This is a genomic window from Kribbella swartbergensis (assembly GCF_054784135.1).
Genome location: NZ_BAAGPM010000022.1, coordinates 540775 through 653287 on the forward strand (window position 1 = coordinate 540775; position 112513 = coordinate 653287).

The 112513-nt window shown below is 69.0% G+C and carries 108 protein-coding genes (2 of these 108 running past the window's edge); 43 read left to right on the plus strand and 65 right to left on the minus strand.

The features are described from left to right. Positions 1 to 195, plus strand: partial view of an alpha/beta hydrolase gene (locus ACYVOK_RS21090; protein ID WP_460664195.1) — the 3' end only. Its footprint begins 660 nt before the window's first position; 195 of the gene's 855 nt are visible here — the last part of the coding sequence; its start codon lies off the left edge, out of view; the stop codon is at positions 193 to 195. Here ACYVOK_RS21090 and ACYVOK_RS21095 read toward each other — a convergent pair. Then, on the minus strand, positions 160 to 1686 hold the full coding sequence (locus ACYVOK_RS21095) for a helix-turn-helix domain-containing protein (protein WP_460664196.1): 1527 nt from the start codon (positions 1684 to 1686) through the stop codon (positions 160 to 162). The two genes, ACYVOK_RS21090 and ACYVOK_RS21095, sit on opposite strands and share 36 nt — an antisense overlap. 196 nt (positions 1687 to 1882) lie before the next feature. Here ACYVOK_RS21095 and ACYVOK_RS21100 point away from each other — a divergent pair, with 196 nt between their 5' ends. After that, on the plus strand, positions 1883 to 3100 hold the full coding sequence (locus tag ACYVOK_RS21100; RefSeq protein ID WP_460664197.1) for a hypothetical protein: 1218 nt from the start codon (positions 1883 to 1885) through the stop codon (positions 3098 to 3100). A gap of 13 nt (positions 3101 to 3113) precedes the next feature. On the opposite strand, the gene ACYVOK_RS21105 is transcribed toward ACYVOK_RS21100, so the two are convergent. The 6 genes from ACYVOK_RS21105 to ACYVOK_RS21130 all read right to left on the minus strand — a co-directional run bounded on the left by ACYVOK_RS21105 (position 3114) and on the right by ACYVOK_RS21130 (position 11975). Next, entirely contained in the window at positions 3114 to 3392 is a 279-nt protein-coding gene (locus ACYVOK_RS21105) for a YciI family protein (protein ID WP_460664198.1), read from the minus strand. Between the two features lie 77 nt (positions 3393 to 3469). Next, positions 3470 to 4324: a class I SAM-dependent methyltransferase gene (locus ACYVOK_RS21110; protein ID WP_460664199.1), complete on the minus strand. Its 855-nt coding sequence runs from the start codon at positions 4322 to 4324 to the stop codon at positions 3470 to 3472. 43 nt (positions 4325 to 4367) lie between these two features. Beyond that, complete coding sequence (gene ppdK / locus ACYVOK_RS21115) at positions 4368 to 7019, minus strand: pyruvate, phosphate dikinase (protein WP_460664200.1); 2652 nt, start codon at positions 7017 to 7019, stop codon at positions 4368 to 4370. A 277-nt stretch (positions 7020 to 7296) separates the two neighbouring features. After that, positions 7297 to 9252 (minus strand): vWA domain-containing protein, encoded by a 1956-nt coding sequence (locus tag ACYVOK_RS21120; protein WP_460664201.1) that lies wholly within the window; start codon positions 9250 to 9252, stop codon positions 7297 to 7299. 2 nt (positions 9253 to 9254) lie between these two features. Beyond that, positions 9255 to 10652, minus strand: a complete 1398-nt coding sequence (locus ACYVOK_RS21125; RefSeq protein WP_460664202.1) for an ATP-binding protein — start codon at positions 10650 to 10652, stop codon at positions 9255 to 9257. Between the two features lie 45 nt (positions 10653 to 10697). Beyond that, entirely contained in the window at positions 10698 to 11975 is a 1278-nt protein-coding gene (locus ACYVOK_RS21130; protein WP_460664203.1) for a serine hydrolase domain-containing protein, read from the minus strand. A 44-nt stretch (positions 11976 to 12019) separates the two neighbouring features. Between ACYVOK_RS21130 and mug the strand changes: the two genes are divergently transcribed. Next, positions 12020 to 12520 (plus strand): G/U mismatch-specific DNA glycosylase, encoded by a 501-nt coding sequence (gene mug, locus ACYVOK_RS21135; RefSeq protein ID WP_460664204.1) that lies wholly within the window; start codon positions 12020 to 12022, stop codon positions 12518 to 12520. On the opposite strand, the gene ACYVOK_RS21140 is transcribed toward mug, so the two are convergent. Further along, entirely contained in the window at positions 12513 to 13442 is a 930-nt protein-coding gene (locus ACYVOK_RS21140; RefSeq protein WP_460664205.1) for an alpha/beta hydrolase, read from the minus strand. The two genes, mug and ACYVOK_RS21140, sit on opposite strands and share 8 nt — an antisense overlap. A 121-nt stretch (positions 13443 to 13563) precedes the next feature. On the opposite strand from ACYVOK_RS21140, the gene ACYVOK_RS21145 reads away from it, so the two are divergent. Next, entirely contained in the window at positions 13564 to 14136 is a 573-nt protein-coding gene (locus ACYVOK_RS21145; protein WP_460664206.1) for a TetR/AcrR family transcriptional regulator, read from the plus strand. Positions 14137 to 14166: 30 nt separating this feature from the next. Next, complete coding sequence (locus ACYVOK_RS21150; protein WP_460664207.1) at positions 14167 to 17475, plus strand: hypothetical protein; 3309 nt, start codon at positions 14167 to 14169, stop codon at positions 17473 to 17475. On the opposite strand, the gene ligD is transcribed toward ACYVOK_RS21150, so the two are convergent. Genes ligD through ACYVOK_RS21170 form a run of 4 tightly spaced genes read right to left on the minus strand, consistent with a single transcriptional unit; the run spans position 17472 to position 21698 of the window. After that, positions 17472 to 18449 carry a non-homologous end-joining DNA ligase gene (gene ligD / locus ACYVOK_RS21155; RefSeq protein ID WP_460664208.1) on the minus strand — a complete coding sequence of 326 codons (978 nt, stop codon included), beginning with the start codon at positions 18447 to 18449 and terminating at the stop codon, positions 17472 to 17474. The genes ACYVOK_RS21150 and ligD overlap by 4 nt on opposite strands. Positions 18450 to 18458: 9 nt before the next feature. Continuing rightward, complete coding sequence (locus tag ACYVOK_RS21160) at positions 18459 to 18920, minus strand: hypothetical protein (RefSeq protein WP_460664209.1); 462 nt, start codon at positions 18918 to 18920, stop codon at positions 18459 to 18461. A gap of 13 nt (positions 18921 to 18933) precedes the next feature. Further along, positions 18934 to 20439 carry a DUF4832 domain-containing protein gene (locus tag ACYVOK_RS21165; RefSeq protein WP_460664210.1) on the minus strand — a complete coding sequence of 502 codons (1506 nt, stop codon included), beginning with the start codon at positions 20437 to 20439 and terminating at the stop codon, positions 18934 to 18936. 59 nt (positions 20440 to 20498) lie between these two features. Next, a complete protein-coding gene (locus ACYVOK_RS21170) occupies positions 20499 to 21698 on the minus strand; it encodes an ROK family protein (RefSeq protein ID WP_460664211.1) in 1200 nt (399 codons plus the stop codon). 126 nt (positions 21699 to 21824) lie between these two features. On the opposite strand from ACYVOK_RS21170, the gene ACYVOK_RS21175 reads away from it, so the two are divergent. Together ACYVOK_RS21175 and ACYVOK_RS21180 are read left to right on the plus strand one after the other, a co-directional pair. Beyond that, complete coding sequence (locus ACYVOK_RS21175) at positions 21825 to 22628, plus strand: hypothetical protein (protein WP_460664212.1); 804 nt, start codon at positions 21825 to 21827, stop codon at positions 22626 to 22628. Next, a complete protein-coding gene (locus ACYVOK_RS21180; RefSeq protein ID WP_460664213.1) occupies positions 22591 to 22971 on the plus strand; it encodes a hypothetical protein in 381 nt (126 codons plus the stop codon). Before ACYVOK_RS21175 ends, ACYVOK_RS21180 begins: the two co-directional genes overlap by 38 nt. 115 nt (positions 22972 to 23086) lie before the next feature. On the opposite strand, the gene dusB is transcribed toward ACYVOK_RS21180, so the two are convergent. From dusB to ACYVOK_RS21200, 4 genes are all read right to left on the minus strand, one after another. After that, positions 23087 to 24238, minus strand: coding sequence for a tRNA dihydrouridine synthase DusB (gene dusB / locus ACYVOK_RS21185; RefSeq protein WP_460664214.1), 1152 nt, complete (start codon positions 24236 to 24238; stop codon positions 23087 to 23089). A 2-nt stretch (positions 24239 to 24240) separates the two neighbouring features. After that, the gene (locus ACYVOK_RS21190) at positions 24241 to 24933 is read right to left on the minus strand and encodes a hypothetical protein (protein ID WP_460664215.1); all 693 of its coding nucleotides are present in this window, start codon (positions 24931 to 24933) and stop codon (positions 24241 to 24243) included. A 2-nt stretch (positions 24934 to 24935) separates the two neighbouring features. Further along, the gene (locus ACYVOK_RS21195; protein ID WP_460664216.1) at positions 24936 to 26321 is read right to left on the minus strand and encodes a glycine--tRNA ligase; all 1386 of its coding nucleotides are present in this window, start codon (positions 26319 to 26321) and stop codon (positions 24936 to 24938) included. 90 nt (positions 26322 to 26411) lie between these two features. Then, entirely contained in the window at positions 26412 to 26702 is a 291-nt protein-coding gene (locus ACYVOK_RS21200) for an antibiotic biosynthesis monooxygenase family protein (RefSeq protein WP_460664217.1), read from the minus strand. Between ACYVOK_RS21200 and ACYVOK_RS21205 the strand changes: the two genes are divergently transcribed. Beyond that, a complete protein-coding gene (locus tag ACYVOK_RS21205) occupies positions 26689 to 27117 on the plus strand; it encodes a DUF6703 family protein (protein ID WP_460664517.1) in 429 nt (142 codons plus the stop codon). The two genes, ACYVOK_RS21200 and ACYVOK_RS21205, sit on opposite strands and share 14 nt — an antisense overlap. 22 nt (positions 27118 to 27139) lie before the next feature. On the opposite strand, the gene eboE is transcribed toward ACYVOK_RS21205, so the two are convergent. Then, positions 27140 to 28294: a metabolite traffic protein EboE gene (eboE, locus tag ACYVOK_RS21210; RefSeq protein WP_460664218.1), complete on the minus strand. Its 1155-nt coding sequence runs from the start codon at positions 28292 to 28294 to the stop codon at positions 27140 to 27142. A gap of 118 nt (positions 28295 to 28412) precedes the next feature. Beyond that, positions 28413 to 29729 carry a YibE/F family protein gene (locus ACYVOK_RS21215; RefSeq protein WP_460664219.1) on the minus strand — a complete coding sequence of 439 codons (1317 nt, stop codon included), beginning with the start codon at positions 29727 to 29729 and terminating at the stop codon, positions 28413 to 28415. A 52-nt stretch (positions 29730 to 29781) separates the two neighbouring features. Here ACYVOK_RS21215 and ACYVOK_RS21220 point away from each other — a divergent pair, with 52 nt between their 5' ends. From ACYVOK_RS21220 to ACYVOK_RS21250, 7 genes are all read left to right on the plus strand, one after another. Next, the gene (locus ACYVOK_RS21220) at positions 29782 to 30837 is read left to right on the plus strand and encodes a metal ABC transporter substrate-binding protein (protein WP_460664220.1); all 1056 of its coding nucleotides are present in this window, start codon (positions 29782 to 29784) and stop codon (positions 30835 to 30837) included. Then, positions 30834 to 31589 (plus strand): metal ABC transporter ATP-binding protein, encoded by a 756-nt coding sequence (locus ACYVOK_RS21225; protein WP_460664221.1) that lies wholly within the window; start codon positions 30834 to 30836, stop codon positions 31587 to 31589. Before ACYVOK_RS21220 ends, ACYVOK_RS21225 begins: the two co-directional genes overlap by 4 nt. Then, entirely contained in the window at positions 31589 to 32593 is a 1005-nt protein-coding gene (locus ACYVOK_RS21230; RefSeq protein WP_460664518.1) for a metal ABC transporter permease, read from the plus strand. The genes ACYVOK_RS21225 and ACYVOK_RS21230 overlap by 1 nt, the downstream gene beginning before the upstream one ends. A gap of 68 nt (positions 32594 to 32661) precedes the next feature. Beyond that, positions 32662 to 33054: a Fur family transcriptional regulator gene (locus tag ACYVOK_RS21235; RefSeq protein ID WP_460664222.1), complete on the plus strand. Its 393-nt coding sequence runs from the start codon at positions 32662 to 32664 to the stop codon at positions 33052 to 33054. A gap of 53 nt (positions 33055 to 33107) precedes the next feature. Continuing rightward, entirely contained in the window at positions 33108 to 33596 is a 489-nt protein-coding gene (locus tag ACYVOK_RS21240) for a MerR family transcriptional regulator (RefSeq protein WP_460664223.1), read from the plus strand. A 73-nt stretch (positions 33597 to 33669) separates the two neighbouring features. After that, positions 33670 to 34647 carry an aldo/keto reductase gene (locus ACYVOK_RS21245; protein ID WP_460664224.1) on the plus strand — a complete coding sequence of 326 codons (978 nt, stop codon included), beginning with the start codon at positions 33670 to 33672 and terminating at the stop codon, positions 34645 to 34647. A gap of 73 nt (positions 34648 to 34720) precedes the next feature. Then, complete coding sequence (locus ACYVOK_RS21250; RefSeq protein WP_460664225.1) at positions 34721 to 35215, plus strand: GNAT family N-acetyltransferase; 495 nt, start codon at positions 34721 to 34723, stop codon at positions 35213 to 35215. Between the two features lie 15 nt (positions 35216 to 35230). On the opposite strand, the gene ACYVOK_RS21255 is transcribed toward ACYVOK_RS21250, so the two are convergent. Continuing rightward, a complete protein-coding gene (locus ACYVOK_RS21255; protein WP_460664226.1) occupies positions 35231 to 36325 on the minus strand; it encodes an S-(hydroxymethyl)mycothiol dehydrogenase in 1095 nt (364 codons plus the stop codon). A 152-nt stretch (positions 36326 to 36477) separates the two neighbouring features. On the opposite strand from ACYVOK_RS21255, the gene ACYVOK_RS21260 reads away from it, so the two are divergent. The 4 genes from ACYVOK_RS21260 to ACYVOK_RS21275 are packed head-to-tail and all read left to right on the plus strand — an operon-like array spanning position 36478 to position 40041. Then, a complete protein-coding gene (locus tag ACYVOK_RS21260) occupies positions 36478 to 37359 on the plus strand; it encodes an ABC transporter ATP-binding protein (protein ID WP_460664227.1) in 882 nt (293 codons plus the stop codon). After that, on the plus strand, positions 37356 to 38165 hold the full coding sequence (locus ACYVOK_RS21265) for an ABC transporter permease (RefSeq protein ID WP_460664228.1): 810 nt from the start codon (positions 37356 to 37358) through the stop codon (positions 38163 to 38165). The genes ACYVOK_RS21260 and ACYVOK_RS21265 overlap by 4 nt, the downstream gene beginning before the upstream one ends. 26 nt (positions 38166 to 38191) lie before the next feature. Next, positions 38192 to 39400: a sensor histidine kinase gene (locus ACYVOK_RS21270; protein ID WP_460664229.1), complete on the plus strand. Its 1209-nt coding sequence runs from the start codon at positions 38192 to 38194 to the stop codon at positions 39398 to 39400. Continuing rightward, positions 39397 to 40041 (plus strand): response regulator, encoded by a 645-nt coding sequence (locus ACYVOK_RS21275; RefSeq protein WP_460664230.1) that lies wholly within the window; start codon positions 39397 to 39399, stop codon positions 40039 to 40041. Before ACYVOK_RS21270 ends, ACYVOK_RS21275 begins: the two co-directional genes overlap by 4 nt. Positions 40042 to 40056: 15 nt before the next feature. Here ACYVOK_RS21275 and ACYVOK_RS21280 read toward each other — a convergent pair whose 3' ends face one another. Continuing rightward, complete coding sequence (locus ACYVOK_RS21280) at positions 40057 to 40890, minus strand: isoprenyl transferase (protein WP_460664231.1); 834 nt, start codon at positions 40888 to 40890, stop codon at positions 40057 to 40059. Positions 40891 to 41026: 136 nt separating this feature from the next. Here ACYVOK_RS21280 and ACYVOK_RS21285 point away from each other — a divergent pair, with 136 nt between their 5' ends. The 4 genes from ACYVOK_RS21285 to ACYVOK_RS21300 all read left to right on the plus strand — a co-directional run bounded on the left by ACYVOK_RS21285 (position 41027) and on the right by ACYVOK_RS21300 (position 43835). Further along, on the plus strand, positions 41027 to 41635 hold the full coding sequence (locus tag ACYVOK_RS21285) for a hypothetical protein (protein WP_460664232.1): 609 nt from the start codon (positions 41027 to 41029) through the stop codon (positions 41633 to 41635). 590 nt (positions 41636 to 42225) lie between these two features. Then, positions 42226 to 42633, plus strand: coding sequence for a hypothetical protein (locus tag ACYVOK_RS21290; protein ID WP_460664233.1), 408 nt, complete (start codon positions 42226 to 42228; stop codon positions 42631 to 42633). Between the two features lie 102 nt (positions 42634 to 42735). Beyond that, a complete protein-coding gene (locus tag ACYVOK_RS21295) occupies positions 42736 to 43095 on the plus strand; it encodes a hypothetical protein (RefSeq protein ID WP_460664234.1) in 360 nt (119 codons plus the stop codon). After that, positions 43095 to 43835, plus strand: coding sequence for a PIN domain-containing protein (locus ACYVOK_RS21300; RefSeq protein ID WP_460664235.1), 741 nt, complete (start codon positions 43095 to 43097; stop codon positions 43833 to 43835). Before ACYVOK_RS21295 ends, ACYVOK_RS21300 begins: the two co-directional genes overlap by 1 nt. Here the strand turns inward: ACYVOK_RS21300 and recO are convergent. The 3 genes from recO to ACYVOK_RS21315 are packed head-to-tail and all read right to left on the minus strand — an operon-like array spanning position 43818 to position 46411. Further along, entirely contained in the window at positions 43818 to 44588 is a 771-nt protein-coding gene (gene recO, locus ACYVOK_RS21305) for a DNA repair protein RecO (RefSeq protein WP_460664236.1), read from the minus strand. The genes ACYVOK_RS21300 and recO overlap by 18 nt on opposite strands. Before the next feature lie 12 nt (positions 44589 to 44600). Then, complete coding sequence (locus tag ACYVOK_RS21310) at positions 44601 to 45425, minus strand: SDR family oxidoreductase (protein WP_460664237.1); 825 nt, start codon at positions 45423 to 45425, stop codon at positions 44601 to 44603. Next, positions 45422 to 46411 (minus strand): aldo/keto reductase, encoded by a 990-nt coding sequence (locus tag ACYVOK_RS21315; RefSeq protein ID WP_460664238.1) that lies wholly within the window; start codon positions 46409 to 46411, stop codon positions 45422 to 45424. The genes ACYVOK_RS21310 and ACYVOK_RS21315 overlap by 4 nt, the downstream gene beginning before the upstream one ends. 164 nt (positions 46412 to 46575) lie before the next feature. Here ACYVOK_RS21315 and ACYVOK_RS21320 point away from each other — a divergent pair, with 164 nt between their 5' ends. The 3 genes from ACYVOK_RS21320 to ACYVOK_RS21330 are packed head-to-tail and all read left to right on the plus strand — an operon-like array spanning position 46576 to position 51157. Further along, on the plus strand, positions 46576 to 49680 hold the full coding sequence (locus tag ACYVOK_RS21320) for an FtsX-like permease family protein (protein WP_460664239.1): 3105 nt from the start codon (positions 46576 to 46578) through the stop codon (positions 49678 to 49680). Continuing rightward, positions 49677 to 50513: an ABC transporter ATP-binding protein gene (locus ACYVOK_RS21325; protein WP_460664240.1), complete on the plus strand. Its 837-nt coding sequence runs from the start codon at positions 49677 to 49679 to the stop codon at positions 50511 to 50513. The genes ACYVOK_RS21320 and ACYVOK_RS21325 overlap by 4 nt, the downstream gene beginning before the upstream one ends. Continuing rightward, a complete protein-coding gene (locus ACYVOK_RS21330; RefSeq protein ID WP_460664241.1) occupies positions 50510 to 51157 on the plus strand; it encodes an ATP-binding cassette domain-containing protein in 648 nt (215 codons plus the stop codon). The genes ACYVOK_RS21325 and ACYVOK_RS21330 overlap by 4 nt, the downstream gene beginning before the upstream one ends. Positions 51158 to 51372: 215 nt before the next feature. Here the strand turns inward: ACYVOK_RS21330 and ACYVOK_RS21335 are convergent, their stop codons facing one another. The 8 genes from ACYVOK_RS21335 to leuA all read right to left on the minus strand — a co-directional run bounded on the left by ACYVOK_RS21335 (position 51373) and on the right by leuA (position 60738). After that, positions 51373 to 52008 carry a GNAT family N-acetyltransferase gene (locus ACYVOK_RS21335; protein ID WP_460664242.1) on the minus strand — a complete coding sequence of 212 codons (636 nt, stop codon included), beginning with the start codon at positions 52006 to 52008 and terminating at the stop codon, positions 51373 to 51375. Between the two features lie 350 nt (positions 52009 to 52358). After that, entirely contained in the window at positions 52359 to 54200 is a 1842-nt protein-coding gene (locus tag ACYVOK_RS21340) for an ABC transporter substrate-binding protein (RefSeq protein WP_460664243.1), read from the minus strand. 66 nt (positions 54201 to 54266) lie between these two features. After that, positions 54267 to 54470 (minus strand): hypothetical protein, encoded by a 204-nt coding sequence (locus ACYVOK_RS21345; protein WP_460664244.1) that lies wholly within the window; start codon positions 54468 to 54470, stop codon positions 54267 to 54269. Then, positions 54470 to 55525, minus strand: a complete 1056-nt coding sequence (locus ACYVOK_RS21350) for an ABC transporter ATP-binding protein (RefSeq protein WP_460664245.1) — start codon at positions 55523 to 55525, stop codon at positions 54470 to 54472. The genes ACYVOK_RS21345 and ACYVOK_RS21350 overlap by 1 nt, the downstream gene beginning before the upstream one ends. Before the next feature lie 157 nt (positions 55526 to 55682). Further along, complete coding sequence (locus tag ACYVOK_RS21355; protein WP_460664246.1) at positions 55683 to 56768, minus strand: ABC transporter ATP-binding protein; 1086 nt, start codon at positions 56766 to 56768, stop codon at positions 55683 to 55685. A 2-nt stretch (positions 56769 to 56770) separates the two neighbouring features. Continuing rightward, on the minus strand, positions 56771 to 57676 hold the full coding sequence (locus tag ACYVOK_RS21360) for an ABC transporter permease (RefSeq protein ID WP_460664247.1): 906 nt from the start codon (positions 57674 to 57676) through the stop codon (positions 56771 to 56773). Positions 57677 to 57680: 4 nt separating this feature from the next. Beyond that, complete coding sequence (locus ACYVOK_RS21365) at positions 57681 to 58745, minus strand: ABC transporter permease (protein WP_460664248.1); 1065 nt, start codon at positions 58743 to 58745, stop codon at positions 57681 to 57683. Between the two features lie 319 nt (positions 58746 to 59064). Then, entirely contained in the window at positions 59065 to 60738 is a 1674-nt protein-coding gene (leuA, locus tag ACYVOK_RS21370; RefSeq protein ID WP_460664519.1) for a 2-isopropylmalate synthase, read from the minus strand. A gap of 307 nt (positions 60739 to 61045) precedes the next feature. Between leuA and ACYVOK_RS21375 the strand changes: the two genes are divergently transcribed. Next, positions 61046 to 61465: a PPOX class F420-dependent oxidoreductase gene (locus ACYVOK_RS21375; RefSeq protein WP_460664249.1), complete on the plus strand. Its 420-nt coding sequence runs from the start codon at positions 61046 to 61048 to the stop codon at positions 61463 to 61465. On the opposite strand, the gene katG is transcribed toward ACYVOK_RS21375, so the two are convergent. Together katG and ACYVOK_RS21385 are read right to left on the minus strand one after the other, a co-directional pair. Next, the gene (katG, locus tag ACYVOK_RS21380; protein ID WP_460664250.1) at positions 61452 to 63656 is read right to left on the minus strand and encodes a catalase/peroxidase HPI; all 2205 of its coding nucleotides are present in this window, start codon (positions 63654 to 63656) and stop codon (positions 61452 to 61454) included. The two genes, ACYVOK_RS21375 and katG, sit on opposite strands and share 14 nt — an antisense overlap. 2 nt (positions 63657 to 63658) lie before the next feature. Beyond that, positions 63659 to 64111 (minus strand): Fur family transcriptional regulator, encoded by a 453-nt coding sequence (locus ACYVOK_RS21385; RefSeq protein ID WP_460664251.1) that lies wholly within the window; start codon positions 64109 to 64111, stop codon positions 63659 to 63661. A 115-nt stretch (positions 64112 to 64226) separates the two neighbouring features. Between ACYVOK_RS21385 and ACYVOK_RS21390 the strand changes: the two genes are divergently transcribed. Then, positions 64227 to 65216 carry a GNAT family N-acetyltransferase gene (locus ACYVOK_RS21390; RefSeq protein WP_460664252.1) on the plus strand — a complete coding sequence of 330 codons (990 nt, stop codon included), beginning with the start codon at positions 64227 to 64229 and terminating at the stop codon, positions 65214 to 65216. Positions 65217 to 65340: 124 nt separating this feature from the next. Here ACYVOK_RS21390 and ACYVOK_RS21395 read toward each other — a convergent pair whose 3' ends face one another. The 7 genes from ACYVOK_RS21395 to ACYVOK_RS21425 form a co-directional block, all read right to left on the minus strand. Beyond that, positions 65341 to 66009, minus strand: a complete 669-nt coding sequence (locus tag ACYVOK_RS21395) for a GNAT family N-acetyltransferase (RefSeq protein ID WP_460664253.1) — start codon at positions 66007 to 66009, stop codon at positions 65341 to 65343. Further along, positions 66010 to 66939, minus strand: coding sequence for a GTPase Era (era, locus tag ACYVOK_RS21400; RefSeq protein WP_460664254.1), 930 nt, complete (start codon positions 66937 to 66939; stop codon positions 66010 to 66012). Further along, entirely contained in the window at positions 66923 to 67255 is a 333-nt protein-coding gene (locus ACYVOK_RS21405; protein WP_460664255.1) for a cytidine deaminase, read from the minus strand. The genes era and ACYVOK_RS21405 overlap by 17 nt, the downstream gene beginning before the upstream one ends. Positions 67256 to 67300: 45 nt before the next feature. Next, positions 67301 to 68605: a hemolysin family protein gene (locus tag ACYVOK_RS21410; RefSeq protein ID WP_460664256.1), complete on the minus strand. Its 1305-nt coding sequence runs from the start codon at positions 68603 to 68605 to the stop codon at positions 67301 to 67303. 7 nt (positions 68606 to 68612) lie between these two features. Next, positions 68613 to 69095, minus strand: coding sequence for an rRNA maturation RNase YbeY (gene ybeY, locus ACYVOK_RS21415; RefSeq protein WP_460664257.1), 483 nt, complete (start codon positions 69093 to 69095; stop codon positions 68613 to 68615). Next, positions 69092 to 70018, minus strand: a complete 927-nt coding sequence (locus tag ACYVOK_RS21420) for a PhoH family protein (RefSeq protein ID WP_460664520.1) — start codon at positions 70016 to 70018, stop codon at positions 69092 to 69094. Before ACYVOK_RS21420 ends, ybeY begins: the two co-directional genes overlap by 4 nt. Before the next feature lie 139 nt (positions 70019 to 70157). Next, the gene (locus ACYVOK_RS21425) at positions 70158 to 71126 is read right to left on the minus strand and encodes a hypothetical protein (RefSeq protein WP_460664258.1); all 969 of its coding nucleotides are present in this window, start codon (positions 71124 to 71126) and stop codon (positions 70158 to 70160) included. 104 nt (positions 71127 to 71230) lie between these two features. Here ACYVOK_RS21425 and ACYVOK_RS21430 point away from each other — a divergent pair, with 104 nt between their 5' ends. Continuing rightward, positions 71231 to 71740, plus strand: coding sequence for a SigE family RNA polymerase sigma factor (locus ACYVOK_RS21430; RefSeq protein ID WP_460664259.1), 510 nt, complete (start codon positions 71231 to 71233; stop codon positions 71738 to 71740). After that, positions 71737 to 72861 carry a Gmad2 immunoglobulin-like domain-containing protein gene (locus tag ACYVOK_RS21435; RefSeq protein ID WP_460664260.1) on the plus strand — a complete coding sequence of 375 codons (1125 nt, stop codon included), beginning with the start codon at positions 71737 to 71739 and terminating at the stop codon, positions 72859 to 72861. Before ACYVOK_RS21430 ends, ACYVOK_RS21435 begins: the two co-directional genes overlap by 4 nt. Here ACYVOK_RS21435 and ACYVOK_RS21440 read toward each other — a convergent pair. From ACYVOK_RS21440 to ACYVOK_RS21480, 9 genes are all read right to left on the minus strand, one after another. Then, positions 72854 to 74233 carry a sensor histidine kinase gene (locus ACYVOK_RS21440; RefSeq protein WP_460664261.1) on the minus strand — a complete coding sequence of 460 codons (1380 nt, stop codon included), beginning with the start codon at positions 74231 to 74233 and terminating at the stop codon, positions 72854 to 72856. The genes ACYVOK_RS21435 and ACYVOK_RS21440 overlap by 8 nt on opposite strands. Beyond that, a complete protein-coding gene (locus ACYVOK_RS21445; protein ID WP_460664262.1) occupies positions 74230 to 74922 on the minus strand; it encodes a response regulator in 693 nt (230 codons plus the stop codon). The genes ACYVOK_RS21440 and ACYVOK_RS21445 overlap by 4 nt, the downstream gene beginning before the upstream one ends. Positions 74923 to 74938: 16 nt before the next feature. Continuing rightward, positions 74939 to 75169 carry a hypothetical protein gene (locus tag ACYVOK_RS21450; RefSeq protein ID WP_460664263.1) on the minus strand — a complete coding sequence of 77 codons (231 nt, stop codon included), beginning with the start codon at positions 75167 to 75169 and terminating at the stop codon, positions 74939 to 74941. Continuing rightward, positions 75166 to 75558, minus strand: coding sequence for a hypothetical protein (locus ACYVOK_RS21455; protein ID WP_460664264.1), 393 nt, complete (start codon positions 75556 to 75558; stop codon positions 75166 to 75168). Before ACYVOK_RS21455 ends, ACYVOK_RS21450 begins: the two co-directional genes overlap by 4 nt. Positions 75559 to 75658: 100 nt before the next feature. Next, complete coding sequence (locus tag ACYVOK_RS21460) at positions 75659 to 76375, minus strand: 16S rRNA (uracil(1498)-N(3))-methyltransferase (RefSeq protein ID WP_460664265.1); 717 nt, start codon at positions 76373 to 76375, stop codon at positions 75659 to 75661. Between the two features lie 39 nt (positions 76376 to 76414). Then, positions 76415 to 77560: a molecular chaperone DnaJ gene (dnaJ, locus tag ACYVOK_RS21465; protein ID WP_460664266.1), complete on the minus strand. Its 1146-nt coding sequence runs from the start codon at positions 77558 to 77560 to the stop codon at positions 76415 to 76417. A gap of 21 nt (positions 77561 to 77581) precedes the next feature. Continuing rightward, complete coding sequence (gene hrcA / locus ACYVOK_RS21470) at positions 77582 to 78604, minus strand: heat-inducible transcriptional repressor HrcA (RefSeq protein ID WP_460664267.1); 1023 nt, start codon at positions 78602 to 78604, stop codon at positions 77582 to 77584. A 122-nt stretch (positions 78605 to 78726) separates the two neighbouring features. After that, positions 78727 to 79830: a Gfo/Idh/MocA family protein gene (locus ACYVOK_RS21475; RefSeq protein ID WP_460664268.1), complete on the minus strand. Its 1104-nt coding sequence runs from the start codon at positions 79828 to 79830 to the stop codon at positions 78727 to 78729. Further along, positions 79815 to 80456 (minus strand): ThuA domain-containing protein, encoded by a 642-nt coding sequence (locus ACYVOK_RS21480; RefSeq protein ID WP_460664269.1) that lies wholly within the window; start codon positions 80454 to 80456, stop codon positions 79815 to 79817. The genes ACYVOK_RS21475 and ACYVOK_RS21480 overlap by 16 nt, the downstream gene beginning before the upstream one ends. Before the next feature lie 139 nt (positions 80457 to 80595). On the opposite strand from ACYVOK_RS21480, the gene ACYVOK_RS21485 reads away from it, so the two are divergent. The 3 genes from ACYVOK_RS21485 (at position 80596) to ACYVOK_RS21495 (ending at position 83375) form a co-directional block, all read left to right on the plus strand. Continuing rightward, on the plus strand, positions 80596 to 80943 hold the full coding sequence (locus tag ACYVOK_RS21485) for an EF-Tu/IF-2/RF-3 family GTPase (protein ID WP_460664270.1): 348 nt from the start codon (positions 80596 to 80598) through the stop codon (positions 80941 to 80943). A gap of 10 nt (positions 80944 to 80953) precedes the next feature. Next, a complete protein-coding gene (locus ACYVOK_RS21490) occupies positions 80954 to 81724 on the plus strand; it encodes an MBL fold metallo-hydrolase (RefSeq protein WP_460664271.1) in 771 nt (256 codons plus the stop codon). A 115-nt stretch (positions 81725 to 81839) separates the two neighbouring features. After that, positions 81840 to 83375: an NCS1 family nucleobase:cation symporter-1 gene (locus tag ACYVOK_RS21495; RefSeq protein ID WP_460664272.1), complete on the plus strand. Its 1536-nt coding sequence runs from the start codon at positions 81840 to 81842 to the stop codon at positions 83373 to 83375. Here ACYVOK_RS21495 and ACYVOK_RS21500 read toward each other — a convergent pair. The 3 genes from ACYVOK_RS21500 to ACYVOK_RS21510 are packed head-to-tail and all read right to left on the minus strand — an operon-like array spanning position 83372 to position 85742. Beyond that, on the minus strand, positions 83372 to 84652 hold the full coding sequence (locus tag ACYVOK_RS21500) for an RNA polymerase sigma factor (RefSeq protein ID WP_460664273.1): 1281 nt from the start codon (positions 84650 to 84652) through the stop codon (positions 83372 to 83374). The genes ACYVOK_RS21495 and ACYVOK_RS21500 overlap by 4 nt on opposite strands. Positions 84653 to 84667: 15 nt before the next feature. Further along, a complete protein-coding gene (locus ACYVOK_RS21505; protein WP_460664274.1) occupies positions 84668 to 85039 on the minus strand; it encodes a YciI family protein in 372 nt (123 codons plus the stop codon). 43 nt (positions 85040 to 85082) lie between these two features. Next, on the minus strand, positions 85083 to 85742 hold the full coding sequence (locus tag ACYVOK_RS21510) for a DUF998 domain-containing protein (protein ID WP_460664275.1): 660 nt from the start codon (positions 85740 to 85742) through the stop codon (positions 85083 to 85085). A 191-nt stretch (positions 85743 to 85933) separates the two neighbouring features. On the opposite strand from ACYVOK_RS21510, the gene ACYVOK_RS21515 reads away from it, so the two are divergent. Then, positions 85934 to 86416: a hypothetical protein gene (locus ACYVOK_RS21515; protein ID WP_460664276.1), complete on the plus strand. Its 483-nt coding sequence runs from the start codon at positions 85934 to 85936 to the stop codon at positions 86414 to 86416. 57 nt (positions 86417 to 86473) lie between these two features. Continuing rightward, entirely contained in the window at positions 86474 to 87298 is an 825-nt protein-coding gene (locus ACYVOK_RS21520) for a DUF3097 domain-containing protein (RefSeq protein WP_460664277.1), read from the plus strand. Here the strand turns inward: ACYVOK_RS21520 and ACYVOK_RS21525 are convergent. Further along, complete coding sequence (locus ACYVOK_RS21525; RefSeq protein WP_460664278.1) at positions 87273 to 89855, minus strand: DUF3376 domain-containing protein; 2583 nt, start codon at positions 89853 to 89855, stop codon at positions 87273 to 87275. The two genes, ACYVOK_RS21520 and ACYVOK_RS21525, sit on opposite strands and share 26 nt — an antisense overlap. 138 nt (positions 89856 to 89993) lie before the next feature. On the opposite strand from ACYVOK_RS21525, the gene ACYVOK_RS21530 reads away from it, so the two are divergent. Both ACYVOK_RS21530 and ACYVOK_RS21535 read left to right on the plus strand, forming a co-directional pair. After that, positions 89994 to 90605: a hypothetical protein gene (locus tag ACYVOK_RS21530; RefSeq protein ID WP_460664279.1), complete on the plus strand. Its 612-nt coding sequence runs from the start codon at positions 89994 to 89996 to the stop codon at positions 90603 to 90605. Positions 90606 to 90630: 25 nt separating this feature from the next. Beyond that, positions 90631 to 91434, plus strand: coding sequence for a hypothetical protein (locus ACYVOK_RS21535; protein ID WP_460664280.1), 804 nt, complete (start codon positions 90631 to 90633; stop codon positions 91432 to 91434). A 21-nt stretch (positions 91435 to 91455) separates the two neighbouring features. Here ACYVOK_RS21535 and ACYVOK_RS21540 read toward each other — a convergent pair whose 3' ends face one another. The 5 genes from ACYVOK_RS21540 to ACYVOK_RS21560 form a co-directional block, all read right to left on the minus strand. Continuing rightward, positions 91456 to 92463 (minus strand): LacI family DNA-binding transcriptional regulator, encoded by a 1008-nt coding sequence (locus ACYVOK_RS21540; RefSeq protein WP_460664281.1) that lies wholly within the window; start codon positions 92461 to 92463, stop codon positions 91456 to 91458. A gap of 73 nt (positions 92464 to 92536) precedes the next feature. Beyond that, positions 92537 to 93862, minus strand: coding sequence for an ABC transporter substrate-binding protein (locus ACYVOK_RS21545; RefSeq protein WP_460664282.1), 1326 nt, complete (start codon positions 93860 to 93862; stop codon positions 92537 to 92539). Between the two features lie 150 nt (positions 93863 to 94012). Beyond that, complete coding sequence (locus ACYVOK_RS21550; RefSeq protein WP_460664283.1) at positions 94013 to 95110, minus strand: LacI family DNA-binding transcriptional regulator; 1098 nt, start codon at positions 95108 to 95110, stop codon at positions 94013 to 94015. Further along, positions 95070 to 96935 (minus strand): DUF2264 domain-containing protein, encoded by a 1866-nt coding sequence (locus ACYVOK_RS21555; RefSeq protein ID WP_460664284.1) that lies wholly within the window; start codon positions 96933 to 96935, stop codon positions 95070 to 95072. The genes ACYVOK_RS21550 and ACYVOK_RS21555 overlap by 41 nt, the downstream gene beginning before the upstream one ends. Then, a complete protein-coding gene (locus tag ACYVOK_RS21560; protein WP_460664285.1) occupies positions 96932 to 97975 on the minus strand; it encodes a hydroxyacid dehydrogenase in 1044 nt (347 codons plus the stop codon). The genes ACYVOK_RS21555 and ACYVOK_RS21560 overlap by 4 nt, the downstream gene beginning before the upstream one ends. Positions 97976 to 98125: 150 nt before the next feature. On the opposite strand from ACYVOK_RS21560, the gene ACYVOK_RS21565 reads away from it, so the two are divergent. From ACYVOK_RS21565 to ACYVOK_RS21580, 4 genes are read left to right on the plus strand one after another with little or no spacing between them, the layout of a single operon-like run. Beyond that, on the plus strand, positions 98126 to 99076 hold the full coding sequence (locus ACYVOK_RS21565) for an ABC transporter permease (RefSeq protein ID WP_460664286.1): 951 nt from the start codon (positions 98126 to 98128) through the stop codon (positions 99074 to 99076). Beyond that, a complete protein-coding gene (locus ACYVOK_RS21570; protein WP_460664287.1) occupies positions 99073 to 99966 on the plus strand; it encodes a carbohydrate ABC transporter permease in 894 nt (297 codons plus the stop codon). Before ACYVOK_RS21565 ends, ACYVOK_RS21570 begins: the two co-directional genes overlap by 4 nt. A gap of 9 nt (positions 99967 to 99975) precedes the next feature. Beyond that, positions 99976 to 101634 (plus strand): type 2 periplasmic-binding domain-containing protein, encoded by a 1659-nt coding sequence (locus tag ACYVOK_RS21575; protein WP_460664288.1) that lies wholly within the window; start codon positions 99976 to 99978, stop codon positions 101632 to 101634. Continuing rightward, positions 101631 to 102890 carry an alpha-L-fucosidase gene (locus ACYVOK_RS21580; protein WP_460664289.1) on the plus strand — a complete coding sequence of 420 codons (1260 nt, stop codon included), beginning with the start codon at positions 101631 to 101633 and terminating at the stop codon, positions 102888 to 102890. Before ACYVOK_RS21575 ends, ACYVOK_RS21580 begins: the two co-directional genes overlap by 4 nt. 75 nt (positions 102891 to 102965) lie before the next feature. Here the strand turns inward: ACYVOK_RS21580 and ACYVOK_RS21585 are convergent, their stop codons facing one another. The 6 genes from ACYVOK_RS21585 to ACYVOK_RS21610 form a co-directional block, all read right to left on the minus strand. Next, positions 102966 to 104345: a M60 family metallopeptidase gene (locus ACYVOK_RS21585; protein ID WP_460664290.1), complete on the minus strand. Its 1380-nt coding sequence runs from the start codon at positions 104343 to 104345 to the stop codon at positions 102966 to 102968. 124 nt (positions 104346 to 104469) lie between these two features. Continuing rightward, positions 104470 to 106842 carry a polysaccharide lyase 8 family protein gene (locus tag ACYVOK_RS21590; protein ID WP_460664291.1) on the minus strand — a complete coding sequence of 791 codons (2373 nt, stop codon included), beginning with the start codon at positions 106840 to 106842 and terminating at the stop codon, positions 104470 to 104472. 139 nt (positions 106843 to 106981) lie between these two features. After that, the gene (gene hemW, locus ACYVOK_RS21595) at positions 106982 to 108193 is read right to left on the minus strand and encodes a radical SAM family heme chaperone HemW (protein WP_460664292.1); all 1212 of its coding nucleotides are present in this window, start codon (positions 108191 to 108193) and stop codon (positions 106982 to 106984) included. Between the two features lie 41 nt (positions 108194 to 108234). Then, complete coding sequence (locus ACYVOK_RS21600) at positions 108235 to 109020, minus strand: ABC transporter permease (protein ID WP_460664293.1); 786 nt, start codon at positions 109018 to 109020, stop codon at positions 108235 to 108237. Further along, positions 109017 to 109775: an ABC-2 family transporter protein gene (locus ACYVOK_RS21605; RefSeq protein WP_460664294.1), complete on the minus strand. Its 759-nt coding sequence runs from the start codon at positions 109773 to 109775 to the stop codon at positions 109017 to 109019. The genes ACYVOK_RS21600 and ACYVOK_RS21605 overlap by 4 nt, the downstream gene beginning before the upstream one ends. Continuing rightward, positions 109772 to 110749 carry an ABC transporter ATP-binding protein gene (locus tag ACYVOK_RS21610; RefSeq protein WP_460664295.1) on the minus strand — a complete coding sequence of 326 codons (978 nt, stop codon included), beginning with the start codon at positions 110747 to 110749 and terminating at the stop codon, positions 109772 to 109774. Before ACYVOK_RS21610 ends, ACYVOK_RS21605 begins: the two co-directional genes overlap by 4 nt. Positions 110750 to 110811: 62 nt before the next feature. On the opposite strand from ACYVOK_RS21610, the gene ACYVOK_RS21615 reads away from it, so the two are divergent. Both ACYVOK_RS21615 and ACYVOK_RS21620 read left to right on the plus strand, forming a co-directional pair. Next, on the plus strand, positions 110812 to 111792 hold the full coding sequence (locus ACYVOK_RS21615) for a helix-turn-helix transcriptional regulator (RefSeq protein ID WP_460664296.1): 981 nt from the start codon (positions 110812 to 110814) through the stop codon (positions 111790 to 111792). A 23-nt stretch (positions 111793 to 111815) separates the two neighbouring features. Beyond that, entirely contained in the window at positions 111816 to 112097 is a 282-nt protein-coding gene (locus ACYVOK_RS21620; protein ID WP_460664297.1) for an Rdx family protein, read from the plus strand. A gap of 45 nt (positions 112098 to 112142) precedes the next feature. Here ACYVOK_RS21620 and ACYVOK_RS21625 read toward each other — a convergent pair whose 3' ends face one another. After that, positions 112143 to 112513: the final stretch of a Gfo/Idh/MocA family protein gene (locus ACYVOK_RS21625; protein WP_460664298.1), read on the minus strand. It continues 631 nt past the right edge of the window; the window shows 371 of its 1002 coding nt (coding positions 632–1002); the start codon falls outside the window, past its right edge; it ends in the stop codon at positions 112143 to 112145.

The window sequence follows — 112513 nt, forward strand, 5'->3', positions numbered from 1 at the left end:
GTCGACGACGTGGTCGACCCGGCGCAGGTCGCCGTACTGCTCGCGTCGTACGGACCGAAGGCGCGCTTCTCCGCCAAGACGGGACTCGGCCACGGCCGGATCCTCGCGGACCCGGCCGTGATCGACGAGGCGGTGACCTTCGTGGCGGTCCGGGACGAGCTAGATGTCGCGGAAGGTCTCGATCTGAGCGCCTAGCGAGTTGAGCCGGGTGGCGAGGTCCTCGTAGCCGCGGTTGATCACGTAGACGCTGCGCAGCACCGACGTACCCTTCGCGGCCATCATCGCGATCAGCGTGACGACGGCCGGCCGCAGCGCCGGCGGGCACATGATCTCGGCACCGGAGAAGTGCGTCGGACCCTCGACCATCACCCGGTGCGGGTCGAGCAGCTTGACCCGGCCGCCGAGCTTGTTCAGGTCGGTCAGGTAGATCGCCCGGTTCTCGTAGACCCAGTCGTGGATCAGCGTCTGCCCGGTCGCGGTCGCCGCGATCACCGCGAAGAACGGCAGGTTGTCGATGTTCAGGCCGGGGAACGGCATCGGGTGGATCTTGTCGATCGGCGCATGCAGCCGGGACGGCCGGGTGGTCAGGTCGACCAGCCGGGTGCGGCCGTTCTCGGCCAGGTACTCCTCGCTGCGGCTGTAGTCGAGGCCCATCTCCTCCAGCAGCGCCAGCTCGATCTCGAGGAACTCGATCGGCGCCCGCCGGATGGTGATCTCCGAACCGGTCACGATCGCGGCGGTGAGCAGGCTCATCGCCTCGATCGGGTCCTCCGACGGCGCGTAGTCGACGTCCACGTCGATCTCGGCCTTGCCGTGCACGGTCAGCGTCGTGGTCCCGATGCCGTCGATCTTCACGCCGAGCAGGTCGAGGTAGAAGCACAGGTCCTGGACCATGTAGTTCGAGCTGGCGTTGCGGATCACCGTGACCCCGTCGTACCGGGCCGCGGCCATCAGCGCGTTCTCGGTCACCGTGTCGCCGCGCTCGGTCAGCACGATCGGCTTGCCCGGCGTCACCGCCCGGTTCACCAGCGCGTGGTACTCGCCGCCGGTCGCCTTCACGTCCAGCCCGAACGGCCGCAGCGCCGCCATGTGCGGCTCGACGGTCCGGGTGCCGAGGTCGCAGCCGCCGGCGTACGGGAGCTGGAAGGTGTCCTCGCGGTGCAGCAGCGGGCCGAGGAACATGATGATCGAACGGGTCCGGCGGGCGGCCTCGGCGTCCATCGCGGCCAGGTCGAGGTGGGCCGGCGGGACGATCTCCAGGTCGCCGGCGTCGTTCAGCCAGGTGGTCCGGACGCCGATCGAGTTGAGCACCTCGAGCAGCCGGTTGACCTCCTCGATCCGGGCCACCTTGCGCAGCGTGGTGCGGCCTTTGTTCAGCAGGCTGGCGCACAGCAGCGCGACACCGGCGTTCTTGCTGGACTTGACGTCGATCGACCCGGACAGCTGACGGCCACCGGCCACCCGAAGGTGGACCGGGCCGCCGCCGAGAGAGACAATTTCGGAGTCGAGTGCCTCGCCGATCCGGGCGAGCATCTCGAGGGTGAGGTTCTGATGACCCTTCTCGATCCTGTTCACCGCACTCTGGCTGGTGTTCAGTACCTCCGCGAGTTGCGCCTGCGTCCATCCGCGGTGCTTGCGGGCGTCCCGGATGAGATTGCCGATCCGGCTCAGGTAGTCATCACTCATGCGCCGGACCTTATCTCACATGTGAGATATCCCAGTGCGGACCCGCCGGTATCAGCGTAGCCAATGTCACGCCCGCCCGATCGGCCACCCCCGGCCGCTGACGGCGCAGCGAAACAGCAGCCCCCTACCGACTGTTGAGACCGCCTCCGCCTACAGTTACCCCCAACTCCCGCCGCCCTCCGGAGAGGATCAGCAGATGCCCGACGACACCTCCGCCGCGGTGATGAACGAGTTCGAGGCGGAGTCGTGGCCGCTCGAGGCGGCGGCGGACAGCCTGCACCAGGTGATCGACGGCTTCCAGAACGGCGACACCCGGCCGCTGGTGATCGGCGACGGCGACCAGCCGGTGCTGGTCGTGCTGGCGATCGCGGACCTGGCCGACTTCCGGGCCCGGATCGCGGAACTGCTGGCGAACCCGGTCGACGCCGGCTGGCTACGCTACTACCTGCGCTCCCACTTCGACATGAGCTCCGAGCGGCTGATCGAGTTGCTCGGCGTCGACACCGACCACGGCCTGTCCTCCCTGGCCAGCCAGGTGAACGTCGAGCAGGCCGCCGTACTGCTGCCCGATCATCTGCGCCGGACCGAGGCCGGCGGGAACCCGCTGATGCTGATCGGCGACGGGATGATGGCGACCGCGGCGCTGGTCGCGTTCCCGGCGTTCCAGGTACTGCTCGCGATGGAGAACGAGGGCAAGGTCGAGGACGACTCCTGCGCGCACGACGACGAGGAGAAGCCGACCACGCCCCTCGAAGTGCTGGCCGAGCGGCTCGGGCCGGTGGCAACGCAACTCGTCGCCCAGATCAACGCGGGCCGCGAGCCCGGCCTGCCGCGGTACGAGCTGCACTTCGAGGACGACCTGGTCGAGCACCTGCGCGACCTGGAGGCGCGCGCGGAGAAGGCTCCGGGCGGCGGTGCGTACGACGAGCTGAACGATCTGCTGCACCAGTTCGACGAGATGCGCAGCGGGCTGGTCGAGGTCGAGGAGGACGAGCCGGCCGAGGCGCCGTACCTGGAGGCGACCGACCTGAAGGCCGCGCTGCCGGAGCTGCGGGACAACTTCCGCAACGGTTCCGACGACCCGTACCTGATCGGGCTCGACGGCCGTCCGCTCGCCGGACTGATCACCTTCGACCTCTACGAGGAGCTGCAGAAGGTGTCCGTCGAGCTGGACGGCACCGACGAGGCGCCGGTGCTGCCGCTCCCCCAGCCGCGCTGGGAGCACGGACCGCGCCTGCTGCCGTTCGAAGCCGCGATCGAGGTCTGCGAAGCCGTGATCGAGGACATCTCGAACGGCGAGGCGTCGATGGTGTTCGTCGCCGACGAGGACGGCGAACCCGAACTCGTGCTCGCCCCCATCGTCTGGCTCTGGGCGTACGTCGACCACCTCGACCTCGAAGCCACCGACGCCTGATCCCTCGGCAGCGTCAGCTCAGGGGGAACAGCGGTTGCCACTCCGCGAGGGTTGCGATCTCGTAGACGTTCGCCGGGGTGTACGGGTCCTTCGCGAGGATGTCGCGCAGCTCGGCCTCGTCCGCGACGTCGTACACCAGCAGCGCGCCGGTCTGGTCGGTGAACGGTCCGGCGGCCACCAGCTTGCCGGCTTCCTTGAGCGAGGTGAGGTACTCGCGGTGGGCCGGACGGACCTCCATCCGGCGGTCGGTCTCGGCGAGGTCGAAGCGCAGTTGCACGACAAAGAGGGCCATGCCGAAAACCCTACACGGCCTGCACTGCAAGGGAATTTGGTGCGGGAAGGGTGTCACGAGCCGCCACAGCGGCTGGTTCAGGTCAGACCCGAAAGTCGACGAGTGATCGCCCTTCCCGCCCGGTCATTTTCACCGCTCGACGAGCCGCTATGCAAGGGGTTGGTCAAGGAAATTGCTGCGGACAGTTGAGTCAGGTAACGCTTGGTGATCGAACCGCCCGCAGCGTCGATCAGGGCGCCGATACAGCCGTACAGTCCGTCACGCCGCTCGGTTGTCAAGGCCCGGTGACCGGAGTACGACGACAACACGTCGAGATACTCCGCGGTCGAATAGGTCAGTTCCCATTCGTACCGCCGGAACTCCACCGGCCCGAAGCGGCCGCCGGCGTCGATCTCCGACGAATCCTGCGGGATGGCGTCCGCTGGCTGCAGACCGGTGGTGTCCGCGTCGTCCATGAATTGCTGGTAGCAGCGCATCGCGTCCGCGAAGATCTGCACGCTGCCGCCGAGGATGTGCTCGGTCGACACCACCGCGAGGATCCCGCCCGGGCGCAGTACGTCGGCACACCGCGCCACCCGGGTCGCCGGGTCGAGCCAGTGGAACGCGGTCGCCGAGATGACCAGGTCGTACGACGCGGCCGGCAACTCCACCGTGTCGAAGTCCGCCACGACGACCTCGACGTCTGGCAGCTTGGCCTGGGCGAGCCGAGCCAGGTCGGGACTCAGCTCGACCGCGGTGACCGACCAGCCGCGCTCGACCATCGGGCCCGTCGCCTGTCCCGCGCCGGGTCCGATCTCCAGCACCCGGACCTCGTCCCGATGCCCGAGCAGGTCCGCGAGGTCGTCGTACAGGGCCGGTGGGTACGTCGGTCTGACCCGGTCGTACAACTCGGCGTCTTCCCCGAACGTCTGGCGCAGCTGCTCCCGGTTCATGCCCGAAGACTAGTGAGCACGAACCGGTGAGCGCCGCCGGTTCTCAGTCCAGGGCGGAACGGCCGGCCTCCAGCCGCGCGACCGGGATCCGGAACGGCGAACAGGACACGTAGTCCAGCCCCACCTCGTGGAAGAAGTGGATGCTGTCCGGGTCGCCGCCGTGTTCGCCGCAGATGCCGAGCTTGAGGTCGGGCTTGGTCTCGCGGCCGCGCTCGACGCCGGTCCGGACCAGGGCACCGACCCCCTCGCGGTCGATCGACTCGAACGGCGACACCGCGAAGATGCCCTTCTCCAGGTAGCGGGCGAAGAACGCGCCCTCGACGTCGTCGCGGCTGAAGCCCCACGTGGTCTGGGTCAGGTCGTTGGTCCCGAACGAGAAGAAGTCGGCCGCCTCGGCGATCTGGTCCGCGATCACCGCGGCCCGCGGCAGCTCGATCATCGTGCCGATCGGCAGCTGCCACTCCACGCCCACCTCGGCGAGCACGGCTTCCACCTCGTCGCGGGCCAGGTGCAGCTCCTGGACGGCGCCGACCAGCGGGATCATGATCTCCGGCCGCGGATCCTTGCCCTGCTGCTTCAGCTCGACCGCCGCGGACGCGATCGCCCGCACCTGCATCGCGAACAGGCCGGGGATGACCAGCCCGAGCCGGACCCCGCGCAGGCCGAGCATCGGGTTCTCCTCGTGCAGCCGCTCGACCGCGGCCAGCAGCGCGGCGTCGTGTCCGGGGTCCTCACCCCGTTCGCGCGCCACCGCGACCTTGACCGCCAGCTCCTCCATCGACGGCAGGAACTCGTGCAGCGGCGGGTCGATCAGCCGGATCGTCACCGGCAGCCCGTCCATCGCGGCCAGCAACTCGAGGAAGTCGCCGCGCTGCAACGGCTCGAGCTCGGCCAGCGCGGCCTCCCGGTCGGCGTCGTTGTCGGCCAGGATCAGCCGCTCGACCGCTTCCCGGCGCTCGCCCAGGAACATGTGCTCGGTCCGGCACAGCCCGATCCCCTCGGCGCCGAACCGCCGGGCCCGGGCCGCGTCGTCGGCGGTGTCCGCGTTCGTCCGTACGCCGAGGCGCCGTACCTCGTCCGCATGCGTGATGAGCCGGTGGACCGCCGCGACCAGCTCGTCGCTGTCCGGGTCCAGCGAGCCCTCGAAGTACTGGACCACCGGAGACGGGACGACCGGGACCTCGCCGCGGAACACCTCACCGGTGGTGCCGTCGATCGAAATCGTCTCTCCTGCCCTGATCACCGTGCCGTTCACCTTGATGGTGCCCTGGGCAACATTCACGTCGAGTTCCTCGGCACCGCAGACACAGGTCTTGCCCATGCCGCGGGCGACCACCGCCGCGTGCGAGGTCTTCCCGCCGCGGCTGGTCAGGATGCCCTGCGCCGCGATCATGCCGTGCAGGTCGTCCGGGTTCGTCTCGCGCCGGACCAGAATCACCTTCTCGCCGTTCTCCGCGGCCTCGACCGCGGCGGCCGAGGTGAACACGACCTTGCCCGAGGCCGCACCCGGGGACGCGCCGATCGCCTTGGTGATCCGCTCCTTGTCCGCGTCCGCGTCGAACCGCGGGAACATCAGCTGCGCCAGCTGGGCGCCCTTCACCCGGCGCAGCGCATCGTCGGTGTCGATCACGCCCTCGTCGATCAGGCTGGTCGCGATCCGGAACGCCGCCGCCGCGGTCCGCTTGCCGACCCGGGTCTGCAGCATCCACAGCTTGCCGCGCTCGATGGTGAACTCGATGTCGCACAGGTCGCGGTAGTGCCCCTCGAGTTTGGCCATGATCGCCATCAGGTCGTCGTACGACGTCTTGTCGAGCTGCTCGAGGTCCGCGAGCGGAACGGTGTTGCGGATGCCGGCCACCACGTCCTCGCCCTGCGCGTTCTGCAGGTAGTCGCCGTACACGCCGGGCTGGCCGGTGGCGGGGTCGCGGGTGAACGCGACGCCGGTGCCGGAGTCCATGCCGAGGTTGCCGAACACCATCGAGCAGATGGTGACGGCCGTACCGAGGTCGGCGGGGATCCGCTCCTGGCGGCGGTAGAGCACGGCCCGATCGGAGTTCCAGGACCGGAACACGGCCTCGATCGCGAGGTCCATCTGGGTCCGCGGGTCCTGCGGGAACTCGCGACCGGTGTGTTCGTGCACCGCGCGCTTGAACGTCTTGACCAGGGCCTCGAGGTCGTCGGCGTCCAGGTCGAGGTCGTTGCGGGTGCCCTTGGCCTCCTTGGCCGCCTCGATCGCATCCTCGAACACGTCGCCGTCCATGCCGAGCACGGTCTTGCCGAACATCTGGATCAGCCGGCGGTAGGCGTCCCAGGCGAACCGCGGGTTGCCGGACTGGTGCGCGAGCCCGTTCACCGAGTCGTCGTTGAGGCCGACGTTGAGAACCGTCTCCATCATGCCGGGCATCGACACCGCCGCACCGGAACGCACCGACACCAGCAGCGGGTCGTCGGCCTGGCCGAGTTTCTTGCCCATCGCCTGCTGCAACGCGTCGACGTGGTGGTCGATCTCGTCCGCCAGTTCGGGCGGAACCGCGCCGGTGGCCAGGTACACACGGCAGGCCTCGGCGGTGATCGTGAAGCCGGGTGGCACCGGGAGACCGAGGTTCGTCATCTCGGCCAGGTTCGCCCCCTTCCCGCCGAGCAGTTCCTTCATGTCCTTGTTGCCTTCGGCGAAGTCGTAGACGAGTTTCGGCACGATCACTCCCTGGGTTTCAGGCGGTGTAGGCGCGGTGAGATGGCCCGCTGGCCCATCGACTCCGGCGGCGGGGGCGTGTTTTCAGAGTAAGCCCAAAAACCAGTCCAGTTGAACACTGGTCTCACCATGTCGACGTGACTCTGCCCACAGGTCGAAGGCCGGAAAACCCTTCCCTGGTTGACAACGCGAGACAATCGGCACGTTTCCCACGGAAACGCAGAAGCAGGGTGTCATCCACCGTGGAGATGGGTAACACCCTGCTTCCGGGGTCGTGCCGCTACAGCTTGCGGCGGGTCCGCAGGTAGTCGCCGACGACGGCTGCTCCCAGGCCGTCGAGGTCGGGGGCCAGGACGCGGCCGCCGCTTCTGCGGGCCAGCAGGTCGACGAAGGCGTTGAGGCGTGGGTCGTCGCCGAGGCGGAAGACAGTCAGCGAAGCGCCGAGCTTGGCCAGGCGGTCCACCTCGAAGATCGTCTTCCGCAACGTGGCCGGCTCGGGTGGATACGAGAACTCCGCCGCGCCGTCCGGCTCCAGGTGCGCGGTCGGCTCGCCGTCGGTCACCATCAACACGACCGGTTGGGCGTCCGGGTGCCGACGGAGGTGGCGGCCGGCCAGCAGCAGGGCGTGATGCGCGTTCGTCCCCTGCTCCCAGGCGCCTTCCAGCCCGATCAACTGCGGTAGCTCGACGACTTCGGCGTACCGCCCGAAGGTGATCAACTGGAGTGCGTCGTTGCGGTAGCGGGTGGAGATGAGTTGGTGCAGCGCGAGCGCCGTACGCTTCATCGGCAGCCAGCGGCCCTCCTGCACCATCGACCACGACGTGTCCACCAGCAACGCGACCGCGGCCCGCGCCCGGTGCTCGGTCTCCGCGATCTCCACATCGGCCACGTCGAGCTTGACCGACCCACTGCGCGAGGCGGTGCGCAGTACGGCGTTCCGCACCGTGCGGGGCACGTCCCACGGCTGGGTGTCCCCGAACTGCCAAGGACGGCTCGACCCGCTCAGCTCGCCGGCCGCGCCGGCGTTCGCCGCGTCCCGCTCACCCGAGCCGCGGGCGGTCCGCAGTACGTCGGCCAGCGCCGTCTGACCGAGTTGGCGCAGAGCTTTCGGCGACAACCGCAGCGAACCGTCAGGCGCGCGCTCCAGCAGCCCCTGCTCACGAAGCTGCCGTTCGAGCTCGCTCAGCCGACGGGCATCGACCGTCGCCTCCTCGCCGAGCTGCCGGGTGAGCGCATCGAGATCGATGTCCTCCAGCCGCGCGCCCGGATAGGACTGCGCGAGCTGCTCGGCCAGCGCGTCCAGCTCGGCCAGATCCGACATCGCCCGCGCACCATCGGCGAGACCGAGCGGATCGTCGCCACTCATCCGGGCCGAACCACTCCAGTCCTCCCCCGGCCTCAGCGCCTGCAGTTGCGCGTCCAGCTGTGAAAGCTGCTGGGCGAGCTGCGGACTGCCGAACGCCTGCTGCGACAACTCCATCAACTCGGCCCGCTGCTCGGGGGTCATCGAGTTCAGCATCCGCTGCGCCGCGGCCGCCCGCTGCGCCAGGACGTCGATCAGCTCGTCGACGTTCTGCGGATTCTCGGGGAAGAACTCGCCGTGCTCGGCCATGAACTCGTCGAACAGCTGCGGGACCTCCGGCCGGTCCTGGGCGTGCGCCGCGAGCAACGCGTTCAGGTCGGTCAGCATCTCGTTGATCCGGGCAACGTCCTCGGGCGTGGTCTGCTGCAGCGCCTCCTTCATGCCCTCGAACCGCGACCCGAGCAGCTCCCGGCCGAGCAGCTCCCGGATCTGCTCGTACTTCTGCCGCGCCTCGGAAGACTCCCACTGGTAGTTGGCCAGCTCCCGTACGGCGGCCGCCGTACCGGACGGAAGGGCGTCGAGCTCGGCCTCCTTGAAGCGGGCCTCGTCGGACGGGTTCGGGAACAGTTCGCGCCGCTCGGCCTCGAGTGCCTCGTCCAGCAATCGCTGCACGTCGCGCAGCGTCCCGTCGAGGTTGTGACGCCGCTGGATCTCGCGGCGGCGCTCCCACAGCCTGCGGGTGAGGTCGTCCAGGCCCTGCATGTCCCGGGTGCCGCGCCGGAGCAGTTCCTCCAGCGCGGACCGGGGTGACGAACCACCCATCACGTCGCGGCCGATCTCGTCCAGCGCGTCACGCAGGTCCACCGGCGGCGCCAGCGGATCCGGCCCGTCGTGCCACGGCCCGTACGACCACCCTTCCGGTAGCACACTCATGGTCAGACTCCGTACACCGTGGTGTCGTCGTCGGCGTCCTTCGCCACCCGTTTGGACAGGTACAGCGCCTCCAGGGCGAGCTCGACCGCCGCGGCGATGCGACCCGGCGAATCGTCCGCATCCACACCCGCCCGGGCGGCGACGTCGTGCAACATCGGCAGCTCGGGCAGCGCGGCGAGCACATCGCGCCCCGGCACCCGCTCACCGGTCGTCACAAGGTTGCCGTCAGCAATAGCATGGGCCAGCGGGCTCAGGTCGAGACCGGCGAACCGCTCCCGGGCGGTGTCCGCCACGGACCGGCGTAGCAGGTACTCGAGCAGGTCGATCTCGCGCCCTTCCTCGCCCGGCTCGAATTCGAGCTTGCCCCGCAGTACGGCGGGCACCGCCTCCAGGTCGACCGGACGCGCAACGGCCGGCTCCTCACCGGTGATCGCACTCCGGCGCAGCGCGGCCGCGGCGATCGTCTCGGCCGCGGCCACCGCGAACCGAGCCGACACCCCCGACCGCTGGTCGATCGCGTTCGACTCCCGCAGATGCCGGACGAACCGGGCCAGCACCTCCAGCAGCGGCTCGCCCACCTCGGCGGTGAACTCGGCCTCCTGCCGGATCACGTCCACCTCGGCGTCGATGTCGAGCGGGTAGTGGGTCCGGACCTCGGCGCCGAACCGGTCCTTCAGCGGCGTGATGATCCGGCCGCGGTTGGTGTAGTCCTCCGGGTTGGCGGTTGCCACCAGCAACACGTCGAGCGGCAGCCGCAGCGTGTACCCGCGGACCTGGATGTCGCGCTCCTCCATCACGTTCAGCAGCGCGACCTGGATCCGCTCGGCCAGGTCCGGCAACTCGTTGATCGCGACGATCCCGCGGTGCGCCCGCGGGACCAGGCCGAAATGGATGGTCTCCGGATCACCCAGGCTGCGGCCCTCGGCCACCTTGACCGGGTCGACGTCGCCGATCAGGTCGCCGACCGACGTGTCCGGGGTCGCGAGCTTCTCGGCGTACCGGAGGTCGCGATGCAGCCACGTCACCGGCAGGTCGTCGCCGAGCTCGGCGGCCCGCCGCTTCGACTCGGGGGTGATCGGGTCGAGCGGGTGCTCGGGCAGCTCGGCCCCGTCGATCACCGGGGTCCACTCGTCGAGCAGACCCACCAGGGTGCGCAGCAGCCGGGTCTTGCCCTGGCCGCGTTCACCAAGCAGTACGACGTCGTGCCCCGCAAGCAGGGCACGTTCGAGTTGCGGGATCACCGTGCGGGTGAATCCGACGATCCCGGGCCAGGGATCACGCCCCGCCCGGAGTTCCCTCAGCAGATTGTCACGGATCTCGGCCTTGATCGACCGTGGTGTATACCCGGCGGCCCGGAGGTCACCGGCTTTACGAGGTAATTCAGCAGGTGCACTGGTCACCCTGACGACGTTAGCTCGCCCACCCCAAACCGCACGTGGTTCATCTCAGCGCCTGGGCGTGACCCGGCCCGACGTGAACACGTGCGTCGGGGCGAAGGTGACCGGGACCCAGGGGTGGGTCGGGGATTCGCGGGTGACGAAGTGGTCGCCGCCGGCCGGGAGGGCGGGGCGGAGTTCGTACTCGTGCACCAGCTCCTCGGAGAACGCCCGCCGGTCCCCCGTGGCCTGGTAGTTCATCACCAGGCGGTCTTCCCGACGTACGACGTCCAGCCGCACGCCGGCCCGTTCGTAGCGGCCGACGTGGCGGTCGTCGATCGGGAGGTCGACCGGCTGCGGCGGCTCCGGGTGGGCGACGCCGACGTAGTGCGTGAAGACCTCGGTGGCGAGCGGCTCGAACAGCGTGGTGCCGTTGCCGGAGTTGGTCAGCAGACACATGACGAGGCGCGCCTCCGGGTCGATCCGCAGGAACGCCAGTTGCGAGATCGTCATCCCGTCGTGGCCGAAGATTTTGCGGCCGCCCCAGTCGTAGATCCGCCAGGTCAGGCCGAGCTCGCGGAAGCCGCCGACGCCACCGACGTCCTGGACCTGCGGCTCCTGCATGGCCGCGTAGCGGTCGTCGGTCAGGTGCAGGATGGCGAATTCCAGCAGGTCGCCCGCACTCTGCGTCACCAGACCGGCCGGACCGATGCTGCGTGGGAGCTGCCAGGTCTTGACCGGCGAGCCGTCTGTCAGCAGGTGACCGAGGGCGGCCCGATGCAGCAGCGCCTCCTCCGGCAGCGTGACGGTCCTGGCGAGTCCGAGTGGTTCGACCAGTCTCGCCTTGAGCGACTCGTCCCACGTCCGGCCGTCCAGGACCTCGATGATCCGGCCGAGCAGGACGAATCCGGCGTTGCAGTACGAGTACGCCGTACCTGGCTCGAACAGGCTGTCCACGTCGCCGAGCAGGGCGACGTACTTCTCCAGACAGTCGTCGCCGCGGCCGGTGTCGGTGAACACGTCACCGTCGATCCCGCTGGTGTGCGTCAGCAGGTGACGGACCGTGACACGGTCATCGATAGGTGCCCCGGGCAACAATTTGACGACCTTGTCGTCCAAACCCAGGCGACCCTCGGCGGCCAGCTGGACGATCATGGTCGCGGTCCACGGCTTGCTGACCGACCCGATCTGGAAGAGCGAGTCGGCGGTCGTCTCGACCCCGGTCGACGCGTTCAGTACGCCGTACGGCGCGATCGTCGTCTCACCGTCGGACCAGATCCCGAGCACCGCGCCCGGGACCTTCGCCGCCTCCGCCAACTCACTCAACCGCGCAGACCAGTCAGGCATGCACCCAACCTACTCGGCTGCCTCGTCCGGGTAGGGTGGCGGTTGTGCAGGGGATCCCGGACGTGATCGACGGCGGGTTGCGGGTGCTGTTCTGCGGGATCAACCCCGGTCTGATGTCCGCCGAGACCGGCCACCACTTCGCCCGGCCCGGGAACCGGTTCTGGCCGGCGTTGCACCTGAGCGGGTTCACACCCCGGCAGCTCAAGCCCTCAGAGCAAGCCGAGCTGCTGACCTACCGGCTCGGGATCACGAACGTCGTCGATCGTCCGTCCGCGCGGGCCAACGAGCTGACCCGCGCGGAATTCGTGGCCGGTGGGGAGAACCTGGTCCGCAAGGTGCTCCGCTACCAGCCGGAATGGCTTGCCGTCGTCGGCGTCACGGCGTACCGGGACGCCTTCGGCGAACGAACGGCGCGCATCGGCAAACAGGACCGGGTGATCGGCGAGACCCGTGTCTGGGTGCTGCCGAACCCGAGCGGACTCAACGCGCACTACACGCTCCCCAAGCTCGCCGATGCCTTCGCCGAACTCGAGCAGGTCAGTTGAGCGCCGTCCGCAGGGTCGAGATCGCCAGGTCGATGGCGGCCTTGGCCGCGTAGGTGTCGCGGAGCGCGTCCAGCATGACGAAGTCGTGGATGATCGCGGCGAACCGTACGGCGGTCGTCGGCACACCGGCCTCGAGCAGCTTGGCGGCGTACGCCTCACCCTCGTCGCGCAGTACGTCGGCCTCACCGGTGATGACCAGCGCCGGCGGCAGACCGGCCAACTGCTCGGTGGTGGCGCGCAGCGGCGAAGCGGTGATCTGGTTCCGCTCGTTCTCGTCGGTCGTGTACTGGTCCCAGAACCACTGCATGCCCTCGCGCTGGAGGAAGTAGCCCTCGGCGAACTGCCGGTAGGACTCCGTGTCGAACGACGCGTCGGTGACCGGGTAGAACAGCACCTGCTGGACGAACTTCACGTCACCGCGCTCCTTGGCGAGCAGGGTGACCGCGGCGGTCATGTTGCCGCCGACCGAGTCGCCCGCGATCGCCAGCCGGTCGGAGTCCAGTCCGTGGTCCTTGCCTGAAGCAATGATCCACCGGGCGACCGCGTAGTTCTGCTCGAGCGCGTGCGGGTAGCGAACCTCGGGCGAGAGGTCGTACTCCGGGAAGACGACGGCGGCACCGGCACCGACCGCCAGCTCACGGACGAGCCGATCGTGGGTGTGGGCGTTGCCGAACACCCAGCCGGCGCCGTGGATGTAGAGGATGACGGGCAGTACGCCGGTCGCGCCGGCCGGCTTGACGATGCGGGCCTTCGTGCCGTCGGCCGCGGTCACCCACTCCTCGTCGATGTCGAGCTTCGGGTAGTCGGTGGTCTGTACCTCGTCGACCAGCTTGCGGCCGTCGGCCGGCGGCAGCTGGAACAGGAACGGCGGCTGGGCGGTCGCGTCGGCGAAGGCCTGGGCTGCGGGCTCGAGCACAGTCATGGAATCCTCCCGGACTCTCGGGGGAGAACGAACGTTCTCCGCGATGTCATGTACTCTAGGAGAACGATGGTTCTCCGCGCAAGCCCAGTGGCGCGGATCACGTGGCCCGGAGGATGTGGCGATGGCGATCGATACCGAGACCGCGCAGCGGCAGGTGCTGGACGCGGCCGACGAGTTGTTCTACGAGCGCGGCGTCCAGGCGGTCGGGATGGACGCGATCCGGGCCGCGTCCGGGGTGTCGCTGAAGCGGCTCTACCAGCTCTTTCCGTCGAAGGACGCGCTGATCGAGGCGTACCTCGCCCGCCGCGACGCCCTCTGGAAGTCGATGCTCGCGGAGCACGTCGACGCGGCGACCGAGCCGCGCGACCGCATCCTCGCGGTGTTCGACTTCCTGCACGACTGGTTCAGGCAACGCGACTACCGCGGCTGCGCGTTCATCAACTCCTTCGGTGAGCTCGGCACCGTCTCACCCCGCGTCGCCGAGCTGGCCCTGCAGCACAAGGAGGGCTTCCGCCAGGCGTTGACCGAGCTGGCGAAGGCTGCCGGCGCGCCCGATCCCGAACGCCTGGCCGACCATCTCATCCTGCTCAGCGAAGGTGCCATCACACGCTCCGCGATCTCCGGTTCGGCCGACCCGGCGATTCGGGCCCGCGAGGCCGCCGTACTTCTGCTGGATGCCACCCTGCCGGGCTGAATGACACCCGCGCTCGGCAGGATTGGGCGCATGCGTGCGAGTGAGCTTCTCCGGTTGATCGACGGTCTCTCGTACGGACAACGAGTACGGCTGCTCGCGGACCGGGCGCACCGACTGACCGGCCTGCTCGACGAGCTGGGTCAGGGTGAGGCGTTCGAGCGAACTCTCGGGCTCCAGATCGCCGAGGTCACCCGCGACACGTCGTACGTCGCCAAGCTCCTTCGCGACCCGCATCCGTCGGTGCAGTCCCGTGCACTGGCCGCCGTCAGCCGCGGCGTCCCGGTCCCGGACGACGATCTCCGGATGGTGTACGACGACGCACCCGCGGCACTGCGGACGAAGCTCGTCTCCCTGGTACGGCGGCAACGCCGGGAACACCTCGCCACGCGCCTGATCGACGAACACCGGGCTCGCTGGGGAGACGTGGCCGCGGCCAGTCTGCTCGAAGCCACCGATCGCGCGACGGTGGCGCGGCTGCTGCCCGAGTTGGCGTACTGCGTGACACCGAGCGGCTGGCGTCGTCTCGCCAAGCACCATCCCGACGAAATCCTCACCTTCGCGAACCGGATGCTTCCGGCCGGCGAGGACCGGGACGAGTGGTGGCGGGGGGTCGGCCACGGTGTGACCGCGGCACTCGACCACGACCCCGATGCGGTGCTGGCACTGATCAAGGATGCAATCCCGGCGCACGATGTGCCGGTGGCGGTGCTCGGCATCATCGGGCCGCTCACCGATCGCGATCCGGCCGGCGTGCTCGCCCTGCTCCTCGCCCCGGACCGGCGGGCCGTGGTGCCGAGTGTGCTGCAAACGGCTTTCCGTCGGCGGTTGCACAGGTATACCGACGATGAGCTGACTGCTCTCGGCCGGATCGTCTGGCCTGATCTGTCCGGGCTGTTACGCGAGTTGGCGCCGTCGCGTCGGGCGCGGATCTTCGAGGCGGTGACGAGTCAGCTCGACCTGAGCCAGGCACGCCTCGGTTCGGAGTTGCTTCAGGTCCTGCCGCACGCGCTGCGGATCGAGCAGGCGCGCCGGATCCTGGCGCTCCCGGCCATCCGTGAGGCCGATTCGCTGCGTCGGGGATTCACCGGCCACCTTCCGTTCGACGAGGCCTTCGCGTTGCTCGAGCCGGAGCTGCGTGATCCCAACGCCAGCGTCCGCGCATCGGTTCTCCAGGCGATCATCCGGTCGGCCGGTTCTGGCCGGCGACCGGAGCAGCTCGCGCAAGCGCTCACCTGGGCTGCCGACCGGGTGCGCAACGACCAGGACGTCGTACGCCTCAATCTCGTCGGCGCGGTCGCCGAGGTGTCAGCGCTCCTCACGGATGCGCTGACGACGCCGTTGCAGACGCTGTTGACCGACGCGCTGAACGCCCGCGACACGTCGTGGTCGACCCGGCGGGCGCTCACCACGCTGGCCGAGCGCGCCGTCGTACAAGGTGCTCTGGGCAACCAAACCGCCTTGCTGGAGTGGGGTCTACAGGCGCACACCCGGCTGTCGGAGAACCGTGGACTGATCACCTTGTACGGCCTGATCGACGGGCTGCCGCGGGGTCGCGAGGTCGACGTGTACGACGCCCTGCGGCCGACCATCGAGGCTGCGGCCAAACGGAACGAGTTCGGCTTGGCGCTGGCCGTGGCCGCGTCCTTCGGTCGTCGGGCCTGGTCGCTCGACCACCTGCAGGAGGTGCTCGAGCAGGCGGTCTGGTCGAATCAGGAGTACACCGTCGAGCAGGCCTGCCGGTACTGGCTGGACGCGCCGCAGACCCGACTGGACCGGGTCGGGCGGATCATCGAGCGCGATGTCCGGATGGCCCGCTGGCACCCGGTGTGGTGGGCGGTGACCGAGTTCCGCACCGACCTGCTCGATCCGGTATTCGCCGCTGCGGATCAGATCCGTCGGTTCGATCGCAACAGTCCCGCCTGGGAGGTGCCGGACTACGCGCTGCGGCTATGGCTGCCCCGGCAGCAGGCCCGGTACGCCGAGTTGCTCGGCGAGGTGGCACGTGATGAGCGGATGCCTCAGTGGTCCCGAGCGACGGCGGTGAAGGCGCTTGGGCACGTGCCGGGGGCATCACTGGACCAGTTCCTCAGCAGCGACGACGTCCTGCTGCAAGAGGCTGCTCTCGCCGGACTGGCTTGGACGGATCGACCCGACCTCGTATTGCCGTTGCTGCTCTCGCACGCGGGCGACGACCGAGCCAGAGTCGCGGTGTCCGCGGCAGCGCGTGCTGCGCGATTCGTGCGGCCCAGTCTGCTGCCGGGACTGCTGCTCCCCGTACTGACTGGTGAAAGCGTGAAGGTCACGTCCCGGAAGGAGGCGGTGCGGCTGCTAGGTGAGCTGCGTGCGCCAGGTGCGGGTGCTCTGCTGACGGAGGCCTGGGCGGGTGCTCATCGGGATGTACGGGCTGCCATCGTCCGTACGGTGTCGCAGTACCTGCTGTACGACGCAGCCGCTTGGGCCGTCCTGGAGCAGGCGGTGCACGACTCTGCCGCGACGGCTGTGGCACTGAGCGAGCGGCGCGCGTACGACGTACCAGCCGTCTACCGGTCGCGATACACGGATCTGCTGATCGCGGTGACGACCAGGAGCGAGCCGGAAGTGGTCGGGCCTGCGCTCGTGGCGTTACGGGGTTGGGGGCGGTTCAACCGCGCTGCTGCTCGGGTGTGCGCGGACTTCGTCAGCGACCTGTCCATCCGCAACCGGATCTGGCGTGACGCGACCGGAGCACTCGTCGCCATCGTTGCCACCAACCCGTCCGACGGGCTGGACGAACTGATCGATGCGGTGCGCCTCCTGGTCCGGCTCGAGGACGATCCCGACCTGCCTGATGCGACCGCCGACCGGGATCACCCGGCGCGGCAACGGCTGACGTACCTGGTGACGCAGTTGTCGGCTCAGCTGAGCGGCCGGTCGGCAGCGGTCCGCCAAGTTCTCAAGCAGGTCGCCGCCGAGCTGACCTCTGCGGAGTTCCTCCACCTCCGCCTGCAACTACTGGTCACGTCGCTCCAACTGGCGCGTCTCGCCGAGGAACTGTCCGCGCTACATCAGGCCGTCGCCGACGATCCGCTTGCAGCCCACACCGCGGCCGATCTGCTACGAAACCGGCTGGTCATCACCGAACCGGCCTGGACTCCGGAGTCTGTGCTGCCGGTGACCGCGTCGATCGTGCAAGCGCCGGACCCGGCCTCCGGCCTTCTGGCGCACGTCCTCCTCGCCGCTGCCGCTCCGCGAGCCGGCTGGTCGCCGGAATGGCGCCAACTCCTCGTGTCCCTCCGCAGCCATCCCCACCCCGCCACCCGCCGCCACGCCCTCGACCTGACAACGGCGGTCGAGGCCTAGGCGTCCGTTTCCCTTTCGGCGGCCTGTTGGGCTCGTTTGCGGCGTTTACCCTCATGCATGGCTGCGACGCGGGCAACCGGGATGGCGCGACCCTCTTCGAGCAGGTCCTCGGGGAGGGATTGGGGAGCAGGTAGTTGCTCGGCCCAGCGGTCCGCATCGGCGAGGAGGCCAGGCGCGGTGCGAACGGTGAAGTCGCGTGGGCTGACCCGGTCGAGGTCGTCCCAGCCGACCGGGAACGACACCGGCGTGCCGGGCCGGACGCGCGGGCTGTAGGCGGCGACAACGGTTGCCCCGCCCGAACGGGTCGAGTCCACGAAGACCTTCCCGTGCCGGTCCTCCTTGATGTACGCCGTCGTGGCGACCTCGGGGTCGATCCGCTCGGCCCGCGCCGCGATCGCCCGGGTCGCGGCGGCCGCGTCCTCGATCGGCACCGAGTCGTCGATCGGCACGAAGACGTGCACACCCTTCGCCCCGCTCGTCTTGACCGCACCCGACAGCCCGGCGTCGGTCAACGCCTGTCGAACCAGGAACGCCGCCTGCACGGCCTTGCCGAACGTCTCACCCTCCGGCGGGTCCAGGTCGAGCACGAGGTGGGTGACGCGGTCCCAGCGGTCGGCGCGCATCAGGGTCGGGTGGTACTCGACCGCTCGCTGGTTCGCGAACCACAGCAGTGTCCGCCGGTCGTCGCACAACGCGTACGACACCTGCCGCCTGGACGCCTCCGCCCACAGCGAGACGGTCTTCACCCACTCGGGCGTGTACTTCGGCACGTTCTTCTGCATGAAGGCCGGCTGCCCTGGACGAATCCGGATCACCGACAGCGGCCGGTTCCGCAACTCGGGCAGGATCCGCTCGTGAACGGCATCCAGGTAGTCGACCAGATCCCGCTTCGTCGCGTCGGCCTCGTCGAACAACGGCTGATCCAGGTTGGTCAGCGGGACCCCGTCACGCGTCTCGTCCGGCTTGCTCGCCATTCCCCGAGCTTAGGGCCTGGCCGAGGCCAGGTCGTTGAAGAAGGCAGCCTTCCGGGATTCGTAGTCGTCGGTGGGGTGGCTCTTGAGCTCGTTGTAGCGGCGGTGGGTGGCGGGGTCGGTGGCGATGCGCGACCAGGCGCGGGTGAAGCGGCGGTCGTGCTCGGAGTCGATCGGAGTGACGGCGAGCCCGGTCGGCAGGGGCTGGTCGGGGATGTCGAAGACGGCCAACGTGTCCGCCCAGGAGTGCGGGCTGCCGACCGGGAACCGGTGCTTCAGCATCGTCACGGTGGTGGCGAAGGATTCCGGTGGGACCCGGAGGTGGAGATCGACGTCGCCGCGGGTCAGCGTTCGCGGGACGCTCGAGGCGCCGGTCCACACGAGGTCGCCGGGGATGCCGAACTCTCGCAACATCCGGCGTACCCGCGTGTGGATCGCCGCCGCCTCGTCGGCGATGTCGTCGGACCAGATCACAACGTGCCGGGTCTCACCGCATGAGTTGCGGTTTGGGGAGGCTGCCGCAGGCGTCGCTGCGGTCCTGAGGAGTGACCGTCAGGGTGTGGCCGAGATCGTTGTAGCCGGTCGCGGCCTGCCAGGTGTCCGCGTTGGCGAGCCGGATCGCGTACGCCGAGTTGTAGGTCTCGGTGGAACCCGGCAGGCGCTCCTGGGACTGCAGGACAGGCGCGGGATCGGCGATGTTGAGCAGCAGGCGATAGCTGCCAGGCACCGCCGGTGCGCAGACCTGCCGGTCGAGCGTGGTGGTCGTCCCGGCAGCCCAGCGCCGCGGGTCGTCCGGAAGGGTCACCCGGTAGCTGTGCTTGTCACCCTGGAAGATCAGCTGGACCTGACGCGGGTTGTACGGCGCGGCCCAACCGTCGTTGCGGATCTTCAGCTCGACATCGACGGTTCCCCTTGGCCTGGTGGCGTTCGTGAACGTTCCCTGCGTCAGCGCGAACCGGTAGCCCAACCGCTGCTTGGCGATGGTGATGTTGTCACCCCAGCTGTTCAGCACGTCCCGGTTGTAGTCGGTGTTCAGGTAGGAGAAGTGCAGCCTCGCCATCTCCGCGGCCGCCGAGGGCCACTCCGACCTCGGCGGGTTGACCGCGCAGGTCTCACCGCCCTCGGGCACGTACTTGGTGTCCTGGGCAACGAATTCCTTGTCGAGCTCGATCGGGTCACTGAGATAGGTCCCGAAGTCGTCCGGACTGGCCAGGAAGCAGTCGTTGTGATGACCGACCCGCGCCACCGGCGAACCGTCGTACGCCTGCTCCGCGGTCAGAGCCCCCTCGGCTCCGGTCGGTACGCCGAGCATCCGCTGCTTCATGTACGGCGTACGCACCTGGATCATCCGGTCCGCGGGGAGCGCCTTCAGCAAGGCCATGACTACCGCGCGGCGGTCCGCCCAGTTCTGGTCCGAGACCTTGCTCGGATCCTGCGGGTCGGCGAAGTGGTCGGTGTAGTACCCCTCACCCCACAGACCGACGAAGCCCGACTGCACCACCGCGATCACGTCGGCGTTCTCCCGCAGGACAGGGGTCAGCTGCGCGATGTGCTTCAGGACGCGCTCGACGGGTGCGTCGCCGTACGGGATGGTGGGCGGCCAGCCGGGCGGCTGGGCGTACGCGAACCGGATGATCGCCTTGAGGCCGGCCGCGCGGATCGTCCGGAAGTCGGCCCGGACCAGGTCGAGGTAGGCCGGGTCGAGTTGATCCTGACCGGCGAACTTCTCCAGGTAGAACACGCGCAGGATCTGAGTCACGTTCTCCTGGGTCCGGTAGCCGCGCAGCCTGGCCACGTCGAGCGGCACGTACCCCGAGCCGTCCGCCCGGTAGTGCGTCTCGGTGTGGTGGTAGAAACCACGCTCCTGGTTGGCGATCACGGCATCGGTCGGCGCGTAGCCGCGGGTCGTCGCCGACCCGCTGCCGTGGGCCGCCGCGATCTGTGACGCGAACAGCAGACTGACAAGGGCGATGCCGGTAACGAGCCGTCTCATGATCGGTCCTCCCTGAACGCGTCCTGCGACCGTGGGAATAATCATGGACTCCAGGAAAACTATGTCAAGAGCTCGGCCGACTCCGGTCCGCGGACCACGGACAGGCCCCCGTCGTACCTGGTCGCCTCGACCTCCTCGAGAGCCAGCCGGACAGCCCCGAGCGCCACCCCCTCGTCACCGAACTCCGACACCCTGATCTCCGGCGTCCGCAGGCACCACCGATCCAGCTCACGCCGCAACGGCTCGACCAGCACGTCGGCCGAGCGGGAGAACCCGCCCCCGATCACCACCAACTCCGGGTCGAGCGTGAGGACCAGTGCTGAGGCGCCGACCGCGATGTCGCGCACGTACCCCCGAACCGCCCGCACCGCCCCACGCTCTCCGTCCCGGGCAGCGAGAAAGACCGGCTCCACGTCGTCGCCGGCGCTGGTGGCACCTGCGCGCGGCCGGCTGTCGGCGGTGCCGGCGTTCAGCCAGTTGTTCAGGTGCTGCGGCGCCCGCAACCATCCGGCCGCCGGCAATGCGCCGATCTCCCCGGCGGCGTTGGAGAAACCTCGATGCAGCCTGCCGTCGATGATCAACCCGGCACCCGTCCGCAGACCGGCCAGCAGAAACACGACGTCGCGGGCGTGCCGCGCGACACCGCGCCATGACTCCGCGAGCGCGGCCAACTTGCAGTCGTTCTCCACCCGAACCGGCGCTGGTACCAGTCGCCGCACATGCGCGGCGAGATCGACTCCGGTCCACTCCGGCACGGAGTCCGAGAACATCACCTTCCCAGTGCCGTCGACCAGCCCTGTGGTGGCGACCCCCGACGACCAGATCTGTTCGGGCTCGACACCAGCCCCGGCAAGCGTCCTGCGCACACAGTCGTCGAGCATCGCCAGCCGCTCCCGCCGCCCCGCCCGAGGGTTCACCGCGACGCGCGTCTGGTGCAGCACCGCCCCTTCCAGATCGGTGACCATGGCAAGCACCTTGTGCCCCCCGACATCGACCCCCAGAATCCGCCCGGCATCAGCCCGAAACCGATAACGCCGAGCCGGCCGCCCGACGGTGCCCCCGGCCGGGGCGACCTCGGTCACCCAGCCGCGCGCCAGCAAGTCCCGGGCAACATCCTCGGTCGAAGCCCGCGACAACCCCGTCCGCTTGGCCAGCTCCGTCAACGTCAAGGGCCGCTCATCCCGCAGAACCCGCAACACGCCGAGTGCGTTGAGCTGCCGCAACCGGGAAAGATCGCCCCCACTCGGCTCATCAATCATCGCGACCCCCGACGTAGCTGCAGTCGCTCACATAATGATGGAGCCCGAGATAACTATCAACACACCTGGCGGCCGGCCGATCACGACGCCTTCCAAGCCACCCCGTGGCACACCTAAACTCCCCGGATGGGGAACGGGGAGTTGGAGAAGTGGCCGACCGTCCAAGGCTGGGTCTGGCTGCAGGAGTACGGCGATGCCAACGGGGAGTCCGTACCGTTCGTGCGCTTGTCGTACACCCGAGGTGTGCCGGCCGTGGAGCTGGAGTTGCCACGGACCGCGTCATTGCTGGTCCTCTGGTGGGAGGCGATCGAGGATCCTCCCGACGCGAAGCGCGGACCGGGGTGGGTGCCGGCTTGGGTGTGGAGCGAGCAGGACGGTCACGATTCCCTGGCGTGGGTATGCCTGGACCCAACCGATGACGTGACCCCTCGGGAACTGCTGATGCCCACCTCGGCGCGGAGTCGACTGGCCGTACGCAGGGCGCTGAGCCAAGCCCTGATGCGGTTGACCGGAGAACAATCCGTGGAGGCGGCGCTCGAGTCCGCGCAGGTCGACCCGTCGAGCGGCGTCGCCGCTGACGGACCCGAGACGGTGACCGAGCACGATGCCGACACGCAGGACGAACCCGCGGAGCCCTGGGCCCTCGAGCACACCACCGAACTCGACGTACCGTCCGAATTCAACGACGCGGACCGTCCACAGGATGGTGAAGACGACTGGCCGACGCTACCGGTGTGGCTGTGGCTCGAGGAAGACGAAGGCGGAACCTGGCGAGCCAACGCACGCCTGAGTCCGACGGACGGTGTGCCCGCGCTGCCGGTCCAAGCGCCTGTCGCTCCCATCGGCCTCACCCGGTTGTGGTTGAGAGTTGGCGCACGGAGACGCGCGCACGATGACCGTCCCGGTGTGGCTTTGGGTCGAAGACGATGACCAGGGACGGGCGGCGAGGTTCTCGTTCGAACGGTTCGCAGGCGTCCGGGCAACCCCGCTCGAGATGCCGCACGACGAGCAGTCGCTCACCGTCCTGAGCGAGCGGCTGGGTGTGGCAATGGTCTGGCTGACCGGCTGCGATACGCCGGACGCGGCAGCGCGCGAACTCATGAGGCAGCAGCAGAGGACCCATGCGTCACCGAGGAAGCCTCAGCCACGCACCAAAACCAAGAGCCCCAGGAAGAAGCGGCCCACGAAAACAGCCGCGAGCGGCCGCCGGATGGTCCTGCCCCGAATCCGGATCGTCAGCGGCGGCCTCCCCGGCTTGGGTCGGCGCCGCTAGCACCTCGCCCGCAGTCCCCCACCAGCCCGACCCCGCACGAAGCCAGGTCGTCACAGCCCACACCCGACAAGGTGGTGTCCTGCTCCCACTCGCCGGCGGGGGCGGCGGCGTTCCGTCAGCCTCCGGAGACGCCTAGTTCGGCGGCGGTCAGGTCGGCTGAGAGGCCGTCGGTGTCGTTGAGCCAGCCTTCGGGGAGGACTATGTGGTCGCGGGGGCTGCCCTGGCGGCCTCGGGGGGCGCCGAGTTCGGCGACCGGGAAGGGTACGTCGGGGTCGAGCTGGGCCAGCAACTCGTCCAGGCGGGCCAACGAGTCGACCATGCCGAGAGCGGCCCGCAACTCGCCGCCGGCTGGGAAGCCCTTGAGGTACCACGGGACGTGCTTGCGGAAGTCGCGCAACCCACGCTGCTCCCCCATCAGGTCCGCGAGCAGCTCACCATGCCTCCGCATCACCTGCGCCACCTCGCCGAGCGTCGGCAGGTTCAGCGCCTCGCCACCGGCGAACGCGACCGCGAGGTCCCGGAACAACCACGGCCGGCCGAGACAGCCGCGCCCGACGATCACCCCGGCGCACCCGGTCTCCGCGACCATCCGCAGTGCGTCACCGGCTTCCCAGATGTCGCCGTTGCCGAGCACCGGGATGTTCACGTGCTGCACGAGGTCGGCGATCGTGCTCCAGTCCGCCTGACCCGAGTACGCCTGCGCCGCCGTACGCCCGTGCAGGCCGATGGCGGCGACGCCCGACTCCTCCGCGATCCGGCCGGCGTCGAGATAGGTCTGGTGCGCGTGGTCGATGCCGATCCGCGTCTTCATGGTGACCGGTACGCCGTACGGCGTCGCGGCGTGGACCGCCGACCGCAGGATCGCGCCGAGCAGGTTGCGTTTCCACGGCAGCGCGGCGCCACCGCCCTTGCGGGTCACCTTCGGGACCGGGCAGCCGAAGTTCAGGTCGATGTGGGCGACGCCGTACTGGTCGCAGAGGAGCTGGACGGCACGGCCGATGTAGACCGGGTCGACGCCGTACAACTGCACCGAGCGGACCGTCTCGCGCTCGTCGAAGGTGAGCATGTCGAGCGACTTCTGGTCACCCTCGACGATGCCGCGCGAGGTGATCATCTCGCACACGTACAGCCCGGCGCCCTGCTCCGCGCAGAGCCGCCGGTACGCCGCGTTCGTGATGCCGGCCATCGGCGCCAGCACGACGGGCGTGTCGATCGTGAGGTTGCCCAGCTTCAAGCCGGGGTGGCGGGGTGCGGAGGAAATAGCCACAGTCAGGCCTTCGCCACCAGGACCTGACCGTTGCCGGAGACCTGGGCCTGGTAGGGCTGGACCGCGTTCGCCGTCGTGGTGACGTCGCACGCGATCGGCTCACCGGAATGTTTGACCACGGCAACATCATCCATCGTGCAGGTCACCTTGGCCGCATCGGGCGCGGTCCGCAGCACGGCGTCGACCACCTTCGGCTTCACGATCGCGACCGACTCCGAGGTGAACTTGTACGACGCGGTGTACGTCTTCGCGTCGACCGTCAACGTGCCGCTGTACGACTTCCCGGCGTACGTGACCGTGCAGGTCAGCTCGTGCTTGCCCGGCTTCTCCACGTCGTCGATCCCGGGGCACTTCACCGTCGTCCTGGCAGCCTTGCCGGCCGCGACCTGCGCCTGCTTGGCGATCGCGAACTCGATCCGCTCCGCCAGTGGCGCGTCGTCCGCGGGCGCACCGGTGACCGCCGGCGTCGGCCACGGCTTCGACGGTGTCGGCAGCGCAGTCAGCGACGGCGTGGAGGCGGTCGGGATCGGCGCACTCGAACTGGCCGGCACAGACGATGCGGACGGCGCAGGCGTGCCGCCGGCTTCCGGCTCGCTGTCCGAGCATGCGGTGAGCGCGAACACCGCGATCGCGGACAGCCCGAAGACGCCCACCCCGAACCGCACGTGTGCCGACAGCACCCGCCGTACGCCCATCGTCAGCAACCGACCAGGTGCTGTGCCAGGTAGCCGCTCACCTCGGTCAGCGCCACCCGCTCCTGCTTCATCGAGTCGCGTTCACGGATCGTCACGGCCTGGTCGTCGAGGGTGTCGAAGTCGACGGTGATGCAGTACGGCGTCCCGATCTCGTCCTGCCGGCGGTAGCGCCGGCCGATCGCACCGGCGTCGTCGAAGTCGACGTTCCAGTTCTTCCGCAGCTCGCCGGCCAGGTCCTTCGCCTTCGGGGACAGCTCGGCGTTGCGCGACAGCGGCAGCACGGCCGCCTTGACCGGGGCCAGCCGCGGGTCGAACCGCAGCACGGTCCGCTTGTCCACGCCGCCCTTGGCGTTCGGCGCCTCGTCCTCGGTGTACGCGTCGAGCAGGAAGGCGAGCACGTTCCGGGTCAGCCCGGCCGCCGGCTCGATCACGTACGGCGTCCAGCGCTCACCCTTCTCCTGGTCGAAGTACGACAGGTCCGCCCCGGAGTGCTTGGAGTGGGTGGTGAGGTCGAAGTCGGTCCGGTTCGCGATGCCTTCGAGCTCGTCGAACTCCTTGCCGCCGAAGTTGAACCGGTACTCGATGTCGACGGTGCGCTTCGAGTAGTGGCTGAGCTTCTCCTGCGGGTGCTCGTAGTAGCGCATGTTGTCCGGCTTCAGGCCGAGGTCGACGTACCAGTCCCAGCGGGCCTTCAGCCAGTACTCGTGCCACTCCTCGTCCGAGCCGGGCGCGACGAAGAACTCCATCTCCATCTGCTCGAACTCGCGGGTCCGGAAGATGAAGTTGCCCGGGGTGATCTCGTTGCGGAAACTCTTCCCGACCTGCGCGATCCCGAACGGCGGCTTCTTCCGCGCCGTGCCCATCACGTTCGCGAAGTTCACGAAGATGCCCTGCGCGGTCTCCGGCCGCAGGTAGTGCAGGCCTTCCTCGGACTCGACCGGTCCGAGGTAGGTCTTCAGCAGGCCGTTGAACATCCGCGGCTCGGTGAACGTGCCCTTGTTCCCGCAGTTCGGGCAGGCGATCTCGGCGAGCTTGACGTCGTCGGCGTCCTTGTTCTTGCGCCGGGCGAAGTCCTCGCGCAGGTGGTCGTCGCGGAACCGCTTGTGGCAGGACTGGCACTCGGTCAGCGGGTCGACGAACTCCGACAGGTGCCCGGACGCCTCCCACACCTTGGTCGGCAGGATGACCGACGAGTCCAGCCCGACGATGTCGTCACGACCGGTCACCATCGAGCGCCACCACTGGGTGCGGATGTTGTTCTTCAGCTCGACGCCCAGCGGACCGTAGTCCCAGGCCGACTTGGTACCGCCGTAAATCTCGCCGCACGGGTACACGAAGCCTCTGCGCTTGCTGAGGCTGACGACGGCATCGACGGTTTCCACGGGCACTTTCGACTCCAGTAACGGCACTTTGCAACACGGAAAGGTCCAGGCTAGCGGTCCGACCGGTCCCCGGCGGAATCCAGTCGGAGATCGGTGCTACGGCAGCAACCCGGGCAGGTCGTCGTACGCGGTCGGCTCGTCGATCGCCAGCGAGAGCAGCGGGACCGCGGTCAGCTTCACCTCGTACGGCGACAACGCCCGCCGGTAACTGCCGACGTTCAGCCACTCCATGCTCAGGGCGATCAACTCCGGGTCGTCGACATTGCGCCCGACCCGGGCGGCCACGAAGCCTTTCTGCTTCCGCAGTACGTCGACCGCGGCCTGCAGCCGGACCGCGAACTCCGCCTGCTCACCCTCCGCCACCCGGAACCTGATCACCACGAACACCCACCCACCCTATTCACCGCCCTCCCGCGCCGAGCCACCCCACCCCACGGGCGACCGGGTCCGCAGTTGTCCACCTGGCCGCCCCGCCTGGAACAATGGACGGATGAGTTCCCCGAGCAGTAGTCAGCCGGTGAGTCCGCTCCGGCAGCGGATCACCAAGATCAGTTACCCGTACGTGGCGCGGCTGCACGGGATGCCGAAACTCACCCTGCCCGGCATCACCCTGGTGCTGGCGCTGGTCGGAGTCTTCGCTCCGGTCCCGTACGCCGTCGCCGCGCTGATCCTGCTCGCCCTGCTGCTGTCCTGGCTGGGCTTCCTGTCCTGGCCGGTCGTCGGCAACGGCGCGCGCTTCCTGCGCGTCTTCTCCATCCTGGTGATCCTGCTCTTCGCCGTCTCCCGCATCGCCGGAGCCTGACCGACCGAGTCCCATCCGCCGGTCAGTTCCAGATCGGCTCCAGGCCGAGTGCGACCAGGCGGTCGCGCAACCAGCCGAGCTCACGGGCGATCTTCTTCGCCAGCGTCTCGGGTGTCCGCGGCTTACGGGACCACGCGTAGGTCTCGGACTCGAGGTGATGGGTGAGCGGCTGACCGCAGCCGACCAGCCGGGTCAGGCAGTCCTCCAGTACGCCGTTGGTGCCGCTGAGTGGATCCGGAAGCGCGCAATGGGCCGGGACGTGAGCGTGCATCCGCCACGCAGCGTGCCCGGACAGCTGGTACGCGTCCTGGACGTCGTCCACACCCGGCCCGCACCACTCCCGGACCTGGCGCAGGTACTTCGGATCGCCGAGATCGGCCAGTCGCCGTCGGGCAGCCGTGTCGGACGGATCGACAAGCTGCGGGGCCGACGACAGTTGGGCCTTCACCACATCCACACCCGCGCGCCACAACGTCTCGAACGCGTCGGGAGGCTCCTCGAACTGGACGGCGAGGTGGCACGTGTCGAACCCCAGTCCGATCCGCGACGAACCGCCGTACGGACTCGAATAGCGGCTCAGCCAGGCGGCGGCCTGCGAGGTCATCTCCAGCACGCAGCCCGGTTCGGGCTCGACCGCGACCCGGATCTTGCGGCCGGTGCGCTGCTCGGTCCGTTCCAGGTGCCAGTCGAGCCGCTCGAACGCCTTCTGGGCGGCCGCGTCACGCGCCTTGGACCACGGCACCCGCCACGCCAGCGGGATGGTGGAGATCGATCCGTACGCCGCGTCGCGCGGAAGCAACGCGGCGAGTACGTCGACCAGGTCGAGGGTGTAGCGCAGTCGTTCGGGCTCGGTCCAGTCCGGGCAGTACAGCTTGCTGCCGACGACCTTGTCTTCGAACGCCGAGTGCGCGATGCCGTTGAGCGTGACGACTTCCAGCTGGTTGCGCCGGAGAGCGCGGCGAAGTCTGCCGACCGCGGCGGGCGAGTTCGCCAGCCGGTCGGCGAGCGGGCTCGCGAACCACAGGCCGACTCCGAGCAGCGGTACGCCGAGCTCCTGACGGACCAGCGACGCGTAGTCGTCCAGCCCGGCGATCACGCCGTCGAGATCCTCGGCCGGGTGCACGGTGGTGCTGTAGCCCAGGTGGACGGTCGACCCGTCCCGATGCCGGAATCTCATCCCGACCTCCTCACCCCGTCAGGCACGGAAAGTGATCAGAGGCGGACTTTCCGTGCCTTGATACGCACTGTAGGAGTACGACGACCGAGTGTGAAGGTGTGGTTCCCGGTTCGTGACCTCAGGCGGGTTCGGCGGCGATGTGTTCCGGCTCGGTGGTGACCAGGTCGCGGGACCGGTCAGCCACGGCCATCGCCGCGAGGGCGGTCGTCAGGGGAACGGCGGCGATGATGCCGAGACTGCCGACCAGGCCGCGAACCACCTCGATCGCGACCATCTCGGTGGACAGGACGTACCGGCCGGGCAGGCCTTGGACCGCGAACGTGATCAGCACCGGCATCGCCGCACCGGCGTACGCGAGGACCAGCGTGTTGACCACCGAGGCGACGTGGGTGCGGCCGATCCGGAGCCCGGCGCCGATCAGCTCACGGCGTCGCGCCGCCGGGTTCGCGGCGGACAACTCCCAGACGGCGGCCGCCTGAGTCACCGTGACGTCGTCGAGAACGCCGAGCGCACCGATCACCATGCCGGCCACCAGCAACCCGGCGAGGTCGAGGTCGGGCGAGAACGTCTTGGCCGTCGACGCCCCCTCGGCCGCCAGCCCGCTCAACTGACAGAACTTGGTGAAGAACCAGCCCAGCACCACGGTCAGTCCGAGCGCGGCGATCGTCCCGGACAGGGCCATCGAACTCTCCGCGTTGATCCCGTGGGTCAGGAACAACGCGACCGTCATGATCACCGCGCCGCCGACGACCGCGACCAGCAACGGGTTCGACCCCTTGAGGATCGCCGGCAGGATGAACTGCGTCAGCATCACCGCGGTCACCGCCAGCGCGATCAGCGCCGCGAAGCCACGCCAGCGCGACAGCGCCACCACCGCGGCCGCGAAGATCAACGCCAGCACGAGCAGCGGCATGGTCCGGTCGTGGTCGACGTACTGGTACCGGTCGGCGACGGTCGGTGCATCGGTCTGGATGCCGAGCATGATCGATTGCCCGACCTCCACCGGGAGCGCGGCCTGAGCGGCCTTCGGCACCTCGACCGGCACCGACTGTCCCTTGTCCGGACCGGTGGTGAGCTTGACGGTCGCCTCGTCGCACTGGTCCTGGGCCGCGGCGCACGCCTTGATCGCCGTCACCTCGCCGCGGGCGGTGGCGGTCTGGTACGACGAGACCTGCACGCCGCCGCCCGGCCACATCACGATCATCGCGATGACGGCCGCCGTGATCAGCGGGGCGAGGACCGCGGCGACCACGATCCGGACGCGCCGGCCGACGATCGCATCCGAGTTCACCACCGAGGTGTCGACCACGTGATCGCCGTGCCCGTGACCGTGGCCATGACTATGACCATGACCATGACCGGTGGGAATGCCGAGCTTGTGCCGTCGGTTGGCCCGATGGTCGGCTCGTCTGCGTCCAACGTTGCGGCTGGCCATGGCTGAACTCCCTGTTTTGACAACCAGTTCCGATTAAATGAAAATGATTGTCATGAGATCTCGAACTCGTCTTGTCGTCGCCGGCGCCACCGCTCTGGCCGCCGCCCTCACCCTGGCCGGATGCGGCGGCGACTCGACCGCCAACGGCTCCGGTGGCGACAAGCTCGACGTCGTCGCTTCGTTCTACCCGCTCGAGTTCATCGCCCGCACAGTGGGGGGCGACGCGGTGAACGTGACCACCCTGACCGCGCCCGGTGTCGAGCCGCACGATCTCGAGCTCACGCCCAAGCAGGTCGGCGAGATCGCCGGCGCGAAACTGGTGCTGTTCGAGAAGGGGCTGCAGCCCGCGGTCGACGAGGCGATCGAGCAGAACGCCAAGGAGACCGGCTTCGACGTCGCGCCGGCGGCCAAGCTGGAGGCGACCGGCGCCGACTTCGGGGAGCACGAAGGGGAAGGCGAGGAGCACAAAGACGAAGGCAGCACCACCCCGGCCACCACTCCGGCCTCGTACACCGGGACCGGCGCGGCGCGGACCGGTGCAGCCCAGGCCGCCGCGGTCGCGCAGCCGGTTTCGGCCGGCAGCGAGGAGCTGGACCCGCACTTCTGGCTGGACCCGGTCCGGTACGCCGGCGTGATCCAGGCGGTCACCGACAAGCTGGTCGAGACCGACAGTGCGAACGCCGACGGCTACAAGGCCCGGGCCAAGACGCTGCTCGACGAGGTCGGCAAGCTCGACTCCGAGTTCAAGACCGGTCTGGCGACCTGCAAGCTGAAGACGTTCGTGACGAGCCACGAGGCGTTCGCGTACCTCGCGAAGCGATACGGTCTGACGATGGTCGGCATCGCCGGGCTCACCCCGGACGCCGAGCCGACCGCGGCCAGGATCAAGGAGGTCCAGGACATCGTCAAAGCCCAGAAGGTGACCACGATCTTCTACGAGGAGCTCGTCAGCCCGAAGGTCGCCGAGTCGATCGCCCGTGACATCGGCGTCAAGACCGCCGTACTGAGCCCGATCGAGGGCTTGTCGGAAGCCAACTCCTCCGAGACCTACCTGACCCTGATGCGGGAGAATCTCCAGGAGCTCCGGAAGGCGAACAGCTGCGCGTGACACCTCCACAAGACGTTGCCAAGGCCGTCCAGGTCGCCGATCTCTCGGTCGACCTGGGCGGTCGTCTGGTGCTGCGGGGCGTCGATCTCCAGATCCGCCAGGGCGAGGTGGTCGCCGTTCTCGGCACCAACGGTTCCGGTAAGTCGACCCTGGTCCGGACCGTCGTCGGACTGCTCCCCGCGGCTCGCGGGGAGGTCCGGCTCTTCGGTACGCCGGTGCCACGCTTCCGGCAGTGGCGACGCGTCGGGTACGTTCCGCAACGCATCACCGCGGCCGGCGGCGTACCCGCGACCGTTCACGAGGTCGTCTCGTCCGGACTGCTGTCGAAGCGGCGGTTGTTCACTCCGCTGAGGGCTGAGCAGAAGCAGGCGATCGACGACGCGCTGCAGATCGTCGACATGGCTGACCAGCGCAGGAGCGCCGTCTCCGAGCTGTCCGGCGGGCAGCAGCAGCGGGTGCTGATCGCCCGCGCTCTGGTGTCCGATCCGGAGCTGCTGATCCTCGACGAGCCGACGGCCGGCGTCGACCTGGCCAGCCAGCAGATCTTCGCCGACGCGGTCCGGGAGCGGGTCGCGCGCGGGACCACGGTGGTGATGGTCAGCCACGACCTCGGCCCGATGGACGCACTCATCGACCGTTCCGTCGTCCTGCGCCGCGGGCGGATCGTGTACGACGGTCCGCCGCACGCCTCGCAGACGCACGCACACGTCCACCACTCACACGGTGGCGACGAACCCGGGTGGCTGTCGTGATGACCATGTTCCAGCTCGAGTTCATGCAGCGGGCGTTGATCGCCGGGCTGCTCACCGGGCTGTCCGCACCCGCGATCGGGACGTACCTGGTGCAGCGGCGGTTGTCGCTGATGGGCGACGGCATCGGCCACATCGCGATCACCGGAGTGGCGCTCGGCCTGCTCACCGGGAGTGCACCGGTTCTCACAGCCATCATCGTCGCTATCGCCGGTGCCACCGCGATCGAGTTGGTGCGTGCGCGCGGCAAGGCCAGCGGCGACGTCGCGCTCGCACTCCTGTTCTACGGAGGTATCGCCGGTGGTGTGCTGCTCATCGGACTCGCCGGACAGGGTGCCGCAACGCTGAACACCTACCTGTTCGGCTCACTGACCACAGTGTCGCCGAGCGACCTGTACATCGTCGTCGGGCTGGCCATCGCCGTACTGGTCGTGGCGATCGGTCTGGGACCGCAGCTGTTCGCGGTGTGCCAGGACGAGGAGTTCGCTCGCGTCACCGGGTTGCGCGTGCAGGTGCTCAACCTGGTGATCGCCGTGATGGCTGCAGTCACCGTGACCGTGGCGATGCGGACAGTGGGATTGCTGCTGGTCAGTGCGTTGATGGTCGTGCCTGTGGCTACGGCACAGCAGGTGACGCGGTCCTTCCGCAGTACGTTCGTCACAGCGTGTGGAATCGGTGTGCTGGCGTGTCTGGCCGGCATCGTTACGTCGTACAACGCGAACGTGGCTCCCGGCGCGACGATCGTCGTACTGGCGCTGGCCGGGTTCGTGGTGGCGGCCACGGTCGGGGCTCTGATCCGGCGTCGCCAGGGCCGGGTCGCACCGCTGGCGGACGAGGAGCCGGAGGTCGGCGTACCGGCGCCGGAGCCGCACGTGGTGAGCGCCGGTCACCCGCACTCGCACAACCCGAGGTGCGGCCACGCCGCTGTCGAGCACGGCGACCACGTCGACTACGTGCACGACGGTCACCTGCACGCGGCACACGGAGACCACTGGGATGAGCACTAGCTTGTCCAGTTCTGAGAGAATTGGCGGGGTTGCCGGGGAATCACGGTGACGGAGTGACAGGAGGAACGGTGGCCATCGGAACACGCTCGACTCGTCAGCGCGCTGCGGTCGCGTCCGCGCTCGACAATCTCGACGACTTCCGGACCGCCCAGGAGATTCACCAGGAGCTGCGGTCCGCGGGTGAGGCCGTCGGCCTGACCACCGTCTACCGCACCCTGCAGGCGCTCGCCGACTCGCGAGAGGTCGACGTACTGCGCACTGCCGACGGCGAAACGGCGTACCGGCGTTGCTCGAAGGGTCACCACCACCACCTGGTCTGCCGCAACTGCGGCCGCACCGTCGAGGTCGAGGGCCCGGCCGTCGAGCGCTGGGCCGACAAGGTCGCCGCCGAACACGGCTACGCCGACATCAGCCACACCCTCGAGATCTTCGGCACCTGCCAGGACTGCCAGCAGGCCTAGTGGCCTAGGTCACCTTTGCCTTTGAGCGCGCTCGAAGGCGTACGGTCGAAGACATGAACACGACCGGCGTCCTCACGACGCCCGAGCGGCGGCAGGCTTTCGTCGATCGTTACGAGGTGCCGCGGCCGGCGCCGCTCGACACCGAGCTGCTCGAGCTCCTGGACCTTCCGGACGACCTCCCGGAGCAGCTGAGCATCGCCGAGGCGGCCGAAGTCACCGGGCTCACCGCGCACACGCTGCGGTACTACGAGCGGATCGGCCTGGTCCGCGTCGGACGCGACAAGGCCGGCTACCGGTACTACGACCGGCAGGCACTGGCCCGGATCGTGTTCATCACCCGGCTGCGGCTGTCCGACATGCCGATCAGCACGATCAGCCACTACCTGGAGCTGGTCGCGCAGGGCGAGGAGACCGCACCGCAGCGGCTCGCACTGATGGAGGAGCACCGGGCGACGATCCAGCGGCGGCTGCGCGAACTGCAGGCGGCGCTGGCGGTGACCGACTACAAGATCACCACGTACGGCGGTCACGCCAAACCTTAGTTCTCTGTTGCTCGGCCGGCGGATCGTTCGCGTCCGTCGGGCGGCGGAGCCATGCCTTCTCGAGGAGATCACGATGAAACTGGGCAGCACCGGAGCCGAAGTCAGCCGGCTGGGACTGGGCTGTATGGGGATGAGCTACGCGTACGGCGCGACCGACGACACCGAGTCGATCGCGACCCTGCACCGCGCCCTGGACCTCGGCATCACGTTCCTGGACACCGCCGACATCTACGGATTCGGCGCCAACGAGGAGCTGATCGGCCGGGCCGTCAGGGACCGCCGCGACGAGGTGTTCCTGGCCACGAAGTTCGGCATCACCGGCGATCCACGGACCGGGCGACGGGGCGCGAACGGGTCGCCGTCGTACGTGCGCACCGCCATCGACGCATCACTCGGCCGGCTCGGCGTCGAGCACGTCGAGCTGTACTACCAGCACCGCGCCGATCCCGCCGTACCGATCGAGGAGACGGTCGGCGCGATGGCCGAGCTGGTCGAGGCGGGCAAGGTGCGGTACCTCGGGTTGTCGGAGGCGTCGGCCGACACGATCCGGCGGGCGCACGCCGTCCACCCGATCACCGCGGTCCAGACCGAGTGGTCGCTGTTCAGCCGCGACATCGAGGAGTCGGTGCTGCCGACGTGCCGCGAACTGGGGATCGGGATCGTGCCGTACTCGCCGCTGGGCCGTGGCATGCTCACCGGTGCGGTGCCGCGGCGGTCGGAGCTCGCGGCCGACGACTACCGGCGGACGTTGCCTCGCTTCGACGAGGAGAACTTCGAGGCCAATCTGGCGCTGGTGGACGAGATCCGTTCGGTGGCGGCCCGCTACGACGCCACTCCGGGTCAGGTCGCGCTCGCCTGGGTTCTTGCTCAGGGCGACGACGTTGCACCGATTCCGGGGACGAAGCGGCGTCGTTATCTCGAGGAGAACGCCGCGGCACTGGAGGTCGAGCTGGCCGCGGACGATCTGGCGGCGCTGTCCAGGCTGACTCCGGTGGGTCCGCGGTACCCGGACATGACCTGGGTCGACCGGAGCACTGCCCCGCTCGGGTGATAATCTGCCTCGCAGTAAGCCTTCTGCCTTCCGGCGGGAGGCTTTTCTGCGTTTTCCGTCTGTGAGGAGTCCAATGTCAGATCTCGTGGTCCGGCGTGCCGGTGAGGCCGATCGGGTTGTACTGGAGCGGTTGTGGCTGATGTTCCGGCACGACCTGTCCGAGTTCCAGGGCCAGTTGCCGCGGCCGGACGGCAGCTATCGGAGCGAGTGGCTCGAGTCGGTGCTGGCGGGCGACCCGGACTGGGCCGGGTACCTGTTCCACAGCGGGGAGAACCCGGTCGGGATCTCTTTCGTGCGGGCGCTGACACGGCCTGTGCGGGTGATGAACGCGTTCTTCGTCGTCCGGCCGGTACGGCGGAACGGGTTCGGGCTGCGCGCCGTACGGGAGGTCATCGCGCAGCATCCCGGGCGGTGGGAAGTGCCGTTCCAGGGGAACAACGCGACGGCCGTGCGGTTCTGGCGGCGCGTTGCGACCGAACTGGCCGGGGACGCGTGGACCGAGGAGACGCGGCCGATCCCGGGCGATCCCGACGCTCCGCCGGACGTGTGGATCTCGTTCGCGGTTTAGAAGCGTTGCTCTGGGTCAGAACAGCACGACCGAGCGCAGGACGTCGCCGTGGTGCATCTTGGTGAACGCGGCCTCGACCTCGTCCAGGGCGATCGTCTCCGAGACGAACCGGTCCAGCGGCAGCCGGCCCTGGAGGTGCAGGTCGATCAGCATCGGGAAGTCGCGAGTCGGCAGGCAGTCGCCGTACCAACTGGACTTCAGCGAACCGCCGCGGCCGAAGAAGTCCAGCAACGGCATCTCCAGCGTCATGTCCGGCGTCGGTACGCCGACCAGGACGACGGTGCCGGCCAGGTCGCGGGCGTAGAACGCCTGCTTCCACGTCTCCGGCCGCCCGACCGCGTCGATCACCACGTCCGCGCCGAACCCGCCGGTCAACGCCTGGACCGCCTCGACCACACCGTCGTGATCGAGGTCCTTGGAGTTGATCGTGTGGGTCGCGCCGAGTTCCTGGGCCACCGCCAGTTTGCGGTCGTCGATGTCGATCGCGATGATCCGCGCGGCGCCGGCGAGCCGGGCTCCGACGACGGCCGCCGTACCGACGCCGCCACAACCGATCACGGCGACGGAGTCACCGCGGCCCACGTTGCCGGTGTTCAGTGCGGCGCCGAGGCCGGCCATCACGCCGCAGCCGAGCAGGCCGGCGACCTCGGGCTTGGCCGCCGGATCGACCTTCGTGCACTGACCGGCGGCGACCAGAGTCTTCTCGGCGAACGCCCCGATGCCGAGCGCGGGCGACAGTTCGGTGCCATCGGCAAGGGTCATCTTCTGCTCGGCGTTGTAGGTGCTGAAGCAGTACCAGGGGCGGCCGCGCAGGCAGGCGCGGCAGTTGCCGCAGACGGCCCGCCAGTTCAGTACGACGAAGTCGCCCGGCTCGACGTCGGTGACGCCTTGCCCCACGCTCTCCACGATCCCGGCCGCCTCGTGACCGAGCAGAAAAGGAAAGTCATCGGTGATGCCGCCGTCACGGTAATGCAGGTCGGTATGGCAGACACCGCACGCCTGCACCTTCACCACCGCTTCCCCCGGCCCGGGATCCGGCACCACGATCTCCTCGATCGACACCGGCCGACCCTTACCCGCCGCCACCACACCACGCACCGTCTGCCCCATCCCCCGACGCTAACCGCAACCACCCCCCACCGTCAGCCCTCCCCGCGCGCCGCAAACCCGGCCTGTGGTGGCCCCGTGTCCACCGGTTGGGGGACAGGGGGTCCGTCGGGCGGTGCTCCCGGAGGCGGGCGGGGGCGCGCGAGGGTTGGAGTATGGAGACAGATGAGGCTGTGAGGGTGCGGGGGCTGGTGAAGCGGTACCCGGGCAAGGTGGCTGTGGACGGGGTGGATCTGGACATCCATCGAGGTGAGGTGTTCGCGCTGCTCGGGCCGAACGGGGCCGGCAAGACGACGGCCGTGGAGATCCTGGAGGGGTATCGCCGCGCCGACGAGGGTGAGATCAGCGTGCTGGGGGTCGACCCGGCCCGCGGCGACCGGTACTGGCGGGCCCGGCTCGGCATCGTCGCCCAGACGTCCCGCGACGAGGCCGAGTTGTCCGTCGCGGAACTCGTCAACCACTTCGCCGGCTACTACCCGGCGCCGCGCGACCCCGACGAGGTGATCGCCGCGGTCGGCCTGTCGGAGAAGCGCAAGGCGCGGACCCGGAAGTTGTCCGGCGGCCAGCGGCGCCGCCTCGACGTCGCGCTCGGCGTGATCGGCAACCCGGAACTGCTGTTCCTGGACGAGCCGACCACCGGGTTCGACCCGGAGGCGCGCCGGCAGTTCTGGACCCTGATCGAGAACCTGCGCACCGCGGGCACCACGATCCTGCTCACCACCCACTATCTGGACGAGGCCGAGCACCTGGCCGACCGGGTCGGCGTGATCGCCGACGGCCGGATGGTCGAGGTCGCGACGCCGGACACGCTCGGCGGCCGCGGCGCCCGGACCGCGCGCGTCTCCTGGCTCGCCGAGGACGGGATGCGCGAGATCCGCACCGGCGAGCCGACCGCCGAGGTCGCCCGGCTGATGGCGCAGTACGGCGGCGCGGAAGTGCCCGAGTTGGAGGTACGGCGGCCGAGTCTCGAAGACATCTACCTGGAACTGATCGGGTCGGCCACGGCCGCTCCGGCACTGGAAGGAGCTGTGCCGTGAGCGTCGTCCTGCCGTCGCCGCTGAAGGTCGGGTTGTCGCGGACCGGGCTGGAGGTCAAGCAGTTCTTCCGGGAACGCGAGCAGCTGATCTTCACGTTCCTCTTCCCGATCATCTTCCTCGGCATCTTCTCCGCCGTGTTCAGCGGCACCGAGTTCGCCGACGGAGTCGACGCGGCCACCTACTTCACCCCGGGAATGATTGCCTCCGGCATCTTCTTGACCAGCTTCCAGTCGCTCGCCATCACGATCGCGATGGAGCGCGACGAGGAGCTGCTGAAGCGGTTGCGCGGTACGCCGATGTCACCGCAGTCGTACTTCATCGGCAAGATCGGGCTGGTCCTGGTCACCTCGATCCTGCAGTTCGCGCTGCTGCTCGCGATCGCCGGTCTGTTGCTCGGGGTCGACATCCCGAGCGAGCCGGTGAAGTGGCTGCACTTCCTGTGGATCTTCGTCCTCGGTACGGCGTCCGGCTCGGTGCTCGGGATCGCGTTCTCCGTCGTACCGAAGTCGGGCAAGGCCGCGTCCGCGGTGGTGACGCCGGTCGTCCTGCTGCTGCAGTTCATCTCCGGGGTGTACTTCGTCTACAGCAGCCTGCCGGCCTGGATGCGGTCGGTGGCGGAGATCTTCCCGCTGAAATGGCTCGCCCAGGGGATGCGGTCGGTGTTCCTGCCGGACGGGTTCGAGGTGAACGAGCCGGACGGATCGTGGCAGCTGGGCGTGGGCGCGGTCGTGCTGTCGGCGTGGCTGGTGGTCGGACTGGTCGTCGCGCAGCGCGTCTTCCGCTGGACCCGCCGTGACGCCGGCTGACTGTTCGACTAGGGGAAGATTGATCCGTGGAAGCCAGGAGTGTGCGCATCGACGAGCCGGTCTGGGTCCGGACCCTGATCGGCTGGCACGCCGTGTTCTGGGTGCTGCTGGGGATGACGCTCGTCGTCTCGTTCTCGGCCGACTTCGGCACGGCTCGCCGGATCGTCTACACGAGTTCGATCCTGGTGCTCGGGGCGGCGTACCAGTTCGTCGGGCGGCCCGCGATCACGTCGCGCCGGCGGCTTCCGTCGTACCTCTACCGGATCGTGCTGATCGGCTGCCTGATGGTGCTGGTCGGGCTGTTCCCGCAGTCGGTGTTCCTGATGTTCATCGCGTCGGCGCAGATCTGGCTGCTGAGCGACGACGTCCGCGAAGGCGCGGCGATGAGCCTGTTGCTGGTGATCGGGGTCGGCTCGGCGCAGTTGTGGAGTGCCGGCTGGGGCTGGGACGAGTTCTGGTCGATCCTGCCGTGGATGGCGGTCAGCCTGGTCGTGAGCCTGCTGTTCGGGATCTGGATCGAGCGGGTGATCACCCAGAGCGAGCAGCGGGCCGAACTCATCGCGCAACTGGAGTCCGCCCGCGACGAACTCGCCGAGGCGCACCACAGCGCCGGTGTGATGGCTGAGCGGGAGCGGATGGCGCGCGAGATCCACGACACCCTCGCGCAGGGCATGACCTCCATCGTGATGCTCGCCCAGGCGGCGGCGGTCGAGCTGCAACGCGGCGGAGTCGACGGCGCCGCGGCCCGGTTGGCGGCGATCGAGGACACGGCTCGGGAGAACCTGGCCGAGGCGCGGGCGTTGGTTGCCGCGTTCACTCCGGTGGCGTTGTCCGAGGCAACGTTGACCGAGGTGTTGCGCCGGCAGGCGGAGCGCTTCGCGGCCGAGACCGGCGTCGACGTACAGGTGTCGCTGGACCTGCCGGACGAGGAGGTCGCCGCGTTGCCCCAGGCGCAGCAGGTGGTGCTGTTGCGGTCCGCTCAAGAGGCGCTGGCGAACGTTCGGAAGCATGCGGCCGCCACGCAGGTGCAGATCACGCTAGGCCTCTCGGACGGCGGGGTGTGGATCGAGATCCGCGACGACGGAGCCGGGTTCACACCTGGTGCCGCGGCCGCCGGATTCGGGCTGGCCGCGATGCGGGGGCGGGTCGAGGAGTCGGGTGGTTCGGTGCAGGTGGAGAGCGCGCCGGGTCGCGGTACCCGGGTGCAGGTGCTGATTCCAGCGGAGGACGTGTGATTCGGGTACTCGTGGTCGACGACCATCCCGTCGTACGGTCGGGCCTGACCGGGATGCTCGCGGTGACCGACGACATCGAGGTGGTCGGCGAGGCCGGCGACGGCGCGGAGGCGCTCGCGCTGGTGGAGTCGACCGAGCCGGACGTCGTACTGATGGACCTGCGGATGCCGCGGATGGACGGCGTCGCGGCGACCGGGGCGATCGTGTCCGGGTATCCGTCGACCCGTGTCCTCGTGCTGACGACGTACGACACGGACACCGACATCCTGCACGCGGTCGAAGCCGGCGCCGCGGGCTACCTGCTGAAGGACACGCCGCACGCCGACCTGCTGGACGGCATCCGCGCAGCCGCCCGCGGCGAGACGGTCCTCGCGCCGCCGGTCGCCGCCCGGCTGATGTCGCGCCTGCGTACGCCGACCGCCCCGCCCGCCGCCCAGCCGTCACCCCGCGAACTCGAGGTGCTGGCCGGCGTCGCCCGCGGCCTCAGCAACGCGGAGATCGGCCGAGAACTCTTCATCGGCGAGGCGACCGTGAAAACCCACCTCCAACGCCTCTTCACCAAACTCGACGTCGACGACCGCACCCGAGCCGTCACCGTCGCCATCGAACGAGGCCTCCTCCCCAACCCCCGCACCCGTTAGCCGTGCCGGACCGGGCTACTGGGCGACCTCGTTGGGGACGGCGCCGCCGTAGCGACGGTCGCGCTGGGCGTAGATCTCGATCGCGCGCCACAGGTCGCGGCGGTCGAAGTCGGGCCAGAGCGTGTCGAGGAAGACCATCTCGGCGTACGCCAGCTGCCAGACCAGGAAGTTCGACGTACGCTGCTCGCCCGACGAGCGCACGAACAGGTCCACCGGCGGGATGTCCGGCGCGTACAGGTGCCGGGCGATCGTCTGCTCGGTGATCCGGTCCGGCTTGAGCTTGCCGGCGGCAACTTCCTGGGCGATCGACCGCATCGCGTCCGCGAGCTCGGCGCGACCACCGTAGTTCACGCAGAACTGCAGGGTGATGGTGTCGTTGTGCCTGGTGCGCTCCTGCGCGTACTCGAGTTCGTCGATCACGCTCTTCCACAACCGCGGCCGCCGCCCGGACCACACCACCCGCACACCCATCGCGTCCAACTCGTCGCGGCGCCGGTGGATCACCTCCCGGTTGAACCCCATCAGGAATCGCACCTCTTCGGGGGACCGGGCCCAGTTCTCGGTCGAGAACGCGTACGCCGAGATGTACTTGACGCCGATCTCGATGCCGCCCTTGATCACGTCGAGCAGCGACGCCTCCCCCGCCTTGTGACCCTCGGTCCGCGGCAGGCCCCGCTGCTTGGCCCACCGCCCGTTCCCGTCCATCACGATCGCCACGTGGCGCGGAATCAGCTCCGCCTGAATCCTCGGCGGCCGCGCCCCCGACGGATGAGGATCCGGCGGCACCACCACCTTCTCCCCACTCGGCTGCACCGACCCCCGACCCCGACGACGACCAATAGGCGACATACCCGCAGTCTCCCCCACCTCCCGACTGGGCGACCCGCCCACCCCTGCACATACCTGCAACCTGTGGATAACCCCGTTTTTGAACACCCTCCGTATGACACCCTTACACCAACCGCACTCAGAACGGAGCCCCTGCATGACCCGCCGACCGGCCCTCGGACCAGCCGCCGCAGCCCTCTGCGCCCTCCTGGCGCTCCCCGCCTGCCACCCCTCCCCCGAAGCCGGCCACCCCAACACCACCCCCACGTCGTCCATTGAGACGCCGCCACAGACGGCGTCCTCGACACCGGCGTGGAACGCCGAAGAGCAAGCCGCGGTCACCGCTGCCAAGGCGCGATATGTAGCAGCGAGAGCAGCTATAGACAAGGCCCTGAACGATCCGACGAAGTCAAGCCGCGCTCCGCTCGAAGCGGCAGGATTAGGCGGCAGTTGGATCATCGCGGCGATCGATGACGTTCGTTCACTTCGTCAGAACGGGTGGTACCGGTCGGGATCTGTCCAGATCCGCTCGCTGGATGCCCAGGCGGTCAATCTCGGTGTAGCGCAACCTGAGGTCATGTTGAAGTCGTGTATCGACTCGTCGGCGACGAAACTCCACTTCCAGAAAGACGACAAGATCGTTCCGGTTGGCCCCGGCACCGGCCGGCGAAACGCGTTTACTGCAAAGGTTGTGTACGCCGCGCGGACCGGAACCTCCACGAAGATGTGGTTCGTCATCGAAGAGAAGGCAATCGGAGCATGCTGAGGCTCGGGCGATCAGTGGCTACTGCTCTCTTCGTGGCGATAGCCGCCTGGGTGAGTCTGGTCGGTCTGGCAGTGGCGGGGCCGGTCATCCCGCCCAGGCCAGGTCCTGACTACACGCTGGTGTGCCTCAAAACGGAGCCAGTGTGCACTTGGATCCTGAAGTCGTACACAGGCGAAGAAGGCGACGAGGGCGAGAAGGGATCCCCGGCTCAATCAGCGAAGAAGGTGAAGCCGACGTGCCAGTTCGCGGGCGCCCCGCAGGCATGCACAGATGCCGAGCTCGGCAACTGGTCGAACGGTCAGCAGTGCTACCTCCGGCGAGAAGACCCGCAGCCTCCATTCACTGACCCGCGCTGGAAGGGGCACACGGACGGGAGTATCTGGGCATGTGTTCGGCAACAGGGATATGACGAGGGCGAGCATTTGGTGACCAGGTGGGTCTGGTTGCCCGGGGAGCCCGACACCGTGGTGGTTGATCCTGTGACCTTGGCTTACCGGGCTGTCGCGATGATGCGGTTGGCGCCGCCGTTGGTTCGGACGGCGCCGGGGGTTGGGCAGGTGGGGTTGGTGAATATGCCGGTTTGGTTGTGGGTGGAGAAGACTGAGAACACGTGGGGGCCGATCGAGCGCAGTGCGAGTGTGCCCGGGTTGTCGGTGACCGCTACAGCGCACGTCAAGGCTGTGAACTGGTCGATGGGAGACGGAAGTACGGTGCGGTGCGAGGGCGCGGGGACGCCGTACGACAAGACCGTCGGCATCAAGGACTCGCCCGACTGTGGGCATGGGTACAAGAAGTCGTCTCGGGAACTGGCGAAGTGTGTGTATCCGGTGACGGCGACCGCGCAGTGGGAGATCACCTGGCAGAGCACGCTGGGCGATACCGGTCAGCTCTCGATGACCCAGCAGGCGGCCACTCAGCTGCGCATCGGCGAAGCGGTTCCGGTGCTGGTCGATCCGGGAGACGCTGAACCCGCCTCCCCGGCCAAAGCGGCGTGCTGAGCGACGTCTCATAGGGTCGGAGCCATGGAGATACTACCGAGCCGGTCCGAGATCTTTCTGCTGTCGGAAGATGACAGACAACTGGTAGCAGAGGGTCCGGCGATGATTGGGCCGGATGGGACCAGGCACGACGTGCCGCCGAAAGTGTTCGAGGCCCTGCGCTTCGTCGAAGAAGCGATGCGTCAGGGCTACGCCGTGCAGGTCACCGCGCTCCGCCACGAGTTGCCCATCGACGAGGCTGCGGCCGCGATCGGGATGGGAAGCGACGACCTCCGCGCGTACGTGGCCGAGGGCGCAATCCCGTTCCGGTCCACGGAGTACGTCGACTGGGTGCGACTGGCCGACGTACTCCGCTTCGACCGCCGTCTGCGACAGCAGCGCCGGGAGGCTCTCGACGCCATGCTGAGCGAGTCGGACTACGACGACGACAACGACCGGCCGGAACCAAGCGGGCCCAGCTGATGCCAGAGCCGGTCCGACGGGCATTCCTGGACGCGAATGTCCTCCGTGGGCACCTGCAGACTGACGTCCTGCTGACGCTGGCAGACTTCGGTGCCTTCCACCCACGCTGGTCTGCCGAGGTGCTCGACGAGGTACGCCGGAATCGGCCCTCCCGCTTGCCGGAGGAAGCGATCGAGCGTCGGCTGACCCAAATGAACCTCGCCTTCCCGCAGGCCATGGTCACCGGGTACGAATACCTCGAGGCCGAGATGCACGCCGACGAGAAGGACAAACACGTGCTGGCCGCGGCTGTGCACTCGCGGTCGGCCATTCTGGTGACCGAGAACGTGAAGGATTTCACCGCCCCGACCAGCGGTCCGCACGCTATCCGCGTCGAGAGAACGTCCAGGTTCCTCAATCACCTTCTGGAGGACAACCCGCAGCGGGTGATCGCCGCGATGCGGGAGATGATTTCCCGCACCCGCCGCGAGCCGAACTCGATGTCCGCACTCATCGACAAGCTGGCATCCCGGCACGATCTCAGATCGTTCGCGCAGAACCTCAACTCGGTCGTGGCGCTGCGGCACCCCGGAACACACTCCGAGCCGGTAGGCGGACACAGGTCGACGTCGGCACGTTCAGTCGCGCTTGATGACGTGGCGCCACCCACGGGCGCCGCTCAGCCACCCACCGCTCCGCTCGATCCCCTCACGCCGTCGCGAAAGCACGAGGAGGACCGAGGCCTAGACCGTGAAGCCTGACGGCCTACCGGTGCCGTCGGCGGGGGTTAGGTCCAGGTGGGGGAGGGAGCGGAGTTGGTGGTCTTGGTGGTATGTGAAGAAGGCGGCTATGAGGCCGGTGGCTTCTCGGCGGGTTCTGGGGTCGGCTTGGAGGGCGGTGGGCCAGTCGCCGGTGAGGAGGGCTGCCAGGTGGGTGACGGTGGTGGGGGCGGGCATGGCTGAGGCCGGGGGGCGGCAGGTGGTGCAGACCATGCCGCCGGCGGCGGGGTTGAAGGCTCGGTGCGGGCCGGGTTCGCCGCAGCGGGCGCAGTCGGCGAACGACGGGGCGTAGCCGGAGATGGCCAGCGAGCGGAGGAGGAAGGAGTCGAGGACGAGGCCGGGTTCGCGTTCGCCGGTGGACAGGACGCGGAGGGCGCCGGCCAGCAGGAGGTGCTGCTGGGTGGCGGGTTCCTTCTCCTCGACGACGAGGCGGTCGGCGGTCTCGAGCAGGACCGTGCCGGTGGTGTAGCGGGCGTAGTCGTTGACGATGCCCTCGCCGTACGCCGCGATCGAGACGGCCTGGGTGACGACGTCGAGGGAGCGGCCGGTGGCGAGTTGCAGGTCGACGTGGCTGAACGGCTCGAGCCGGGCGCCGAAGCGGGACGATGTACGGCGGACGCCCTTCGCGACGGCGCGGATCTTGCCGTGGCCGCGGGTCAGCAGCGTGGCGATGCGGTCCGCCTCACCCAGTTTCTGGGTGCGCAGCACGATCGCCTCATCCCGGTAGAGCGGCACCCCACCAGTTTCTCATCCGCGGGCGACATACTCCTCGAAGCTGGTCGGGCGGCGGCCGGTGATGCTCTCGACGGCCGGCGAGACCGTGCTCAGTTCGCCGCTGGCGATGGCGGCGTACGACGTCACCCAGCCGGCGACCTGCCAGGACGGGGCGCCGTACGACTCGCGGGAGCGGTAGGCCTCGTCGAGGGTCTCCGGCTCGTAGCGGATGGGCCGGCCCCAGGCGGCGGAGAGTACGGCGGCCGCCTCGGCCAGGGTGAAGGCGACCGGACCGGTCAGGTCGTACGTCGCTCCGGAGTGGCCCGGGTCCACCAGAACCCGGGCCGCCACCGCCGCCACGTCGTCCCGGGCCACCGCCGAGACCCGGCCGTCGCCGGCCGGTCCGCGGATCACGTCGTCCTGACCGACGAGCTCGGCGACGAAGTCGAGGTAGATGTTGTCTCGCAGGAAGGTGAAATCGACGCCCAGGGACCGGATGTGCTCCTCGGTGTGCCAGTGGTCACGGGCGAACGTGAACGTCGCGTCCGGCGCCGCACCGAGGAACGACGTGTAGACGATCCGCCGGACACCGGCCGCCACCGCGGCGTCGACTGTTGCCTTGTGCAACGCAACCCGATCCGCGGATTCCGTTGCACTCAGCAACATCAAGGTCTCGGCCCGCTCGAGCACGGCGGCGAACTCCGGTTCGCCGTACGCCGCCTGCGCCACCTCGGCGCCCGGCAGCTGAGGAGCCCGCGCCGGATCCCGCACGATCAGCCGTTGTGGTACGCCGGAATTCGCCAGCAGGCGGGCGATCCGGGAACCGAGCCGACCGGTGGAGCCGGTGACGGCGATCACTTGCCCACCAGGTCCATTCCACTCTGGGTGTACCGCTGGCCGGACACCGCGTCCGGCGGGAACGCCTCGTCCAGCGCGGCCAGGTCCTCGGCGGTCAGCGAGACGTCCACGGCGCCGAGGTTCTCGGCCAGGTACTTGCGCCGCTTGGTGCCGGGGATCGGCGCCACGTCGTCGCCCTGGGCCAGCAGCCAGGCGAGCGCGAGCTGGCCGGGGGTGACACCCTTCGCCGCCGCCAGCTCCTTCACCTTCTCCACCAGGTCGAGGTTGCGCTGGAAGTTCTCCCCGCTGAACCGCGGCAGGCCGCGCCGCATGTCGTCCGGGGCGAAGTCGTCCGGCGACTTGAGCTGACCGGTCAGGAAGCCACGGCCGAGCGGGCTGAACGGGACGAACCCGATGCCGAGCTCCCGCAGGGTCGGCAGTACGACGGTCTCAGGGTCGCGAGTCCACAGCGACCACTCGCTCTGGACGGCGCTGATCGGGTGGACTGCGTGGGCGGCCCGGACCGTGTCGCCGTTGACCTCGGACAGGCCCAGGTACCGCACCTTGCCGGCCTGGACCATCTCGCCCATGGCGCCGACGGTTTCCTCGATCGGCACGTTCGGGTCGCGCCGGTGCAGATACCACAGGTCGACGTGGTCCACGCCGAGGCGGCGCAGCGAGGCGTCGATCGCCTGCCGGGCGTACTCCGGGCTGCCGTCGACCGTGCTCGGCGGCGCGGTGCTGCCCGCCGGCTTCTTGAAACCGAACTTGGTCGCCAGGACCACCTGGTCGCGGCGGCCGGCCAGGGCGCGGCCGACAAGTTCCTCGTTGTCGCCGTCGCCGTACACGTCGGCGGTGTCGATGAAGGTGCAGCCGGCGTCGATGGCGGCGTGCAGGGTGGCGATGGACTCGGCCTCGTCCGTCGTCACACCGTAGGACTGGGACATCCCCATGCAGCCGAGGCCGAGGCAGGAGACGTGCAGGTCACCGAGCTTCGATTCACGCATACCTCCGAACCTACCGTCGTCACTCGTTGCTGCGAGCAAGACCCTCCATCGGTCACGGTCAGTGATCGCAATGCGTAGCCAGACAACATTTCCGTATCAAGTCAACGTTGTAGACCTCATGCCCCGTCGCGTTCCGTATCTTCTACCGGGGCAGAGGGGGTTGGATGTTCTTACGAAAGGCCCTGCGGTACCGCTGGTCACAGGCGCTGGTGCTGGCGGGGGTCAGCCTGCTGATCGGGACCTGCGCGGTGTTCGCGCCGTGGTTCGCCCGCGCCGTCGAGCAGACCGTGATGACCGAGGCGCTGTCCGGCCAGAAGCTGACGGCGGCCTGGCAGCTCGAGTCGCGCGCCCCGGTCCGTTCCCGCGGCCCTGGGCAGGCCGACAGCCCGGAGGCGCTCGACCAGCTGATCCCGGCCGACGTCAAGCCGCTGTTCACCCCGCCGGTGCACGGCATGTACTCGAACGTCGGCTGGCGCCGGACCGGCGGTGCCGACTCCACCGCGCCGCGCGGACGGCTGACCTGGCGAGACGACTACTGCGCGCAGCTCGTGCTGGTCGAGGGCCGCTGCCCGCAGGGCCCCAACGAGGTGGCGGCGTCGACCGCGGACATGGAGACGTGGGAGTTCTCGCTCGGCACCACCCTCACCGCGGTGCCGTCAGACAACGTCGGCGATGGCGGCGGCAAGCTCACGATCGTCGGTCTCTACCGGCCGAAGGAGCCGCGCGCCGACTACTGGTTCGGCCAGTACCCGACCGGCCACTCGCGGATCCCGGGTGCGAAGGACCCGGGCTCGTCGGACTACCTCTTCACCGACCGTACGACGTTCGCGCAGAGCGACTGGGCTCCGCGGCTGACCGCCGACACCCGCCCGATTCCCGGAGTCGCGCGGATCACGGACCTCGACCGGCTGCACCAGGCGACGACCACCGTCAACGGGAACGCCGCGGAACGGGGACTGTTCGCCGAGAACACCTCCGGCCTCGCCTCCGTCGTCGAGCGCGTCCAGCGGGAGCGCGACCAGGCGACCACGATCATCCCGTTGGTGATGGTGCAGGTCGCGCTGTTCGGAGCGGTCGTCCTGGCGCTGGCACTGGCCGCTGTGGTCGACCAGCGGCGACCGGAGATCGCTCTGGCTCGTCTGCGTGGGTCGAGCGCACGCCGTACCGCACGATCGTTGTCGCTCGAGCTGGGCCTGCCGGTGCTGACAGGAACGCTTGCCGGCGGGCTGGCAGGGTTCGGACTCCTCCTGATCGTCCGAGCGACCTGGCTGCGCAACGGCTCTCCGATCGAGCTGCCGTGGACAGTACCGGCTGCATTGGTCGTCGCGGTGGTCGTTGCGCTGATCGTCGTACAGCTGCAGGTCCGAGGCGTCGTACGGCAGCCGATCTCCAGCCTGCTGCGGCGGGTCGTGCCGCGTCGGCGCCGGACTCTGGGCGTGGTGGACCTGTGCATCATCGTGTTCGCAGTGGCTGGACTCATCGCAACGCTGACTGGCGCCGGCCGCGGTCCACTGCCCGTTCTCACACCGGTTCTGCTCGCACTGGCCGCCGGATTGACGTTCGCACACCTCCTGCTGCCCACTGCGGGACTGATCAGCCGTCAGGCTGCCCGGCGTGGGCAACTCGGTCTCGCACTCGGAGCACTGCAGGTCTCCCGCCGGCCGGCCGTGACCCGCATCGTGGCTGCTGTGGCCGTTGCTGCCGCCCTGGTTACGTTCGCCGGGCAGGCCGCCTCGGCAGGCGAGCACAACCGCGAGAACCGAGCCGGCTACGAGACGGGCGCCGAGGCGGTACTGCGAATGAACGCCTTGTACCTCAGTGAGTTCACCCAGGCGGTCGACCAGATCGACCCGGACCGGCGTTGGCTGACGCCGGTGGTGATCTCGAGACCGCTGTCGCCGGACGCGCTGAAGTCGATGATGATCGAGCCGGACAGCTTCCGCCGGATCGCGTACCGCGGCGACCTGCTGACCAACGCCGAGGGCTGGCAATCGCTGAAAGCGCCGACGGGCCTGAAGCCGATCGAGTTCCGCAGCTCGCAGCTGACCGTGACCGCCTCGACCGGCCGGATGCAGCAGGTCTCGGCGGAGAGCACGAACGGCGAGGTCCCCGCGACAGCGCCGCCGAAGTCGGTCATCCTGCGGGCGAACGTCGTCAGCCTCCGCAACGGCGGCCGGTTCCTGGTCAGCTTCCCGCCGATGCCGCTGTCCCCCGGCAAGTCGTTCGAGCTGAAGGCCCCGGTGGACTGCCTCGGCGGCTGTCAGCTGCTGCAGCTCGGCATCGGCCGGGAGCCGCTCGACCAGGCCGGTGTCGAGGGCGACGTGGTGATCAGCAAGATCTCCAGCCCCGACCGTCCGTCGATGGCAATCGGTACGGCGGCCGACTGGCAGCCGGTCCGCCAGGCCGGTTCGGACCAGGGCTCGATCGCGGCCAAGCCGGGCGGTGTGCTGACGATCGCAGTCCGGAGCCTCGGCAACGACCAGCTCCTGCAGTACGCGACGGTGCCCACGGTCGTTCCGGCTCTCGTCACCCCGGAGTTCCCGTACGACGAGGCGACGACGAGCCCCGCGATCGACGGGACGCCGATGCCGCTAGCCAAGCTCAACCAGCTGCTCGGCCCGGTGAACCGCTACCCGGACCGCACCGCGGTGGTCGATCTGGAGACGGTACGGCGGCTGGCCGGCACCGTCGACGAGTCCGCGACAAACTACGAGATCTGGCTGAACGCGGACGGCCTGGCGAACGTCGACACGATCATGGCCCAGCTGAGCAAGGCCGGTTTCGCGGCCGAGCTCGTCGACCGGAGGGTCGACCGGATCGCGTCGTACGGGCGGTCCGCGAGTGCACTGGCGTTGCAGCTGACTCCCGTGGTCGGGATCGTGGGCTGGGCGCTGGCGATCGTCGTACTGCTGCTGACTGTGGTGACGTCGTGGCGGTCGCGGGCGCAGGATTACGCGAGTCTGCGGATCACCGGCGTACCTGCCACCACCACTGGGCGTGCTGCGAGGTGGGAGCAGACTGGCCCGGTGGCACTCGCCGTACTGCTGGGGACGGTGTGTGGGGTGGTCGGCGCGCAGGTGGCGTTGCCCCTGATCCCACTGTTCGCAGATCCGGGTGGACCGATCCCACTGGAGCTCGACACGAGCTGGACCGTCGTACTGGTGCTGTGGCTGGCTGGAACGGCTGTGCTGGCTGCTGCGACATTGCTGCTCGGCAGTGGGGTCAACAGACGCGCCGGCTACAGCCGGATCCGTGAGGAGCTGACATGAGCGGCTTGGCGATCAGTACGACGGGACTGGTGCACATCTACCGTGCACACGGCCATGACGTCGCCGCGCTGTCCGGCATCGGTATCACCGTGCGGCCTGGTGAACTCGTGGGGCTTCTCGGCCCTTCCGGCGCCGGCAAGTCGACACTGCTGCAGCTGTGCGGCGGCCTGCTGACGCCGAGCGCCGGCCGGTTGCAGATCGGTGAGCACAACATCGCGACGATGACCGAGGCCGAGCTGGACCGGATGCGCGCCGGTGACGTCGGCATCGTCCTGCAGGGCGCGGGACGCAACCTGATCCCCTACCTGACGCCGTCCGACAACATCCGCTACGCCCAACGCGCCGCACCGCGTGACCGCGAGCTGCCGAAGCCGGACGACGTACTCGAGTTGGTTGGACTCCGGAACCACGCCAGTACGCCGTTGACGTCTCTGACACCCGGTCAGATCCAGCTGTGTGCGGTCGCGGTGGGGATCGCGACCTTCCCCGGGCTGCTGCTCGCGGACGAGCCGACCAGCCAGCTGGACCATCAGGCTCGCGACGAGGTGCTGGCGGCGATCCGGACGATCAACGCGGAGACCGGGATGACGGTGCTGCTGATCACGCACGACCCGGAGGTCGCGGCGACGTTGCCGCGGACCATCACGATCCGGGACGGTCGGATCGCGTCGGAGGGCCGGTCCGGTGAAGAGTACGCCGTGGTCGCGACCGACGGGTCGTTGCCGCTGCCGCCGCATGTGGCTGAGCTGCTGCCGGCCGGCACGCTGGTCCAGGTGACGACGGAGGACGGCGAGATCCGCCTGACGCCGGTGGAACAGGAGGGACCGCGGTGATCAGGGTCAGCGGTGTGACGGTCGCGTACGGCGATCTGGTCGCGGTGGCGGACGTGTCGTTCGAGGTGCCGCCCGGGTTCGTGCTCGCGGTCAGCGGACCGTCCGGCGCGGGGAAGAGTTCGTTGCTGTGGGCAATCGCCGGCGCGGTGCCGGTGAAGTCCGGGCAGGTCGAGGTGGACGGTCTGGTGATCACGGACCGGCCGTCGGCGGCGGCGCACGGCGTCGTACTGATTCCTCAGGGGAACGGGCTGGCACGGGTGCTGACCGCGCGGGAGAACCTGTCGATGCCGCTCCTGGCGGATCGCAAGCCCTCCGACGAGGTCGACCGGGTGATCGAGGAGGCGCTGACCGCGGTCGGTCTGCTCGAGAGCGGTGAGCATCTCGTCGAGGAACTGTCCGGTGGTGAGCAGCAGCGGGTCGCGGTCGCCCGTGGGATCGCCCAGCAGGGCAAGGTGATCCTGGCCGACGAGTCGACGAGTGAGCTCGACAGCACCAACCGCGAACGCGTCCTCGACCTGCTGCGAACCCAGGCCGACCGTGGCGTGGCCGTCGTCATCGCCACCCACGACCCGAACGTCGCCGACTCCGCCGACGGCCACGCCCACATGGACGAAGGCCACCTGACCTGGGTCCGGCGTCTCTGACCTCGTCAGACACGCCGTCGTGGTCTACGGGGGTTCACAGGCCGAGGGGGGTTGGGGTGGTGGGTGGGCCGGCGTGGAGGAGGGATCGGATCAGGGTGGGGAGGGCCCGGGGGCGAAGCGGGCGTCGGAGCTGAGGAGTTCGTCGAGGGTCCACCAGCGGTGGCCGTGGACGTTTTCGGCGCGGAGTTCGGCTTCGGCGAGGGTGGCGCCGACGGTCAAGGGGTCGGTGCGGACCAGGAAGTAGTCGTTGACGACGCCGTCCTACCCGGTTGCGTTGCCCTCGGCAACGATAACTCGAGCTCGCGATGCTCCTCGACCGGGTGGAAACCGAAGCGGGCGTTGACCTTCTGCATCGGGCCGTTCGACTTGGCGGTCCACGTGTGCAGGTGGCGCTGGTTCGTCCGGTGCTTCGCCAACTGGTCCAGGTTGGCCAGCTTCAGGTGGGTGCCCAGGTTGTGTCCGCGGTGCTCCCGCAGTACCAAGGTGTCGTCCTGCTGGGCGTGCGAGTCGTCGGCACGAGGCAGGTACATCAGCGTGTATCCCGCCGGCTCCCCCGACAACGTGTGCGCCATGGTGACGAGCGCAAGGTAGTTCCGGTCGATCCGCTGCTCACTCGCCTGCAGCTTCTCCACCGTCCACGGCACGATTTCGCGGGTCATCCCGCCCGTCGGCACGTCCCGATCCATGGCCGTGTGCAGATCGGCGTACGCCTGCTGGTGTTCCGGCGGGCACACACCGGCCCACGACGTCAGCCGATACCCGTCCAGCACGCCGGCCGACCGCCGCAGTTCGTCGAGCAGCACTTCGTCGTACGGCAGCGGTACGACGAGATGGTCCTCGACATGCTCCACGGTGAACCCGAGCTTCGCCGGTCAGCCGGTACTCGAACAGCATCGCGCCGACCACCCGGTCGTCCTCGAAGGCCCCGACCGCGAGCCGCCGCTTCAACCGGCCGGGGTTGCGCAGTGAGTAGCCGAGGGTCTCCCGGCCGACCACGAGCGCGGCCTCGCGGCCGGCGACCACACCGGCCCGCAGGGCGTCGTACCACTCGTCGAACAGGGCCAGATCGGCCGGATCGATCTCCCGAACACTGATCACCCCGCCGAGCCAACCAGGTCCGCGGTTCACCCACCACCGAATTCCGGCCGGCCGACGGGCGGACGGAGGCCCGTCCGGATACGGACCTCCGTCCGCGATCGGCTCAGGCCGGCGCGACCTTGCCCTGGTACATGCCCATGATCACGAAGTTGTCGGCGTACGGCGCGTTCCTCAGGATCGGGTCGTCGTCGGCCGGGAACTTGGCGACCCGCGTCCCCTCCAGCGCCGGGTTGTTACCGTAGCGCTCCCACAGCGGGATGATCGGCAGCAGCTCGTTGAACGCCAGCGCCGCGGCGGTGATGTTCTTCTTCTGCTCGTCGACGTTCAGGCCCTGGGCGGACTTGTCCACCACCGACTTGAGGTCGATCGGACCGGCGGACGTGGTCTGCTTGAGCGGGAAGTTCATGCCCTTGCCGCCCGAGTTCGCCGCGATCACGTAGTTGAACGTGTACAGGTCCTGGACGAACGCGAAGTACGGGTGCGGGTGGTTCGAGGCACCCCAGCCCTGGATCGCGATGTCGAACTTGCCGGCCAGGACATCGGGGTTGAGCTGGGTGAAGGTGATGCCCCGCTTGGTGATGTTGAACCCGAACTTGTTCAGCTGGTCGGCCGCGTTGGTGGCGGCCGGGTTCCAGTCGGCGAACTCGGTCGGGAACTTGATGTCGTACGCCGCCGGCTTGCCGGACGGCAGCGTCCACTTGTCGCCGGACTTCTTCCAGCCGGCCTGCTGCAGCAGCTGGGTCGCCTTGTCGGCGTCCTTCTCGTAGGCGTTCAGCTTCTTCTGGTCCGCGTCGGAGATCCAGTCCGGTACCAGGATGTCGGAGAAGCCGGCCATGAACTTGCAGGCCTTGCCCGAGTCGCCGAGCGCGACGGTGCCGTTCTCGTTGCGGTCGAGGATGTAGGCGATCGCCTGCCGCACCCGGACGTCGGCCAGCTCCGGATGGGTGGTGTAGTTGAACACCAGCGACGGTCCCGAGTACACCGGCGGGCGGAGGATCCGGAAGCCGTTGGACTGGAAGGTCTTCTCGCTGGCCACCGCGAAGCCGTGGGTGGCGTAGTCGACGTCCTTGTTCATCACGGTCGGCGTGATGTCCGAGGTCTCGCCGTTGTACAGGACGACCTTGGTGAAGCCGATCTTGTCGGCGAACAGGCCCTTGTCGTTCTTGACCAGCGTCATCTGGGAGTTGGTCATGCTCTTCGGGTCGTAGTTGAACGGACCCGAGACGACCGGGTTCTCCGGGCGGAACTTCTGGAAGTCGCCGTTCAGCTGCTTGCCCTGCGGGCTGTCCAGGCTGGTGTTCGCCTTCCGCAGCGCCTCGGCCTTCGTGGCCCACTCGCCGTACACCGAGCTCGGCAGGATCGGCGCCCGGAGGATGTAGCGCTCGAGCACCGTGGACGGCGTGCCGATCGTGAACAGGACCGTGGTGTCGTCCTGCGCCTTGACGTCGGACAGGAACGTCCACGACTGCTGGCGCATCAGCCAGTGCAGGTTGAACGTCGACACGACGTCCTTCGCGGTCACCGGCGAGCCGTCACTCCAGGTCAGGCCGGACCGGAGCTTCATCGTGTAGGTACTGGCAGCCTCGTCCAGCGAACTGGACTCGGCCATCATGTACTCCCACTTCTTGTCCGCCCAGTAGTACATGCCGCCGCTCGGGTAGATCAGGTCGAGGTACGGGCTCTGCTGCTGGATACCGTCGGTGACACCGGCGGCCAGGTTGAAGTGCCCCTTGGGCGGCAGCTGGTAGGGGTACGCGCCGTGGAACTCCTTGTTGCCGGCGGCGTCGCCGCCCTCGTTGGTCGGCTGGCTCGGCGAACACGCCACCAACGATCCGGCGCCGGCGACGCCGACCCCTGCCAGGCCGAACAGCTGGAGAACCTGCCGGCGGGAGACCTCGTTGGTCTCGGGACTTGCGCCGGACTCGTTGTTGCCGTTGGGACTCATTGCATGTCCTTTCCTGATTCTGATCGCACGCCCCGCGCGGTCAGGGGTTTCTGAGGGTCGAACTGACTAGCGGTCCTCGCGTTTCGCGCGGCGTCGGGCCAGGACGACCACGGCGACGACGGTGAGGCCCAGCAGCAGGCCCAAACACAAGGTGAACAGGGTGACGACGAACTCCGGCGTACCCGGCGTCAGCGTGACCAGCAGGACCACGCTGGCCAGCACCAGGAACGCCGCCCAGCCGAGAGCCAGCCGGCCCATCTCGGGTGGCATCAGCCGGCACGTTCATCCGGTCCGAGCACCTCGGCGCCGTCGCGGGCCACCACGTGACACGCGGCCGACTGACCGGGACGGATGTCGTACAAGGGAGGTACCGCACCGTCGCAGAGGCCGTCCTCGAACAGCGGGCAGCGCGGATGGAAGGAGCACCCGGGTGGCAGGTGCGCCAGACTCGGGATCTCCAGGCTCCGCAGCGATCCGGTGCCCTTGGTCTTGGTCAGGTCCGGATCGGGTTCGGGGATCGCGTCGATCAGCGCCCGGGTGTAGGGATGGGTCGGCGCGTTGATGATCGCCGGTGTCGGCCCGAACTCGACGATCCGGCCCAGGTACATCACCGCGGTCTTGCCGTGCCAGCCGAAGTACTTCGCGATCGCGAGGTCGTGCGTGATGAACAGGAAACCGACGCCGAGTTCGTCGCGCAGCCGGCCGAGCATCGCCAGCACACTGATCCGGATCGACACGTCGAGCATCGAGGTCGACTCGTCCGCGATGATGATCTTCGGGTCGAGCGTCAGCGCCCGGGCGACCGCCACCCGCTGCCGCTGGCCGCCGGACAACTGGTGCGGGTACTTCGGCAGGAAGTTGCCGGGCGGCGTCAGGTCGACCTTGGTCAGCAGCTCGGCCGCTCGTTCGGCGGCGGCCTTCCCGCCCTTGACCACGCCGTGCTTGAGCAGCGGCGCGGTGAGCGTCTGCAGGATGGTGCGGGTCGGGTTCAGGGAGGCGTACGGGTCCTGGTGGACGTACTGCACGCCGCGCCGGAAGGTCCGGAAGTCGCGCCGGTTCATCGACCAGATGTCCGTGCCGTCGAAGAGCACCTGGCCGTCGCTGGGCTGGGCCAGGCCGGCCGCCATCCGCGCGGCCGTGGTCTTGCCGGATCCGCTCTCGCCGACCAGACAGAGCACCTCACCGGGATTGATCGACAGGTCGACACGGTCGACGGCGCGGATCGCTCCTGCCTTGGTGTCGAACACCTGGCTGACGCTCGCCAGGGTCATCAGCGGCTTGCGCCCCTCAGCCGTCACAGCCGGAGCCGATTCAGTTGCGGTCATGGGGCCTCCCGGCCTGGACTGAGGAGCGGAGGGAGCCCGGTCCTGGGGCCCCCGGCCTGGACTGAGGAGCGTAGGGAGCGAAGCGACCGGAGCGACGAGGGAAGGCCGGGAGTCACACCCCATGACCCGCCGCGCGGCAGCGCGGCAATGAGCAGAGTCATGAGGCCGTCCCCACGTCTTCGCCGCGTACCTGGCGGTCGAGGCGTACGTCCTTCCAGTGGATGCAGGCGGCCACGTGGCCGTCACCTGGTTCGTCCGTGATCGGGAGGAGTGGCGGATCGTCGTCCGTACACTCCTCGGTGGCGAACCGGCATCGCGGGTTGAACTTGCAGCCCGGCGGCAGCGCGGCCAGGCTCGGCGGACCGCCGGGGATCGACTCGAGGTCCGGCAGATCGCCGACGATCGGCGGCACAGCCTTGATCAGGCCCAGCGTGTACGGGTGCCGCGGCCGGTAGAACAGGTCCCGGACACCGCCGGTCTCGACGATCCGGCCGGCGTACATGGTGGCGACCCGGTCGGCGAGTTCGGCAGCCAGCGACAGGTCGTGGGAGATGAAGATCATCGCGAAGCCGAGCCGTTCCCGCACCTCGTGCAGTACGTCGACCACCGACCGCTGGGTCAGGATGTCGAGGGCCGTGGTCGGCTCGTCGAGGATCAGGACCTCCGGCTCGAGCAGCAGGCTCATCGCGATCAGCACCCGCTGCCGCATCCCGCCGGACAGTTCGTGCGGGTAGCTGTCGAGCACCCGGGACGGCTCCAGCCGGACCAGCCGGAGCAGTTCACCCGCGCGGTCGTCGATCTCTTTCCGGCCGGCCTTGGTGTGCGCACGCATCGTGTCCACCATGTGGCCGCGGATCTTCAGCACCGGGTTGAAGGCGTTCATCGCGCCCTGGAACACCATCGCCGCGTCCCGCCAGCGGAACTGGCGCAGGTCCCGGCCGTCCAGCCCGAGGACGTCGATCTCCGTCCCGTCCCCACGGTTGAAGGTCACCGTGCCGCTGGCGTGGCCGAGCCGCGGCAGCAACCGCAAGAGCCCGAGACCGAAGGTCGTCTTGCCACAGCCGCTCTCCCCCACCAGCGCGAGACTCTCGCCGGGGTAAAGATCGAGGTCGATGCCCCGGACCGCCTCGACCGTGGCACCGGTCCCGGTCCGGTACTCGACCTTGAAGTCGCGGACGGACAGCAGGGGCTTGCCGGCCCCGCCGCGGACGGCGCGGGCGGCGCCGGACGTCGCAGTCACCATGCTCACCGGTCCCGAAGGCGTGGGTTGAGGATTTCCTCGAGCGATCTCGTCATCATCACCAATCCGAGCAGCAGGAGAACGATCGCGACGACAGGACTCAGGATGAACGGCAGGCTCGCGTCGTTGAAGATCGCGCCGGCGATCCAGGCGCGGTTGAGCATGATGCCCCAGTTCGACCCGGTCAACGGGGCCAGGCCCAGCAGGTAGAGGCCGACCAGCTGGTAGATCGCGTTGGTCACGCCGATCATGAAGTTCATCAGGATGAAGCTGGCCATGTTCGGCAGGATCTCGACGAACACCACCCGGACCGTGCCGAGGTCGAGCAGCCGGGCCGCCTCGACGAACTCGCGTTCCTTCAGCGACAGCACCTGGGACCGCACCGCCCGGGTCAGCACCGGCCAGGACAGGCCGCCGACCAGCAGGGCGAGCAGGATCGGCGAGTCGAGCCGGAACATCGCGCCGAGCACCGCGAGCAGGACGATCTGCGGGACGGTGAGGACGACGTCGGCCGCGGTCACCACGGCCGAGTCGACCCAGCCGCCGATGTAGGCGGCCAGCGAGCCGAGCACGATCGCGAGGATCGTCGAGATCGCCGCCGCGAAGAACCCGATGAAGATGACGGTCCGGCCGCCGTCGATCATCTGGATCAGGACGTCCTTGCCCTCGTTGTCGGTGCCGAGCAGATGCCCGGGCGACCCGAACGGCAGCATGATCGACTTCACGTCGGGCGCCACCGCGGGAGTGAAGAACGGCCCGATCGCGGTGATCAGCACCAGCATCAGCACGATCAGGAACCCGATGAAGCCCGCCGGGCTGCGCCGCAGCGACCGGATGATGCCGGAGAACCTGGAGACGCTCGTCGTCCCGATCGCGCCGACGTCGGCGCCGGTGGTCACGATGTCGGCCATCTCGTCACCCCTTCGCCTTGCTGCCGACCCGGATCCGCGGATCCAGGCGGCTGTAGAGGACATCGGCCAGCAGGTTGGCCACCACCACCGAGATGGTGACGACCAGGAAGATCCCTTGCAGGACGGGATAGTCGCGGCCGGAGACCGCGTTGTAGAGGCTGAAGCCGATGCCCTGGTAGCCGAAGATCCGCTCCACGAAGATCGACCCGCCGACGACGAAGCCGAGCGACACGGCGAGCTGGCTGAACAACGGCAGTACGGCGTTGCGCCCGACGTACCCGGTCCGGATGCGCGTGTCGGTGAGACCGCGGGCCCGGGCGACGGTCACGTAGTCCTCGCCCAGGGTCTCCACGGTCGAGGACTTCATCACCAGTGCCCAGGACCCGACCGTGGTCAGCGTGTAGGCGAGGATCGGCAGCGTCGCGTGGTACAGGATGTCGTTGAGGAAGCTCAGACTGAACGCCGGCTCCACACCCGGTGTGTAGGAACCGCGGATCTGGGTCAGGTTGAAGACCTGCAGCTTCACGCCGAGGAAGACCACGATCAGGATCGCCAGGATGTAGTTCGGGATCGCGTGCAGCAGCGACCCGACCGAGCTCAGCACGTGGTCGATCCAGCTTTCCCGCCGGTAGGCCATGATCATGCCGGCCACGATGCCGATGGTGAAGGCGAGGATCGTGGCGATACCGACGGAGAACAGCGTCCACGGCAGATAGGTCTTGATCACGTCGGCGACCGTGGTGCCCGGCGACAGCAGCGAGTTGCCGAAGTCACCCTGGAGCAGATTCACCATGTACGTGAAGTACTGCTGGATCAGCGGCTCGTCCGGGTTCAGCGAGAACAGGCTCTGGGCCTGCGCGGCGGCGTCGGCGTAGGAGACACCGGTCTGCGCGATCTGCGTCTGGATGTAGGTGTCGACCGGGTTGCCCGGCAGCAGCCGGACCAGGAAGAACGTCCCGGTGGTCACAATGAAGACCGTCAGGATCGCCTTGGCCAGTCTTCGGACCAGCCAGGCATTGAGGAACCGCCGGGCGGGTGATGGTTTGGGTTCCTCGGCTGGACCCTCCATCAGCTTCCCAGCCGGTGTGTCGACCGCACCGCCCACTGCTCACCTCCACGTGACTACCGACAACGGCCCCCGGTTGACACCCTTTAGTAAGAGACACTGCCTTGCAAGGAGTTGCTCGTAGGTAGGACAGTCTGCGCAACCGCAGACACCGAGTCAACGCTTTCTGTCATCGTGCGACGGGTCGATCGAATCGTGATCAAACTCGTTGCACTGCGCACCGGTCGTGCCACTGTGTGTGCCGAAACTACCGGATCCACAGGCCCGGAACGTGGACATCGGCCGCCACTCGTCGAGTGGCGGCCGATGTGAGCGAGTCCTGTCAGCGGGTGGCGCGGTTGATCGCGGAGACGACCGCCTTCAGCGAGGCGGTGAGGATGTTGGCGTCCCGGCCCACACCCCAGTACACCTCGTCGCCGACCTCGCACTCGACGTACGCCGCGGCGAGCGCGTCACCGCCGGCCGAGAGCGCGTGCTCGTGGTAGTCCAGCACGCGGACGTCGTACTTGAGCGGCTTGATCGCGTCGACGAACGCCGACACCGGGCCGTTGCCCTCGCCGGTCAGTTCGTGCGGCACACCGTTGGAATAGACCTGAACCCGGAGCTGGTCGCCCTGGCCCTCGCCGGACGACGAGTTGACCGTGAGCAGCGACAACTTGCCCGGGGCAAGGTACTCGGCCGCGAAGATGTCCCACATCTGCTGCGGGCCGACCTCGCCGCCCTCGGCGTCGGTGTGCTGCTGGATCACCCGGCTGAACTCGATCTGCAGCCGGCGCGGCAGGTCGAGGCGGTGCTCCGACTTCATGATGTACGCGACGCCGCCCTTGCCGGACTGCGAGTTCACCCGGATGACGGCCTCGTACGACCGGCCGACGTCCTTGGGGTCGATCGGCAGGTACGGCGCCTCCCAGGCGATCTCCGAGACCGGCCTGCCCTCAGCCGCGGCCTGCTGGTCCAGCGCCTCCAGGCCCTTCTTGATCGCGTCCTGGTGCGAGCCGGAGAACGCGGTGTAGACCAGGTCACCGGCGTACGGCTGGCGCTCCGGGACCCGCATCTGGGTGCAGTACTCGACCGTGCGGCGGATCTCGTCGATGTCGGAGAAGTCGATCTGCGGGTCGATGCCCTGGCTGAACAGGTTCATCCCCAGCGTGACCAGGTCGACGTTGCCGGTCCGCTCGCCGTGACCGAACAGGCAGCCCTCGACCCGGTCCGCGCCGGCCATCAGGGCCAGCTCGGTCGCGGCCACCGCCGTACCGCGGTCGTTGTGCGGGTGCAGGCTGATCGTGCTGTGCTCCCGCCGGGTCAGGTTGCGGCCGAACCACTCGATCTGGTCGGCGTACACATTCGGGGTCGACATCTCGACGGTGGCGGGCAGGTTCAGGATGATCTCCCGGCCGTCGGCCGGCTGCCAGACGTCGCTGACCGCCTCGCACACCTCCAGCGCGAACTCCAGCTCGGTGCCGGTGAAGATCTCCGGGCTGTACTGGTAGCCGAACTCGCAGTCGCCGAGCATGTCGTCGGCGTACTTCATCACCGTCTCGGTGCCGCGGACCGCGATCGCCAGGCACTCGGCCTTGTCGACGTTGAACACGACCCGGCGGAACAGCGGCGCGGTCGCGTTGTACAGGTGGATGGTCGCCTTCGGCGAGCCCTGCAGCGACTGCACGGTCCGCTCGATCAGCTCGTCACGGGCCTGGGTCAGCACCGAGATGGTGACGTCGTCGGGGATGACGTCCTCTTCGATCAGGCTGCGGACGAAGTCGAAGTCGTACTGGCTCGCGCTCGGGAAGCCGACCTCGATCTCCTTGTAGCCCATCTTCACCAGCAGGTCGAACATCCGGCGCTTGCGGGCCGGCGACATCGGCTCGACCAGTGCCTGGTTGCCGTCGCGGAGGTCGGTGGACAGCCACCGGGGGGTCCGGTCGACCGACTTGGTGGGCCAGGTGCGATCCGGCAGGTCGATCGGCGGGAACGCCGAGTAGCGGTGGATCGGCATACCGGACGGCTGCTGCACGGGCTTGGGCTGGTTCTTCGGTGCCACGGGGGTTCTCCTCGGAAGGTGCTGCGTTCGATCGCTACGGGCGAGGGTCGTGAAGGACGACCGGCGTACGACGAAACTCCGCGGCGAGGGAACCGGCCTTGTCAGGCCTCGCCGCGGCAGCGAAGGAGGAGAAGCTGGTGCCGCATGATGCCAGTGAGTCTAAGCACAACCCACCCCGCGCGTCGAACCGGGGGTCCGCCCGGCGAGACACGTAGCGTGACGGCTTGTGCTCAAGTGCGCTTCAATTTCTACCCTTGACCGCATGACTGCATCCCCGACGGACCGGATCGGCACCCACGGTCTCGGCGTCCTCGTCACCCTCAAGCGCGACGGCAGGCCGCAACTGTCGAATGTCACCTACGTGTTCGACGGCCAGCGGATCCGGGTGTCGCTGACCGACGGCCGGGCGAAGACGAAGAACCTGCGGCGGGACCCGCGGGCCAGCCTGTACGTCAACGGTCCCGGCGGCCGCTCGTACGTCGTACTGGAGGGCAAGGCCGAGCTGAGTCCGGTCGCGGCCGATCCGTACGACGAGGTGGTCGAGGAGCTGGTCGACTACTACCGGACGGCATCCGGCGAGCACCCGGACTGGGACGAGTACCGCCGGGCGATGGTCACCGACAGACGACTTGTCTTCTCGATGACCATCGACCACGCGTACGGGATGCCTACGCTCTCCTGAGGTCGAACCTGTCGAGCTCCATCACCTTGACCCAGGCGGCGACGAAGTCCTTCACGAACTTCTCGTCGGCGTCGGCGCTCGCGTAGACCTCCGCGAGCGACCGGAGTTGCGAGTTGGCGCCGAAGACCAGGTCGACGGCGGTCGCCGTCCACTTCAGCTCACCGGTGGCGACGTCCCGGATCTCGAAGACGTTCTCCTCCGACTCCGACGCCCTCCACTCCGCGCCGGCGGAGAGCAGGTTGACGAAGAAGTCGTTGGTCAGCGTGCCGACCCGGTCGGTGAAGACGCCGTGCTTCGTACCACCTGCGTTCGCGCCCAGAGCCCGCAGGCCGCCGACCAGGACGGTCAGCTCCGGCGCGGTCAGGGTGAGCATGTACGCGCGGTCCAGCAGCAGCGTCTCGGGCGAGAGCTTCTCCCCCGGCCGCAGGTAGTTGCGGAAGCCGTCGGCCCGCGGCTCGAGTACGGCGAACGTCTCGACGTCGGTCTGCTCCTGGGACGCGTCCGTCCGGCCGGGACGGAACGGGACGGTGATGTCGTGTCCGGCGTCGCGGGCCGCCTTCTCGATGGCAGCGCAGCCGCCGAGCACGATCAGGTCGGCCAGCGAGACCCGCTTCCCGGAGCTGTTGAACTCCTGCTGGATCTGCTCGAGGGTCTGCAGCACGGTGACCAGCTCGGCCGGCTCGTTGACCTCCCAGCTCCGCTGCGGCTCGAGCCGGATCCGGGCGCCGTTCGCTCCGCCGCGCTTGTCGGTCCCACGGAAGCTGGCCGCGGACGCCCAGGCCGTGGTGACCAGCTGGGAAACGGACAGCCCCGACCCGAGCAGCCGGTCCTTGAGGGCCGCGATGTCCGCCTCGCCGATCAGCTCGTGGTCGACGGCCGGAACCGGGTCCTGCCACAGCTGCGGCTCGGGGACCCAAGGGCCGAGGTACCGGGAGACCGGGCCCATGTCGCGGTGCAGCAGCTTGTACCAGGCCTTGGCGAAGGCCAGCGCGAAGTCCTCCGGGTGCTCGAGGAAGCGGCGCGAGATCTTCTCGTACTCCGGGTCGAATCGCAGCGCGAGGTCGGTGGTGAGCATGGTCGGCCGGTGCTTCTTCGCCGAGTCGTGCGCGTCCGGCACGGTCGCCTCGGCGTCCTTCGCGACCCACTGGTGCGCGCCGGCCGGGCTCTTGGTCAGCTCCCACTCGTGGCCGAACAGGTTCTGGAAGAAGCCGTTGCTCCACTGGGTCGGCGTACTCGTCCAGGTCACCTCGAGACCACTCGTGATGGTGTCCGGGCCCTTGCCGGTGCCGTGGGTGCTCTTCCACCCCAGGCCCTGCGCCTCCAGCGGCGCGCCCTCGGGCTCCACCCCGACGTGCTCGGCCGGACCGGCGCCGTGGGTCTTGCCGAACGAGTGACCGCCCGCGATCAGTGCGACCGTCTCCTCGTCGTTCATGGCCATCCGGCGGAACGTCTCGCGGATGTCCCGCGCCGCCGCCAGCGGGTCCGGGTTGCCGTTCGGGCCTTCCGGGTTCACGTAGATGAGGCCCATCTGTACGGCGCCCAGCGGACCGGAGAGCTCGCGGTCGCCGCTGTAGCGCTCGTCGCCGAGCCAGGTGTCCTCGGGACCCCAGTAGATCTCCTCGGGTTCCCAGACGTCCTCGCGGCCGAAGCCGAAGCCGAACGTCCGGAAGCCCATGTCCTCCAGCGCGACGTTGCCGGCCAGCACCAGCAGGTCGGCCCAGGAGATCTTGCGGCCGTACTTCTGCTTCACCGGCCACAGCAGCCGCCGGGCCTTGTCGAGGTTCGCGTTGTCCGGCCAGCTGTTCAGCGGCGCGAACCGCTGCGCGCCGTCACCCGCGCCGCCGCGGCCGTCCTCGATCCGGTACGTGCCGGCCGCGTGCCAGCTCATCCGGATGAACAGCGGGCCGTAGTGGCCGAAGTCGGCCGGCCACCAGTCCTGGGACGTCCGCATCACCTCGACGAGGTCGCGCTTCAGCGCCTCCACGTCGAGCTTCTTGAACTCCCCGGCGTAGTCGAAGTCCTCCTCCATCGGGTTCGACTTCGCCGCGTGCGGGTGCAGGATCGTCAGGTCCAGCTGGTTCGGCCACCAGTCCCGGTTCGTCCTCGGCCGGCTCACCTTCGGAGTCGGGGAGTCGATGGCCGGGTTCTCGCTCTCGCTGCCGTGGTGGGTAACACCGGACGTGTCGGACATGCTCAGCCTTTCCGTGCGGTTGCTGGGTCAGGGGTGGTGGCGGAACAGGCGGGGCACAGGCCCCAGTAGACGACTTCGGCCTCGTCGACGGCGAAGCCGTGGCGGTCCGACGGGTGCAGGCAGGGCGCCTCCCCGACCGCGCAGTCGACGTCTTCGATGACACCGCACGACCGGCACACCACGTGGTGGTGGTTGTCGCCCACCCGTGCCTCGTAGCGCGCGACCGACCCGGCCGGCTGGATGCGCCGCAGCAGCCCGGCGTCGGTCAGTGCGCGCAGGACGTCGTACACCGCCTGATGGGAGACGTCCGGCAGATCCTCGCGGGCGGCACGGATGATCGTGTCGGTGTCGGCGTGCGGATGCGCGTGGACAGCGTGCAGTACGGCCACCCGTGGCCGGGTGACCCGGAGCGCGGCCCCGCGCAACAGCTGGTGGAGGTCGGATTCGACTGCCACGTCATGCAGTCTTCCGCCCGATCTGGAGTCAGTCAAGATTTCTCCCACGGACGGTGAGTACCCACCGGCGGATAAATCACTCGCGGTAAACCGTACGGGTGTGGAAGCTGGGCACGTGGAGATCACGAGACTGTCCCCCGACGACGAGGTCGGGTGCGCCGACGCGGTAGCGCTGATGAGTGCCGCAGCCAAGCTGGACTGCCCGGAGGCGCTGCTGCCGACCCCGCGCAGCTATGCCGCCGGCCTGAAGCACGGCTGGGACGGTGACCCCGGCCAGGCCTACCTGGCTCGCGAGGACGACGGCACGACCGTCGGTCTTCTCGGTCTGCACGCCCCGAACTACGACAACACGCACCTCGCGTGGGTCGACGTCGGTGTGCATCCGGACCATCGCGGCCGCGGCATCGGCTCGGAACTGCTCGAATACGGCGAACAGGTGGCTCGCGAGCTGGGCCGCACCTCACTCGGCACCGGCAACTGGGACCTGCCCAAGGCCAACGCGTTCGCCGAGCGGCACGGGTTCGAGCGGAAGGCGGTCGAGGTCAACCGGCGACAGGACATCGCCGGACTCGACTGGTCCGTCGTCGAGCGCCTGTACGACGAAGCGGTCCAGGCGTCGGCCGGCTACGAGCTGCTCCAGGTGTCAGGGCGGTTGCCGGACGACCTGCTCGACGGCATGGTCGCGCTCACCGCGGCGATCAACGACGCGCCGAAGGACGACCTGGACATCGAGGACGACGTGTTCACGCCCGAGCGCCTGCGCACGTACGAGGCGGCCCAGGAGGCGCACGACCGGAAGATCTACCGCGTGATCGCGCGGAAGTCGTCGACCGGCGAACTGGCCGGGCACTCGACGATCGTGGTCGAGCGGGAACGACCGCACATCGCCGAGCAGCACGACACCGCGGTCGACCGCGCCCACCGCGGCCACCGCCTCGGCGCCCTGGTCAAGACCGCCATGCTCCGCTGGATGCGTGAGCAGGAACCAGCCATCACCCAGCTGGACACCTGGAACGCCGAGTCCAACGCCCACATGATCGCCATCAACGAACAGCTGAACTACCGCATCGTCGGTCGCGTGATCGCGTACCAGAAGTCGCTCTAAAAGACGGAGGGTGTGGGAGGACCGCATCGTCGGTCGCGTGATCGCGTACCAGAAGTCGCTCTAAAAGACGGAGGGTGTAGGAGGACCGCATCGTCGGTCGCGTGATCGCGTACCGGAAGTCGCTCTAGACCGGCTCGACGACGGTTACCTTCATCTGGTTGGACAAGGTGAATCCGAGGGACTCGTAGAGGCGGATCGCACGGGTGTTGGTGCCGCCGGTATGCAGGAAGGGCCGGCGGCCGGTCGCCTCGATGTGGGCGGCCACCGCGCGGACCAGCCGGGTGGCGAGACCTTCACCGCGGTACGACGGATGCGTGCAGACCGCACTGATCTCGGTGTGGGTAGGCAGCGCGAAGCGCGTGCCCGCCATCGCGACCAGCTCGCCCCGGCGCCTGATGCCGAGGTAGGTCCCCAGCTCGATCGTCCGAGAGCGGAACGGGCCGGGGTCGGTCAGGGCGACGAGGGCGAGCATGTCCGGTACGTCGTCCAACGTCAGTACGACGGCCTCGTCGTCCGGTGCGGCCAGATTCGGCGGGGCGACGTACTGGACCAGGTCGAACTGGCGGTCGAGCTTGAAACTGTCCGGGACCGGCAGGTCCGGGCGCATCAGAGCGGCGACGGTGCCGGTGCCGAGCAGCTCGGCGGCGTCCAACCAGTCCTGCGGTTCAGGGTCGTCCGGGATGGCCAGGAACGGGGCGACGGCCTTCGGGTAACACCGGGCGTTGCCGCGGGTTTCGGCGAATGGAGAGTGTGGGCCGGTCAGGGCGGCGTACACCGGGTTCTGCAGGGGCATTCAGAAGCCCAGTTTGCGGAGGTGTTTGGCGTCGGTCTGCCAGTTCTTGGCGATCTTGACGTGCAGGTCGAGGTAGACCGGCGTACCCAGCAGGGCCTCGATCTGACGCCGGGCGGCGGCGCCGACCTCGCGCAGGCGGGCACCCTTGTGGCCGATCACGATGCCCTTCTGGCTGTCCCGCTCGAGGAAGATGTTGGCGTACACGTCGAGCAGCGGCTTGTCCTCCGGGCGGCCCTCGCGCAGCCCCATCTCGTCGATGGTGACGGCGATCGAGTGCGGCAACTCGTCGCGCACACCCTCTAGCGCGGCCTCGCGGATCAGCTCCGCGACCAGGGTCTCCTCGGGCTCGTCGGTGATGTCGCCGTCCGGGTACAGCGGGTGGCCCTCGGGCAGCAGCTTCACGAGTTCGTCGGCGACCAGGTCGACCTGGTAGCCGGACGTGGCCGACACCGGCACGATCGAGGCCCACTCGATCCCGGCCGACTCCCCCAGCGCGGCGATCTCGGCCAGGTGCTCGACCATCCGGTCCGGTTCGACCAGGTCGGCCTTGGTGGCGAGCGCGACCTTCGGGGTCCGCGCGACCTTGGCCGCCTCGCTGACCAGGAACCGGTCACCCGGGCCGATCTTGTCGCTGGCCGGCAGGCAGACCGCGATCACGTCGACCTCGGCCCAGGTGGTCTTGACCAGGTCGTTCAGCCGCTCGCCCAGCAGGGTGCGCGGCTTGTGCAGGCCCGGGGTGTCGACGAGTACGAGCTGGGCGTCCGGCCGGTGCACGATCCCGCGGACCGCGTGCCGGGTGGTCTGCGGCTTCGACGAGGTGATCACGATCTTCTTCCCCACCAGAGCGTTGGTGAGGGTGGACTTGCCGGCGTTGGGCCGCCCGACGAAGCAGGCGAAGCCGGACTTGAAGGCCTCAGGTGTGGACGACATCGCGGACCTCTCCGGTGCCATTGGCAACTACGACGGGAACCGCGGCGCCGGCGAAGTGCCGGACCACGCCGACGTCGGCGGACTCCGCGTCGGTGACCACCGCGGCGGCCTCCAGGCCCTTCACCCCCGAGGACAGCGCCATCGCCACCGCCAGCTGGAGCGCGGTCAGGTCGACGGTGTCCAGCGCCACCGTGCAGGCGGCGTACGTCCGCCCGTCGGAGTCCCGTACGGCGGCGCCTTCGGCCGCGCGAGTGCGGGCCCGGGCGGCGCGGGCGAGCGTGACGAGTTTGGCGTCCTCGGCCGAGAGGTCTGACAAGAAGTGCTCCCAAGAAATCGAACCGGTGCGACCGGGTGAAGTGGGTCAGGCGTGCTGGTGGTTGGGGTCGTGCGCGGGGTCGGCGGTCTCCTCCCGCCGTACCAGCACAGTACCGACCTGGTTGCGGCGCCCGGACGGCCGCTCCGCCGTCAGCGACAGACCCGCGATCTCCACCTCGGCGCCGGGGATCGGCACCTTGCCGAGCAGTTTCGCCATCAGGCCGCCGACGGTGTCGACGTCGTCGTCGTCCAGCGGTACGCCGAACAACTCGCCGAGCTCGTCGATCGGCAACCGGCTCGACACCCGGTACGCCCCGTCCGACAGCTCCTGCACCGAGTCGGGCACCTCGTCGTACTCGTCGGTGATCTCGCCGACGATCTCCTCCAGGATGTCCTCGATGGTGACCAGACCGGCCGTTCCGCCGTACTCGTCGACGACCATCGCGACATGCATGCGGGCCGCCTGCATCTCGCGCAGCAGCTCGTCGATGGGTTTGGAATCCGGGATGTACATGCACGGCCGCATCACCGACTCGACCCGCTCGGTCGACTCGGCCTGCGCGTTGTCGTACACCCGGCGCATCACGTCCTTGAGGTAGACGACGCCGAGGATGTCGTCCAGCGACTCGCCGATCACCGGGATCCGGGAGTACCCCGACCGCAGCGCCAGCGAGGTGAGCTGGCGCAGCTTCTTGTGCTTCTCGATGTAGACCATGTCGGTCCGCGGCACCATCACCTCGCGGACGATGGTGTCGCCGAGCTCGAACACCGAGTGGATCATCTGCCGCTCGCCGGACTCGATCACCGCCGACTTCTCGGCGTAGTCGACCAGCGCGCGCAGCTCGGCCTCGGTCGCGAACGGGCCCTCGGCGAACCCCTTGCCCGGGGTGAGCGCGTTGCCCAGCATGATCAGCACCTTCGGCAACGGCCCGAGCACCCGGGTCAGCGCCATCACCGGCCCGGCCGAGAGGATCGCGAACCGATCGGAGTGCTGCCGGCCGAGGGTGCGCGGCGCGACGCCGATGATCACGTACGAGATCAGCACCATCACCACGGCGGTGATCAGGATGTGTTGCCAGGTGATCGGGAGGACGTCCGACAGCGCCTGGGTGACCAGCACGATCGCGGTGATCTCGCAGATCAGCCGGACCAGCAGCAGCGAGTTCAGGTACCGCGGCGCGTCGGAGAGCAGGTCGCGCAGCCGGATCGCGCGCAGGTTGCCCTGCTCGACCTGTTGGTTCGCCCGCACCTTCGAGTACGACGACAGGGCTGCCTCGGCACCGGCGAACAGACCGGCGAGCAGGACGAGCCCAACAGCCACAACCAGCAGGACGAGGTCGTGGGAGCTCACCGCGACGTCACTCCTGTCCGAGCCGGTTTCCTGGAGCGCGCCAGGCTTCCAGCAGCCGGCCCTGGACGTCCCACATCTCCGCCTTCTCGGCGGGCTCGGCGTGGTCGTACCCGAGCAGGTGCAGGATCCCGTGCACGGTCAGCAGCTCCAGCTCGGCCCAGGTGCCGTGCCCGGCCTTGGCGCCCTGCGCGGCCGCCACGGTCGGGCACAGCGCGATGTCGCCGAGATGCCCCAGGGGAAGCTCGGAGTCGTCCGCCGAGTCCGAGGAACCGGGCCGCAGTTCGTCCATCGGCCACGACATCACGTCGGTCGGACCCGGCAGGTCCAGGAACTCGACGTGGTAGCGCGCCATGGTGTCCTCGTCGACCAGCTTGATCGACAGTTCGCACTCCGGGTGCAGGCGCAGCGACTGCATGACGAAGCGGCTCAGCCGCATCAGCCCGTTCGCGTCGATCTCGATCCCGGACTCGTTGTTGACCTCGACGTTCATCGCTTGCCGTCAGAGCTGCCTTCGTAGTTCTCGTACGCCGAGACGATCCGGCCGACCAGCTTGTGCCGGACGACGTCGTGCGAGGTGAGCCGGCAGAACGCCAGGTCCTGGACGCCGTCCAGGATCTCCTGGACGACCCGCAGGCCCGAATTCGTGCCGGTCGGCAGGTCGACCTGGGTGACGTCGCCGGTGACCACCATCTTGGAGCCGAAACCGAGCCGGGTGAGGAACATCTTCATCTGCTCCGGCGAGGTGTTCTGCGCCTCGTCCAGGATGATGTAGGCGTCGTTCAGGGTCCGGCCTCGCATGTAGGCCAGCGGCGCGATCTCGATCGTGCCGGCCGTCATCAGCCGCGGGATCGACTCCGGGTCCAGCATGTCGTGCAGGGCGTCGTACAGCGGCCGCAGGTACGGGTCGATCTTCTCCGACAGGGTGCCGGGCAGGAACCCGAGCCGCTCACCGGCCTCGACGGCCGGCCGGGTCAGGATGATCCGGTTGACCTCCTTGGCCTGCAGCGCCTGGACCGCCTTGGCGACGGCCAGGTAGGTCTTGCCGGTACCGGCCGGGCCGATGCCGAACACGATGGTGTTCTTGTCGATCGCGTCGACGTACCGCTTCTGGTTCAGCGTCTTCGGCCGGATGGTGCGGCCGCGGCTGGACAGGATGTTCTGGGTCAGGACGTCGCGCGGGCTCTCGACGGTGGCCGCCTTGATCATCGCGATGCTGCGCTCGACCGAGTCCCCGGTCAGCCCGTGGCCGGTGCGGACCACCGCGATCAGCTCGTCGATCAGCCGCTCGGCCAGGGCCAGCTCGGCGGGCTCACCGGTCAGCGTGATCTCGTTGCCGCGGACCATGATGTCGGCGGCGAACTCCTTCTCGACGATGCGGAGGAACTCGTCCCGGGCTCCGAGCAGGGCCACCATGTCGATGCTGTTCGGCACGACGATCTTGTGCGACGCCTGCGTGGCGGTGGCGGCGGCGTTCGCGCGCGCGTCCGGTTCGATACTGCGTGGCCTGGACAGGCTCTTCCTCCTGATGCCGGTGATGACTGACCCACCCATGCTAGCCGTCCCGTCCGACACCCTCACCGGAAATTCGCCGGGACACGCTCGCCGGGCGCCCTCCGGACCCAGCCTGAGCCGTGGCACCGGCTCCCCGGCCGCCGAGAGCGGGGTTGGCGGTGAGTACGCCGGACAGCCGGGTGAGCTCGTCCTTCGACGGCCCGGGCCGCAGGACGCCGTGCTCCAGGGCGAGGCGGCGGTTACGTTCCGCGGTCCACTCCGGAGTCGGGTGGAGACTCACCGTGACTCCACTCTTGGACGGCCGCAGCATGGGTCCGAGATCGGTTCGCAGGGCCCGGAGCGCCTCCTCCGGCGGCTTCTCCCGGTTCTGCTCGTGAGTCCGCAGCATCCGGTACGTCGCCTCGATCGCGGCCCGGGTGGATCCGGAGTCGGCCGGCGGCTGGTCGAACTCGTCCGAGTGGGTGTTCCGGCCGTCGTCGATGCCCACGGCATGTGCCGGTGTGAACACGTGCAGCGACTGGACGGGCGCCGCCGGATCGCCGTCGTACACGGTCTCCTCCCGCCACGCGTGCGCGCCGGAGTAGCTGTCCTGCAGTGCATGCGCGGCCGCACCGAGATGCTTGAACTCGTCCTCGGTCGCCCCGTGCGCCGCGGCCAGTTCGTCGAAGATGTACTCGGTGTTCGTGGCCAGGTTGTCCACACCCCGGCGAAACGGGTCCGCCATGAAGTGCTCGCGCTGCGCGTCCGGGTTCGCGTACGCCGAGTGGCCGGTCGGACCGAGACCGACGTACGGAACGGACTTCCCGGTCCCGGCGAAGTTCTTGATCACACCGGCGCCCAAGGCGCGGTCCTGGTGTGCCTGCGCCTGGTCCAGTGCTTCGGCGTACTCCTGCTCCCGGAGGCCGTGGATCGTCCCGTCGGGTCCGGCCAGGTGCTGGTACAACCGGGCGACCGCTGCGTAGGTGATGTCGCGATGTCCGGACCACTGGCCGTCGCCGCGTTGCTTCATCCCCTCAGGCTCTCATCCGGGCGGGGCAGCGCCGTTGTCAACCTGGGACGTGGCCTTCGCGTCGTCTTTGCGTGGCGCAACCGGCGGTGGTGTACGAAGAGTGCGTGACACAAGAGTCCTCGTGGGATGCCGACGAGGCGCTGACGGCTGTCTACACGGCGCACTACACGTCGCTGGTCCGCCTCGGCGCCTTGTTGCTGCGTGACACCGGTACGGCGGAGGAGATCGTGCAGGACGCGTTCGTCGCCATGCACAGCCGCTGGAACCGGCTGCGCGACCCGCACAAGGCTCTCGCGTACCTGCGCACCGCCGTGGTGAACCGCTGCCGCTCGCGCCAGCGGCATCTGGTGGTGGTGGACAAGCACACGCCCCGCTCGCTTCCCGACGAGCCGAGCGCCGAACAGGCCGTCCTCCGGACGGTCGAGACCGACCGGGTGATCGAGGCGATGCGCATCCTGCCGGAGAAGCAGCGCACCGTGATGGTGCTGCGGTACTACGGCGACCTGTCCGAGGCCGAGATCGCCGAGACGATGGGGATCAGCCGCGGATCCGTGAAGAGCCACGCCGCGCGGGCGACCAAGTCGCTGCGCCAGCTCCTGGAGCAGAACGCATGAACGAGAATCCGAACGATTCGTTCGACGAACTGGTGCGGCGGGCGCTGGCCGAGGAGGCCGAGCGGATCGAGCCGTCGGACGCGCTGCCGGAGATCCAGGCCCGGGTGCGAGCGCAGCGCCGCCCGGCCGCCCGGCGTCCGTGGGTGCTCACCGCCGGGGCGGCCGCGATCGGCACGGCCGCGGCCATCGGCGCCTTCACCGTCCTCGACGACAACTCCAGACCATCCGGCGACGACCAGCTCGCGGGCAGCCCGGCCACGACGACCACCACGACCAACGCCCCGTCGTCCCCGGTCCCCACCGCCGCCCCGACCCCGGTCCCGACCCAGGCAACCGTTCCACCGTCCGCCTCCGCCAAGGTGACCACCGCGCCCTCCGGCCGGGGCACGCCTGAGCCGATCCGGAGTACCGCCGTGCCGGTCTACTGGCTGGGTGAGAGAGTCGGCACGACGACAGCGGAGCCGACCGTCCGGCTGTATCGCACCTGGACCAAGGTCATCAACGGCCGGCCCGCGCTCGACGCGGTCCGGATGATGACGTCGAAGGACCCGGGCGACCCCGACTACTACTCCCCTTGGCGTGGGGCCCAGGTGAGCTCGGTGACCCTGGCCGACGATGTCGTCACGGTCGACTTCAAGCAACTTCCGCAGACCAGACTGGACGAGGCAGCGGCGAACGTGGCGGCCCAGCAGCTCGTCTACACGGTGCAGGGCGCCCTGAACAGCTCACGCGAACGGGTCCAGGTCACCCAGCGCGGCCAGACCGGTCACCTGCTCTTCGGGCACATCGACACCAGTCGACCGTTCACCCGCGCCGAGGCCGGCAAGGTCCAGGCGCTGGTGTGGATCGACAACCTGACCGACGGTCAGGTCACCAAGAGCCCGATCACCGTGACCGGGGTCGCCGCCGCCTTCGAGGCAACGGTGAACTGGCGCGCTACCAACCTGAAGACTCGCGAGACGGTGGCCGACTTCGTCAACACCAAGGAGGGCCAGAAGTTCTCGCCGTTCGCCATCCCACTGAAGCTGACGCCAGGCCAGTGGCGGATCGAGGCCTACCTGGTCTCCGCGGAGGACGGCTCGGACACCGACATCGATTCCAAGACGGTGTACGTCAGGTAGCCGGTAGCCAGATGGTGAAGGCGGCGCCGCCTTCGGGGGACGGCGCGGCGGTCATGGTGCCGCCGAGGCGGGAAACCAGGCCGAAGGCGAGCGCCAGGCCGATGCCGGAGCCCACGGGCCGTCGACCTCGGTACTTCTCGTGCAGTACGCCGCGCTCGAAGGCCACGGCGTAGTCCTCGGGAGTGAGACCCGGACCGCCGTCGCGGACCTGAAGCGCAACCGCGCCGGGGCTCGATGTGTCCAGGGCCAGGGTCAACCGCGAGCCGGCCGGAGTGACCCGGAGCGCGTTCTCGGCCAGGCCGTCCAGGACCTGACGGATCCGCCGGGCGTCGGTCGTCACGACGGCCGGTGACGACGGCACCTCGAGCCGGAAGTTCACGCCTTGCCGCTCGCACCGCGCCCGCCAAACCTCCGCGCAAGCGGTGACCGTCTCGCGCAGATCCACCTCCGCCACGTCGAGCCGGAACTCGTCGGCACCGAGCCGAGCCAGGTCGAGCAGGTCACTGACCAGTCGCTCGAGCCGTTGCGACTCCCGCTGGATCACCTGACCGGCGTGCTGAGCACCCGGCCCGGTGACGACACCGTCCGCGAGCGACTCGGCGAACCCGTGGACGGCGGTGAGCGGCGTACGAAGCTCATGCGAGACCGACAACAGGAACTCCTGCTGCCGCTCCTCGCTGTGCCGCAACGCGACCGACAACTCGTTGACGGCCTCGGCCACCTCCGCGACCTCCGCCGGTCCTTCGACCGGGACACGTAGGTCGCGTCGGCCCTGCCGTAGTGCCCCCGCGACGTCCGCCGTACGACGAAGTGGACGGGACAGCAGCCGACCCAGCAGCCCGCCCGCCAACGCGGCGACCAGCAGTCCGGCGCCCAGGGCGAACAGGATGTTCCGGATCAGGATCCGCTGTGCGTCGGCCGCCATCCGGATCGGCGAGACCAGCGCGAACCCGGACCGCGGCCCCACTCCCCTGGCCTCGACCAAATACTCCTGACCGTCGACGGACACCTTCGCGGAGATCCGTTCTCCGCCACCGATCCCGGTCAGGCCGGCCGCCCTGGCCGCGTCGATCGCCTGCCGGTCGGCCGGCTGGATACCGCGACGAGGCAACAAAATGACCACGACGATGCCCTGACCCCTGACCACCTCGGCGGCCCGGCCCAACCCGGCGGCCCTCGATCCCAGCCCGCGTTCGTCCAGCTGGCTGGCCAGTACGTCGGCCTGCGCGGCCAGCGAATCCTGCAGTACACCCTGCGCAGACCGCCGGGCCAGCCCGGCCATCACCAGACCGGCCACGAGTACGGCGATCCCGGCCACCGCGACGCACACCAGTACGACCCGGGTCGCCAGCGAGCCCCGTCGAGCGGTCATCGATCGAGGTCGGCGGCGTACCCGACACCGCGGACGGTGCGGATCGGGCTCGCCGGGCCGAGCTTGGCGCGAAGTTGCGCGATGTGGACGTCGACCGTGCGCGTGCCGGCCGAGCTCTGGTAACCCCAGACCGAGCTGAGGAGTTCATCGCGTTCGAAGACCCGGCCCGGCCGGCGGAACAGCTGCGCCAGCAGGTCGAACTCCGTGGACGTCAGCGACACCTCCTCGTCACCCGCCCAGGCGCGCCGGCGGCTCACGTCGACGCGCACTCCGCCGACCGTGAGGACCTCGGCCGCCGGGACCGCACCACCGCTGCGGCGCAGCACAGTCCGCACCCGCAAGGCGAGCTCCCGCGGGCTGAAGGGCTTGGTGATGTAGTCGTCGGCGCCCAGCTCCAGGCCGAGCAGCCGGTCGACCTCGTCGTCGCGGGCGGTGACGAACAGGATCGGAGTCCAGTCGCCGGCCGCCCTGATCGTGCGGCAGATGTCCGCGCCGTCCCGGCCCGGCAAGCCGATGTCGAGGATCACCGCGACCGGCCGCAGCTTCCGCCAGGCCGCCACCGCGGCGTCGCCGTCGGACTCCACGTGGACGGCGAACCCGTCCCGCCGCAGGTACAGCGTGATCACCTCGGCGATCGCCGCTTCGTCCTCCACCACCAGCACCAGACCGCGCCCGGGTGCTGCGCCCATCGTCTGCTCCTGGGGCTCAGGGTGAGCCGTCCGCTGCCAGCTCCGAATCGATCGCGTCCAGGGTAGACCCGATCCCGGCCAGCTCCTGCCCGGGCGACCCCGCCTGCGAGCCGGTTGTCGAGCCGCCCTGCCGGCCTACCTGCTCCGGTCGGCCGCCGGTGGGCTGGTCGGCGGAGTCGGCGCACGACGCCAGGCTGAGCACGACACCCGCCGTACCGACGAGCGCGACCAGGGTCCGGCGGATCACTTCACCACCTGGCAGTGCTTGGTCTTGAAGGTCTCCAGCTCGGTCTTGACCTTGCCGAGCTGCTCGAGCCGCCCAGCCCGGCGCTCGGCCCGCTTGTCGAGCTTGGCCGCGACCTTCTCGTGTCCCTTGGCCCGCTGCTTGGCGGCCCGGGCCTTCAGCCACGCCACCGAGCCCTTCACGTCCGCCCCACCGTTGATCCTCGCCGCCAGCTTCACCCGGCGCTCGATCAGCTTCGGGAGTACCTCGGCACACAGCCGCTGCGACTCCTCCGGGCTCAACGTGATCGGCGCGTACGTCGGCGTGGGATCGGCCGCCGCGACCGTCGTACCTCCGACCAGACCGCTCACCACCATGACAACCGCCGTACCCAAGCCTGCGGACCTACGCATCTCCAACTCCCACGTCTCGGCAACTCGAACACAACCGACTCTCGCGGCCTACCGTTCGAGAGCCGTCGCCCCAGTGTTCGGGCTTTGTAAGACTCCGCGCTCAGGCCCAGCGGGTGGGGGCGAGCAGGGCTGCCGCGGCGGCCACGCCGGCGGTCGAGGTGCGGAGGACGGTGTCGCCGAGGCGGACGGGGTCGACGTCGAAGGTCTTGAGTTCGGCCGGGGAGATGCCGCCTTCGGGCCCGATGACGATGACGAGGTCGCCGTCGGTGGGGACCTCGAGGGAGGCCAGGGGGGTGGTCGCTTCTTCGTGCAGTACGACGGGCAGCGCGGCGCCGGCCACCAGGGTCGCGACCTCGGCGGTGGTGGCGATCGGGGCCACCTCGGCGAACCAGGTCCGGCGGGACTGCTTGCTCGCCTCGAAAGCCCACGCCCGCCATTTCGCGAGCGTCTTCGCGGACCGCTCCGGGTTGCTGCGGAACTGGCTCCGCTCCGCGTTCCACGGCACGATCACGTCCGCGCCGACCTCGGTCAGCATCTCCACCGCCAGCTCGGCCCGCTCCCCCTTCGGCAAAGCCTGTACGACGACCAACCGCGGACTCGGAGCCTGACCCGACCCGCGGTCGTCGACAGCAACGGTCACCCCCGACTTCGACGCGGCCGTCACCACCCCCTCGGCCCAGCCACCACGCCCATCCGTCAGCCGAACCCGCTCCCCCGGCCCGATCCGCCGAACCACCGCAGCATGCCGCCCCTCAGCCCCTTCGAGCCTCAGCTCGTCACCAAGGAGATCGTCCGAGAAGAAGACCGCGACACCCACTCAGACCGCCGCTTCACTGGTCACGTGCAAGGGCGGCCTTCAGTGGGCGCCGAAGGCGTCGCGGAGGCGGCCGAAGACGCTTTTGTGGGTGGCCTGGACCTGGCCTTCGGGGCGTTCCTCGCCGCGGAGCTGGGCCAGTTCCTTGAGCAGCTCGGCCTGGGAGTCGTCGAGCCGGGTCGGGGTCTCGACGATCACCTGGACGATCAGGTCACCACGGCCGGCGTGCCGCAGTCGCGGCACACCGCGGGCCGTCAGCGTCATCGCCGTACCGGACTGGGTGCCCGGCCGGATCTCCAGCGGGGTCGTCTCACCCTCCAGCGTCGGCAGGTCGATCGTCGTACCGAGCGCCGCGGCCGTCATCGGCAGCGTGACCGTGCAGTGCAGGTCGTCGCCGTTGCGGGTGAAGATCTCGTGCGGCTCGACCTCGATCTCGACGTACAGGTCGCCGGCCGGGCCGCCGCCGGGGCCGACCTCGCCCTGGCCGGACAGCTGCACCCGGGTGCCGGTGTCGACGCCGCCGGGGATCTTCACCGTGACGGTCCGGCGGGACCGGACCCGGCCGTCGCCGGCGCACTCGACGCACGGGTTCGGGATGATCGTGCCGTAGCCGCGGCAGTTCGGGCACGGCCGCATGGTCCGCACCTCGCCGAGGAACGACCGCTGGGTGTGGGTCACCTCGCCCCGGCCGTGGCAGATGTCGCAGGTGACCGGCTCGGAACCGGCCGCCGCGCCGGAGCCGGAGCAGGTCGGGCACAGTACGGCGGTGTCCACCTTCAGTTCGCGGGTCGTGCCGAACGCGGCCTCGGCCAGCTCGATCCGCAGCGGGATCAGCGCGTCCTGGCCGCGCCGGACCCGCGGCCGCGGCCCGCGGGTGGCCCCGCCGGTCTGGCCGAAGAAGGCGTCCATGATGTCGGTGAAGGTGAAGGCCTGCCCGAAACCGGCGCCACCCGGGCCCGCGCCGGCGCCGGTTGCGAACGGGTCACCGCCGAGATCGTGCAGTTGCCGCTTCTGCGGGTCGCTGAGCACCTGGAAGGCGCGGCCGATCTCCTGGAACTTGTGGTGCGCGTCCTCGGAGTCGTTCACGTCCGGGTGGTACTGGCGGGCCAGCTTGCGGTAGGCCTTCTTGATCTCGTCCGGTGAAGCGTCGCGGCTGACGCCCAGGACGGCGTAGTAATCGGTGCTCATACTCCAAGCCAGGGTCGGTGGTCAGTTGTCGGCCAGGATCTGGCTGACGTAGCGCGCGACGGCGCGTACGGCGCCCATCGTGCTCGGATAGTCCATGTGGGTCGGGCCGACGATGCCGAGCGTGGCCAGCGCCTCCGACTTGGACCCGTATCCGGTCGCGACCACCGAGGTGGTGGCCAGTTCCTCGTACGGGTTCTCGTGCCCGATGCGGACCGTGAGGGTCTGCGGGTTGGTCGCCTCACCGAGCAGCTTGAGCAGGATGACGTGCTCCTCGAGCGCCTCGAGCACCGGTTTCACGTTGCGCTCGAAGTCGTCGCCGTACCGGGTCAGGTTGGCCGCTCCGCCGACCGCGATCCGCTGCTCGCCGACCTCGTCGGTGAACGCCTCGATCAGCGTGGTCACGATCGCCGCGACCAGCTGCCGGTCGGCCGGCGCGAACGACTCGGTGACCGCGGCCAGCGAGGCGGCCGCCTCGGTCAGCCGCTGCCCGGCCAGCGCGGTGTTGATCCGCGACCGGACGTCGGCGATCAACTGCTCGTCGACGTCGTCGTGCTGTTCGACGATCCGCTGCTCGACCCGGCCGGTGCTGGTGATCAGCACCAGCAGCAGCCGGCGCGGCGTCATCGTGACCACCTCGACGTGCCGCACGCTCGACCGGTTGAGCGACGGGTACTGCACGATCGCGACCTGGCGGGTGATCTGGGCGAGGAGCCGGACGGTCCGGCGGACCACGTCGTCGAGGTCGACCGCGCCGGCCAGGAACGAGGTGATCGCCTTCTTCTCGGCCGGCGACAGCGTCTTGACGGTGCTCAGCTTGTCCACGAACAGCCGGTAACCGGCGTCGGTCGGAATCCGGCCGGCGCTGGTGTGCGGCTGGGTGATGTACCCCTCCTCCTCCAGCGCGGCCATGTCGTTGCGCACCGTGGCGGGTGACACCCCGAGGTTGTGCCGGTCGACCAGCGTCTTCGATCCGACCGGCTCGTGGGTCGCCACATAGTCCTCGACGATGGCGCGGAGAACATCCAGCTTGCGTTCGTCCAGCACGCGCACCACCCTCTCTCCGTCGACCCTTGGCACTCAGCTGATCCGAGTGCCAGTCTACCGAGCCGTAGCAGTCCCCGGTGCAGGAATCCGGCGTGGGACCCGCCTCGAGCCACGGATCGAGGTTATGCGACCTCGGGAGACGCTCCCAACGGTACGGCGGCGGGCCGCTCGACCGTACTCGCGACGTCCACCGGCTGACCCTGCGCGGCGGCCTCCAGCACCGACTCGAGGACGTCGAGCACGTGGTAGGCCAGCGCTCCGTCGGCCCGGTGCGGCTCGCCGTTGCGGATCGCCCGGGCCATGTCCGCGACCCCGACGCCCCGGCCGGCTCCGGCGTACCCGCCGGCCACCGGGACTTCGGCCCAGTCACGGTTGGTGGCGGTGGCGATCTCGACCTTGCCGTCGAAACCGTTCGGGTCGGGCACGGACAGGCTGCCTTCCGTCCCGTGGACCTCGATCCGCGGTAGCCGGGCGGCCCATACGTCGAACGACATCAGCAGCGTGGTCAGCGCGCCGGACGCGTGCTCCAGTACGCCGGTGACGTGCGTCGGCACCACGACCGGGAAGGTCTCACCGGCTCGCGGACCGGTGTGGATCTTCCGCTCCTGCTGCGACTGGCCGGCGTGTGCGGTGACCCGCCGTACCGGACCGAGCAGGGTGACCAGGCTGGTCACGTAGTACGGGCCCATGTCGAGCACCGGACCGCCGCCGGGCTGGTAGTAGAACTCCGGCGCCGGGTGCCACAGCTCGTGGCCGGGCGTGACGAAGGACGCGGTCGCGGCGGTGGGTACGCCGATGTCGCCGCGGTCGATGGCGGCGCGGGCGGTCTGGGTCCCGGTGCCGAGCACGGTGTCGGGCGCGCAACCGACGCGCAGGTTGTTGGCGGCGGCGTACTTGAGCAGCGGCTCGGCCTCGGCCCGGTCGACGGCCAGCGGCTTCTCGCCGTAGACGTGCTTGCCCGCCTCGAGTGCGGCCTGGTGGACCGCCGCGTGCGCGGCCGGGATGGTCAGGTTGAGCACGATGTCGACGTCGTCCGCGGCGTACAGGGCGTCGGGCGACAGCGCGCGGATCGCCGGGTTCTTGTCGGCGATCGCCTGGGCGCGGGTGAGGTCGAGGTCGGCCACCGCGACCACGTCGACGCCCGGGAGCTTGGCCAGGTGGTCGAGGTACGTGCCGGAGATGACGCCGGTCCCGACGATGCCGACGCGTGTCACTTGCTCGCCCACAGCAGCCCCCGCTCGATGATCGTGCGAACCTCCGGTACTTCGAGGTCGTCCAGCTTGTGCCCGACGGTGCAGACGAAGACCTTGCCCGCACCCCAGGTCCGGGTCCAGACGGCCGGCATCACGGCGCCTTCGATCCACGGGTAGTCCGGGTGCGCGCTGAACGTGGTGGTGGCCAGCACGGTGTTGGTCGGGTCGTAGTGCACGTAGTACTGCTCGGTGTGCACGTCGAAGTGCGTGATGCCCTCGACGATCGGGTGGTCGGCGACGACGTCGACCCGGTAGTCGGTGAACCCGTGCGGGTGCGAGATGAACTGGCCGCCGGTGATGAAGCTGTAGTCGGCGTTGTTCCGGAACGAGTCGCAGATGCCGCCGTGCCAGCCGGCGAACCCGGTCCCCTTGCGGATCGCCGCGTCAAGACCCTTGAAGTGCTCGGGCTCGATCTCGCTCATCGTGACGCACTGCAGCACCAGGTCGATGCCGTCCAGGTCGAGGTAGCTCTCGGTCGTCCCGGACGCGGTCACCTCGAACCCGTTCTCACGCAGATACGGGATGAACATGTCCGTCGCCTCGACCGGGGAATGTCCTTCCCAGCCGCCCCGGACCACCAGTGCACGTCGTGTCGTCACGCCGTCCGCCCTTCGAAAGTTTCGTTAGCGAGCTCGGAAAAATTGCGGAACCGCCACCGCGACACTAGGCGTCGCCCGACCGGCCTTCAAGTGCGATTCCGTCCCCTGGATAGGGCTTCCCGATCGCTAGGGTCGGTGTATGGGCTGGAAGTTCTGGAAGCGTGAGAGCAAGCCGGTGGACACCGTCCCGCAGACACGGCCGCAGGACACGGTGACGCCGGGCGCGTTCGAACTGACCGTCGAGGACGTGTTCTCGATCACCGGCCGCGGCACGGTCGTCACCGGCCGGGTGATCGCGGGCACGGTCGCCGTCGGCGACCAGGTGCTGCTCAGCCGCGCCGGTTCGCCGCTGCTGCAGACCGAGGTGTCCGGGATCGAGATGTTCCGCAAGACGGTGAAGGTCGCGAAGGCCGGCGACAACGTCGGCCTGATGCTCCGCGACGTACGGCGGGAGCAGGTGATCAGGGGCGACGTGCTGAGCAAGTAATGTCGACGCCATGAGCGAGTGGGTCGAGGTAGGGGACGGTTGCTGGGTCCGCCGGTACGACGAATGGGACCTCAACGTCGGCCTGGTCGTCGGCAGGGACGGCGCCCTGGTGATCGACACCCGCGCCACCACCGAACAGGCCGAGGAACTCGCGACGCACATCCGCGAACTGACCGAGGCTCCCGTCCGCTGGGTGGTGAACACCCACGCGCACTTCGACCACGTCGTCGGCAACAGCGTCTTCACCGACGCCACCGTCTACCTGCACGAGAACGCCGCGGCCGAGGAGAACCTCGACGGTACGACGTTCTCGGTCGCGAAGGTGATCGACCTCGGCGACCGCCGGGTCGAACTGCTGCACCTCGGCAACGCCCACACGTCCGGCGACACGGTGGTCGTCGTACCGGATGTGGACGTCTTCTTCGTCGGCGACCTGGTCGAGGAGTCGGCGCCGCCGTCGTACGGCGAGGACTCGTTCCCGCTCGAGTGGCCCGACACGATCGACCGCGTGATCGGCCTGCTGTCCGACACCGCAAAGGTCGTCCCGGGGCACGGCGCGGTCGTCGATGCCGAGTTCGTCCGGGCCCAGGCCGGTGACCTGGGGACGGTCACCAACACCATCTCCGGCCTGCATCACGCCGGCACGTCCCTGGACGACGCGCTGAAGCACACCGACGACTGGCCCTGGCCGCTCGATCATCTGCAGGACGCGATCAAGCGCGGCTACGAAGCCCTGGGCACTCCTCGCCGGCCCACGCTCCCCCTGCTCGGCCCGGGCTGATCGGCCGGCACCCCACACCGGCCCCGGTCCTTTGGGGGTTGTCCGTTGACATGACGTGAGCTGATCCCGCAACTTGTTGCGAAGCGCACGTCGCCGACCGGATGGGGTGGGACCGATGGCCACGATCGAACAGACAGAGCACCCCGACGGACGGGTCGAGCTGACCGATCCCGAGGCGCTCGTACACAGCCCGTACGCGAACGCCGAACTGGCGCCGACCCGGCTGCCCGAACGCCACTGGACGACGTACAACTACGCCGCCCTGTGGATGGGGATGGCTCTGAACATCCCGAGCTACCTGCTCGCCGCGGGGCTCGTCCAACTCGGCATGAACTGGCTGCAGGCGTTCCTGGTCATCACTGCCGGAAACGTCATCGTGCTGGGCCCGATGTTGCTGAACAGCCACGCGGGGACGAAGTACGGCATCCCGTTCCCGGTGTTCGCGCGGGCGTTCTACGGCATCCGCGGCGCGAACCTGCCCGCGCTGCTGCGGGCGTTCATCGCCTGCGGGTGGTTCGGTATCCAGACCTGGGTCGGCGGCCAGGCGATCTACGTGATCGTCGGCAAACTCGCCGGTGCGGGGTGGACGAACGCGTCGGCCGTCGGCGGGCAGCCGTGGACGCTGTGGCTGAGCTTCGCGTTCTTCTGGGTGCTCCAGATGATCCTGATCTGGCGGGGCATCGAGGCGCTGCGCTGGTTCGAGAACTGGGCCGCGCCGCTGGTCATGGTCGGATTCGTCGCGCTGATGGTGTGGATCGTCGCCGAGGCCGGCGGGCTCGGGCCGATCCTCGACCAGCCGTCGCGGCTCGGCTGGGGGCTCGACTTCTGGAAGGTCGCGGCGCCGTCCCTGATGGGCATGATCGCCTTCTGGGCCACGCTGTCGCTGAACATGCCGGACTTCACCCGGTTCGGCGGCAGCCAGAAACAGCAGGCCCTCGGGCAGGCGCTGGGCCTGCCGACCACGATGTCGCTGATCGCGATCATGTCGATCATCACGACGTCCGGCACTGTCGTGGTGTACGGCGAGGCGATCTGGGACCCCGTCGTACTGGCGGCCCGGTTCGAGAACCCGGTCGTGGTGGTCTTCGGCCTGGTGATCGCCATCCTGGCGACCATGACCACCAACGTCGCGGCCAACGTGGTGAGCCCCTCGTACGACTTCTCCAACGCGGTGCCGAAGCTGTTGACCTACCGCCGGGCCGGTCTGCTCACCGGAGTCATCGGCATCCTCATCCAGCCGTGGCGGCTGATCTCGGATCCGTCGATCTACATCTTCACCTGGCTCGGCTTCTACGGCGGCCTGCTCGCGTCGGTGGCCGGCGTACTGATCGCGGGGTACTGGATGGTCGACCGCACGAACCTGTCCCTGGCCGACCTGTACCAGCCGGGCGGCCGGTACTGGTACGCCGGCGGCTGGAACTGGCGTGCCGTTGTCGCCACTCTCCTCGGCTCCCTGCTCGCGGTCGGCGGCGCGTACTCGAACCCGGGTGCCGGCCCGTTCCCCGCCGACGGCCTGATCCCGTTCCTCAAACCCCTCTACGACTACTCCTGGGCAGTCGGTCTGGCCGCCGGCCTGCTCGCGTACCTCGCCCTGACGGTGACCGCCCCGTCCCGCCGGTCGAACACGAGCCACGCCGCCCCGATGTTCTAGCGCGGCGGAGGATCGGCAGCGGGGTCGTCGAGGCGGGCTCGGCGGAGAAGGTAGGCCCTTTCGACCTCGTTGTCGGTCAGGTCCGCGGCCGACAGGTACGCCGCTCGGGCCCCGGGGAGATCGCCGAGTGATTCCAGCAGGTGTGCCCGGACCGACAGTTCGCGGTGTCTGGTGAGCGGGTTCTCGGAGAACTTGTGGGTTCGCTCGAGTTCGTCGAGGAGCGCGAGCCCGCGTCGCGGTCCGTAGGCCTTGGCCACAGCGACGACTCTGCTCAGGCTGATGGGGGCGGTAGGCAACAGCCGCTCGAGCCAGACGTACAGCGCGGCGATCTGCGGCCAGTCGGTCTCCGCCGCGGTCGGCGCCTGGGCGTGCACCGCGGCGATTGCCGCCTGCAACTGATACGGACCGACCGGCCCGGTCTGCCAGACGGACTCGATCAGGGCGACGCCTTCGTCGATCAGCCGCCGGTCCCACTGCGACCGGTCCTGCTCCTCGAGCGGAACGAGTTCGTTGCCGTCCTGGGCCCGGGCCGCACGCCGGGAATGAGTGAGGAGCATGAGCGACAGGAGGCCGGTGACCTCGACGTCGACGGGCCGCAGGCGGTGCAGCATGCGGGTCAGCCGGATTGCCTCCTCGGTCAGCTCCACCCGTTCCAGCCGATCGCCGCTGCTGGCCGTGTAGCCCTCGTTGAAGATGAGGTAGAGGACCTTCATGACCGCGTCGACCCGGTCCGGAAGGTCTTCCGGGCTCGGCGGCTGGAAGCGGGCCCCGGACTGCTTGAGGCGCTGTTTGGCCCGGCTGATCCGGGTCCCCATGGCCGCTTCCGTCACGCCGTACGCATGGGCGATCTCGGCTGTGGTCAGGCCGCCGACCGCGCGCAGGGTGAGGGCGACCTGGGAGGTCGGGCTCAGCGCAGGGTGGCAGCAGAGCAGGAGCAGCAGCAGGCTGTCGTCGTGGTCGGCGACGGCCGGCGCCGACGTCGTCGGATCGAGTACGGCGGGGTCCGCCAGGCCGGCCTCCTGTTCGCGGCGGCGGGCGGCCTGCTCCGAGCGGACCATGTCGATCATCCGGCGATAGGCGACGCGGATCAGCCAGCTGCGCGGCTCCGCCGGGATTCCTTCGGCCGGCCAGCGCCGGCTCGCCACCAGCAGGGCCTCCTGGACCGCGTCCTCGGCGATGTCGAAGCGACTGAACTTGCGCACCAGCGCACCGAGGACCTGCGGCGCCTCGGAGCGCAGCAAGTCCTCGATGGTGTCGTACCGGTCGGTCGTTGCCATCGTCGTGGTCCGGTGTCAGGCGCCGAAGTCGTCACCCATGATCGGCCGGATCTCCACCGGCTCGCCGAGGATGTCGACGATCCGGCTGACGATGTCCACGGCCCGATCCAGGCTGACGCAGTCGATGACGGCGAAGCTGGCCAGTACCTCCTTCAGCTCGGCGAACGGGCCGTCGGTCGCGACCACGCCTGCCTCGGTCTTCCGCACGGTGGTGGTCATCACCGGGTGCCCTAGGCCCTCGCTGGTGACGAACTCCCCGGTCTCGCGGAGCTCGGCCTCGAACTTCTGGTACGTCGCGAACGCGGCGAGGGCCTCTTCCGACGCAGTGTCGGCGGTCTCGGCGTCCCAGCTGTCGACCGGGGTGTAGCCCAGCAGGAGAAACTTCATGATCGCTCCTTCGAACAAAGAGTGTCTGCGGTACGAGGTCGAGTCAGGCGAGGCGGCGGAGCCAGAGGGCGTGCACGGTGGTCCAGGTGAAGGCGACGACGCCGTTGAACGCCATCTGCAGGCTCGCTTCGCGGGACGACAACGGCAGCAGCAGGATGATGGCGACGACGAGGTTGCCGATGGCAGGGACGATAGCGCGGCGGCGGACGGATCGGACCACCAGAACGATGCAGGCGCCGGCGAGAGCGGTGAAGGCCGTTGCCGCCGCGGCCGAGTGGACGATGCTGTGCCACGACATGGTGGCGGCCGGGCCGTCCGGCGTTCCGGCCGGGAAGCCGTACTCCGGATCCATCACGAAGAGTCCCGCCAGGACCAGGCCGGCACCGAAGATCCCGGTGAACAGCGGGACCAGCCGTCGTCCGGCGCCGTCGCGGACCAGGCGCCGGCGGGCGACGGCCAAGGCGATCACCCCGGCTCCGGCCAGAGCGAAGGTGGCCATCTGGATCCAGCCGAGGTCGCCGGTGGACAGCAGGCTGATCGGATGCACCCGCAGGTCGAAGCCGTCCCGCATGAGCATCTGCGCGGTCACGGAGGTGAAGAAGAACGGACCGGCCAGCGCGGCGGCGGTCAGCAGCCGGCGGGTCGACGAGCGGGCGGCGTACGACGTGCCGGCCGGGCGAGCGGGAGCGGTGAGTGATGTCATCGTGTCCTCCTCAGGACGAGTTGGCGTGGACACCGCTACCTCGGTCGTCGCACCGGGGCTTTGACACCTCCAGCGTGTGATGTAGGTCACATGAAACGTCGGCGGGACCGTGTGGAAATCGGCCCCGCGGCTCCGAGGTGTCGGTGACCGCGGCCGGTGGGGCCGCACGATCACCGACAAGGAGCATCGAGATGAACCACGAGGCTGACAACACGAACGCGACCGAGACCGAGGCCACCGCCAACTACCCGATCGAGCAGCCGGAGCCGAGCCCTGCGGTCCGCGCCCTCGACCGGCTCGTCGGAACCTGGGAGGTGACCGGAGGGGCGGAAGGAACCGTGCGCTACGAATGGATGGAGGGCGGCTACTTCCTCCTGCAGCACGTCGAGCTCAGCCAGTTCGGGCACCAGATCAAGGGCCTGGAGGTCATCGGCAACCTCCACCCGTTCGGCGAGCCCGTCGGTGAGGACGTGGTCTCCCGCTTCTACGACACCACGGGCAACACCTTCGACTACGTCTACGAACTGGACGGCGACACGTTGACCATCTGGGCCGGCGCGAAGGGCAGCCCGGCCTACTACCGCGGCACCTTCAGCGCCGACGGCCGAACGGTCACCGGCGAATGGACCTACCCCGGTGGGGGCGGCTACGCATCGTCGATGACCCGCGTCTGACCCCGTTCCGGTGTGTGGCTGACCGGTCGGACGCCGTGCTGGACATACGGTGTACCGGTGGCTGATCGGTATGGGAACGACGTGCTGGCAGGCGACTGGCGGAAGCCGAAGAACGGGCGGACCGTCGGGGTCGAACTCGAGAAGGGGATGGTCGTCGAGGAGCCGAGTTCGGGGTTCGTCGGCGCCGTGGTCCGGTGGGAGCACGGCGTCGTCGACCTCGAGGACCGGTTCGGCAACATCAGGACCTACCCGCTCGGGCCCGGGTTCTGGCTGGACGGCAAACCGGTCAGCCTGAAGGCGCCGAAGAAGGCGGGCCCGGCGAAGAAGACGCGGACCGCGTCCGGCTCGGTCGCGGTTAGCAACGTCCGGGCCAGGGTGGCCCGGGCCGGCCGGATCTACGTCGAGGGCCGGCACGACGCCGAACTGGTCGAGAAGGTCTGGGGTGACGACCTGCGGATCGAGGGCGTGGTGGTCGAGTACCTGGAAGGTGTCGACGACCTGCCCGGGATCGTCAACCGGTTCCAGCCCGGTCCCGGCCGGCGGCTCGGCGTCCTCGTGGACCACCTGGTCGAAGGCTCGAAGGAGTCGAAGATCGCCGCCCAGGTGACGAACAACCACGTGCTGGTCGTCGGTCACCCGTTCATCGACATCTGGGAGGCGGTCAAGCCCGCCTCGGTCGGGATCAAGGCCTGGCCGAAGGTCCCGCACGGGCAGGACTGGAAGAAGGGCGTGCTGAAGACCTTCGGCTGGCCGGCTACCGACCAGGCCGACGTGGCCGCAGCCTGGAAGCACATCCTGTCGAAGGTGAAGAGCTACGCCGACCTCGAGCCGGCCCTGCTCGGCCGGGTCGAGGAACTCATCGATTTCGTGACCCTGGACTGAGCTCCGGGACCTTCGCCGCGATCAACTCCTCGATCCGGTTCCGGACCCGTCCGACGTACCAGGTCAGCACGCCGAGCGCCGTACCGGCGGCCAGCACGAGGCCCGCGAGAAGAGCGGCGACGATCCGTACGGCGGCCACGTCGACGAGCCCGGCGACGATCAGCAGCCCCACCCCCAGGCCGATGGCTGCCGCCGGCAACCACTGCCTGAAGATCAGCGGCTGCTTGGCCGGCGTCAGCTTCGGACTGCGCACCAGCCGTTCCCACAGCGCGATCCGGGCCGGCTCGGTGAACCATCGCGCCGCCTGGAGCAGCCACGACCCGGGCTGATCCTTGCGGCCCGCCATCGCCTTGATCCAGTCCCCCGGCTGCTTGCCCAATCCGCCGGAGACCTGCACCATCCGGTCGGCCAGCCCTTTCGTCGTGGCCCGGCCTTCGCCCGACTGGTTCAGTTCGTCGCGCATCGTGGTGAGCGCGGACAGCAGGTTGGCGTCGCTGAAGTCGCGGGCGAGCCGTTCGATCCGCTCGGCGACCTCCTCGACCTTCCAGCCCTCCGCGACCAGCACCTGCCGCTGCGTCTCGCGGATCCAGTCCGGGTCGGCTCCGAGCAGGGCGCCGAGGTGCGCGACGCAGTGCAGCCGGCCCATCAGCCAGTCCCACCGCCGCCAGTCCGCCGCGCCGAACGCACCGAAGTGCCCGACCTGGGTCCCGTAGAGGATCCGGTCCTTGAGCGCGTTCGCGACCGACCCTTCCTGCAGGTCGTCCAGCAGCGTCAGCGGGACGTCCGGTCCGAGCCGTACGAACTGGAACGGCGCACTGCGCTGCTGAGGGGTCCGCGCCGACGTGCAGCGGGACACGATCTCGACCTCGAGCGCGGTCTCGACCACGTCCCAGCCGACCGCGGCGATCAGCTCGGCGAACGCGTCCCCGAGGGCGCGCTGCACCTGCAGGTCCTCGAAGATGTCGCTCAGCCCGACCGCGACCGTCTCCGCCCCGCCGGGCAGGCCGAGCTCGAAGTCGGCCTTGGCCAGCCGCTCCGACAACGCGTCCCGCACGGCCTGCGTCTTCATCAGGCAGTCGCTGGTCGCCTGCAGCCGCCGCTCGAGTTCGTCGCGCTGCGGGGAGTCGGCGCTGCCCAGCCTCGTCCGCAACGAGCGCAGTACCAGGCGGACGACGCGCTCGGCCGCACCGGTCCCCCACGGCCAACTCGGGTTGCCGTCGGCATCGTTGCGCAGCGGTTTGGTGAACCCGTCCGGGTCCGGGACCCAGGGATGCGCGGTCCGCAGGATCTCGTCGATGTCCTGCTCCGACAGCGCGGTCGCGGCGTCGAGCACAGTGGTCTGCTCCTGGCTCGCGATCGTCACCGCCTCCCACACCTCACCGGCCGCCCGGCCGCGGGAGTACGTCGATTGCAGCGCGTTCGCCGCCGCCCGCAACCGATCCCGCTCGGCTGATTGCTCCATGCAACGGTCGAACAGCCGCTGGGTGTCGGACCAGGACGCGTCCGCCTCCAGCAGCAGCCGCTCGAGCTGCTCGACATCGGCCCGGAAGTCGACCTCGCGCGGGAACTGGACAGCGGACAGGACCGCCTTCCGCCAGTTCGGCGCGTCGTTGCCGACCAGTTCGGTCGCCGCATGGCCGACGCCCGCGGACGGTACGACGTACAGCACGTAACGGCTCGCCCGTCCCGCCACCGGCCGGCGGGCGACAACGTCGAGCACCGGGCCGAACGGCGCGTTGTCCAGGACGCCGCCGTCCACGAGCCAAGCACCCGGATCCGCCGTCGTCGGCTGGAGCCGCGGCGGCGAACCGGCCAGCTTCGGCGTCTCCTGGACCGGCGCGAACGCGGCCGGGAACGAGGCGGACGCGCGGGCCGCCAGGGCGAGCAGCTTGGTGTTCGTCAGCTCGTTCTTCTCCGCGGCCGAGAACGTCCGGGTCCGGCCGTCGTACGTCGCGGTCTGCTCACTGGTGAAGCGGAACAGGTAACGGTGGTCCGGCACCACGAAGCACTGCCCGGCCGCGTCGGTCGCCTCGAACTGCTGCACGCCCAGCCCGGAGGCGGTGACGAACAGCGTGACCGCCTCCTTGGCGGTGGCCTCACCGGCTTCCGCGACGTCCTTGATCAGGCTGTCGAGCTGCTTCAGGAAGTAGTCGCCGTCCAGCACCGAGCGCGACTCGGCATCGGCCGACGGAACCAGCTTCCCGACTTCGAGCGACCCCAGCCCGACCCACTTCTGCCGCAGCCATGGTCCGTGCTCGCCGTCGGGATCCAGGGTCGAGCCGTTCGAGATCGCCGTCGCCAGCAACGATCCGTTCAGCCCGCCGGCGCTCGTCCCGGCGATCACGTCCACCACGACCCGGCGCCGCTCCCCGCCGCGCCGGCACAGTTCGCGCCAGCGGTCGGCGAGCACCTCGTCGTACGGCTGCGACGGCGGTGCAGCCCCGGCGCCGGACGCGCGGCGGATCAGGTCCAGCTCGTGGGTCACCCCACCCATCCACACGGCGAGGCTGACCCCGCCGTTCAGTACCAGCGCGATCCGGATCTCATGATCGGTCATTCGTCCCCCTCTTTGTGTCAGGGATACCAAATGGTGACGAGCATTGACAGTCGTCGCAGCGGAGAGTGAACGAAAGTGTGACGTCAACCGTTGTCGAGGGCACCACGCAGCGTCATTCTGTTGCTGGGGGTGGTCGTCATGAACAGGACGGCGCTGATGGTCACGGTGATCGCCGTACTGGTGGCCGGCTGCGCGGACACGACCGACGGCGGCGGCGGTACGCCGTCCCCCGCACCGACCACCGCCCCGGACACGACCGGCGAGCCGTCCCCCGAGCCGACCACACCGGAAACCACCCAGACCGAGATCGACAAGCCGTCGATCTCGATCGCCAACGCCCCGATCGGCGGCAACGTCGAGGAGGACGGCGTCGAACAGTGCGCCGAGGTCAACTGGCTGGGCAAGAGCCCGATCCCGGACGGTACGACGATCAGCCTGGGCGCGGCCGGGCTCAGTCCGGACGGTGTCTTCGACTTCTACCAGGGCGCCTGCCCCGGCGACGTGCGTGCCTGCGCGGACGTGAAGTGGCAGAGCGGCGACTTCAAGCCGTGCTACGTCGGCGTCAAACAGGTCGCCAACGGCACTGAAGCCGTCGACCTCGTCATTGCGGTGCAGGCGGTCTGCGAGACCGAGAAGGACTGCGAGAGCCTGGCCGAGGGCTTCGGCGCCAGCCAGATCGAGTTCCAGCCGATCCCGCTCGAGACGCCCGGCGGCGAGACACCCACGAACGGCACGCCCTCGAATGGCTGACGAGCAGTCCCCGGTGGAGCGCTGGGTGAGTTCCGCGGCCAAGTTCCTCCCGCCGATCACCCTGGTCACCGCTCTGCTGTTCTACTTCGGCTACGTCTCCGCGCGATCGCAGTACGAGTACTTCGGCATCGACGTCGACACGATCGGCCTGAGCACGCAGGACTACGTGATGCGCAGCCCCCAGCCGCTGCTCGTCCCGCTGCTGGTCATGATCCTGCTCGCGGTCGCCGGTCTGCTCCTGCACAACGCGATCCATCCGACCGATACCGGCGTACGACGAGCCTCCCGGGCGACCGCCGTACTGCTCCTGATCGGCGTCGCCGGTCTGCTCGCGTTCCCGTTGATCGGGCAGCTTCCGTACTACGCCCTGTTCGTGCCCGGCGTGATCGGTCTGGCCGCGGCCACCCTCGCCTACCTCACCTATCTACGCAGCCAACTCGACCCGCAGCTCAGCGGTCAACGATCCCTGATCGTGCTCCTCGCGGCAGTGGCCGTCACGTGCGCGTTCTGGGCGACGGCGACGACAGCGCAGTACTCCGGTCGCGGTCTGGCCAAGGCCGATGCCGAGAACCTGGACAAGTTCCCGGTCGTCATCCTCGACACCAAGGAGAAGCTGGCACTGCGGTCGCCGGGACTCGAGGAGACCGCGCTGCGGCCGGGCGCCGGCCAGACCTTCAACTACCGCTACCGCGGCCTGCGCCTGCTCGTGGTCGGCGAGAACCGGCTCTTCCTGGTCCCGCAGCAGTGGAACGCCTCCAACACGACCGTCGTGGTCCCCCTCGACAGCTCCGTCCGGGTCCAGTTCCAGTTCCAGAACGACCCGCCGTGACAGGGGATGCGGAGCCGGGGTTCAGGCGGAGTCGCGGATGATCAGTTCGGTGTCGTAGATCTCCGGGCTGGTGAGGTCGGCGCCGCCGATCTTGGCGAGCAGGATCTCGGCCAGCCGGGCGCCGAGCTTCTCGATCGGCTGCCGCACCGTGGTCAGCTTCGGCGTCGTCGTCGTGGCCATCACCGAGTCGTCGAACCCGACCACCGCGACGTCCTCCGGCACCCGGCGCCCGCGCTGCGACAGCACCCGCAGCGCGGTCGTCGCCATCAGGTCGTTCGCCACGAACAGCCCGTCCAGGTCCGGGAACTCGTCGAACAGCCGCAGCGCCGCCTGCTCGCCGCCGTCCGGCGTGAAGTCGCCGAAGGCAACGGCCTCGGGCAGCCCGGCCTCCTTCATCACGTCCTGGTAGCCGGTCAGCCGGTCCAGGCCGGCGGTCATGTCCAGCGGGCCGGCGATCGTCCCGATCCTGCGTCGCCCGATCGACAGCAGGTACTCGACCGCCGTACGCGCACCCGCGACGTTGTCGACGTCCACGCTCGCCACCGGTACGTCGACACCCAGCGGCCGGGCGCTGAACACGATCGGCAGCGGCAACTGGGCCAGCTCCTGCAGCACGTTGTCGCGGCCGTGGTGACTGACGATGATCGCACCGTCGACGTGCCCGCCGCGCAGATACCGCAGCAGGCGCTGGTCGTCACCCTCGGCGGGCTCGAGCAGCAGCACCAGTTGCGAGGACGTCGGCGCCAGCGTGAGGCTGACGCCACGCAGGATCCCGGCGAAGAACGGGTCGGAGAAGACCCGGCTGTCCGGCTCCGGTACGACGATCGCGACCGAGTCGGTCCGGCGGGTCACCAGCGCCCGGGCAGCCCGGTTCGGCACGTACCCGAGCTCGCCGATCGCCCGCTCGACCGCGGCCACCGTGTCCGGCAGCACCTTCGGCGAGCCGTTCACGACCCGCGACACGGTGGCCCGGGAGACACCCGCGAGCGCGGCGACCTGCTCCAGTGTCGGAGAACCAGAGTCCTTCATCGGTCCTCCTCCGGACGACATGATGTGACGTCAGTGTGACGTTCACACCGTAGTACGTCGGCCGCCCGATTTCTCAGCTGCTTCTTCTCGTGTTGGCCGCTTTGTCGGCGAGTTCCAGGGCTTGTTTCCAGGCGGCCTGCGGCGCCTGCCTGCCCTCGTCGACGCGGGCCAGCGCGGCGCTGAAGACCTGGTTGATCTCGCCCTCGCGCGGTCCCTTGTGCTGTTTGAGGATCACGTTCCGGGCCCGGTTGATGAAGATCTGCCCCACCGGCGCGTTGTTGAAGTAGGGGTTGACCTGGTTCTTCACCTGCTCGTCGTCGTACGCGTCGAGGGTGGACGGGAACGAGCCGATCTTCTTGAACACCTTGACCTGCTGCTCGGGAGCGGTCAGCCAGGCGGCCAGCCGGGCTGCCTCCTCGGGGTGCGGCGACTGCTTCGGCACGGTCAGGTACGAGCCGCCCCAGTTGCCGCCTCCGCCGGGGAACACGTCGGCGACGTCCCACTTGCCCTTGCCGTAGCTGCCCGCGTTGTCCTGGATCACGCCGAGCATCCAGCCCGGGCACGCCATCGTCGCGAACGCGTCGGTGCGGAACGCCTTGTTCCACGCCTCGCTCCAGGCCGGCAGCTTCGCGGACAGGCCGTCGGCACTGCCCTGGACGATCTGGTCCCAGACCTTCTTCAGCCGCGGGTTCTCCGCGCCGAGGTAGCGGTCCTGGTTGGAGTAGTAGGCCTGGATCAGCTGGTTGCGCATGGCTTCCCAGGTCAGCACCGCGGAGTCGTACCAGGCCGAGCCCGGCACCTTCTGCTTGAACTTCCGCCCGACGGCGAAGTACGACGTCCAGTCCGGGAACAGCTTGGCCACCTGCGCCCGGTCGGTCGGCAGCCCGGCCTTCGCGAACAGGTCGCGGCGGTAGCAGATCGCCTCCGGCCCGATGTCGGTGCCGTAGCCGATGATCCGGCCGTCCTGGGTGGTCGCGCCGGCCACTTTCCAGTCCAGCCAGCGGTCCTTCAGGTCGTCCGCGCCGTACTGGCGCAGGTCGACGAACTTGTCCGCCTTGGCCAGGTAGTTGTAGATCCAGCTGACCTCCATCGCCTCGATGTCGGCCAGCCCGGTCCCGGCGGCGAGGTTGGTGTCGAGGTTCTTGATGTGCGCGTCGACGGTGGGCGCCCGGCGCTCGACGATCTCGATGTTCGGGTGCTGGGCCTCGTACTCGCCGTACAGGTCGTCGTACCCGAACTCGTTGAAGGTGGCGATGGTCAGCTCGATCTTCGGGCCGTCGGCCTGGTTGCCCGGGGCATCGGACTCGCCGGTGCCGCCGCAGGCGGCGGCGAGCAGGACCGAGCCGCAGGCGAGCAGGACCGCCACGAGGCGCTGGCGGTGCCCGGTGCTGGGCCGCATGGAAGGCTCCCTGGAACTTGGACGGAGTTGAGAGCGCTCTCGGATCGCGAAAGTGTGCTGAGTTTCGAGTGTTCGGACTTGGTATGTCAAGTGCGGGGTCGTCCCGCTGAGACGCCATCCGCCGCCGAGGCTGATCACGGTGGGTGATCGTCAGGACCGCGGCGGCCCGACCGAGTCGCGGACCACCACGACGGTCCCCAGGGTGGTGACCGGCTGCTGGTGGGCGAACGGGTCCGCGTTCTTGTCCTGCCCGGCCAGACCTGCCCGGACCGCCGCGCGGCCGAGTTCCTCCAGTGGCACCCGGACGGTGGTGAGGGCCGGCAGCAACTCCGTGGCCACCGGTACGTCGTCGTATCCGACGACCGAGACATCGCCCGGAACGGACAGCCCGCGATCCCGCAGGGCCGCGTAGACGCCGGCCGCGACGATGTCGTTGGCCGCGAAGATCGCGGTGAAGTCGAGACCGTCGTCGAGTGCGCGGAGGGTCTGCTCGTAGCCCCACTGCCGGCCGAACGCGCCGGTGCGCACCAGCGCCGGGTCGAACGGAACCTTCCGCGCGGCGAGCGCCTGCTCGAACCCACGCAGCCGGGCGGTCGTCGTGGACAGTGCCGTCGGACCGCCGAGGTAGAGGATCCGGGTGTGCCCCGCGCTCAGCAGGTGGTCGGTGATCGCCGCCGCACCGCCGGTGTTGTCGTACTCCACCGCGTACGCCGAGGTGTCCGACGACAACCCGGGCCGGCCGCAGAGCACCAGGCTCGAGCCGGCAGCGCTGAGCTGACGGGCCCGTTGGCTCACCGCGGTGAAGTACTCCTTGTCCTCGACCGCGCCGCCGACCAGGATCACCGCGTCCGCCCGCTGCTCGAGCAGCAGGTCGACGAACCGCAGTTCGGCGGCCTGGTCGCCCTGGGTCGAGCAGACCAGGCAGAGCCGCCCGGACGCCACCGCCTCGGACTGGACACCGCGGGCGATGTAGGCGAAGAACGGGTCGACGATCTCGTTCACCACGATGCCGACCACCCGGGTGTTCGATCCGGCCAGCGCCCGGGCGTGCGCGTTCACCACGTAACCCAGCTCGCGCATCGCCCGCTCGACCGCGGCCCGGGTCGAGGCCGCGACCGGATAGTTGCCGTTGACAACCCTGGAGACGGTGGCCGTGGAGACGCCGGCGCGTGCGGCCACGTCGCGGATGGTCCGGGCCGCGTCCGGATCACGCCGCCGGGCCCTCGGCCGCGGAGGTTCCGCCGCCATCCATCACCACCTCCTCCTCGCGTCCTCCCGCCACTCGGACGATGCACCGCAGCCCGTCCACCTCGACCTCGACAGCCTCGGCCAGAGCCTGCGGCCACACCGTGTCGCCGGACAGTACCACCGCCGACACCAGGATCAGCGGACCGCCGGGATGCGACCGGCGGACCACGTACGGCGTCGCCGAGTGCGGCCCGAACGCGTTCGTGTCAAGGCCGCGTCGTACGCCGGCGTCGTCGTACCCGTGGAGTCCCACCACGGCCGAAGCAAGGCGATCGGTCCGGACCGCGTGCGCCCACGTGCCGGTGCTGCCGGTCCGCGGCCGGCGCTGATCCGCGACCGCATAACCGCCGTGCCGCACCATCACTCCCCCGGGTCCGTCGACCAAGACACACCGCACTTCCACCCGGCCGAACACCACAGACGCGACCTCGATCCGCCAGGGGTCGTCGTACCCCGGCAACCAAGCGTTCCACCACGAGGCTGCCGGCCCGAGCCGCCGGATCCGTCCGCGGTGGCTGACCTCTCCGCTGGGAGCGACGAGAGCCACGTGGTTGTCGATCCGCTCGGGCGACAACTCGGGCCCGGTGCGGCTCGAGTACGCGAGCCGGTCGTAGTGATGATCGGCCGGCGGCTCCGTTTCGCCAGGCGCGGCATGGTCGCTGCCGTGGTTGAGAAGCCGGACGATTCCGTCGTGCCGAGTGCTGTGCACCAGAAAGCCCGGCGCCGGCAACACCATGACCTGGTCGTCCTCGTCGATCGGCAACGCGGCCTCTCGCTCGGTCCACACCGGATGCTCGGCCGGCAGCAACAGACCGAGGAACCCCTTCGACGCCCAGTACGGCGAGGCCGGCCCGGAGTACGACTGCGTCACCGGAAGGAAGTGATGATGCCACCCGAGCGACAACAGTCCACGCTCGTCGGGTGCGCCGTGATCGACGAAGTGACGCAACATGCCGGAGCACAGTCGCCTCGTCTGCCCCGGCGTCAGAGGTGACGCGTCCAGCAACGTACCCATCCAGTACGGCGCCGCGGCGGCCATCCGGTAGCACAACGATCTGCCGTGGTGGACCGGCGCCCCGTCACCGCCGACCAGGTGGACCGCCTCCTCTAGGAACCGCCGGAGCCGGTCCCGATACCCGGTGAGCCGGTCGTCGGCCGCCGTACCGGCCATCCGGGTCCACAGGCCCGGATAGAAGTGCATCGCCCACCCGATGTAGTGGTCGAAGTTCTGGCCGTCGCCGTCGGAGTACCAGCCGTCGCCGACGTACCAGTCCTCGATCCGATCGAGCCCGCCGTCGATGTCGTCCTGCGAGTACGGCGCACCGACCGACGCGAGGAACTGCTCGCCGACGACCTGGAACAGCCGCCAGTTGTTGTCCCACGTCTTCGAGCCGACGAACCCGCTCAGCCAGTCGACCACCTTCTGCTGCTCCGGCCCGTCCAGCCGGTCCCACAGCCAGGTCCGTGACTCGTGCAGGCCGACCGCGATCGCGGCGGCTTCCACCATCTGCTGCGAGCACGGCGTCAACCGCGGCCACTCGTCGGCCCCGGCAACCAGACCCCGCGCATAGCGCTCGACCAGCCGATCGTCTCCCTGGGTGGCGGCGATCCGGAAGGCCGCCAGCAGGAAGGACCGCGCGAACCCCTCCAACCCGTCACAGTCCGCCCCCGACCAACTTCCCCGCCCAGGCAGGCGGATCTGGGCTCCGCTGGGCGAGAACCACGGCACCAGCGAGTCGAGCAGTCGATCGGCGACCGCCAGCCAGGTCTCGCGGGTGTAGCCGGTCCGCGGGGACAGCAGCCGATCGGGTGGCGGCAGTCTCATGCGATCCGGGCCAGGTCTTCGCGGCCGATGCCGTGCGCCAACTCGAGACCGGCGGCCAGCCGCTCGATCTCCGCCACCGCGGCCGCACCCAGCCGGACCACTTCGTTGCCCATGGCACCGGCCAGGTGCGGCGTGACGAACACGTTCGGGAGGTGAAGCAGCGGCGACGTCGCCGGCAGCGGCTCGGGATCCGTGACGTCGAGCACCGCGTCGATCCGGCCCGACGCACACTCCCGCTCGAGCGCGGCCTGGTCGATCAACCCGCCCCGTGCCGTGTTGATCAGGACGGCGCCGTCCGGCATCGCCGCCAACAGTTCGGCCGAGACCAGACCACGGGTCTCGGGCAGCAGCGGCGCATGCAGGCTGACGATGTCGGCAGTCGAGAACAGCGTCTTCAGATCGCACCACGTCGCTCCGAGCGCGGCCGCCTCGGACTCACTCAGGTAGGGGTCGCTCACCAGTACGTCGACGTCGAGTCCGCGCAGCCGCTCGAGCACCAGCCGGCCGATCCGCGATGCGCCCACGACACCGATCGTCGTACCGAGGTTGCCGATGACCGGTGCGCCCGGCAACGGCCGGCTGCGGTCGACGGTCCGGTACCAGTCGCGATGCCGGAACGCGCGTTTGCCCGCCAGCACGATGGCGGCGAGCGCGAACTCCGCGACCGGGATCGCGTTCGCCGCGGCCGCCGAGGACACCACGATGCCGCGCTCGAACACCACCGGGTCGACGAACGTCTTGATCGTGCCGGCCGCGTGCACGATCGCCCGCAGGCTCGGCGCCGCGTCGAGGACGTCCGCGGTGATCGGCGGACAGCCCCACCCGGTCAGCAGCACCTCGGCCCGGGTCAGTGCACCTCGGACGACGTCGAACGACCCGTCCAGCACGGGTACACCGTCTTGCAGGCCGAGCAACTCGGCGACGCCTTCGAGACGCTGCCGCACCGGTGGCGTGACGACTTGCGTCCAGGTCCCGGCCGGCATCGCCACGAGGGTGCGCAACCTGGGACGCGGGTCCTGGGCGGCGTAAGGGTTCGGCACGAATCACTCCTAGTAAACGGTTACGGAAACCGTAGAGGCGGCCTGGCTCGACGGTCAAGGCCGATCGATGGAACGCCTTGACAGCAAGCGATAGGCGTCCCTAGGTTGTGTCGTCATCTGCTCAGCAAACGGTTACTATCAAGGAGGACCATGCATCGCCTCAGCCGATCGCCCGGCCGCGCGCCGGCCAGGGCTCGCCTGCGCCTGCGAACCCGGCTGCGCCGCGACCGGACGATGCTGTTGCTGGTCCTGCCGGGGTTCCTGTTCTTCGTGGTGTTCCACTACGTCCCGCTGCTGGGGAACGTGATCGTCTTCCAGGACTACCAGCCGTACCTCGGCTTCCGGGGCAGCCCGTGGGTCGGCCTGGGGAACTTCACCGTGTTCACCGAGCCGGACTTCTACCGCGCGTTGCTGAACACGCTGAAGTTCGCCGTACTGCAGCTCGTGCTGTTCTTCCCCGCCCCGATCGCGCTCGCGCTGTTGCTGAACAGCATCCTGAGCTCGAAGGTCCGCCGGTTCGTGCAGAGCGTGGTCTACCTGCCGCATTTCATCGGCTGGGTCATCCTGATCTCGATCAGCCAGCAACTGATCGGCGGCACCGGGCTGCTGCCCCAACTGCTCGGTGAGCTGGGCCTGCCCAGGGTCGACCTGATGACGAGCCCCGGGTTCTTCCCCTGGCTGGTCACCCTGCAGCTGATCTGGAAGGACGCCGGCTGGGGAACCATCATCTACCTCGCCGCCCTGTTGAACATCGACAACGACCACTACGAGGCGGCCGCGATCGACGGGGCCGACCGCTGGCGCCGACTGTGGCACGTCACGCTGCCCGGCATCGTGCCGGTGACCATGCTGCTGCTGATCCTCAACCTGGGCAGCATCCTGTCGGTCGGCTTCGAACAGATCCTGCTGCAACGCGACGCGGTCGGTGCGGATGCCGCCGAGGTGCTGGACACCTACGTCTACTTCCACGGCGTACTCGACGGCCAATGGGGACCCGCGGCCGCCGTCGGCCTGGTGAAGGGCCTGATCGGCCTGGTGCTCATTCTCGGCGCGAACAAACTCGCCCATCGCTTCGGCCACGAAGGGATCTATCGACGATGAAGTCCTCACCGCGGCCGCCGTGGATAGAGCCGCCGACCCGCCTCGGCCTTGCCCTGAAGGCGGTCGCGATCCTCGTCGTCTGCCTGCTGGTCCTCTACCCGTTCGTGAACATCATCGCGACCAGCTTCGCGAGTGAGCCGGAGATCGTCCGCCGGGGCGGGATCATCCCGCTGTTCCCGACCGAGCCGACTTTGGCGGCGTACCGGACCATCTTCGCCGGCGGCGTGGTCAGCCACGCGCTCCTGGTCAGTGCCGGCATCACCGTGATCGGCACAGCGCTCAACCTGGTCGTCACCATCGGCCTGGCGTACGGGCTGAGCCGGCCGATCGTCGGCGGCCGGTTCGTGCTCACCGCGGTCCTGTTCACGATGCTCTTCGGCGCCGGCATCATCCCGAACTTCCTGCTGGTCAAACAACTCGGCCTCTACGACACGTACGCCGCCCTGATCGTGCCGGGCCTGGTCAGCGCGTTCAACTTCCTGGTCCTGCGCAACTTCTTCCAGAACATCCCCGCCGAACTGCTGGACAGCGCCCGGATCGACGGCGCCGGCGACCTGGCCATCCTGCTGCGGATCGTGCTGCCGCTGTCCAAGGCGGTCCTGGCGGTCGTCGCGCTGTTCTACGCGGTCGGCCACTGGAACGCGTTCTTCAACGCATTGCTGTACCTCAGCGACACCGACAAGTGGCCGCTGCCGCTTGTCCTGCGGCTCTACGTGCTGCAGGGCCAGCCGGTCGGCGCGGGTGCCGAGTCGCCCGGCGAAGCGGTGGCGTCGATCCAGGCCGTGCAGATGGCGGTCGTCGTCGTGGCGCTCGTCCCCATCCTCTGCGTCTACCCGTTCCTCCAGCGCTACTTCACCAAGGGCGTCCTCACCGGTGCCATCAAGGGTTAGGAGAAAACTGTGACCACCTCATCGGCCGGCCTCAGCCGCCGGAGCTTCCTGCGCAGCGCGGTCGGCGTCGCCGTGATGAGCGCCGCCGGCGTCCCCACGCTGGTTGCCTGCAGCAACGGCAGTACGGCGTCCGGAACCGCCCGGGCGTCGTCGCTGACACTGCCGGCATACGTTCCGTTCGCAGGGCCGAAGCCCGACCTGCCCGGCACCCCGGACGGCGTACCGCCGGGCTACCGGACCTATCCGAAGGACCTGGTCAGGACCGTCCCGCAACCACCGCTCGGCGGCGGCAAGGTGTCGGTGATGACGAACATCTTCGACCCGCTGCCGCCGTCGAAGGACAAGAACACCGCGTGGCAGGAGGTCGAGCGCGCGCTCGGCGGCAGCCTGGACCTCACCATCGTCCCGGCCAGCGACTGGGAGACGAAGTTCCAGACCGTGCTGGCCGCGAACGAACTGCCCGACCTGGTACTGCTGTCCGACCCGTCCGTGGTGAACAACCTGCCGGCGTTCCTCGCCGCCAAGTGCACCGACCTGACGCCGTACCTGTCCGGCGACAAGGTCAAGGACTACCCGAACCTGGCCAACATCCCGGCCGTCATCTGGCAGGCGTGCGTGGTCGACGACAAGCTGTACGGGCTGCCGATCCCGCGCAGCATCACCGGCGGCGCCGGCTTCTACAACAAGCACCACCTCGACCAGGCCGGGATCGGCTATCCCGGCTCGGCCGAGGAGTTCCAGGCCGCGTGCAAGGAGCTGACCCGGCCGCAGCAGGGCCGCTGGGCGATCGTCAACTCGAAGGGCAACACGTTCTTCACGATGATCCAGCAGATGTTCGGCGTCCCGAACGGCTGGCGGCTCCAGGACGGCAAGCTGGTCCGCAGCTTCGAGACACCGGAGTACAAGGCCGCGCTCGAGTTCGCCGTCGGCCTGGTGAAGGCGGGCGTCGTCGTCCCCGGCTCCGACGGGATCGACAGCCAGGCCCGGAAGAACGCGTTCAAGGCCGGCAAGGGCGCCTTCGTGTACGACGGCTTCCCGGCGTACCCGGACTACCTGAAGGACATGAAGCGGCTGGCCCCGGCCAACGACCCGCGGGCGTTCGTGCCGATGGCGCCGGCCGGCGGCACGGCGAACACCTGGTCCGACAACATCCTGTTCGCCTACACGCTGATGAAGAAGTCCGACGAGGCCCGGGCCAAGGAACTGCTCGGCGTGGCCAACTTCTTCGCCGCTCCGTTCGGCAGCACCGAGAACCTGCTGCTGACGTACGGCGTCGAGGGCGTCGACTTCACCAGGGACGCCAACGGCAACCCGAAGCTGACCGCGAAGGGCGAGGCGGAGCTGACCGTGCCGTGGAAGTACATCGCCGGTCCCCCGCAGGCACTGTTCAACGCGTCCGATCCGACGTACGTCGACAAGGCGCACGCCGACCTGACCAAGCTGATCGGCATGGTCGTCAAGGACCCGACGGCCACGCTGATCTCGCCGACCAACGACAAGTCCGGCGGTGACCTCGGTCAGGCGCTGACCGACGTACGCAACGACGTGATCGCCGGCCGGAAGCCGATCAGCGCGTTCGACGCCGCGGTGAAGAAGTGGGCGAAGGACGGCGGCGACAAGATCCGCGGCGAGTTCGAGTCGGCGCTGGGCGGTGCGAGCCCGCGATGAGTTGGCTGACCGAGGCCCGGTTCGGGCTGTTCGTGCACTGGGGCATCTACGCGGCGGCCGCACGGCACGAGTGGGTGAAGTCGTACGAACGGCTCACCGACGAGGACTACCAGCCGTACTTCGACCACTTCTTCCCCGATCTCTACGATCCTGAGCGCTGGGCCGACGACGCGTGGAACGCGGGGATGCGGTACCTCGTCGTCACCACCAAGCATCACGACGGGTTCTGTCTGTGGGACTCGAAACTGACCGGCTACTCGGCTCCGCAGACCCCGTGGGGCAAGGATCTGCTCGCCCCGATGGTGGAGGCGTTCCGGGCTCGGGGCTTCCGGATCGGGCTCTACCACTCACTGCTGGACTGGCATCATCCGGAGTTCCCGGTCGACCTCTACCACCCTCAACGCGAAGATCCGGACTTCATCGACCGGACCGCGGGCCGCGACGTCCGCAAGTACGCCGATTACCTGCACGGCCAGGTCCGTGAGCTGCTCACCGGTTACGGCCCGATCGACGTGATGTGGTTCGACTTCTCGTACGCCGGTCGCGGCTTCAACGCGAAGGGTCCGGACGAGTGGCGGTCCGAGGAACTGCTGGCAATGGTGCGCGAACTCCAGCCGGGCATCCTGGTCAACAATCGGCTGGGGCTCGGGAGCGGTGACTTCACCACACCCGAGCAGGTCCAGCCGCCGGGGAACGAGGTTGCGGCGGGCAACGGTACGCAGGTCCCGTGGGAGGCGTGCCACACCCTGAACGGCAGCTGGGGCTACCACCGCGACAACCACGACTGGAAGTCGCCGGCCCTGCTCATCCGGATGCTGGTCGACTCGGTGTCGAAGGGCGGCAACATGCTGCTCAACGTCGGCCCGAACGGGCGCGGCGCCTGGGAACCTCGCGCCCTGGAGGTGCTCTCCGGCATCGGCGAGTGGATGCGGTTGCACGAGCGGTCCGTGCGCGGGTGCGGGCCGAGCGCGTACGTGCCGCCGGCCGACTGCCGGTACACGCAGAACGGCAATCGGCTCTACCTCCATGTCTTCGCCTGGCCGATGGGTCATCTGCATCTGCCGGGACTGGGCGACAAGGTGGCCTACGCACAACTCCTGCACGACGCGTCCGAGGTCCGACGGGTGACCGTCGATCCCTCGGCCCCCGGACACACCTATCTCGCCGGTCTCCCGGACAACACCCTGACCTTGAAGCTCCCGAATCGCGCGCCCGAGGTCGACAACCCGGTGATCGAACTCTTCCTCCGCGACTGAGTTCCCTCGAACGACGAAGGCACCCACCTCGACCCGGTGGGTGCCTTCGTCTCCTTGTGTGCTGGGCGTTCTCGGTCAGCTGGGCGGCGCCTGGCGGATGGCGGTGGGATCGGTAGTCGGCGGCGTCAGGTTCAACGCCGCCAACTGTGCGACCGCCTCGGCGTCGACCGGCACACCCCAGGCGCGGAAGAAGTCGCTCAGGTCGTAGCCAGCCGTCCGGCTGCACAGCACCACAAGGTTCCGCAACCGCAGCGCCTCGTCCGTGTAACTGCCGGCGTACGGCCGCTCGACCCGGACCAGCTTGTGCAGATCGGGCCAGAAGCTGTCCCCGAACGCCAACCGCAACTGCTCGAACATGACCAGCTTCTCGTAAGCATCGAAGCTCTTGCCGTAGTCCACACCCGGCTGCCGCAGCTTGCCCGGCGCACTCTGCCACGGCGTGAGTCCGGTCTTCGCGTCCGGTGCATGCAGCCGCGGCTGCTGACCGTACTTCGTCGCGAAGACAGCATTGACGGCCAACGAGTAGATGTTGACCGTCACCTCGGTCAACGAGCCCGGCTTGTACGTGATCTGCTGATGCTGATGCCCGAGCTCGTGGTACACGCCCCAACCACGCGTCCGCAGACCTTGCACGGTGAGCATCCGGTCCTGGATCGGCGGCGGGAACGACATGTGCCCGTGGGTCGCGTACGCACCGACGCCGGTGATCGCCGACGGATAGCCGACAAAGTGGTACGGGTGGGCCTGCCGGGCATGCACCGGCGCCGACCCGTCGAACCCGCTGACCTCGTCCTCGATCCGGACGATCTCCTCGTACGTCGACAACAGGTTGGTGTGGTTCTCGGTCCGGTACGTGAGCGCCGATACCCGCTCGACCGTGATCAGGGTGTGCGGTGCGACGAGTTCGACGTACGGCGTGATCCGCTCGTCCAACTGGCGCTGGAACTCGGCCTCCGACGTACGGCCGAGAACGAAGTACGGCATCGGCTGGACGGCGTCGCCGAGGCTGACCTTGGCCTCGCCGGTGGATCCGATCAGTTTCAGGTAGACGACGCCACCGCCGGCATCGGTGATCGTGTTGCGGCCGAGCTGCAGCGGATACTGCCGCGGTGCCTTGAACTCCTTTCGAGCGTCGGCATCCGGTGCGCCGACGACCAGAGTCGGGAGCGGACTGCCTGGGTGGACGACGACGTTGAGTGGCGTCGTCGCGGGCAGGTAGAAGCCGGTGGTGCGGAGCTCGGTGTTGCTCAGCGAGTTCTGCGTCCGGTCGAGCTCCGTGGTCCGCGCCGAAGGAAGAGCCGGGATCACGAAGGTGTGGCTCAGCTCCTCCGCCTCCGCCGTACGGCGGAAGGCGGCGGCTGCCGTTGACATGGGTACTGCGGTCGTTACTGCACCGGCCGCGGCGGCGGACAGGATCCGTCGCCTCGAGTACAGGGTCGGTCGGACGTGCTGCATCAGAACCTCCTGGTTGCTACCAGCACCCGGCGACCCGGCCGGCTCCGTCCGCCGACCCCGACTGCCAGCAAACTCAAGTCCCCGCTCCCCCACCGCCCCGGCTGTCAGCCGGGGCCTCGGGGCGTCAGCTCCGGCTGAAGGTTGCGGTGTGGGTGGCGCCTCGACTGCCTGCGACTGCGATGTCGAGGACGAGCTGCTTGCCTGTGGCGACAACCGTCACGGTGTCGTCGTGTGTCAGCACGCGGGCCACGCGCTGGTCGACCACCAGACGCAGGGTCTGAACAGTGCGACTGGGATCCGAGACCGCGACGTGGACCGTGCGCCCGTCGGTGCCGACGACAACGGACGCCGGACCGGACGCGGTGATTCCGCCGGCCGCACCAGCAGTCCAGAAGTTGGCGAGGGTCAACTGATCCCGCCCGGAGTGGACGGCCTGGACCTGGGCGGTGTTCGACAGCACCGTGACACCAGGGCTCGCCGCGCGTTCCTCAGTGTCCAACCTGCTTGCCCCAGGCAACAGAACGTACGCGTACTCCCCGGCCTCCGTCCCGTGCTCGAGCACCAGCGAGACGTAGCGACGCGTGAACGGCGTTGTCGACCCCGCCGTGTCGTTACCCGTGTTGATCTCCCGCCACGTGCCGGTACGGTCCTCCCGAGTCGCACGCACCCGTCCGCCGTGCGGGAACACGTACCCACCGACGCCTTCCAGGTGCGCCCACCGCGGCCCGTCGTACGAACCGTTCCCAGGCTGCGCGACCCCGTCGACGACGAGAGCCGCCGTACCGTTCTCGTGCAGGTTGCGGTTCTCGACCACGGTCTCGACCGGGTAGCCGTCGGTTCCGGCGATGCCGGCGCCCAGGGCAACGGTCGAGTCCGACAGGCAGAACCACGACTTCCGGGCCTGGAGCGTCTTGTCGTGGTTGATCAGATGCATGCCGACGGCACCGGCCTCGTTCCGGTACGTCGCTCCACCGACCCACTCGGCGTACGCGGCGATCGTCCCGGTTCCACCGCCGGTCCCGTGGGGCTGCCGGGGCTTCGTGCTGACCGTCGTACCGGGCAGGCGCTGCGCGTCGACGGTCGGCCAGTACGCGTCGTAGAACTGGGCGTGGTCGTCGTTGTAGAGGTAGGTCATGCCGTCGCCGACGTACCAGCCGCGGAGGTTCTCCCCGTTGCCCCATTCGTAACGCGCCATCCGCTTGGACGACATGGCGATCGCGAACGTCCACTCCGGGCGCCGGTGCACGACGCGGTCCTGGTTGTGGAACTGGAAGTGCGCCGGCGTTGCGGGCGCCGGCGTGACGGCCGCGTCGTCGAGGACCGCCTTGGCCCGGGAGATCTCCGGGATGGACGCACCGGGCAGGTAGTCGGCGAGGCGGTCGCTGGTGATCCACCCCTTGGCGAGCGCCTTGTACCGGCTCGCGTACGGTTCGCCGACACCGCTCGCGAGGAGCAGCACACTCGACGTGGTGGCGTGACCGTTGCGGTGGTCACCGGCGCGTTCGCGGGAGATGGCCCGGCCGGAGACGCAGTCCATCATCAGACTGCCGACGATGAACGGCGCGAAGCTCGCCTCGACCGCGTCCAGGATCACCGCGCGGTTCGGGTCGGTGATCTGCCAGGTCGAGCCGCCGAGCAGCGAGAAGAGGTTCGCGACCCCGCCGAGCGCGACGTTGCCGTACGTGCCGACGTAGGCGAGGTTGCCGTGCTGGACGAACGAGCCGTCGCGATAGAACCCGTCGCCGCTCGTGACGTAGGTGAACACACTGTTCCTGCCGCCGTCCGCCACGTCGCTGAGCGCGTCGCGTCCGGCGGCGACCTTGGCTGCCGACTTTCCGACGATCCCGCGGAGAGCGACGATCAGCGCCTTGTCGACCCGGTTGGCGCCGGTCTCGCGGAGGTTCGGGGAGTTGGTTCGGCGGTTCGGGTTGGGCACGAAGCGGTCGACGGCTCGCAGGTACGCCGCCAGTTGGTCGGCGGACAGTACGTCGTACGCGAGGACGCAGGTGTCGAGCAGGGCGCGCGGCGCACCGATCTCCCAGAACCACCAGTTGCCGGTCTCGGGGAGCGTCTCGTTGTAGGCGCGTCGATAGAGGAAGTCGAGGGCGCTCGAGAGGTGGCCGGCCGGGTCGAGCGTGAGTGTCGTGCCGGGGGTGGCGCGGGCCAGCGCGATGGTCTTCAGCCTGGTGTAGCTGATGGCGAAGTTCCCCGAGGTCGAACTGAGCGGCAGATCGGGCCAGAGCGCGGTGCGGCTGGTGTCGGTGATCAGGCTGTCGACAAAGCCTTGTGCCTGGGCGGTCAGTTTGGCCAGGGCGTCGGCGTAGATCTGCTCGCTGGGGTCGATCGCACCACCGGTGTTCAGCGCGGCCCAGCGGTCGCGCAGCACCTCGAACTCGTCGGCGGCCGCGGCCGTCCGGGCCGGCAGCCCGGTGGCTGTGAGTGCCCCCGCGGCGAGTCCCGCTTGGAGCAACAGGCGTCGGCGGATGGAAGGCGGCATCGCGACTCCTCAGGAGTTAGTAAGCGTTTACCGCACACCTTCTCCGATGCACACAACAGTCGTCAACACCTCGAAACGATCACTTCTGATCACTTCTTGTCCTGACTTATCTGCCCCCAGAGACCAGCAGGGGGTCGCGTCAGGGAAGAAGGGCCCGGACTACTGCGTCGGCCAGGAGACGGCCCTGGTTGGTGAGGGTGAGGCGGTCGTCCGTGATCTCGGCCAGGCCGTCCGCGACGACCTGGTTGGCTGCTGTTCGGCCGGGGGTGTCCAAGACGTCCAGCGGCAGACCGGCGGACAGGCGGATCTCCAGGAGGACGCGTTCGACTCGGCGGGTTTCGGGGTCGAGGAGTTCGCGGGCATGGGCGGGACTCCGGCCGGCGTCGAGGCGTTCGGCGTACGCGCTCGGATGCTTCACGTTCCACCAGCGCACTCCGCCGACGTGACTGTGCGCGCCCGGGCCGATCCCCCACCAGGTGTCGCCGCGCCAGTAGAGCTCGTTGTGCCGGCAGCGCGCGTCCTCGGTGCGCGCCCAGTTCGAGACCTCGTACCAGGTCAGGCTGTGCGCGGTCAGCAACTCGTCGGCCAGCACGTACTTGTCCGCGAGGTCGTCGTCATCCGGCATCGGCAACTCACCGCGGCGGATCCGGCGCGCCAACTGGGTGCCGTCCTCAACGATCAACGCGTAGGCGCTGACGTGATCCGGATCGGCCGTCAGCGCCGACTCCAGCGACGCCCGCCAGTCGTCGAGCGACTCCCCGGGCGTCCCGTAGATCAGATCCAGGTTCACATGCTCGAACCCGGCCGCGGTCGCCTCCTTCACCGCCTGCAACGCCCGGCCCGGAGTGTGCTGCCGATCCAGAATCCTGAGCACGTGCGTCGAAGCACTCTGCATCCCGAAGCTCACCCGCGTGAACCCGGCCTCGAGCAGCGCTTCGAGATACGCCGGATCCACCGACTCCGGGTTGGCTTCCGTCGTCACCTCAGCATCCGGTGCCAGCCCGAACTCGTCACGTACGGCGCCCAGCATCCGACCGAGGTCGGCCGCCGGCAGCAAGGTCGGCGTACCACCCCCGAAGAACACCGTCTCGACCGGCTGATCCAGCTCCGCCAGCACCCGCCGAGCCAGCCGAATCTCTTCGATCGCCGTGTCCGCGTACGACGCCTGCGAGGCACCGCCGCCGAGCTCCTTGGCCGTGTACGTGTTGAAGTCGCAGTACCCGCACCGCGACGCGCAGAACGGCACATGTAGATAGAACCCGAGCGGCCGCCCCGCAGCCTCGCGCACGGCAGCTTCCGGCAGCGCCCCATCCCGAGGCGCAACCTCCCCCTCGGGCAGTGTCGACGGCACCCACCCATCCTACGGACCCGCCCCAGTCAGGACGGGCGGGCTCATGACGTAGCGCCGGTGTAGCGGCGGAGGCCCGCGCGCCAGGCGGTGATGGCCAGCAGGGCCAGGGCTGTGGCGGCGGCTACCGCGCCCAGGAGAACTGGCCAGTGCGGGCCACGGAGGAGGGTGGCGGAGGGGACGGAGGCGATGAGGGCCATGGGGAAGACATACGTGAGGACCATGCGGAGCGGGCGCGAGAAGATGTCGGTTGGGTAGCGGCCCAGTTGCCAGGCGGAATGGTAGAAGACGTCGAGTTGCAGCTTCGGCGCCCAGAACGCCAGGCAGGCGAGCAGGACACTGAGCGCCCACGTGACGACCAGACCGGCCACGACCAGCAGGAGCCAACCCAGCACCCCGGTCGGATCGGGCCGTCGGTCGGCGACGGCAATGCCCCAGCTGAGTACGCCGAGACCTGGCACCAACTGGATCAACGTGAGTGGGGACGACAACGACAAGCTGGCAAGGAAGAGACTCGGTGCCGGCTGCAACAGATAGCTGTCGAGCTTGCCATTGCGGATCCCGTTGTCGGGGAACCACGACAGGTTCGGGTCGATGAAGGTTCCGCGCAGCCCGGTGATGAGCTGGTAGGTGCCGATCAGGACGAGCGTCTCGGCTTTCGACCACCCCGCCAGAGTCTCGGCCTGGGTGAACACGATCAGCACCGGTGCGACCGCCGTACCGAGACCGACGAAGGCGAGCAGCACGTCGAACACCAGGTTGATCCGGAACGCCATGCTTCGCCGCAGCGACATGGAGAAGCTCGCGCCGAGCAGAGTCAGCAGCTTCATGAGCCCACCGCCGTGTATCGACGTACGCCGGCCCGCCAGACGAACCGTACGACGACCAGCAACACGACCAGCCAGAAGAGCTGAAGTGCGAGCGCTCCCCCGACCGACCCGCCGTACGCCGCGAGCTCGGCAGGCAGACCGCTCATCGCATAGAACGGCGAGGCTTCGGCGATCTGCCGCCAGACGTCCGGCAGGAGTCCGACCGGTGCCGCCGTACCGCCGAACAGGAAGAGCAGCGAGTGCCCGAATCCGACGATCGAGTGCACACGTTGGGTCCAGAAGGCGGTCATCGACAACAGGAATGTCAGCAGGAAGACCAACGCCGCGGCGAGTACGACGAACGGCAGACTGACCAGCACCGACCGCCAGTCGAAGCCGGTGCCGAGTGAGAGTCCGGTCAGCAGGACGACGGGTGCGCCGAGGAACGTGAGCCAGGCACGAATCGCGAGGTTCGCGCCGAGTACGCCGATCACGACGGGCTGCGGGCGGAGTAGTTCGTGGCTGATCGTTCCGTCGTAGATGCGTTCCGAGAACGTGTGCTGCTCGAACGACTCGGTCATCAGGGTGACCAGGATGATCGCGACGTAGTACCGCCCGATCGTCGGATCGTCCGGGTAGACCGCCGACCAGACGAAGAGCCCGATCAGCGGCCCGATCACCGCCTGGACGACGAGTGTCGCCAGGAACCACCAGGCGCCGGACCACTCCAGCACCTCCTGCCGAACCCGGAACCCCAACAACACAAAGGTCCTCACCGCAGGCCTTCCCGGTAGGCGCGGTCGATGACCTTCTCCAGCGGTGGTTCTTCGACAGCCAGGTCGACGACGTCAACGGCCTGCAGTAGCCGAGACGTGGTGACGGCGACCTCGTCTCTCGGGACGCGCAAGACCCACAGACCGTCCGAGGACTCGACCACCTCGCCGAGTTCGTCCACGACGCCGGCGCCGCCGCGTGCCGTGATCCGGATCAGCTTGTACGGCGACAGTCGGGCGGACAGTTCGGCGAGCGGGCCGTCGTACTCCACCCTCCCCTGGTCGATCAGGATCAGCCGTGGGCACAGCGAGGCGACGTCCGCCATGTAGTGACTGGTGAGCAGAACCGTGGCACCGGTCTGCGTCACGTAGTCGGAGACGAACTCACGAATCTGACCGGCCGCGGTGACGTCGAGACCGATCGTCGGTTCGTCGAGAAACAGCACCTCCGGCCGGTAGATGAGCGCCGACGCCAGACCGACCCGCATCCGCTCGCCGAGGCTGAGCGCCCGCAACTGCCTGTCCAGCACCGGAGTCAGCCGCAGCAGGTCCTCGAGTACGGCGAGCGTCCTGGTGAAGTCTGGTCGGGGTACGTCGTACAAGAGCCGCTGATACTCGAGCGAGTCCATCACGGTCAGCTCCTGCGAGCCGCCGACCGGCTGACTGCCGCGGACGAACGCGATGCGTTTCAGGAACCCGGTACGACGTTCCCACGGCACGGAGCCGAGCACGCGAACCCGACCGCCGGTCGGGAACAGGATCCCGGACAGGATCTTCATCGTGGTGGTCTTGCCGGCGCCGTTCGGTCCGATGAACCCCACCACCTCACCGGGTTCGATCGCGAACGACACGTCGTCGAGGGCCTGGACCTCGCGGTACTCACGCCGTACCAGCGAGTCCAGGGCCGCGCGCAGCCCCGCTTTCCGGACCGGCGCACGGAAGGACATGGACAGGCCGGCCACCTCCATCACAGTCATGACAGCGACCGTAGAAAGAAAAGACGCCAGCTTGTGGCTTGTTTTCCTGGCATAGTCGAACAGTGCGCGCCGAACGGCTCCTCCGGCTCCTGCTGCGGCTGCAGACCCGCGGCCAGTCGACCGTGAAGGAACTCGCGCAGTACCTGGAGGTCTCACCGCGGACGGTCCAGCGCGACCTCGACGCGCTCAGCCTCGCCGGCGTACCGGTGTACTCCGTGCGCGGCCGCCGGGGCGGATGGGCACTGCTGCCCGACTACCGGACCCGGCTCACCGGTCTCGCGCCGGCCGAGGTGATGTCGGTGTTCGTCGGCGCGACCGCGCACGTCCTCGCCGACCTCGGCATGGACGCGTCGAGCGACCAGGCAATGACGAAACTGATCGCCGCGCTTCCCGAGAACGCCCGGCGCGATGCCGAGTACGCCAGGCAGCGGCTGCTGATCGACCACGCCGGCTGGGACGACCGCCGGGAGTCGCCGCGCTGGCTGGACCTGTGCCGGCAGGCGATCTGGGAGGAACGGCGGATCACGATCACCTACCGGGATCCCGACGAGCCGTTCGACGTCGAGCCACTCGGTCTGGTCGCCAAAAGCCGCACGTGGTACCTCATCGCGGCTCGGCCGGACGGCGCCGTACGCACGTATCGCCTCAGCCGGGTGTCGTCCGCGGTGTTGACCGACAGACAGTTCACGAGACCGGCCGGCTTCGACCTGTCGACGTACTGGGCGCAGGCGCAGGAGCGCTTCCGGGCGACGCGGCCGTCGTATCCGATCGTGCTCCGCGTGCGCGACCGCGCCGTACTGCGCTTCCGGCCGACCGCGCCGCCGCTGCCCGATGCCGACGGCTGGTTCATCGTCCACACCGATCTCGAGAACTCCACCGAAGCCTGCGCCGCCGTCCTCGCCCAAGCCGGCGACGCGCGCGTCCTCGCTCCCCGAGAGCTCGCGGACATGGTCCAGCACGCCGCCGCCGAGATCCTCACGTCGCACCAGCCGCAACCCACTCCCCGCCGACAAACCAGGACGCGGCCAGGGTGGAGCGAGTGATCGGGGCGGCGATACTGGTCGGCGTGACGAGAGAGCCGCGGTTGGAAGTCGAGTACTGCACGCAGTGCCGGTGGTTGTTGCGGGCGGCCTGGACGGCGCAGGAGCTGCTGACCACGTTCACGACCGAACTCGGCGAGGTCGCGCTGATCCCCGGGACCGGAGGTGTCTTCGACGTCCGTCTGGACGGCGAGACCCTCTGGTCTCGCAAGGCCCAGAACGGCTTCCCCGAGATCGCCACCCTCAAGCAACTGGTCCGCGACCGCATCGCCCCCGACCGCTCGCTCGGTCACTCCGACCGCCGCTGACCCAGCTCGACGACACGCCGCCGAGCTGGGTCGAGCCTCGAGCGGTTACGAGAGCTGGAGGACCGGGGCGATCGTCTTGTTGCGGGCTCCCTCGTAGGCGGCCAGAAGGATCCCGAGTACGGCGATACCTTCCTGCTCGGTGTGGATCGGGCGGGTCTTGGCCAGCAGCGAGTCGGCGAAGTGACCGATCTCGGCGACGAAGGTGTCGACCGGTTCGGCGTCGATCGTCTGGGTCTCACCGGACCGCAGCCGCACCGTCACCGAAGTGCCGTCGCTGTGCAGGGCGCCCAGCTCACCCACCGCGGAGAACCGTTCGGTCGACGCGGCCGGCTGGTACGCCCAACTGGTCACCATCTGCCCCACGACGCCGTTGTCGAACCTGATCAGGACCTGCGCCGAGTCCTCACCCTCCATGA

Excerpts from the sequence above, each read along its gene's own strand:
- ACYVOK_RS21500 (WP_460664273.1), bottom strand. The coding sequence starts at position 84,652 with ATGGCAACGACCGACCGGTACGACACCATCGAGGACTTGCTGCGCTCC.
- ACYVOK_RS21280 (WP_460664231.1), bottom strand. The coding sequence starts at position 40,890 with ATGTCGCCTATTGGTCGTCGTCGGGGTCGGGGGTCGGTGCAGCCGAGT.
- ACYVOK_RS21295 (WP_460664234.1), top strand. The coding sequence starts at position 42,736 with ATGATTGGGCCGGATGGGACCAGGCACGACGTGCCGCCGAAAGTGTTC.
- ACYVOK_RS21345 (WP_460664244.1), bottom strand. The coding sequence starts at position 54,470 with ATGCCACCCGAGATGGGCCGGCTGGCTCTCGGCTGGGCGGCGTTCCTG.
- ACYVOK_RS21440 (WP_460664261.1), bottom strand. The coding sequence starts at position 74,233 with ATGACCGCTCGACGGGGCTCGCTGGCGACCCGGGTCGTACTGGTGTGC.
- ACYVOK_RS21525 (WP_460664278.1), bottom strand. The coding sequence starts at position 89,855 with ATGACCGATCATGAGATCCGGATCGCGCTGGTACTGAACGGCGGGGTC.
- ligD (WP_460664208.1), bottom strand. The coding sequence starts at position 18,449 with ATGGCGAGCAAGCCGGACGAGACGCGTGACGGGGTCCCGCTGACCAAC.
- ACYVOK_RS21435 (WP_460664260.1), top strand. The coding sequence starts at position 71,737 with ATGAACGAGAATCCGAACGATTCGTTCGACGAACTGGTGCGGCGGGCG.
- ACYVOK_RS21555 (WP_460664284.1), bottom strand. The coding sequence starts at position 96,935 with ATGAGACTGCCGCCACCCGATCGGCTGCTGTCCCCGCGGACCGGCTAC.
- ACYVOK_RS21230 (WP_460664518.1), top strand. The coding sequence starts at position 31,589 with ATGACCATGTTCCAGCTCGAGTTCATGCAGCGGGCGTTGATCGCCGGG.
- ACYVOK_RS21245 (WP_460664224.1), top strand. The coding sequence starts at position 33,670 with ATGAAACTGGGCAGCACCGGAGCCGAAGTCAGCCGGCTGGGACTGGGC.
- ACYVOK_RS21425 (WP_460664258.1), bottom strand. The coding sequence starts at position 71,126 with ATGAAGCAACGCGGCGACGGCCAGTGGTCCGGACATCGCGACATCACC.
- ACYVOK_RS21360 (WP_460664247.1), bottom strand. The coding sequence starts at position 57,676 with ATGGCCGACATCGTGACCACCGGCGCCGACGTCGGCGCGATCGGGACG.
- ACYVOK_RS21190 (WP_460664215.1), bottom strand. The coding sequence starts at position 24,933 with ATGGGCGTACGGCGGGTGCTGTCGGCACACGTGCGGTTCGGGGTGGGC.
- ACYVOK_RS21485 (WP_460664270.1), top strand. The coding sequence starts at position 80,596 with ATGGGCTGGAAGTTCTGGAAGCGTGAGAGCAAGCCGGTGGACACCGTC.
- ACYVOK_RS21105 (WP_460664198.1), bottom strand. The coding sequence starts at position 3,392 with ATGGCCCTCTTTGTCGTGCAACTGCGCTTCGACCTCGCCGAGACCGAC.
- dnaJ (WP_460664266.1), bottom strand. The coding sequence starts at position 77,560 with ATGAGCACCGATTACTACGCCGTCCTGGGCGTCAGCCGCGACGCTTCA.
- ACYVOK_RS21510 (WP_460664275.1), bottom strand. The coding sequence starts at position 85,742 with ATGACATCACTCACCGCTCCCGCTCGCCCGGCCGGCACGTCGTACGCC.
- ACYVOK_RS21455 (WP_460664264.1), bottom strand. The coding sequence starts at position 75,558 with ATGCGTAGGTCCGCAGGCTTGGGTACGGCGGTTGTCATGGTGGTGAGC.
- ACYVOK_RS21585 (WP_460664290.1), bottom strand. The coding sequence starts at position 104,345 with ATGCAGCACGTCCGACCGACCCTGTACTCGAGGCGACGGATCCTGTCC.
- ACYVOK_RS21505 (WP_460664274.1), bottom strand. The coding sequence starts at position 85,039 with ATGAAGTTTCTCCTGCTGGGCTACACCCCGGTCGACAGCTGGGACGCC.
- ACYVOK_RS21600 (WP_460664293.1), bottom strand. The coding sequence starts at position 109,020 with ATGAAGCTGCTGACTCTGCTCGGCGCGAGCTTCTCCATGTCGCTGCGG.
- ACYVOK_RS21110 (WP_460664199.1), bottom strand. The coding sequence starts at position 4,324 with ATGAACCGGGAGCAGCTGCGCCAGACGTTCGGGGAAGACGCCGAGTTG.
- ACYVOK_RS21580 (WP_460664289.1), top strand. The coding sequence starts at position 101,631 with ATGAGTTGGCTGACCGAGGCCCGGTTCGGGCTGTTCGTGCACTGGGGC.
- ACYVOK_RS21260 (WP_460664227.1), top strand. The coding sequence starts at position 36,478 with ATGGAGACAGATGAGGCTGTGAGGGTGCGGGGGCTGGTGAAGCGGTAC.
- ACYVOK_RS21120 (WP_460664201.1), bottom strand. The coding sequence starts at position 9,252 with ATGAGTGTGCTACCGGAAGGGTGGTCGTACGGGCCGTGGCACGACGGG.
- ACYVOK_RS21565 (WP_460664286.1), top strand. The coding sequence starts at position 98,126 with ATGCATCGCCTCAGCCGATCGCCCGGCCGCGCGCCGGCCAGGGCTCGC.
- era (WP_460664254.1), bottom strand. The coding sequence starts at position 66,939 with ATGTCGTCCACACCTGAGGCCTTCAAGTCCGGCTTCGCCTGCTTCGTC.
- ACYVOK_RS21515 (WP_460664276.1), top strand. The coding sequence starts at position 85,934 with ATGAACCACGAGGCTGACAACACGAACGCGACCGAGACCGAGGCCACC.
- ACYVOK_RS21495 (WP_460664272.1), top strand. The coding sequence starts at position 81,840 with ATGGCCACGATCGAACAGACAGAGCACCCCGACGGACGGGTCGAGCTG.
- ACYVOK_RS21100 (WP_460664197.1), top strand. The coding sequence starts at position 1,883 with ATGCCCGACGACACCTCCGCCGCGGTGATGAACGAGTTCGAGGCGGAG.
- ACYVOK_RS21220 (WP_460664220.1), top strand. The coding sequence starts at position 29,782 with ATGAGATCTCGAACTCGTCTTGTCGTCGCCGGCGCCACCGCTCTGGCC.
- ACYVOK_RS21570 (WP_460664287.1), top strand. The coding sequence starts at position 99,073 with ATGAAGTCCTCACCGCGGCCGCCGTGGATAGAGCCGCCGACCCGCCTC.
- ACYVOK_RS21590 (WP_460664291.1), bottom strand. The coding sequence starts at position 106,842 with ATGCCGCCTTCCATCCGCCGACGCCTGTTGCTCCAAGCGGGACTCGCC.
- eboE (WP_460664218.1), bottom strand. The coding sequence starts at position 28,294 with ATGAGATTCCGGCATCGGGACGGGTCGACCGTCCACCTGGGCTACAGC.
- ACYVOK_RS21610 (WP_460664295.1), bottom strand. The coding sequence starts at position 110,749 with ATGACTGTGATGGAGGTGGCCGGCCTGTCCATGTCCTTCCGTGCGCCG.
- ACYVOK_RS21530 (WP_460664279.1), top strand. The coding sequence starts at position 89,994 with ATGAACAGGACGGCGCTGATGGTCACGGTGATCGCCGTACTGGTGGCC.
- ACYVOK_RS21255 (WP_460664226.1), bottom strand. The coding sequence starts at position 36,325 with ATGGGGCAGACGGTGCGTGGTGTGGTGGCGGCGGGTAAGGGTCGGCCG.
- ACYVOK_RS21215 (WP_460664219.1), bottom strand. The coding sequence starts at position 29,729 with ATGGCCAGCCGCAACGTTGGACGCAGACGAGCCGACCATCGGGCCAAC.
- ybeY (WP_460664257.1), bottom strand. The coding sequence starts at position 69,095 with ATGAACGTCGAGGTCAACAACGAGTCCGGGATCGAGATCGACGCGAAC.
- ACYVOK_RS21315 (WP_460664238.1), bottom strand. The coding sequence starts at position 46,411 with ATGCGTGAATCGAAGCTCGGTGACCTGCACGTCTCCTGCCTCGGCCTC.
- katG (WP_460664250.1), bottom strand. The coding sequence starts at position 63,656 with ATGTCCGACACGTCCGGTGTTACCCACCACGGCAGCGAGAGCGAGAAC.
- ACYVOK_RS21395 (WP_460664253.1), bottom strand. The coding sequence starts at position 66,009 with ATGCCCCTGCAGAACCCGGTGTACGCCGCCCTGACCGGCCCACACTCT.
- ACYVOK_RS21340 (WP_460664243.1), bottom strand. The coding sequence starts at position 54,200 with ATGAGTCCCAACGGCAACAACGAGTCCGGCGCAAGTCCCGAGACCAAC.
- ACYVOK_RS21300 (WP_460664235.1), top strand. The coding sequence starts at position 43,095 with ATGCCAGAGCCGGTCCGACGGGCATTCCTGGACGCGAATGTCCTCCGT.
- ACYVOK_RS21145 (WP_460664206.1), top strand. The coding sequence starts at position 13,564 with ATGGCGATCGATACCGAGACCGCGCAGCGGCAGGTGCTGGACGCGGCC.
- ACYVOK_RS21140 (WP_460664205.1), bottom strand. The coding sequence starts at position 13,442 with ATGACTGTGCTCGAGCCCGCAGCCCAGGCCTTCGCCGACGCGACCGCC.
- ACYVOK_RS21240 (WP_460664223.1), top strand. The coding sequence starts at position 33,108 with ATGAACACGACCGGCGTCCTCACGACGCCCGAGCGGCGGCAGGCTTTC.
- ACYVOK_RS21350 (WP_460664245.1), bottom strand. The coding sequence starts at position 55,525 with ATGACCGCAACTGAATCGGCTCCGGCTGTGACGGCTGAGGGGCGCAAG.
- ACYVOK_RS21545 (WP_460664282.1), bottom strand. The coding sequence starts at position 93,862 with ATGCGGCCCAGCACCGGGCACCGCCAGCGCCTCGTGGCGGTCCTGCTC.
- ACYVOK_RS21490 (WP_460664271.1), top strand. The coding sequence starts at position 80,954 with ATGAGCGAGTGGGTCGAGGTAGGGGACGGTTGCTGGGTCCGCCGGTAC.
- ACYVOK_RS21165 (WP_460664210.1), bottom strand. The coding sequence starts at position 20,439 with ATGAGACGGCTCGTTACCGGCATCGCCCTTGTCAGTCTGCTGTTCGCG.
- ACYVOK_RS21130 (WP_460664203.1), bottom strand. The coding sequence starts at position 11,975 with ATGCCTGACTGGTCTGCGCGGTTGAGTGAGTTGGCGGAGGCGGCGAAG.
- ACYVOK_RS21420 (WP_460664520.1), bottom strand. The coding sequence starts at position 70,018 with ATGGTGGCCCTGCTCGGAGCCCGGGACGAGTTCCTCCGCATCGTCGAG.
- ACYVOK_RS21150 (WP_460664207.1), top strand. The coding sequence starts at position 14,167 with ATGCGTGCGAGTGAGCTTCTCCGGTTGATCGACGGTCTCTCGTACGGA.
- ACYVOK_RS21355 (WP_460664246.1), bottom strand. The coding sequence starts at position 56,768 with ATGGTGACTGCGACGTCCGGCGCCGCCCGCGCCGTCCGCGGCGGGGCC.
- ACYVOK_RS21540 (WP_460664281.1), bottom strand. The coding sequence starts at position 92,463 with ATGAAGGACTCTGGTTCTCCGACACTGGAGCAGGTCGCCGCGCTCGCG.
- ACYVOK_RS21375 (WP_460664249.1), top strand. The coding sequence starts at position 61,046 with ATGACTGCATCCCCGACGGACCGGATCGGCACCCACGGTCTCGGCGTC.
- ACYVOK_RS21445 (WP_460664262.1), bottom strand. The coding sequence starts at position 74,922 with ATGGGCGCAGCACCCGGGCGCGGTCTGGTGCTGGTGGTGGAGGACGAA.
- leuA (WP_460664519.1), bottom strand. The coding sequence starts at position 60,738 with ATGCCGATCCACCGCTACTCGGCGTTCCCGCCGATCGACCTGCCGGAT.
- ACYVOK_RS21365 (WP_460664248.1), bottom strand. The coding sequence starts at position 58,745 with ATGGAGGGTCCAGCCGAGGAACCCAAACCATCACCCGCCCGGCGGTTC.
- ACYVOK_RS21095 (WP_460664196.1), bottom strand. The coding sequence starts at position 1,686 with ATGAGTGATGACTACCTGAGCCGGATCGGCAATCTCATCCGGGACGCC.
- ACYVOK_RS21180 (WP_460664213.1), top strand. The coding sequence starts at position 22,591 with ATGACCGTCCCGGTGTGGCTTTGGGTCGAAGACGATGACCAGGGACGG.
- ACYVOK_RS21325 (WP_460664240.1), top strand. The coding sequence starts at position 49,677 with ATGAGCGGCTTGGCGATCAGTACGACGGGACTGGTGCACATCTACCGT.
- ACYVOK_RS21550 (WP_460664283.1), bottom strand. The coding sequence starts at position 95,110 with ATGGCGGCGGAACCTCCGCGGCCGAGGGCCCGGCGGCGTGATCCGGAC.
- ACYVOK_RS21175 (WP_460664212.1), top strand. The coding sequence starts at position 21,825 with ATGGGGAACGGGGAGTTGGAGAAGTGGCCGACCGTCCAAGGCTGGGTC.
- ACYVOK_RS21320 (WP_460664239.1), top strand. The coding sequence starts at position 46,576 with ATGTTCTTACGAAAGGCCCTGCGGTACCGCTGGTCACAGGCGCTGGTG.
- ACYVOK_RS21250 (WP_460664225.1), top strand. The coding sequence starts at position 34,721 with ATGTCAGATCTCGTGGTCCGGCGTGCCGGTGAGGCCGATCGGGTTGTA.
- ACYVOK_RS21285 (WP_460664232.1), top strand. The coding sequence starts at position 41,027 with ATGACCCGCCGACCGGCCCTCGGACCAGCCGCCGCAGCCCTCTGCGCC.
- ACYVOK_RS21170 (WP_460664211.1), bottom strand. The coding sequence starts at position 21,698 with ATGATTGATGAGCCGAGTGGGGGCGATCTTTCCCGGTTGCGGCAGCTC.